Annotated in this window: 62 protein-coding genes, 1 tRNA gene and 1 pseudogene; 42 read left to right on the top strand and 22 right to left on the bottom strand. The window is 62.9% G+C overall.

What is annotated here, in order from left to right:
• Positions 1-240 precede the first annotated feature (240 nt).
• A complete protein-coding gene (locus tag A5678_RS12615; protein ID WP_068042754.1) occupies positions 241-642 on the top strand; it encodes a hypothetical protein in 402 nt (133 codons plus the stop codon).
• A gap of 3 nt (positions 643-645) precedes the next feature.
• Here the strand turns inward: A5678_RS12615 and A5678_RS12610 are convergent, their stop codons facing one another.
• On the bottom strand, positions 646-1,326 hold the full coding sequence (locus tag A5678_RS12610; protein WP_068042752.1) for a DUF3060 domain-containing protein: 681 nt from the start codon (positions 1,324-1,326) through the stop codon (positions 646-648).
• 56 nt (positions 1,327-1,382) lie between these two features.
• Here A5678_RS12610 and A5678_RS12605 point away from each other — a divergent pair, with 56 nt between their 5' ends.
• Positions 1,383-2,402: an NADP-dependent oxidoreductase gene (locus A5678_RS12605; RefSeq protein ID WP_068042762.1), complete on the top strand. Its 1,020-nt coding sequence runs from the start codon at positions 1,383-1,385 to the stop codon at positions 2,400-2,402.
• 152 nt (positions 2,403-2,554) lie between these two features.
• Positions 2,555-3,379: a family 16 glycosylhydrolase gene (locus A5678_RS12600; protein ID WP_068042750.1), complete on the top strand. Its 825-nt coding sequence runs from the start codon at positions 2,555-2,557 to the stop codon at positions 3,377-3,379.
• On the opposite strand, the gene A5678_RS12595 is transcribed toward A5678_RS12600, so the two are convergent.
• Both A5678_RS12595 and A5678_RS12590 read right to left on the bottom strand, forming a co-directional pair.
• Complete coding sequence (locus tag A5678_RS12595; protein ID WP_068042748.1) at positions 3,380-4,897, bottom strand: glycosyltransferase family 39 protein; 1,518 nt, start codon at positions 4,895-4,897, stop codon at positions 3,380-3,382.
• A 60-nt stretch (positions 4,898-4,957) separates the two neighbouring features.
• Complete coding sequence (locus A5678_RS12590; protein WP_068042746.1) at positions 4,958-5,185, bottom strand: hypothetical protein; 228 nt, start codon at positions 5,183-5,185, stop codon at positions 4,958-4,960.
• Between the two features lie 106 nt (positions 5,186-5,291).
• On the opposite strand from A5678_RS12590, the gene A5678_RS12585 reads away from it, so the two are divergent.
• From A5678_RS12585 to A5678_RS12575, 3 genes are read left to right on the top strand one after another with little or no spacing between them, the layout of a single operon-like run.
• Positions 5,292-5,600 (top strand): hypothetical protein, encoded by a 309-nt coding sequence (locus A5678_RS12585; protein ID WP_067947845.1) that lies wholly within the window; start codon positions 5,292-5,294, stop codon positions 5,598-5,600.
• Positions 5,601-5,659: 59 nt separating this feature from the next.
• Entirely contained in the window at positions 5,660-6,331 is a 672-nt protein-coding gene (locus A5678_RS12580; RefSeq protein ID WP_068042743.1) for a GAP family protein, read from the top strand.
• 10 nt (positions 6,332-6,341) lie between these two features.
• Positions 6,342-7,013 (top strand): GAP family protein, encoded by a 672-nt coding sequence (locus tag A5678_RS12575; RefSeq protein WP_068042758.1) that lies wholly within the window; start codon positions 6,342-6,344, stop codon positions 7,011-7,013.
• Here A5678_RS12575 and A5678_RS12570 read toward each other — a convergent pair.
• Positions 6,989-7,774: a hypothetical protein gene (locus A5678_RS12570; RefSeq protein WP_068042759.1), complete on the bottom strand. Its 786-nt coding sequence runs from the start codon at positions 7,772-7,774 to the stop codon at positions 6,989-6,991. The two genes, A5678_RS12575 and A5678_RS12570, sit on opposite strands and share 25 nt — an antisense overlap.
• A gap of 28 nt (positions 7,775-7,802) precedes the next feature.
• Here A5678_RS12570 and A5678_RS12565 point away from each other — a divergent pair, with 28 nt between their 5' ends.
• A complete protein-coding gene (locus tag A5678_RS12565) occupies positions 7,803-9,293 on the top strand; it encodes a bifunctional phosphatase PAP2/diacylglycerol kinase family protein (RefSeq protein ID WP_068042741.1) in 1,491 nt (496 codons plus the stop codon).
• Here A5678_RS12565 and A5678_RS12560 read toward each other — a convergent pair.
• The 4 genes from A5678_RS12560 to A5678_RS12545 all read right to left on the bottom strand — a co-directional run bounded on the left by A5678_RS12560 (position 9,290) and on the right by A5678_RS12545 (position 12,928).
• Positions 9,290-10,681: a xylulokinase gene (locus A5678_RS12560; RefSeq protein ID WP_068042739.1), complete on the bottom strand. Its 1,392-nt coding sequence runs from the start codon at positions 10,679-10,681 to the stop codon at positions 9,290-9,292. The two genes, A5678_RS12565 and A5678_RS12560, sit on opposite strands and share 4 nt — an antisense overlap.
• On the bottom strand, positions 10,678-12,078 hold the full coding sequence (locus A5678_RS12555; protein ID WP_068042738.1) for a mannitol dehydrogenase family protein: 1,401 nt from the start codon (positions 12,076-12,078) through the stop codon (positions 10,678-10,680). The genes A5678_RS12560 and A5678_RS12555 overlap by 4 nt, the downstream gene beginning before the upstream one ends.
• A gap of 20 nt (positions 12,079-12,098) precedes the next feature.
• Positions 12,099-12,413 carry a DUF732 domain-containing protein gene (locus A5678_RS12550; protein WP_197502127.1) on the bottom strand — a complete coding sequence of 105 codons (315 nt, stop codon included), beginning with the start codon at positions 12,411-12,413 and terminating at the stop codon, positions 12,099-12,101.
• A 170-nt stretch (positions 12,414-12,583) separates the two neighbouring features.
• Positions 12,584-12,928, bottom strand: coding sequence for a DUF732 domain-containing protein (locus tag A5678_RS12545; protein ID WP_068042735.1), 345 nt, complete (start codon positions 12,926-12,928; stop codon positions 12,584-12,586).
• A gap of 326 nt (positions 12,929-13,254) precedes the next feature.
• On the opposite strand from A5678_RS12545, the gene A5678_RS12540 reads away from it, so the two are divergent.
• A complete protein-coding gene (locus A5678_RS12540) occupies positions 13,255-13,839 on the top strand; it encodes a hypothetical protein (protein WP_068042733.1) in 585 nt (194 codons plus the stop codon).
• A 201-nt stretch (positions 13,840-14,040) separates the two neighbouring features.
• Here A5678_RS12540 and A5678_RS12535 read toward each other — a convergent pair whose 3' ends face one another.
• Positions 14,041-14,862, bottom strand: coding sequence for an Ig-like domain-containing protein (locus A5678_RS12535; RefSeq protein ID WP_068042731.1), 822 nt, complete (start codon positions 14,860-14,862; stop codon positions 14,041-14,043).
• Between the two features lie 141 nt (positions 14,863-15,003).
• Positions 15,004-16,350, bottom strand: a complete 1,347-nt coding sequence (locus A5678_RS12530; protein ID WP_068042729.1) for an adenylate/guanylate cyclase domain-containing protein — start codon at positions 16,348-16,350, stop codon at positions 15,004-15,006.
• 763 nt (positions 16,351-17,113) lie between these two features.
• Between A5678_RS12530 and A5678_RS27105 the strand changes: the two genes are divergently transcribed.
• The 7 genes from A5678_RS27105 to brxL are packed head-to-tail and all read left to right on the top strand — an operon-like array spanning position 17,114 to position 30,834.
• A complete protein-coding gene (locus A5678_RS27105) occupies positions 17,114-17,650 on the top strand; it encodes a BrxE family protein (RefSeq protein WP_068042727.1) in 537 nt (178 codons plus the stop codon).
• Positions 17,650-18,402: a BrxA family protein gene (locus A5678_RS12520; RefSeq protein WP_068042725.1), complete on the top strand. Its 753-nt coding sequence runs from the start codon at positions 17,650-17,652 to the stop codon at positions 18,400-18,402. The genes A5678_RS27105 and A5678_RS12520 overlap by 1 nt, the downstream gene beginning before the upstream one ends.
• Positions 18,389-18,976 carry a BREX protein BrxB domain-containing protein gene (locus A5678_RS12515; RefSeq protein WP_068042723.1) on the top strand — a complete coding sequence of 196 codons (588 nt, stop codon included), beginning with the start codon at positions 18,389-18,391 and terminating at the stop codon, positions 18,974-18,976. The genes A5678_RS12520 and A5678_RS12515 overlap by 14 nt, the downstream gene beginning before the upstream one ends.
• Positions 18,973-22,458, top strand: coding sequence for a BREX system P-loop protein BrxC (gene brxC, locus A5678_RS12510; protein ID WP_068042721.1), 3,486 nt, complete (start codon positions 18,973-18,975; stop codon positions 22,456-22,458). Before A5678_RS12515 ends, brxC begins: the two co-directional genes overlap by 4 nt.
• Complete coding sequence (pglX, locus tag A5678_RS12505; protein ID WP_068042719.1) at positions 22,455-26,321, top strand: BREX-1 system adenine-specific DNA-methyltransferase PglX; 3,867 nt, start codon at positions 22,455-22,457, stop codon at positions 26,319-26,321. The genes brxC and pglX overlap by 4 nt, the downstream gene beginning before the upstream one ends.
• Positions 26,285-28,816, top strand: a complete 2,532-nt coding sequence (locus A5678_RS12495) for a PglZ domain-containing protein (protein WP_156746889.1) — start codon at positions 26,285-26,287, stop codon at positions 28,814-28,816. The genes pglX and A5678_RS12495 overlap by 37 nt, the downstream gene beginning before the upstream one ends.
• A gap of 8 nt (positions 28,817-28,824) precedes the next feature.
• Complete coding sequence (gene brxL / locus A5678_RS12490; protein WP_231983654.1) at positions 28,825-30,834, top strand: protease Lon-related BREX system protein BrxL; 2,010 nt, start codon at positions 28,825-28,827, stop codon at positions 30,832-30,834.
• Positions 30,835-30,901: 67 nt separating this feature from the next.
• Here the strand turns inward: brxL and A5678_RS12485 are convergent, their stop codons facing one another.
• Positions 30,902-31,906 carry a hypothetical protein gene (locus A5678_RS12485; protein WP_156746888.1) on the bottom strand — a complete coding sequence of 335 codons (1,005 nt, stop codon included), beginning with the start codon at positions 31,904-31,906 and terminating at the stop codon, positions 30,902-30,904.
• A gap of 113 nt (positions 31,907-32,019) precedes the next feature.
• Here A5678_RS12485 and A5678_RS12480 point away from each other — a divergent pair, with 113 nt between their 5' ends.
• From A5678_RS12480 to A5678_RS26500, 7 genes and pseudogenes are all read left to right on the top strand, one after another.
• Entirely contained in the window at positions 32,020-34,833 is a 2,814-nt protein-coding gene (locus A5678_RS12480; RefSeq protein WP_068042709.1) for a DUF262 domain-containing protein, read from the top strand.
• 137 nt (positions 34,834-34,970) lie between these two features.
• Positions 34,971-35,357: pseudogene (locus A5678_RS28180) on the top strand (bifunctional DNA primase/polymerase); the annotation flags it as partial.
• Positions 35,358-35,498: 141 nt separating this feature from the next.
• Entirely contained in the window at positions 35,499-37,187 is a 1,689-nt protein-coding gene (locus tag A5678_RS28330; RefSeq protein WP_368664896.1) for an AAA family ATPase, read from the top strand.
• A 496-nt stretch (positions 37,188-37,683) separates the two neighbouring features.
• Positions 37,684-38,100, top strand: coding sequence for a hypothetical protein (locus tag A5678_RS12470; protein WP_068042704.1), 417 nt, complete (start codon positions 37,684-37,686; stop codon positions 38,098-38,100).
• Between the two features lie 99 nt (positions 38,101-38,199).
• Positions 38,200-38,691 carry a hypothetical protein gene (locus A5678_RS12465; RefSeq protein WP_068042702.1) on the top strand — a complete coding sequence of 164 codons (492 nt, stop codon included), beginning with the start codon at positions 38,200-38,202 and terminating at the stop codon, positions 38,689-38,691.
• A gap of 233 nt (positions 38,692-38,924) precedes the next feature.
• Entirely contained in the window at positions 38,925-40,331 is a 1,407-nt protein-coding gene (locus A5678_RS12460; RefSeq protein ID WP_068042700.1) for a tyrosine-type recombinase/integrase, read from the top strand.
• Between the two features lie 415 nt (positions 40,332-40,746).
• Complete coding sequence (locus A5678_RS26500) at positions 40,747-41,907, top strand: patatin-like phospholipase family protein (RefSeq protein ID WP_255396913.1); 1,161 nt, start codon at positions 40,747-40,749, stop codon at positions 41,905-41,907.
• 66 nt (positions 41,908-41,973) lie between these two features.
• Here A5678_RS26500 and A5678_RS27100 read toward each other — a convergent pair whose 3' ends face one another.
• From A5678_RS27100 to A5678_RS27095, 3 genes are all read right to left on the bottom strand, one after another.
• Positions 41,974-43,035, bottom strand: a complete 1,062-nt coding sequence (locus tag A5678_RS27100) for a hypothetical protein (protein ID WP_156746886.1) — start codon at positions 43,033-43,035, stop codon at positions 41,974-41,976.
• Between the two features lie 9 nt (positions 43,036-43,044).
• A complete protein-coding gene (locus A5678_RS12450) occupies positions 43,045-45,321 on the bottom strand; it encodes a hypothetical protein (protein WP_156746885.1) in 2,277 nt (758 codons plus the stop codon).
• 1,407 nt (positions 45,322-46,728) lie between these two features.
• Complete coding sequence (locus A5678_RS27095) at positions 46,729-47,649, bottom strand: hypothetical protein (RefSeq protein ID WP_156746884.1); 921 nt, start codon at positions 47,647-47,649, stop codon at positions 46,729-46,731.
• A gap of 723 nt (positions 47,650-48,372) precedes the next feature.
• On the opposite strand from A5678_RS27095, the gene A5678_RS12430 reads away from it, so the two are divergent.
• Together A5678_RS12430 and A5678_RS26495 are read left to right on the top strand one after the other, a co-directional pair.
• Positions 48,373-49,332 carry a hypothetical protein gene (locus A5678_RS12430; protein WP_156746883.1) on the top strand — a complete coding sequence of 320 codons (960 nt, stop codon included), beginning with the start codon at positions 48,373-48,375 and terminating at the stop codon, positions 49,330-49,332.
• Complete coding sequence (locus A5678_RS26495; RefSeq protein WP_082945535.1) at positions 49,329-50,693, top strand: DEAD/DEAH box helicase family protein; 1,365 nt, start codon at positions 49,329-49,331, stop codon at positions 50,691-50,693. The genes A5678_RS12430 and A5678_RS26495 overlap by 4 nt, the downstream gene beginning before the upstream one ends.
• Before the next feature lie 173 nt (positions 50,694-50,866).
• On the opposite strand, the gene A5678_RS28325 is transcribed toward A5678_RS26495, so the two are convergent.
• On the bottom strand, positions 50,867-51,331 hold the full coding sequence (locus tag A5678_RS28325; RefSeq protein WP_368664895.1) for a hypothetical protein: 465 nt from the start codon (positions 51,329-51,331) through the stop codon (positions 50,867-50,869).
• A gap of 346 nt (positions 51,332-51,677) precedes the next feature.
• On the opposite strand from A5678_RS28325, the gene A5678_RS27090 reads away from it, so the two are divergent.
• Entirely contained in the window at positions 51,678-54,608 is a 2,931-nt protein-coding gene (locus tag A5678_RS27090) for a hypothetical protein (protein WP_156746882.1), read from the top strand.
• Between the two features lie 72 nt (positions 54,609-54,680).
• Here A5678_RS27090 and A5678_RS12410 read toward each other — a convergent pair whose 3' ends face one another.
• The gene (locus A5678_RS12410; protein ID WP_197502125.1) at positions 54,681-55,856 is read right to left on the bottom strand and encodes a helix-turn-helix domain-containing protein; all 1,176 of its coding nucleotides are present in this window, start codon (positions 55,854-55,856) and stop codon (positions 54,681-54,683) included.
• Between the two features lie 567 nt (positions 55,857-56,423).
• Between A5678_RS12410 and A5678_RS12400 the strand changes: the two genes are divergently transcribed.
• Positions 56,424-59,291 (top strand): hypothetical protein, encoded by a 2,868-nt coding sequence (locus tag A5678_RS12400; protein WP_068042676.1) that lies wholly within the window; start codon positions 56,424-56,426, stop codon positions 59,289-59,291.
• A 110-nt stretch (positions 59,292-59,401) separates the two neighbouring features.
• Here the strand turns inward: A5678_RS12400 and A5678_RS27085 are convergent, their stop codons facing one another.
• Positions 59,402-59,719 (bottom strand): hypothetical protein, encoded by a 318-nt coding sequence (locus tag A5678_RS27085; RefSeq protein ID WP_156746881.1) that lies wholly within the window; start codon positions 59,717-59,719, stop codon positions 59,402-59,404.
• On the opposite strand from A5678_RS27085, the gene A5678_RS27080 reads away from it, so the two are divergent.
• Genes A5678_RS27080 through A5678_RS12385 form a run of 4 tightly spaced genes read left to right on the top strand, consistent with a single transcriptional unit; the run spans position 59,720 to position 67,207 of the window.
• A complete protein-coding gene (locus tag A5678_RS27080; protein ID WP_156746880.1) occupies positions 59,720-60,382 on the top strand; it encodes a hypothetical protein in 663 nt (220 codons plus the stop codon).
• A complete protein-coding gene (locus tag A5678_RS12390) occupies positions 60,379-64,368 on the top strand; it encodes a DEAD/DEAH box helicase (protein WP_197502124.1) in 3,990 nt (1,329 codons plus the stop codon). The genes A5678_RS27080 and A5678_RS12390 overlap by 4 nt, the downstream gene beginning before the upstream one ends.
• Positions 64,365-65,963: a DUF1998 domain-containing protein gene (locus A5678_RS27535; RefSeq protein ID WP_197502123.1), complete on the top strand. Its 1,599-nt coding sequence runs from the start codon at positions 64,365-64,367 to the stop codon at positions 65,961-65,963. The genes A5678_RS12390 and A5678_RS27535 overlap by 4 nt, the downstream gene beginning before the upstream one ends.
• Positions 65,951-67,207, top strand: a complete 1,257-nt coding sequence (locus A5678_RS12385; RefSeq protein ID WP_068042671.1) for a PD-(D/E)XK nuclease family protein — start codon at positions 65,951-65,953, stop codon at positions 67,205-67,207. Before A5678_RS27535 ends, A5678_RS12385 begins: the two co-directional genes overlap by 13 nt.
• Here A5678_RS12385 and A5678_RS12380 read toward each other — a convergent pair.
• Positions 67,204-69,183, bottom strand: a complete 1,980-nt coding sequence (locus tag A5678_RS12380; RefSeq protein WP_068042669.1) for a Druantia anti-phage system protein DruA — start codon at positions 69,181-69,183, stop codon at positions 67,204-67,206. The genes A5678_RS12385 and A5678_RS12380 overlap by 4 nt on opposite strands.
• Entirely contained in the window at positions 69,180-70,673 is a 1,494-nt protein-coding gene (locus A5678_RS12375) for an ATP-binding protein (protein ID WP_068042667.1), read from the bottom strand. The genes A5678_RS12380 and A5678_RS12375 overlap by 4 nt, the downstream gene beginning before the upstream one ends.
• An 856-nt stretch (positions 70,674-71,529) precedes the next feature.
• Between A5678_RS12375 and A5678_RS12370 the strand changes: the two genes are divergently transcribed.
• From A5678_RS12370 to A5678_RS12340, 7 genes are all read left to right on the top strand, one after another.
• Positions 71,530-71,730 carry a hypothetical protein gene (locus tag A5678_RS12370; protein WP_068042665.1) on the top strand — a complete coding sequence of 67 codons (201 nt, stop codon included), beginning with the start codon at positions 71,530-71,532 and terminating at the stop codon, positions 71,728-71,730.
• Complete coding sequence (locus A5678_RS12365) at positions 71,727-72,113, top strand: hypothetical protein (protein ID WP_068042663.1); 387 nt, start codon at positions 71,727-71,729, stop codon at positions 72,111-72,113. Before A5678_RS12370 ends, A5678_RS12365 begins: the two co-directional genes overlap by 4 nt.
• Positions 72,114-72,334: 221 nt before the next feature.
• Positions 72,335-72,592, top strand: coding sequence for a hypothetical protein (locus A5678_RS26490; RefSeq protein ID WP_082945534.1), 258 nt, complete (start codon positions 72,335-72,337; stop codon positions 72,590-72,592).
• Between the two features lie 90 nt (positions 72,593-72,682).
• A complete protein-coding gene (locus tag A5678_RS12360) occupies positions 72,683-75,046 on the top strand; it encodes a bifunctional DNA primase/polymerase (RefSeq protein ID WP_082945533.1) in 2,364 nt (787 codons plus the stop codon).
• Positions 75,047-76,261: 1,215 nt separating this feature from the next.
• Positions 76,262-76,537 (top strand): hypothetical protein, encoded by a 276-nt coding sequence (locus tag A5678_RS12350; protein WP_068042655.1) that lies wholly within the window; start codon positions 76,262-76,264, stop codon positions 76,535-76,537.
• Positions 76,534-77,196, top strand: coding sequence for a recombinase family protein (locus A5678_RS12345; protein ID WP_082945532.1), 663 nt, complete (start codon positions 76,534-76,536; stop codon positions 77,194-77,196). Before A5678_RS12350 ends, A5678_RS12345 begins: the two co-directional genes overlap by 4 nt.
• Positions 77,197-77,354: 158 nt before the next feature.
• Complete coding sequence (locus A5678_RS12340) at positions 77,355-78,773, top strand: tyrosine-type recombinase/integrase (protein WP_068042651.1); 1,419 nt, start codon at positions 77,355-77,357, stop codon at positions 78,771-78,773.
• Here A5678_RS12340 and A5678_RS12335 read toward each other — a convergent pair.
• From A5678_RS12335 to A5678_RS12325, 3 genes are all read right to left on the bottom strand, one after another.
• Positions 78,770-80,125, bottom strand: a complete 1,356-nt coding sequence (locus A5678_RS12335; protein WP_068042649.1) for an LPO_1073/Vpar_1526 family protein — start codon at positions 80,123-80,125, stop codon at positions 78,770-78,772. The genes A5678_RS12340 and A5678_RS12335 overlap by 4 nt on opposite strands.
• An 18-nt stretch (positions 80,126-80,143) precedes the next feature.
• A complete protein-coding gene (locus A5678_RS12330; RefSeq protein ID WP_156746878.1) occupies positions 80,144-81,049 on the bottom strand; it encodes a hypothetical protein in 906 nt (301 codons plus the stop codon).
• A gap of 167 nt (positions 81,050-81,216) precedes the next feature.
• Positions 81,217-81,290 (bottom strand) — tRNA-Gly (locus A5678_RS12325).
• A 181-nt stretch (positions 81,291-81,471) separates the two neighbouring features.
• On the opposite strand from A5678_RS12325, the gene A5678_RS12320 reads away from it, so the two are divergent.
• The 5 genes from A5678_RS12320 (at position 81,472) to A5678_RS12300 (ending at position 87,624) form a co-directional block, all read left to right on the top strand.
• Positions 81,472-82,128: a hypothetical protein gene (locus tag A5678_RS12320; protein ID WP_197502122.1), complete on the top strand. Its 657-nt coding sequence runs from the start codon at positions 81,472-81,474 to the stop codon at positions 82,126-82,128.
• A 34-nt stretch (positions 82,129-82,162) separates the two neighbouring features.
• On the top strand, positions 82,163-82,735 hold the full coding sequence (dcd, locus tag A5678_RS12315; protein WP_068042645.1) for a dCTP deaminase: 573 nt from the start codon (positions 82,163-82,165) through the stop codon (positions 82,733-82,735).
• A 107-nt stretch (positions 82,736-82,842) separates the two neighbouring features.
• Entirely contained in the window at positions 82,843-84,798 is a 1,956-nt protein-coding gene (locus A5678_RS12310) for a hypothetical protein (protein WP_068042643.1), read from the top strand.
• 243 nt (positions 84,799-85,041) lie between these two features.
• On the top strand, positions 85,042-86,475 hold the full coding sequence (locus tag A5678_RS12305; RefSeq protein ID WP_082945531.1) for a hypothetical protein: 1,434 nt from the start codon (positions 85,042-85,044) through the stop codon (positions 86,473-86,475).
• A gap of 147 nt (positions 86,476-86,622) precedes the next feature.
• Positions 86,623-87,624 carry a hypothetical protein gene (locus A5678_RS12300; protein WP_368664894.1) on the top strand — a complete coding sequence of 334 codons (1,002 nt, stop codon included), beginning with the start codon at positions 86,623-86,625 and terminating at the stop codon, positions 87,622-87,624.
• Positions 87,625-87,655: the final 31 nt, after the last annotated feature.

Below are 87,655 nucleotides of genomic sequence, written 5' to 3'. Positions count from 1 at the left end.
CTCGGCGGGTCACTCCCGTCGACACCAGTTTGTAGCCGCCCGCGAGCGCGCCTTCCCGGGTGCCGCCGATCGCCGCGCCGGCCCAGCCGCCGGTCACGATGTACCTGCATTTCCCGTTCGTCACGGTGCCGATTCCCATCACCCCGCCGGCGCCGCCCCCGCCGCCGCCGTAACGGCATGGCGCAAGGCCGCGACTGCGCGCACACTGGGCGGTGACGGCACGAGCGGCGAGGAGGTCGCGTGGGCGAATACGGTGCGTTCGGATTTGATCCCGACGAGTTCGATCGAGTGATCCGCGAGGGCAGCGAGGGGCTGCGCGACATGTTCGAGCGGGTCAGCAAATTTGTCGCGGCACCCGGAGCCCGGACCGGGTGGTCGTCGTTCTTCGAAGACCTGTCCCGGCGCCCCCGGCCGGAGCCCGAGACCACGGGGGAGGCCGGCGACGGCGTCTGGGCGATCTACACGGTGGACGCAGACGGCGGCGCGCACGTCGAACAGGTTTATGCGACCGAGCTCGACGCGCTGAGGGCCAACAAGAACAACGTCGACCCCAAGCGCAAGGTGCGGTTCCTGCCGTACGGCATCGCGGTCAGCGTCCTCGACGACGATTCTCCCGCCGAGGAACCCGGCGAACCTTCCTGAGGTTCAGCCCTGCTGGACGACGTTCGAACCACCTGAGTTGCTGACCTTTGGGCTGCCCGAGTGGTAGGTGACCTTGTTGTTGAGGCCGGCGGCATCGATGGTGTCGACGGCGTCGACGGTGACCTGGTTCTGCATGCCCGACACGGTAAGGCTCGTGCAGTGGCCGGTGATCACCACCGTGTTCGACACCCCGCGGACGATGACGATGTTGTCGTTGCAGGCGATCGTCCGGTTCTCGTTGACCCCGGAGACACTGACCTTGTCGCCGGGCGCCGGGGCCGGTGACGTCGACGGCCTGGGTGTTTTGGTCCGGGTGGTCGACGGGCCGGTGCCGCTTGGGGGACCGAACGTGTCGGTGATGGTCGGCGGGGAGTTGATGATCGAGCGGACACCGGAAAGCTGATGTGCCGCGAAGGCGGCGATGCCGCCGGCGAGGGCCAGCATGCCGATGACGATGACCGTGCCCAGGATCCACCACATGCGGTTGCCCGAGGGGCGTTGCGGCGGCGGGCCCGAGAACGGGCCGCCATAGGTCCACGGTGACGGCGGTGGGGCGGCCGCCGGCCCGGGCGGATAAGCCTGGCCGCCGGGCTGCGCGCTACCCGCCTCGGATGCCCGCGCCGCGTCGGCGAGCGGGCGTTCGAGTTCCCGGATCCGCTCCTCCGGGTCTTCGTCTGCGGCCATTGGTTGAATATGCCATTCGCCCGGGTGATTTCGGGCGGTTCGGTAGTTTCTGCATCGTGCCCGAGTTGCCGAACCGTCAGGTCTTGTTGCGTCGCCGCCCCACGGGGCTGGTTCAGCCCGGCGACACGGAGCTGGTCACCACCACGGCGCCCGAACCTGCGGAAGGCGAGGCGCTGCTGCGCACCACCTACGTCGGGATCGATGCCGCCGCCCGCACTTGGCTCGACGACCAGCCCGGCTACCTGCCGCCGGTGCAGCTGGGCGAGGTCATCCGCGCGGCCGGGATCGGCGAGGTCGTCGCCTCGCGCTGCGACGCCTACGCCGTCGGCGACGTCGTCACCACGCTGACCGGCTTCTCCGAGTACGCGATCATCCGCGACGACCTGTTCAGCACGCCCATCCCGGGCGAGGACGACCAGCTGGCGATCATGTCGGTGTACGGGCCGACGGGCGCCACCGCCTATTTCGGGATGACCGACATCGGCCGGCCCAAGGCCGGGGAAACCGTCGTGATCTCGGCCGCCGCGGGCGCCACCGGATCGGTGGCCGGGCAGATCGCCAAGATCGCCGGCGCCCGGGTGGTGGGCATCGCGGGCGGGCCGGAGAAGTGCCGGGCGGTGGTGGAGGACTTCGGGTTCGACGCGTGCATCGATTACAAGAACGACGACCTCGCGGCGGCGCTCAAGCAGCACTGCCCGCGGCGCGTCGATGTGTACTTCGACAACGTCGGCGGGCCGATCCTCGACGCGGTGCTGGGCCGCCTGGCCCCGCGCGCCCGCGTCGTCCTGTGCGGCGTCATCTCCAGTTACCTCACCGGCGAGCACCCGGGGCCCGCCAACTATGTGAACCTGCTGTCCAAAACCGCGCTGATGCAGGGGTTCAACGCCCTCGACCAGTGGGGTCGCTTCGACGAGGCGTTCGCCGCGCTGCGGCAGTGGGAGGCCGAGGGCCGGCTCAAACACCGGGAAACCATCTTCGACGGCATCGAATCGTGTGTCGACGCCCTCAACGGCCTGTTCACCGGAGTCAACATCGGCAAGACGCTGGTCAAGCTCAGCGAACCGGCTTCCCGCTGAGCCAGGCGGGCCTTGGCGGGCAAAAACTCGCCGCCACGAGCCGGGTGTGGGCTGCGTGGCACCCCGGCGCGTGGTTTCATAACACCGTTTGCGAAAGTTGCCTAGGGGTATCGGGCTAGTTCGGAACACGGCTTTCACGATTGGGGTTGGAGATGGATCGTCGCACCATGATGTTGATGTCGGGGCTCGGCATGCTCGGGGCTGCGATGCGGTTGCCGGGCGCCTGGGCCACCCCAGCGGCGCCGGAGGCGCCGCCGTCGGCCGGTCCGGGTGGCCCGTACATCTTCGCCGACGAGTTCGACGGCCCCGCGGGTTCGGCTCCCGACCCGGGGAAATGGACGGTGCAGACCTGGCAGGACGACGTCTTCCCGCCAGTCGCGGGGATATACCGTGACGACCGCCGAAACGTGTTCCAAGACGGCAACTCCAACCTTGTCCTGCGCGCCACGCAGGAAGGGGACACTTACTACGGCGCCAAACTGCGGGGCAACTTTCGCAGCATGATCAACCAAACATGGGAAGCGCGAATCAAGCTGAACTGTTTGGAGCCCGGCCTGTGGTCCGCGTTCTGGGGCGTCAACGAGGATCCGCTGCCAGACGGCGAAGTCGACCTTTTCGAGTGGTACGGCAACGGCTCTTGGCCCCCGGGCACCACCGTCCACGCCGCGTCCAATGGGAAGACCTGGGAAGGCAAATCGATTCCCGGCATGGTCGACGGCAACTGGCACACCTGGCGAATGCACTGGGGTGAAGAGGGATTCGAGTTCGCGCGCGACGGGGCGGAGTACTTCAAGGTTCCCAACAAACCCATCCATGTCCACGGCGGCGCTCCCGACGACTTCCGGTGGCCGTTCAACAATCCCGGCTACTGGATGACGCCGATGTTCACGCTGGCGGTCGGTGGGGTCGGTGCCGGCGATCCCGCCGCGGCGTCCTACCCCGCGGACATGCTCGTCGACTATCTGCACATCTGGTGACTACCGCTCGGCTTTGAACACCTGAACCAGGTTGAACTGCCAGCGCTCGACCAGCCGGAAGCCCAGGTCGTGCGGCACCGCGAAGGCGGGGGTCGCCCCGTAGCGCGGCCCAGGCGGCAGCGCCGGGCCCCGATCGTGGGCGGGCATCGACTCGTCGGCCTGCGTGATGATCCAGACGACGCGGCAGTGGCTCAGGGGCGCGGCGACGACCTCCGGGATCAGGTTGGTGTCGAAGACGTCGTTGCGGTCGGTCGCCCGCTGCCACAGCGTGAGGTCGACCAGCTCGCGGTAGGCATCCGGGCGCGCCGCCAGCAAGGGACGCATCGGGGCGGGCATGAACGTCACCGTGTCGTTCACCAGCAGGCAATCGCCCGGGGCGGCCCGGGCGGTGATCAGATCCGCCACCTGGCTGTAGTCCATCCCGTACTTGGCGTACGGATTACGCTGCACCAGAAGGTAATTCGGGGCGGCGGCGACGGCGAACAGGGTGACCAGGGCCGCCGTCGGCCACGGCCGGGTGGTCACCGCGGCGGCGCAGACGCCCAGGCTCAGCGCCATTCCCGGCGCCGTGAACGTCAGGTAGCGCGGGGTGTAGATCGAGTGCACCAGCGCCGAGTAGGTCAGGATCGCCGCGGTCGGTAGGGCAAGCCACGCCACCGCGAGGGCCAGCAGCTGCCCATCGCCGCGCGCCGGTGGGCCGGACCTGCTGAGCCACAACGCAATAGCCCCCGCGATCACCAGCGCCGACAACACGGCGAACGGGGGGCTGCGCTCGAAATACTGCTGCATCAGCACGTCTTCGATGGTGCGGTGACCTATGGGTGCTACCCAACTGATCTGGTGCGCTTGGCTTGCGACGGTCACCAAGAACGGGGCCGTGGCGCCGAACGCGACGGTCGCCGCGATCGCGAATCGCAGCAAAACCCTTCGTGTGCAACGAGACACGACGACCAGCGTGAGGTGCGCCGCGACCAACAACGCAAGATACACGTCGAGCGCAATCGACGAGACCAGGGCGACGCCGTAGGCCGCCCACAGCCAACCGGTGTCGCGGCGCGCGGCGCGCACGAGCAACACCGTCAGCCACACGGCGGCCATCATCGACGGCGCGTAGGGGCGGGCCTCGATGCCCGCCCACGTTGTTCGAGGCAGGACCGCACAGAACACACCCGAGGCCACCGCGACGGTCCGGGACGAGAATTGCTTGCCCAGCACCACTATTCCTGCAGCGGCACCCCCGACGGCCAGGCCGCTCGGCGCGCGCGACCAGAACTCGGTGGGCGGGAAAACCTGAAACCAGGCGTGCATGAGCAGGTAGTACAGGCCGTGCACGGCGTCGACATTGCCCAGCATCCGCCACAACTGGGCGAGGGAACGACTGTATGCGGCCGAAATGGTGGCGGCCTCGTCGTACCAGAAAGACGGGCGGGCCGCACCGCCCAGGCTCACCGCGACGGCAAGCACCCCGACGAGCAGCGGGTCCAGCGCGGCCGGCGGGCGGCGAAGCGGGTTCCGCACGTCGCTATGGTGCCAGAAGCGGACCCTCGGACCCCGTCGAGCCCCACCGCCGGCCGACGGTCAGTTGAGCAACCAGACGTGCCAGAACCCGTCGGAGCCCGGGCGGCAGTCCCAGTGGGTGTACAGCTGGTCGTTGTGGGTGATCTCGACGTGCGGGGCGTCGGCCTCGCAACCGGACTGGCTCGAGTAGTTGCCCTCGACCTCGACTTCGTCCGCGCTGGCCACGCCCACCCCGGTGGTGAGTAGCCCGGCAAACGCCAATAGGCCGGCGGCGCAAGCCATCTTCATCTAGACCTCCCCTTCTTAGCTGAGCAGACTATAACGACCGGCGCGGGCGCCGGATCGAAAACGAGGAATCCGGCAAACCGCCGCCATTCGAACGTATGATCGATCGATGGGGCAGTTCGCGTCCATCGGGTACAACGGCCAACCGGTCCGCAGCCCGTTCCGGGTGGTGCGCCCGCCGGTCACCGTTCTGGTGGACCTGACGGTGCTTTTCCCGCGTGAGCCGCACCGCTCCGGCCGGTATCAGCCGAACGGCCTGCAACTGCACAAGGTCGTCGAGGGGCTGCTCAGCTGCTGGGGCCTCTGCGAGCAGGGCGACTGGTGGGGGCTGGTGACCTACCCGGTCGCCTACGGTTCCCAGCGCAAAACCGTGACGCACTGGGTGCCGGCCTGGACGTTGCGCCGAAAGCCGTTCTGAGGGCGACGCTTACGTCGGAGCCGTGCGGACGGGTCGCGCCAATGCGATGATGGCTGCCCGTGGACGCAAGTTGGGGTTCGGTCCTGACCAAGCTCGTCGCGCTGGCGGCCGTCATCGCGCTGTCGCCCATCACGGTCGTTCCGGCGGTGCTGGTTTTGCACGCGCCCCGGCCGCGGCCGACCAGCCTCGCCTTCCTCGCCGGGTGGGTCCTGGGCCTGGCCGCCCTCACCGCGGTGTTCGTCAGCGGCTCCGAGCTGCTTGGCGGCCTGCACAACGCGCCGCCGACGTGGGCGTCGTGGTTGCGCGTGGCGCTGGGGTCGGCGCTGATCGCGTTGGGCGCCTACCAGTGGCTGACCCGGCATCGTCACGGCAGCATGCCGCGCTGGATGCGTTCGTTCTCCACGCTCAGCCCGGCACGCGCCGGGCTGACCGGGGCGGTGCTGGTGGTGCTGCGACCCGAGGTGCTGATCATGTGCGCGGCGGCCGGCTTGGCCGTCGGCGGCAGCAGCCTCAGCACGGCCGGCCAACTGGCGGCCGCCGCGGTGTTTCTCGTCATCGCCGCGTCAACCGTCGCGATCCCGGTCCTGGCGTATGTCGCGGCCGGCGACCGCCTCGACGATGCGCTCGAACGCCTCAAAGGGTGGATGGAGGAAAACCATGCCATGCTGCTCGCCGTCATCCTCGTCCTGATCGGTTTGATGGTGCTCTACAACGGGATTCGCGCCCTGTAGATTGCTGCCCATGGCAGGTAGCTGGGGCACCGTGCTCACCGGGCTCGTTCCGCTTGGACTGGTCATCTCGCTGTCGCCGCTCACCGTCATCCCGGCGGTGCTGGTGCTGCAGGCGCCGCGGCCCCGCCCGAGCGGCCTGGCGTTCCTGGCCGGCTGGGCGCTGACCCTCGCCGCGCTGACGGCGCTTTCCGTCGCGGCCTCCCACCTGCTCGGCGGCCTGGACAGATCGCCGCCGCGGTGGTCGTCGTGGCTGCGCGTGGTGCTGGGGTCGGCGCTGATCGTGTACGGCGTCTACAAATGGCTGAATCGGCACGGCCACTCCGAGTCGCCGGCCTGGATGCGTTCGTTCGCCACCATCACCCCGGCCCGCGCGGGGATCATGGGGGCGGTGCTGGCCGTGGTGCGACCTGACGTGGTGCTCATCTGCATCCCGGCCGGACTGGGCATCGGCACCGCCGGGCTCGGGCTCGCCGGTGACTGGGTGGCCGCCGGGTTCTTCGTTGCCATCGCGGCGTCAAGCGTCGCGATCCCGATACTGGCCTACGCGGCGGCCGGCAGCCGTCTCGACGACACGCTCGCAAAGCTCAAAGACTGGATGGACCGCAACAACGCCGCTCTGCTCGCGGCGGTCCTGGTTCTGATCGGCGCGATGGTGCTCTACCACGGGATTGACGCCCTATAGCCGCCGTCGGCCAGGCCGGCGTCCTGCTCGAGCCGGTTGATCGCGCCGAAGGCGTATTCGCGGACCAACTCCCGGCCGTAGTCGCGCAGCATGCCCGCGTAGCCCTTCGCAGCCCATTGCCGGCAGTGCCGCTCCTCGTGGTGCAGCACCCGATCCAGGTCGAGGCCGCTCTCCACGGGCCTGCCGTCGGCGCGCACGTGCCAGGCGTGGCCGGACTCGACGATCCGGCGAAGCCACCCCGCGGGGTCGGTGACGGCGCCCATGTTGACCATGAAGATGTCACCCCAGGTGGTGCCGGCCCGCCGGCAGAATTGCCGTTGGATCCAGTTGCCTCCCAGGCCCATCAGGATGCCGTTGGGCGTCGTGACCAGGCGTCCGCCGTTGCGGTGAACGAACCTGACGTCGCGGGTGTAGCTCCAGCTATTCGCGCTCTGCCGCAACATGATTCGCGTGATTTCGGCTGTGCCGTAGGGTGTCGGCGGGAAATCGGTGCGCCACGCCGCGTTGCTGCCGTAGCCGGTGCCCGCGTTCAGGATGTAGGTGCTCAAGACGGCCGCGCGGGCGTCGGCACCACCGGTGCCCCGGGGCAGGAGGAAGAAGGATTTGCCGTCCGGATCCTTGATCTCCGTCATCCGCCCGAGCGACCGGAAGGTGTCCGGCGTGACGGCGTGCCGCCGGGTGATCTCGGCAACGACGTCCGGGGCCACGCCCTGCCACGCGGCGTTGTCCCGCCATGCCTCGAAGTAGCCCGGTGCGTCCATGTCCGCCAACCAATTTAGGGTGTAGCGAATGAACAGGCGGCCCAGGCGACGCGCGCGCGGCATCGAACAGATCACCCGGGGGCTGGGCACCCTTGACCGGGAGATCTTCGAGGCGATCGCGGAGACCGACACCCCGCTGCTGGACGCGGTCATGCCGCCGCTGACCCGGGCGGCCGACAACTCCAAGCTGTGGTTCGCCATCGCCGCGGCCCTGATGGCCTCGGGAAAGCCGAGCGCCCAGCGCGGCGCGACGCGCGGCGTCGTGACGCTCGCGGCCACCAGCCTGGTCACCAACCAGGTGGCCAAACGCATCCGCCGCCGCCCGCGGCCCGGGTACGAATTGGTGCCGCTGGTCAGGCAGGTCCGCCGCCGGCCGACGTCGAACTCCTTCCCGTCGGGGCACTCGGCCAGCGCGGCCGCGTTCGCCGTGGCGGTGGGTTTGGAGAATCCGATGCTGGGCTTCGGGCTGGCGCTGCTGGCCGGGCTGGTCGGGCTGTCGCGCGTGGCGACGGGCGCGCACTACCCGGGGGATGTCGTCGCCGGGTTCGGCATCGGGGCGGGCCTGGCGGTGCTGGGCGGCCGGCTCGTCCCGCCGATCGTCGAAACCGCGCTGCCCAGGACCGAACCGCTCCGAGTCGAGGCGCCCGAACGGCCCGACGGTTCCGGGGTGGTGCTGGTGATCAATCCGGAGTCGGGTAGCGGCACGGGGGCCCGTGTCGTCGACGAGGTGCGCGAGGCGCTGCCGAAGGTGGACATCCGGGAGCTGGGGCCCGACGACGACCCGGCGGAGGTCTTGCGCGAGGCCGCCGCGAACGCCGACGTGCTTGCGGTCGGCGGCGGCGACGGCACGGTGGCGGCCGCGGCGGGCGTGGCCATCGAGGCCGGGCTACCGCTGGCCGTGTTTCCCGCCGGCACGTTCAACCACTTCGCGAAGGACATCGGCTGCGACACGGTCGCCAAGACCGTCGACGCGATCCGCCGGGGCAGCGTGTCGTGCGTGGACCTGGTGTGCCTCAACGAAAGTCAGATGGTTCTCAACACGGCGAGCATCGGCGCCTATCCGACCTTCGTGCAGCAGCGCGAGAAACTGGAGAAGCGCATCGGCAAGCCGCTGGCCGGTCTCTACGCCATGCTGCATACGCTGCGTCATGACCAGCCCGTCCGGATCTCGTACGACAACAAGACGCTGCTGACGTCGCTGTTCTTCCTCGGCAACTCGCTGTACCTGCCGACCGGGTTCGCCCCGTCGCGGCGGACCCGGATGGACGACGGCCTGATCGATGTGCGGATGCTCGACGCGGGCCGCCGGTGGTCGCGGACCAGGATCCTGACCGCGCTAGCGCTGGGCCGGTTGGAGCGCAGCCCGCTCTATCACGAGCTGCAGGTGCCGGAATTCAGCTTCGTCGCGGTCGACGGCCCGACGGTCATCGCGTGTGACGGTGAGGTCGGCGACGAATACGAGAAGGCCAGCTTCACCGCCAAATACCGGGTGCTTCCGGTCTTCCGCCCCTGCGACTAGGTTCCCTCGGTCAAGTCCCGCACCCGCGCATAGCGCTCCAGCACCTGGGGCGTCGGGTCGGCGGTGTATTCGCCGGTCTCGGGCGGCTTCCAGGCGGGCGGCCGTGGCCAGCCGCTCAGCGCCCACGCCGCCTGCCGGGCCGCACCCAGCGCGACGTACTGCGCGGGGGCCGGCACCAGCACGGGTACGCCGAACACCGCGGGGGCGATCTCGCGCAGGGCGCGGGATCGGGCGCCGCCGCCGATCAGCAGGATGCGGCGGGTGACGACGCCGTACGCGGCCAGGTGGGCCAGGCCGTCGGTCAGCGCGCACAGCAGCCCCTCCACGGCGGCCCTGGCCAGGTTGGCCGGCGTCGCGTTCACGACCCGCAGGCCGTGCAGCGCGCCAGAGGCGTTGGGGCGGTTGGGGGTTCGCTCGCCCTCCAGGTAGGGCACCAGGACCAATCCCGCGCCGCCCGGCGGCGCGGAGAGCGCGAGCTTCGACAGCTCGTCGTGGTCGACGCCCAGCATGTTGGCGGCCGCGTCCAGCACCCGCGCGCCGTTGAGGGTGCACACCAGCGGGAGGTAGCGCCCGGTGCCGTCGGCGAATCCCGCGACGAAGCCGGCGTCGTCGCGGACCGGGCCGGCGGTGACCGCGGCCACCACCCCCGACGTCCCGACGGAGACTATGACGTCACCCTCGTCGGCGCCGAGGCCCAGCGCCGCGGCCGCGTTGTCGCCGAGGCCCGCGCCGAATGCCCTTGCCCCATCGGTGGTGCCGATCGACGGGCCGAGCACGGTGGGCAGGCGCGGGCGGCGGCCGCGCAGGGCCAGCTCGAGAAGGTCGGCGCGGTAGGCGCCGCTCGCGGCGTCGTAGTAACCGGTGCCGCTGGCGTCGCTGCGATCGGTGGTCAGCGCCGCGATGTCGGTGTCACGCCGCAACCGCCACGTCAGCCAGTCGTGCGGCAGGCAGACGGCGGCCGTTCGGTCGGCGTGCCGCGGCTCGTGGTCGGCGAGCCAGCGCAGCTTGGCCACCGTGATCGCGGCCAGCGGCACGACGCCGACGGCCTGCGCCCACGCCCGTGGGCCGCCGAGTTCGTCGACGAGCGCGCGCGCCGCGTCGGCCGAACGCACGTCGTTCCACAGCAGCGCGGGCCGCACCACCCGGCCCGCGTCGTCGAGGCACACCATGCCGTGTTGCTGCGCGCCGACCGCGACGGCCTCGACGCCGTCCAGTCCCCCCGCGGCCGCGATCGCCTCCCGGGCCGCGACTTCCCATGCGGCCGGGTCGATCTCGGTCCCCTCGGGATGCGCGGCGGTCCCTTCGCGGACCACCTCGCTCGTGGCGGCGTCGCAGATCAACACCTTGCAGGACTGCGTCGACGAGTCGATACCGGCGACCAGCGTCATTCGTCGGCCCCGACCAGTGCCCGCAGCGTGGCGCGGGCGCCGTGCCGGTGCAGCGAGTCCAGCGCCCACAGGTACGGCTCGAGGAAGCGGGGCTGGTCGACGAGGTCACCGAACACCGCGCGATTGGCGAGAAACGCGGTTGGGTCCTCGCGCTGGGAGCGGGCGATGGGGACGAGCGTGTCGGCGAGCCGGTCCACCACCTCGATCGGCTGTCCGCCTTCGTCGACGCCCTCGGCGTAGCGCGCCCAGCTGGCGACGATCGCCGCGGCCAGCCGCACCGGGCCGCCGCACCGCAGATTGTCGGCGACCACCGGCAACAGCCACTTCGGGATGCGGTCGGACGAGTCGGCGCACAGCCGGGCCACCGTGTCGCGCACGTAGGCGTTGGCGAAGCGGGGGATGAGCCCGGCTTTGAAGTCGGTCAGCCCCGGGACGCGCGCCAGGGTCGGCATCGCCTCGGATTCCAGGTAGCGGTCCAGAAATTGGGCGATCAGCGGATCCTGGGCGGCCTCGTGCACCATCCGATACCCGGCCAGGTAGGCGAAGTAACACAGGCCCTGATGGCTGGCGTTGAGCAGCCGCAGCTTCATCGCCTCGTACGGCGAGACGTCGTCGACCAGCTGGACGCCGGCCTTCTCCAGCGGCGGCCGGCCGTCGGCGAAACGGTCCTCGAGGACCCACATGGCGAACGGCTCGGCGACCACCGGCCACGCGTCCCGCACACCGAACTCGGAATCGAGCCGCGCGATCACGTCGGGAGTGGTGACCGGCGTGATGCGGTCGACCATCGAGTTGGGGAACCTGGTGTGCTCGCACATCCATTGCGCGAGTCCGGGATCGAGCCGCTCGGCGCACGACGTGAACGCGCGCCGGGCCACGCTCCCGTTCTCCACGATGTTGTCGCACGACACGATCGTGGGGGAGGGCAGGCCCTGTTTCCGCCGCCGGTTCAGGCCCTCGGCCACCAGTCCGAAGACGTCGCTCAGCGGGGGGCGGTAGCCGCCTTCGGTGATGGTCAGCGAGACGATGCGGGTGGCGGGAGCCGCGAGCAACTCGATGACTGCGTCGGGATCGTCTGGCGCGTAACGGAAGTCGACGATCGAGCCGATGACCCTGGGCTGCCGGGTGCCGTCGGGGTGTTCGAGGATCAACGTGTAGAGGTAGTCCTGCGCGCGCAGCACGTCGCGCATGCGCCGGTCACGCGGCAGCACGCCGACACCGCAGATTCCCCAGTCCCGGGCCATCCCGTCGGTGAGCAACCTGTCGACGTACATCGCCTGGTGGGAACGGTGAAAGCCGCCCACGCCGAAATGCACGATGCCGACGTCGATTTGGCTGCGATCGTAGGCCGGGACGGGGACGTTGAGAGCGCTCAGGTTGCGCGCGCTCAGCTCCATTCCCGGCACTTAGCTCACCGCTAAGCGTTAGGGCACAGATCGCGCAACGCGAAAATCACGACGTCCGCGGCCTGCCGACCGTTGATCCCGCCGGTGCCCTGGTCGGCGTCCGAGCGTTGGATTGCCAGGCCCTCCAGCTGTTGGGGGCTCGCACCCCAGGAAAGCTGTTGGCACAGATCCGCGCCCATCTGCAAGAGCGCTTCATCGCCACCGTTGACGGCGTGGATGCCGGCGTTGTGCAGGTCATTGAGAAAGGCAGTCTGGTCGGCCCGCGCCGGGCTGGCCAAGACGATCCCCGCGGCCAGAAGTGGGGCCCCCACGAGGGCTGCGCCCATGAACCGGCCAAAGGGCCGCTGTGCTGCCATCGGAATTTCTCCTTCGTGCCGTGCCCGATCGCCGATGATGCACTTTTACACGAAAACACCGTGAAACACGCCGCGGAAGATCGATCCCGAGGATGAATTGTCGGCAAAGAGCGATGGCCGGCCGGCTGGACCAGGTTCGCTCAGGCGTCCGGGCACAGATCGCGCAAGGCGGCCTCTACGACGACGTCGGCCTGCTGCGGGGTGATCCCGTTGGCGCCTTGCCTGCTGTCGGAGCGCTGTACCGCCAGGCCCTCGATCTGCGACGGCGGAGCGCCCCACGACAGTTGCTGACAGACGCTCAGACCCATCTGGACCAGCGCCGCGTCGCCGCCGCTGACCGCGCGGATGCCGGCTTTGTGCAGGTCGTTGACGAAAGTGGACGCGTCCGCCTGTGCCGGCCCGGCCCACATCACCCCGGCGACCAAGAGTGGACCCCCCACCAGCGCTGTGCTTATGAATCGGCCGCAGAGCCGTCGTGCTGCCATGGCTCCTTCTCCCCTATTCGTTAACCCTTCATTTGTCGATTGTTCACCTCTATGGCACCTCCAGTACATCTCGTGTCGCCGAAAATTTCCTGTGAATGCGCTGCCCAAAATTGGGCTCAGTGCGACTCGAAAGGCCGCCGCGGCTCTTCTCGGCAAAGCCTCTGACTCGTGACGCCCTTGTGACGTCACCATTTGGAAACGGCGCGGTGCGGCGCGTCCGGCGTTTCGCGCCGCGTGATGACAATTGGCTCGTCGTCGGAAGACGGCTATGCGGTTCTGCTGCACCGGATGGTTATGTGAGCGCGAATAAAGGAGAGTCGACGCTGATGGCGATCGTCGATCGGTTGAACATGAAGCTAGTTGCCAGCCTTGGGTTGTGCGGAGCCGCACTTGCACTGAGCCCGGATGCGGCGGCCGCTCCCCTGAAGACGGGCGGCTACGCCTGCATCCAGGGGCAGGCCGGCGAGGCCGGAGCGCCGTTAGCCGGCGCGCCGCTGGCCGGCGGACCCGGTGCTGCCGGTGCCGGTGGGGCCGCGGCCGCGGGCGGCGCGCCGACGGCTGAGGTCTGCACGGCCAGCGCGCCACTGACCGACATGGCGGGTGTCCCGATGGCCGTGCCGGGGCCGCTGCCGGTGGGCGCTCCGCTGCCGGTGCCGCTGGGCGGGCCGTTGCCGTTGCCGCTGGGCGCGCCCCTGCCGTTGGGTGCGCCGTTGCCGATCGCTCCGGTGGTGCCGGCCGGCGCTCCGCTGGTTGCCCTCGGTGGGCTGGCGGCCGGTGCTCCCCTCGACGCGGCCGCCGGGGCCCCGCTCATCGACATGTCCGGGGTCAAGGACGCGCCGACGGGGCCGGCGCCGAGCGGCGGCCCCCAGCCCGGTCAGCCCGTCGCGCCCGGTCCTTCGGGCGGACACTGATAACCCTGTCGACCGAAAGGACCCGCTGGCCGCGAGCCAGCGGGTCCTTTCGTATGCGGGGCTGAGTCACTTCGGCTGTCGAGCGTGAAGTTGGTTTCACGCTCGACCGCGAGCGTGAAACCAACTTCACCCTCGGCAGAGGGCGAGCGCTGTCGGCGGCGAAAAGGCTTCTCGCTCAAAGCGATCGAGTGCGAATCCTCCTCAGGATGGAGGCCGCTCCCAGAGGTCCTGCTTGACGATCACCGGGTCGCCGACGTTGACCGTGTTGTAGTACCACTCTGCGTCTTCGGGGCTGAGGCTGATGCAGCCGTGGCTGACATTCTCCAGCCCCAGTGACTGGACGGCCCACGGTGCGGAGTGCACGAACAGGCCACGGTTGGTGATCCGCACGGCGTAATCGACGTTGAGCATGTAACCGTTGGGGTCGTCGACCGGAATGCCGACGCTGCTCGAATCCATAAGCACCGAGCGGTCTTTCGACAAGACGGTGTAGTTGCCGACCGGCGTCGGGAACTCGGGCCTGCCCATCGAAGCCGGCAGCACCCCTTCTTCGCCGAAGTGGGGTCGGTGGTGCGGAGTGGGTGGTGGAGTGGCGTCGACTCCGTCGACGCTTACCTTGAAGGTGTGGTCGGTGATGTTGGCGACGCCGACGACCTTGGGGCCGGTCTTGAATTCCGTCGACCGGCCGTCCACCGCCAGCGCCACCGTGCTGTGCGCCGGCCAGTAGTGGTCTGGAACCCACTGCACGACCTTGTTGTCGAGCCATTCGAACCTGCCGGTCATCGCGGGCGTCGACTTGACTCCGATGGCGCGCTCGGCGGCGTGCCGGTCGGCGACCGGCGCGTCGAACGTCACCACCACGGGGTGCGCCACCCCCACCGTCGCGCCCCGCGCCGGCAGGACCGACGCGACGGGAAAGTCATGCGGCTGACTTGCTGCTGCCATGCTGGTGCCAGTCGGCCCCGCAACCACACTCGCAGCGACCCCAACCACCGCAAGAACACACCGAACGTCCGCTCGCATGGCTCCGATTCCCTTTTAACTGACAGAGTTGTAATAGGGATCGTAATTCCCCGTTGACCAGCGGAAGCGCAAGGGCGCGTTAGCATTTGGCCACGCCTCGGTCACGTTTCGGCCACGGGAGTTTGGTTCGGCGATGTGGCCTTACGGGTCCGGTCGGGTCGTTGGTGTAGTTATCCGGTATAGGTCGACCTCCTCGGGCAGGCCTTTGAGCTTTTGCGGGCCGAGGCCCTCAAAGTTAAGGCCCGATCCGGCGGAGAGATCGCGGACCGTCCGGCTGGCCAGTACTGCATCCGCATCTGCCAGCGCGCCAATGCGGGCGCCCGTGTGCACGGCTACGCCGCTCCATTCTTCCCCGCGTCGCTCGCATTCACCGGTATGGACGCCGGCGCGAATTCGGATACCACGCGCGGCGAGGGCCGGGACCAATTCCAATGCGCAGCGGGCGGCCTTGGTTGGACCGTCGAACAGCGCGAAGATGCCGTCTCCGGTGTGCTTTGCGCGTCGGCCGCCATACTTTTCCACCAACCAGTCGACGGCCTTGTCATGCGCATCGAGCTGGCGACGCCATCCAGCATCGCCGCGAGCGCTGAGCAGTTCGGTGGAACTGACGATGTCGGTGAACAGGACTGTTTTGACTACTCGCTCGTCGACGGCGCCACTCGAGGTACCGCAGACAAAGTCGAGGATGGCCGAACCGACCACGTCATCGACGAGCGCGTGCGGACCCTCGGGCAGTTCGTTGAAACGGGAACCGGGAATGGCGGCCGCCAACGCCGTCGCACCCTCGAACGCAGCCATTCGATCACCCGGCCTCGCCAACACAAGAGTCGGGGCGCGGATGGAACCGAGGATGCCGCGGACATCGATTTCCAGGAGCGCCTGCCACAGCCATGCGGCCATCATCGGGCTCGCGCTCGCCCGTTGATAACGACCGTAAAGATCGCGAAACCCCGGTATGTCGGCAAGCTCGCCGAAGAACAGTTCGGCGAGCGCGCCTTCGCCCCAATGTATTTCGATGGCTTCCAGATGTTGAGCCTTCTCTTCGGCGGTGAATCCCCAGGGGTAATCCGGCAACTCTTGCGAAAACCGTGCCGATACGCCGTACAAAACCAGCGAGTGGACCCGTTCCGGATACGTCGCCGCGAACAAGAGGCTCATCGGGCCGCCCTCGGACATGCCGAACAAGGCCGGTCGATCGGCCTTCGCGGCGTCGAGAACCGCGTGAAGGTCATCCATGCGCTCGTCAAGCGGAGGGACACGGGTTGCCGGATCGGAGAGGCCGGTCCCGCGTTTGTCCCACACGATGATCCGAGCGACCTCGGCCAGCTGTTCGACGACCGCCGTGATCGGACTCGCAGGCTCGTCGACGAGGTCGACGTTGCTGAACCAGCCGGGGTTCCAGACGAGGGTCGTGTCACCCTCGCCGAACTCGCGGTACGCGAGCCGGACAGAGCCATTGCGCGCGTAGCGAACCCGCCGGTCGCTCATATCGACAGTGTGACATCGCGGAGGCCTACAGGTCTGCGGATCTCGCTGCCGGCCCGCGGGCTGATGCACTGAGTGCCGTCCGCGCAGGTAGCGGTGGAGCCGATGACGGGAATCGAACCCGCGTATTCAGCTTGGGAAGCTGCTCCTGCGCATCCAAGCCCGTTCGCTAGTCTCCAAGGGCCTTCAGAAGCCAACCGGTTGCTGCATCTCAGCGCTGGTTTCCGGTCAACTTCCGATGACTTCCGGAGGATTGCGACTTAGCTGTGTAGACCCCTCGAGGCGGTCAGGCCACGGTCAAGCACAGCAAACCTACATTTCGACCCAGAGTCGCTTGAACATCTTCCTTCGCTGTGTGAGCAGGCATGTGAGCGCACATCCCATCGCCAAGATGTGTCTCGCCGCGCGGCCGGGCAGCTTGCCGCGGCGGCGGAGGAGGGCCTGCCGCCCATCGCGCGGCCGGTATCAACCGCTTGTCGACCAGCGCCTGGCGCCAGAGGCACGCGCCCTCGTCGACGGTTCAGGATCCGCTGATTAGGAGACCGTGGTCCATACAAACCCTGATGCTGTGCATCGTTGCGAAACCGATGCCGGTTACTGGAACCTATCTGCGGCTATACAAGGTCTCGGGCGACCTGCGATTGACTCCCGATATGGTTTGGCTTGTGCAGGATGCTGGCCGTGTTCCAACGTTTTTTGCCTCTGCTGGCAGAGCGCAACCGGCAGCCTTGAGCAGGTAGGGGGATCCGTGTTATCAGCCGATGCCGTGAAACCCGAAATCGACCAAGCCATCCGCCTGGTCCTGGGAATCGCACGGTTGGGTGAGCAGGGTCTCCGGGGTTGGTGGCGGTCGCATGGTCTTGACAAGGGCGGCCAGTATGTCCTGGGCGGCCTGTTCCCTCGAACCAAGAAGGCCGCCGCCTTAGAGCTTGACATTTTATCCGCAGCTCACCGCCACGATGACGTGCTGGAAAGGGCCACCGCGCTTCACTTGTTTTCGAGCGCGTTCCCGTTTCGCCGTTGGGCAGAGGCATGGCTGGCGGAGCAGAAGACGCTTACCCCTGATCCCCTACTCGATGAGCTCGCCCGATGGGATGTGGAGACAGCACTCCAATCACTGCGAGCTTGGTCCGGGGAGATGCCTGGAGGCGAACTGGTCGGCGAAGGTCGTCTCCTCGGACAGGTCACGAGTGCAGAGTTGGACGAACACGACGCTTTGTTGCCCTATGCGCGGCTCCTAGCCGCGGCCTACCTCGACCAAGACGCCCGTCTGCGCCCGCCTTACTTCGACCTAAAGCAGTGATGTTTACCGTCAACATTCAGAAAGGCGGCGCGATGCTCGACGAGACGCGGCAGTTGGTTGAAGTGTGGGATTCCACAGTGGACAGCGCTTCCAACGTTCGTCGCGTTGCAGACGCGAACCTTTTAGGAAAAAAGTCACGCAAACGCTCGGATGACATACTGCTGCGAATTCTTGTCCCGCGATTTGTCGCACCCGGGCCCGAGTTGGTTCCGGCAATACGAACTCTACGTAATGACCCTAGGGCATTTCGGGAGGCCTGCTTTTACGAGACTGCGCGCGACGAACCACTGTTGGCAGCCTTCGCAGAAGGTCCCATCTGGAGCTGGTACTGCGCTGGCAGGCTCGGGGTAACCATCGATGAGGTCAAGCTCTGGCTAGAAGACCAGACCACAGCTGGAAGACTTCCAAAATGGACCGACACCGTGCGCACCAAGGTGGCCCGCGGGCTTCTAGCCGCCCTGCGGGACTTTGGCATCCTGAAAGGCGCGACTCGCAAGGAATTTGACGCCCCCGGTATGTCAGCCAAGGGATTCGCATATGTCGCTTTCCGTGAAACCCAGCAAGGAAGCTCGGCCCGCGCTCTGCTGGAAAGCCCGATCTGGCGCCGCTGGCTTCTCGATGACCATTGGGTGGCCGACTTGCTCGCCCAGGCGCATCGTCTCGGGGTTCTCCGTTATGCCCACGCAGGCAGTGCCGTACGCATCGACTGGAATGCTAAAACGCTCCAGGAGGTGGTCGATGCCGCTGCCTGAAGCATTGCTTGGTATCGGTGATCGCATCGTCGAGCACTTCGACCAGGGCGGGAGTCCTCCATTTCAGTTGTATGTCTACGACCCGTCCGCCGAGTGGGAGGTGCGGCGCGAATTCGCCGAGCTCAGGCTGTGGCTTGGTGCGGCTAACCGCCAAGTCAACGTGGCAGCGATATCGCTGGCTCGGCTGTTCTGGGCCGCGCTTGAAGAAGCCGGTTGGCTGGAGTCACTTATCGAAGCCGAACGTGCGGCTGACGGCGACCCCGTAGCGCTCTCGGAAGTTTACGACGCAGTGGGGGAGGTGCTGCGCGATGAGCCAACGCTCCCCGATCGTGTTCGAGCAGAACTGTTGGACGTCGATGACCGCACAGCGGTGTTCCTTTATCGTGCCGGCGCTTTATATCCCGCGTACCGAACCTCATCGCTGCTGGACGATCTACGCAGCGATCTACGGCTGCCAGTCACGTTGCTATACCCGGGCCGTGTGGTGGGTGATTTTGGCTTGAGTTTCATGCGGCGCTGTGAGCCCGCTTACGGCTACCGCGCCCGAATTGTTTCCAGAGGAGGCGACGAGTGACGATATCGCAACTTTTCCGTCGTGACATCCAGCGCGACATCCCGGAGGTTATCCACGTCGATGCAGAGAGCGGCATAGCTGATGAGATCGACGAGTATGTCGTTACCGACCATATCCGTGAGCAGCTCGAAGAGGTCATCACGGAATACCAAGAGACGATCCTTAACCCTTCCGAAAATACGAACGTTTGGGTCAGCGGTTTTTTCGGTTCCGGCAAATCGTCATTCGCGAAGATGCTCGGCTACCTGGCAGAGAACCCAGTCATCAAGGGCAAGGCAGCACTCAAACGCTTCACCGAGCGTGTTGAAGCCCCAAAGGCCGAGGCGCTTCTCAATGTTGCGCACTCCCAGGCTCCGGCGATCAGCGTATTCCTAGACATGTCAACCAGCCGCAACGTGGCGCGGGAAGGCGAAAGCATTGTCCTGCCGCTCTATCGAGCTCTATTGCAACGTCTCGGCTACTCAACCAACTTGCTGCTGGCGCAACTAGAGTTCGACCTTGAGGGTGATGGCGAACTGGCCGAGTTCGAAGCGCAATTCCAACAGGTATCTAAGGGCAACCGCACTTGGCGAGAACGTCGCGACGTGGGATTCGCCAAGAGCGAAGCCAGTCATGCCATGCACCTACTACGACCCGAAAAATATCCCGCCGTCGATTCGTGGGCTAAACAAGCGGATTCACCGGAAGTTAGCGCCAACTGGTTCGCGGGACGAGCCTTGCAGCTTCTCGAGCGTCGCGGGGAAGGCCGCAGTCGGCTCGTTTTCGTCGTCGACGAAGTAGGTCAATACGTCGCGAGAAGCATCACCCGCATGCTCGATCTGCAAGGAGTCGCCGAGGCAATGCAAAAGCGCCGTGGCCCACTATGGCTGGTGGTCACGTCCCAAGAGAAACTTGAGGACGTCGTCGACAGCCTAGAAGGTAAACGCGTCGAACTCGCCCGAGTTCAGGATCGCTTCCCGATCCGAGTCGACCTGCAGCCCAGCGACATTAAAGAAGTCACTAGTCGGCGCGTTCTGGAAAAGACGACTGCAGGCCGCGACGAGCTGCGTGAGCGGCTAGAGCCGAATCGCAACATGTTCTTGGCGAACACCAGACTCAGCTCAGCTACCCGCGCGGACGAACCCAGCGATGATGACATTATCCAGCTATATCCCCTGGTCCCCTACCAGGTACAGCTACTGATCGACGCCGTGTCGGCCCGACGGGCCCATGGCGGAGCCTCACCCATCCTTGGCGGCTCTAATCGGACAATCATCAAACTCGCACAACAACTTGTAATTGACCCTCGAGCAGGACTCGCCGAGCGCCCCGTCGGTGATCTGGTCACACTTGACCGCGCCTACGATCTTCTCGACAGCGTCGTACCGACTTCGTGGCAGAGCGAGGTAGAACAAGTCAGCGCCAAATATGGCAACGACAGCTACGAGGCACAGGCGATCAAGACGATCGCACTCTGCAGCGACGTGGGAGCCCTACCGCTCACCCCAGAAAATATCTCCGTGTTACTTCACCCTGCGGTCGACGCGGAGTCGATCCTCTCCGAGGTCCGCACTGCACTCGAACACCTAGTTGCCGATGACCGGATCCGGCGTGGGAACGAAGGATTTCAGCTCCAGTCAGCCGAACAAAAGGATTGGGAGAAGGCACGCCGTCAGATCGACGTCCGCCCAGCCGACGCGATTAGGATTCGTCGACTCGCGATCAGAGAGGCCCTCGCGGGATTGAGCGTAACGCGCGGCCGAACGTTCAAAGTCGAAGTCACAGTTCAAGGTGAGAAACTGACCGACGGCGACATCGCACTCCATATAGATGAAGCCGATAACCAGCGCCGCGCGGACCTCCGGAACTTCTCACGTGAAGCGGCAGCAAAGGCCAGAGTTACTTGGGTTTTCGACCAATCCGATGATACCTACGAAGCGTTATTGGAATTGCACCGCAGCCGCTCGATGATCGAGCGCAAGGACACGGCTTCAAAGACCGCCGCTGAGGTCGAGCTGATTGGCGAGGAGCGAACCCGGCAAGCCCATTGGGAGAGACTCCTCTCCGAACGGCTCGCCCGGGACCTGGCGGCCGGCCAGCTCATCTTCCGCGGGCGCATCGAAGACGCGCCAACCGGCGCGCTCCGGCCCGCAGCGCAGCAGGCTGTCACCCGCTATGTCGACGAAATCTATGAACGCATAAAGGAATTTGCGGCAACCATCACTTCAAAAGACGTGCTCGCAGTCCTTCACGCCGACAACCTTGACGGGATTGCTGCGGCTCTGCGGGAGGACGGAATCGGGCTGACACGCACCACAACCGAGGGCGAGCAGGTGGTGAGCGACCGCGGCCCATTGTTTGCCATTATTAACGAAATCAAAGACCGCGCTGCCTACGGCGACGAACCAACCGGAAAGTACCTCGAGGGATTCTTCTCGGCGCCGCCATACGGTGCGCCTGGTGAGGTGATACAGGCGGTGTTGGCCGCTGGCATCCGCTCGGGACTCATCGACGTTATCCATCAGGGAGCCCGGATCCGCGGCAGCGCAGACCAGCGACTCGATCGCGTTTTCAGCGCGCTGCCTCAATTCCGCGCCGCTTCGTTCGTGCCGCCCGCCGACGACGAAGTCGATCTAAACGTGCGCGCCGAGCTAGCCGAGCGTCTGGGCGAAATGCTCGGAACTCGGCCTTCCGTCGCAACTGATCAGTTGGCTGCCCTGGTACGAACAACGTTTGCGAGTGATATCCAGATCGCGAGCCGCGTGAGTGCCAGCCTGCGTGGACTAGGAATGGAGATACCCGAGACGATCGTGCGGGTGGCTGGGATCCTCGATCGTATCGAAAGTGGTCTGGACCCTGAGGTTGTCACGACTACGGCTCAATCCTGGCAGAACCTCGCGACGGGTCGTAAGACGCTTGCGGGCCTTGATACCCTCCTGAGCCAGGACCTCGCTACGTTACGTGAAGCGCAACGTCAGGCCGACCTCGGGGACGACGGCCTCGACGCCGATCTCACCGCGGAGCGTGAACGACTCGTGGATCTGCTCGGCGGTGACGATCTCGCTACTAATATTGCCCAAATTCGCTCAACCACCCAACGTCTCAAGGATGCGCGGAAGGCGGCCGCTGACGCTGCCGCTGCGGCGCTCCGGGCTAGGGTCGCTGAACAACGCAACCAATTGCGGACGCGATACGCGGAGGTTAGCGACGCTGTGCTGGAAGAAGCCCTGCGGCCCCTTGAAGAACTCGCTCCCGAAAACCAAGTGACGGATGCGGAGTCCGGGCAACTCGCCACAAGGCTGGAGGTTGTCGACACCCGGGCTCGCGCGGCAGCGCGGCAACTCGACGACATTGTGGCGCAAGGTCAAATCACGCACCTAACGGTCAACGAACTGGTCACCAGGCCGATCACAACTGAGGACGAACTTGACGTCGCAGTGACCCGTATCCGGGATGCGGTCGCCTCGGAATTGGCTAACGGCAAACAGGTGCGGCTGACATGACTCTCGCGCTCGATCACCAGGCCCGTGCGGCCCTGGATCAGTTTGTTCAGCGCGCCCGCCGGCTCCTTGAAGATGATCTTGCGCGAGAAGCTGAGGGAAGTTTTGGGATTCATTTCCGTGACGGCCAGGTGGAGGAGGAAGAAGGCCTGCATCTCGATCCGACGAAGCTCGCCGCCCGTCGCGATCTCGTTGATGTCCTGACTTTTCTGCGCCGCGAGGAGAGCTCCGTGGTCGAGGCCGCAGCTCGGCTAATCCGCGAGGCGGCATTCACCCACCTCAACCGTATGATCGCCATCCGCGTCGCTGAATCGATCGGCCTTCTCCCCGAATCGCTAGCTAGGGGTCCCGCATCTGAAGGCTATAAACAGCTGATCGAAGTCGCGCCGCTCGTTGCACATGATGCATTCGCCGGCTACTGGGCCTATTTACAGCTGTGTGGCGATGAGCTTGCCGTGGACCTGCCACAGTTGTTCGACCCGCGCAACCCTCTCTTGGAGTTGGCCCCAACAGCGGCCGCTGTCGATGATCTCGTGTCCATGATCTGCCAATCCGAACTAGACGAGGTGTGGGGTGCGCCTGACACCTTGGGCTGGACCTACCAGTTCTTCAACAGCGCAGATGAGCGACGGGTGATGCGCGAACAGTCAGCATCGCCGCGCACCTCCCGCGAACTGGCGGTTCGAAACCAGTTCTTTACGCCCCGTTATGTCGTCGATTTTCTCGTGCAGAACGGACTTGGCCGAAGGCTTCTCGAGGCCAACCCCGACTCCGCGCTGCGTTACCAGCTCCCGCTACTCATTGATCCCCCGAGCGAGTCCGGGCCGCCGCTCCTATTAGACGATGTTCGCGTGCTTGACCCGGCCTGCGGGTCCGGACATTTCTTGCTTGGTGCATATGACATTCTGGAAGCTGCATGGGAGCTTCAGGGCGTAACGCCACGAGATGCAGCACCGCGAATCATCAAGGCGCTGTGGGGAATCGACATCGACTCACGTTGCGCCCAAGTAGCCGCGGCAGCGCTAATCTTTCGCGCTCGCCGTCACTGCAAGGACAAGGTACTTCCGCGGCCGAATGTCATCACCGCTCGCCCGCTGCCTGACCCGGCCGAAGGATGGGATGCAGTCCTGGCCCCGCTCTCGGCCGACCGTCGTCAGCTTGTCGTCGCGATCCGGGACGCTCTTCAGCCGGCTTCCGTCCTGGGGTCTCTGCTCAAGGCGGATGAACTAATCGCCAGCGAGATTCGGTCTCGGATACCAGCGGCATCCGATGACCCGACAACGCTCTTCGGGGCAACAGGGGCAGGCCGCGACATCTTTGAGCAGACCGAAACTGAGGTATTGGACCTGCTTCAGCGCATCGCCGATAACGCCGCCTCCGCGCCGGCAGATCGGTTGTTCGCCGCGGAATCCCAGGACGCCATCCGATTCGTCGAGGCGATGCGCCACCGGTACGACGCCGTGTTGATGAATCCGCCCTTCGGCGAGCCCGTGGCTGAATCCAAGCCATATCTCCGAGCCGCCTACCCCTGGATTCCCACGCGGGACTACAACCTCTTGGCTGCCTTTGTGGGGCGCGGTCTTGAACTGTGTAACCAATCCGGCCGGACCGGAGCCATCACGTCTCGAGCCGGCATGTTTCAGATCACCTTCGAGTCTTGGCGCGAAGAGGTGCTGCTCACGCATCGTCTTCTGGTTCTAGCCGATCTCGGGTACGGGGTGATGGAACAAGCGATGGTTGAGGCGGCCGCCTATGTGATCGGAGCGGAGTCCACAAAGCCTGAGGACATAGCGACTTTCATCCGACTCTTGCGGGACAGAGACCGGGAGAATGCCCTCAAGTCGGTTATGGCCGCGGTCACCGCGGGGCAGGATGATCCGCGGGTGTACCGAGTCGGGCTGCGCGATTTTGCGGCCATACCATCGAAGCCATTTCCCTACTGGATGACTGACTCAATCCGCCGATTGTTCAAAAAGCTTCCCGCACTGGAGGGTGCCGGAGCGGAGGCAAGGCAGGGATTAGCCTCAGGTGACGACTTCCGATTCGTGCGAGCGATCTGGGAGATACAACCGAGCCGGATCGCGACATCGCGGGAAGAGACTCAGGTGAGGCGTTGGGCGCCCCTTGCGAAAGGTGGAGAGTACAGCCCGTATTGGGCCGATATCAATCTTGTCATTGACTGGGAGAGTGACGGGAAGCGCATCCGGGAATACCCCGGCTCGAGACCTCAGAACCTGCAGTATTTCTTCCGACCAGGCTTGACCTGGCCCGATCGTGCGACGACTCTCGCACCGCGAATCCTGCCAAGGGGATGCGTGTTCTCCCATGTGGGCATGGGACTGTTCCCGTTCGGCGATCCGCTGGTGTGCCTCGCTTGGCTCAACTCTAGGCTAGCCCGAGCCCTCGCTGACCTAATGGTCAGCGGCCGCGAGGAGTCACGCGGTGTCGGTAGTCCGCACTATTATGTCGGTGTCGTACAACGGATTCCGTGGCCGAGCGATCTCGATGAACCGACGGCCAGGAAGCTCGGCGAGCTGTGTCTTCAGCTTGTACGACTGCGTCGGGCCCAAGACCGATCGGACGAAACAACCCGCTCCTTCGTTGCCCCGAGCGCCATCGACGCCGTCAACTCTTCGTTTGAGAACGCCCTCCACGAGCCGTTAGCCAAAACGTCGTCCGACATTGTCCAGGCTGTCGAGGCAGCACACGATATTGATTCAATCATTGCATCGAGCCTACGCATCACTGACGACAGCGCCGAATTCCTCGACGAGGAATCACCGGTCAGTGCAGCGATTTACCCGCGCACTGACCTAGACCCCGACGGACGGGCTGACGTGACCCGGCTGGTGAGCCTTCCGATGTCCGAACTAGTCAAAGAAGCGGTGAGCCGCTGTGGCGGCTCGCGGTCGGTTGTGGCGAAATCTTTTGCCGCCGATCGACGCATTGAACTGATAGCGCGCATCCTTCAGCGTCACCCATCGGTGATCCTCTCTGCGCTAGGGGAAGCCAAATACCTTCCGCCGGAAGAACCTTCCAAATCGGCGCGACAGCTAATTTCTTACCTTGTTGGATGTGCGTTCGGACGCTGGGATCTCCGTGCCGCGAAGAGCAACACAGCGTTGGGCGACCCATTCGACTGCGTTAAGCCGTGCGCTCCGGGCATGCTCGTCGGGCATGATGGCTTCCCGGCGCGGGAGGCTCCGGCTGGCTACCCACTGCAGCTTCCACCGAGCCGAATCTTGGTGGACGAGCCAGGACACAAGTGGGACCTGCTCTCCCGGATCGAGGCCGTTCTCGAAGAAGTTTGCAATGACGCTGGGTCGTTGGCGGCTGAACTGTCGAGAATTCTGGGTAGGTCCTCGCTTCGCGACTATCTACGCCGCGACTTCTTCAAGAATCACCTGGCCCAGTACACAACGTCTCGGCGCAAAGCGCCTGTCTACTGGCCGCTTACCGTCCCATCCGCCAGGTGGGGGGTATGGATTTACGCCCCGACGTTCTCCAGAGAATCGCTGTATGCGGTTGCGTCGGAAGTGCTGCGCCGCGAGGGCCATGCCGCAACCGAGATCGCTCGTCTCGAACGCGAACGCGCTGGCGGCGGAGGCATCCGCGGCGCCAGCGCCCTAGATAGGGCCCTCGACGCTGAACGCACCCTGGCCGAAGAACTTCGCCGCTTCCGCGAGGAGGCGGACCGAATCGCGGCGTTGGGTTGGGAGCCCGACCTGGATGACGGAATCGTGCTGTGCGCGGCTCCACTGGCCGACCTATTCCCCGGCTGGAGAGACCTGGCTCAATTCCGCAAGGATGTCCGCTCGGGCAAATACGAGTGGTCGACGATCGCGCGGTGGGCGAAGCAAATATGAGCAATCCATTGCGGGATCAGCTGTCGGCCGAGCTCGCCAAGGCTGTGCGCCAAGCGGGTCTTGTCGTTTGGCAAGATGAACATCGGGAGTACGCCTCGTCGGCGCGTTCGATGTGTCCGGAGAGCGTCCAGGTGGTGGCGTACGACGGCAGTTGGTATGGCCTTCGCTGGGAAGTAGAAGATCTGCTTGCCGGCGACAGGGCACCGGAACTGGTGGTCTATGTGCCATCAGCTGCGCCACCGGAAGATCCGCTCGCCGAAATCCGTTCTGCCGGTAAAGAATTTAAGCGCCGGCTCGGGACTTTGATCCGTCAGGCCCTCGACGGGCATTTGGCAGCAGCGCGCGTTGAGCAGATCGCGCGGGAGGCGAGAACTCTTGAAGAAGCGGAGGCTGCTGCGGAGGGGACCGCCCCAGCCGAAGTAAGGCTGGTAGCGATCTTGGGCAGTGGTGACAGCGTTCAAATGGCGCTCGCTGTCTTGGAGGGTCACCATGATCCCGTTATTGATACCGAAGGCGCTTGGCCCGATGTTTGTCGCATGCTCTCGCATGCTTTCGGCGGAGCGATCAGCGGTGAGCGCGATGAACTGAGAATTTCCTTTGCTCAGCAAGTCTTTCTCACGGATATCGTCACAGCCGCCGGATCGGTCACAGATCAGTTAGCCGATGCATGGACACCACCCACGGCCGAACAGCGCCGGCGCACCGAGCAATTGCTGCGAGTGTGGCGCTATGCACCGCAGTGGAGCAAGATCTACCGTGTCTTGGCCATACAAACCGACAGGCGACTCGACCTAGCCTCTACGCTAGTCTGGGCAGACGGTCTCCAAACCTGTTTCACTGCACCAAGTGTCGAGGCGTTGTGTATGAGCGAGGCCGTGCGCAGGCTCGACGACGATGATTTGGCGGGCGCACTTGTGCTGGCCCGCGAGCGGCTTATCGACGCCAATCCGTGGCGAGACGAGCGCGACGCCCAATCAGGCAATCGGTGGAGTGACCGGTGGAGGGTGGTGAACGTCGTCGGCGAGCTCAGGCGAGCGGTCGAGTCTGATCCAGTCCCGAGTACTGGGATCGCAGAGCTCTTGCACTGGTATACGGACAAGGGCTACCGAGTTGATAATGCGCATCGCAGACTGGAACTCGCGCGCGGCACATTGGCATCGCACGGCGAGCTTGAGCGGCACCTGACAGCGGCTCGATCCGGCTATGAGCAGTGGGTGGACCAGCTGCTGCGAGCCACCGTGACTGCGCTGGCAAAGGATGGCCTCAGCGGCGTCGGTCAGATGCCGCAGGGCGAAATCCATGACCGCTACGTCAGAGACAACGAAGGCCTTACTGCCTATGTATGGGTCGATGCTCTTCGATACGAATTGGGTGCCGAACTTGCTGATGCGATCCGGCGCGACATTACTGAGCACGTGTCGCTTACCGCGGCAATTGCGGCGGCACCGACAATCACCCGGGTGGGTATGGCCGACCTGCTGCCGTCCGCCGCCGAGAAGCTAACGGAGACAATCGATAACGGGAAGCTTTCGATCGCTGTCGCCGGCCGTGTCGTAGCCAACGTCGAACATCGCGTCGAGCTCTTGCGAGCGGCTCACGGGACCATAGCCAATCTTGATCTTTCGACAGTTAGCCAACAGGGCGAGAAAGAGCTAGGCAAGGCAATTAAGGGTGCCGACCTAGTGCTCGTCCGCAGCCAAGAGATCGATGCAGCGGGCGAGTCGGGACTGCTGAACACGGCGTGGCCTCAGTTCGAAGCCACCAAACAGGATCTCGCCAATGCAGTCGCTAAGCTCGGCCAGGTCGGCGTTCGCCGTGTCGTCATCACAGCCGACCACGGCTTTCTTGCGATGAGCCAATCGGTCGGCGATCCGAGGACCATCGACGCACCCATCGGCGGCGACGGCGAACTGCACCGACGGGCCTGGATAGGGAAAGGCGGCACCACGGCAGAGGGAACCGCCCGAATTTCCCTACCATCACTTGGCATCCATAGCGATCTCGACATCATCGTGCCGCGAGGGTTGGCAGTGTTCAAGGCTGGAGGTGGAAAGCAGTTCTTCCATGGCGGACTGTCACCACAGGAGCTGGTCGTGCCGGTCCTAGTGGTCGAACTCGAAGCGACCCACGAGCCGCAAAAGCTCGACATCAAACTCACCATTGCCGGCGGCCGGATCACCACAGGGGTATTCGCCGCAACCTTCGAGTTCCTGGGTGACCTATTCACTGACACCGTCACGTTCCGCGTGGTGGTGCGAGGCGAGACGGTGTCCGAGCCGATCGCCCGGATCGTTTCCGGAGACGGATATGATTCCGAATCCGGCTCGGTCACCATCGCTCAAGGAAAACCGAGCGTGCTCACATTCCAGGTGATCTCAAATCTGGCAAAGGATGCCCACATTGGTGTGCAGGTTCTCGACGCGCGCACCGGCCGACGGCTCGCCGAATCCGTCGCAACCGTCGCCGCGCCCATTGTTGTCGACGAGGAGCTATGACCGTGACCATGGATGAGCTCGACCGCCGATCGAATTCGAATTTCGCGGGTCGCGTCGTGCGTAAAGACCTCGTGCGACAGGTCAAGGGTGGTACCAACGTTCCAAACTACGTCCTCGAGTTCTTGCTCGGGAAATTTGCCGCCTCAGACGATCCGGCGGCTATTTCGACTGGGCTCGAAGTGGTCCGAAAAACTCTAACCGAGAACTTCATCCGTCCAGACGAGGCTGAAAAGGCCAAAGCAGAGCTCAAGCGGCGCAGCCAGCTTCGCCTGATCGACAAGGTGGATGTTCGCCTAGTAGCAAGCGAGGACAAGTACTGGGCCCATCTTTCGAACTTCGGCGAAAAATTCATTCACATCCCGGAAGATCTTGTCTACAAGTATGATCGGATGCTGGGCGGGGGTGTTTGGTCGCAACTCGACCTCGTCTATAACGCACAAGACGATGAAACGACCAAACGTCCCTTCTTCATCAAGGGGCTGAAACCTATTCAGGTGGCGGCCTTCTCGATGGGTGACTTTATCGAAGCACGGCGCGCGTTCAGTCGAGACGACTGGCTCGACCTGCTGATGCGGACGATAGGACTGGAGCCCACTCACTATGACTTTCGCGGAAAGCTGCTCGCTATCACGCGGCTGATACCGATGGCCGAACGCAATTACAACCTAATCGAATTGGGGCCCTGGGGAACCGGAAAGTCATTCGTGTACCGGGAAGCGTCACCCAACGCGATCTTGATATCTGGGGGCAAAGTCACTGTTCCCCAGCTGTTCGTGCACATGGGGACGGGGCGGATAGGACTACTTGGCCTATGGGACGTGATCGCTTTCGACGAGGTCGCTGGTCTTGAAATGTCTGATTCCACAGTGGTGAACATGCTCAAGGACTACATGGAGTCGGGCTCCTTCGCCCGCGGCAAGGAAGAGATACCAGCCGAGGCTTCCTTGGTGTTTATCGGAAATACGAGCAAGCCACACCAAGAACTTATTCGAACTGCGCACCTGTTCGCTGACTTGCCGAAGGCGATGATCGATCCGGCCTTCATTGACCGCCTCCACTTTTACCTTCCGGGTTGGGAGGCTCCCAAACTCGAACAGCGGCTGTTCACCGATCACTACGGTTTCGTGTCGGACTACTTCGCGGAAGCGCTGCGTCAGTTGCGCAAACAGACATTCGTTGGGGCGATCGACAATGACTTCAGCTTCGGGGACCATCTGAGTGCGCGCGACGAAAAGTCGGTGCGGAAGACGATTTCCGGCTTCCTCAAACTCCTGCATCCGCACGAGGAGTGGACACGTGGTGAGCTTCGCGAGTACCTGGAGTTTGCACTCGAAGGCAGACGGCGAGTGAAAGAGCAGCTTAAGAAGCTGGCAGCCCATGACTACGCCAAGACCGCCTTCAGTTATGTCGAGCGTGACACTGGCCATGAGTATTGGGTCGACGTACCCGAACAACCGGAAAGCACGGAAGAGGCCTTGGAGGCGGTACCGCAAGCAGAAGCTGTTGCCCACATCGAATCCGTCCAAGGTGATACCGTCCAATCCCTGATCGAGCGAGGCGAGGGACGCAACGTTGAATTCAAGCAGACCGGACGAATGAACCGTTATACCGGGCAAAAAGATCCAGTTCTCGAGCAGATGGTCGTAAAGTCGGTTGCCGGTTTTCTCAACGCGGCTGGGGGAACCCTTCTGATCGGGGTTAAGGACGACGGCGAAGTCACAGGGATCGAGGCTGATTTTCCCACACTCGGGCGCAAGGCAACGTTAGACGGCTACGCGCTCTGGCTGAACGGTCTACTGGACAATCGCATGGGCCCAGCCGCAGTTGCGAACGCGCGTATAGGGTTTGAAGGCCTGCCCGGCGGCACCGTCTGCCGTATCGATGTGAGGCCGTCGCCAGCCCCGGTTTTCGTGACGGGCGGCAAGGGCGAGGCAGAGTTGTTCGTTCGGCTCAACAACGCAACCCGCGGCCTGAATGTGGCGGAAGCACTCGACTACGTCCGGACGCACTGGGGCTAATTACGTTGTTGCGCACTCCGCCGCTGTCGCCGAGTCGCGAGTGGGCTCACGATCGATGTGTCGGTAGCTACGCCGTGTAGTCGGCGTCGAGTTTGTCCTCGGCCACTTGGGACTCAGCTGCAAGATTTCCAGTCCCATGCGCGGCGGACCATGGCTCTGGGCTAAAGTTCGAGACCGCTTCGTAGGTGGCCCTTAACAGTTGCTGCACAGCGGGTTTCGCCAGATCAGGGCTGCGCAGCCGTATTGAGATCGGATTCGCGCCAGCATTGTAGGTCGGATTCCAGGCGATGGTGAGGCCTTCACCATCAAGGAGTTCGCGGAAATGCTCGAATGCTACCGACTCGTCGTTACGTGAACCGTCAGGATCAGGAAGGTAGATATACGCTCCATCCTTGCGTGGCCAGAGGGGTGCCCACACCCGACGGCCCACCCGCAAACCGACATACGACTTTGGTGAGTAGTCAACCTTCACGTCACCGATATTCGAGCGGACCCAATCGACGAACTGTTCCTTAAACGACCACGCGTTGTCGGTCATAACTTCTCGCCAATCGTCTTCTGTGCGCGTTGAGCCCGCGGTGACTGCCAAGGGTGTGCCGCTGACATCAAGTTTCGGATTGGCGATCACCAAGTCAGGCACAAGCAGTGCTTCGTTCGCCCCGCGCCAGCACCGCATCTCCACCACGAGCAATGGCACATACTGCGCCAGCTCCTCCAGCGCGGCACGGTAGCGACCGGCAGTCGTCTCGGCGACAAGAACAGCAACGTGCGTCTTGTCAGGGAAGCGACGTTTGTTCCTCGCCCAGTAATCGAACACCCGGAACCCGTGGTCGGAATCGACCTCGCCCAGCTGGACCTCGATGGAGTAGTACGTTTCGTCTGCAGCGGCGAGTAGATCGAGGCTGCCTCCTCCCGACTGCGTCTGCTCCTGGTGCACCAACGTAAGCGGCCCAAGGCCCAGCCGGGTAAGGTCGTGCGCCAGCCAGTCTTGAAGCCAAAACTCAGTACGGCCAAACGCGCTCAGCTGCACTTGCTGCCCAGGCCCGATCGACACTCCGGTGTCATATGACACGACTTCCTCCTGCGTTGAACGACCAGTATCCCACGCGCCGATAGCCCGTCAGGCATACGTCTAACATGCTTTGCGCCGGTAGAGATCGATTCGTCCTGGGTACTCTTCCGCTGATGCAGGCCGAGACGAGGACCTTGACCCAGCTGTTCCAGCTGGACGTACGGTATGTCATTCCGCTGTATCAACGGCCTTACGTCTGGACTGAGGAACGGCAGTGGGCGCCACTATGGGACGACATCGCCACAGTGGCTAACCACGTCATGTTCGAGGGCGCGACCGCGAAGTCGCCCGTCCATTTTCTGGGCGCGATCGTCATCCAGCAGGAAGAGAATCCCCCGGGTTCTCCGCAGCGGTTCCTTGTAATCGACGGACAGCAGCGCCTGACAACCCTGCAGCTGCTACTGGCGGCGGCTGCTCGTGCCGCCGAGTTAAGTGGCTGTCCAGACGAAGGAAAGTTGCTGCGGCGGCTAACCGCGAACGATCCTCTTTTGGCTAAGGGTGATGAACGCTTCAAAGTTTGGCCCACCAACGCGAACCGGGCGGCATTCATCACCGTCATGGAGCCTGACGGAGCGTCGGATGCGGCGCTGGACGACCCGAATAACGAAATTCAAGAAGCGTACGCATTTTTCTGCCAGCAGATTCAATCGTGGGCGACCGACGACGACGGTGATGGAGCCAAATCGTCCCCGGACAAGCAATTCGCGGCGCTTCGCGTTAGCCTCAGCGACCTTTTGAAGCTGGTCTCAATCAGGCTGGAGGACGGTGACAGCCCGCAGGTCATCTTTGAGACGCTCAACGGTCGTGGCACACCACTTATCGCGTTGGATCTGCTGAAAAACGCAGTATTTCTAGAGGCGGCGCGCGAACAAGTTGACACCGACCACCTCTATCACGCTCATTGGGCACCTGAGCTCGACCGGGATTACTGGCGCGAAGATCGCCGCGCTGGGAGGCTTTTCACAAAGAACGGCGACATGTTCCTGCAGTACTGGCTCGTAGCCGAGCTGGCTGAACCGGTGCCTTCAACTGAACTCTTCGACATTTTCCGCAAGCGGATTCTCCAGCCTGCGACGTGTCCGCCGATGGCCGAACTCATACCCACACTCGCCCGCGACGCGGCCACACTACGACAGTTCCAATCGGCCGAGGCGGGCAGTCCAGACCGGCGGTTCGTCGAGCTGCTCGAACTACTCGACACCACGACGTTGATGCCAATTGCGCTGCTGCTATTGCGTTCTGATCAGATATCTGCCGAACGACGCGCGCACGCCTTCGCGATACTTGAGAGCTTCCTCGTACGGAGGATGCTCTGCGGCTGGACGACCAAGAACTACAACCGGCTGGCGGCCGCTTTGGTCGGCGAGATCAAAAAGGACATCGCCCACGCTGACACCGTCCTCCAGAGCCGGCTAGCCGCGGAGACCGCCCCAGCGAACCGATGGCCGCGCGATGACGACCTTCACGCGGCCCTGCGCAACAAGGACATGTATGGACAGCGGCGCCAAGACCGATTGGTGATGGTGCTCTGGCGAATCGAAGAACATCTGCGCATCGCCGACAATAAGGTCGAGCAAGGTCTCGCGGCCCCGAGCAAGCTCACGCTTGAGCACCTCATTCCGCAGGCGTGGGAATCGCACTGGCCGCTCGACGGAAACCAGAGTGACCCAGCCGCGTGGCGAAGTGCGCATCTTCACAGGCTCGGCAACCTAACCCTGACCACTGGTCCTCTCAACTCGAGTCTCTCCAACCTGCCATGGCATGCACCCGAGGAGCCGAAAGACAAGCGTCGCAGCCTTGTCCAGCACAGCCTGCTCAAACTCAACACAACCGTTGTTCACGACTATCCGGAGCACTTCGACGAACATTCTGTCGACGAACGTGGCGCCTGGCTAACCAGCCGAATCACGCAGATATGGCCAGGCCCTCCGGTCCATCGCGAAAGCGACGTGGAAAATGCCTCCCACGGTGCCGATGCGGCCGCTGCGAGCCAAATCGCGGCGTCGCATCGCGCCGAGCCGCAATCCGCGACCATCCGTGAGACCAATCACCAACACAGCTACCCACGACAAGTAGCCCCCGCGGCTCGTGTTGTGGATGACCTAAGTTCCGCGGCTCCTGGCAGCGATGCCCAGACAATCGGTGACGTGGACAAAGCAGATCTCGCCGACTTCCAAGAGGAACGGTTCGGCCAGCCGCTGTCGTTCACTACGCTCAGCCGCGCCGGCGACGATGAACAGCGCGAACGTCGCCTTACGACACTGCTGCGGAAGGCCACCGGCATTGGTGCAGTGCGCCCCATGGCGCGTCCCGAGATCGGCGCCTGGGTGATGCTGGATGCGGCGATCGGGACAAAGTCGACACAGCGACTCTGTCTGCAGCAACACGGCGACAATCTCATTCTGCGCACTTGGCTCGCAGAGCTGAAACCCCAAGCCGAGGCTCTGTACCGGACCGGCCGGGCTGAGAAGCTCCTCAAGTTCCTGTCAGAACGTCGGACGGTGTGGTTTGCCCGGCCGAATCTGCACCTTGCGTTTCGCAGCGCCGCCGCCCTACGACTCTATCCGCATTGTCGCCTGGAGGCCGGCGAATACGTACAACGTTGGTCCGGTGAGGATTTCGGGCGGATCGGCGCACACCCACGCGAAGAGCTCCGATCGAGCCTGTGGCCTTGGCTTCGAAACCGCCAATACGCCGAACCCGAGGATGACGAGCAACTCGATGCATTTATGAACCGTCTCGGCCGCCGCGATGTCCATCTGCGTCCTAGCCTCGAAGTGACGCGAATCTGGCCGTGGGAATATGCGGTCGATCTCGATGAGCGCGGTGAGTTGACCCGTGATTTGCGAATCGCGGTCGCTGAGCTGTTGTCAGCGCTGAGCGAGCCGCTCCCTCCAGCCTGTGTGGTGACGTCCGAAGACAGCTGACAGGATGCGCAGTTACGGAAGCTTTACGCCGACGACAGGCGATACACCACTAGTACGCCGAAAACGGCGACGCGATTCTGCGGCCTGCTGAAACTCCGACGTAGTACTCGCCACGACGCAGCTGCGCCGACGACGAGACGCTCGCCGAATGGATGGAATTGCACCCCAACGCCAATATTGGCATCTGGCTCGGCTTCACGCTCACGGTCGGTAGCCAGCTCTGGGAAGTCATCGGCATTGACGTGGACCATTACGTTTCAGGCCGTGGGCTGACTGCCAAAGTGAAGCGCGGTGGCGAGCTGCTCGCCGAGCTGGAACGTCAACTGGGGCCGCTGACCGAAACGGTGATTTCCAGTTCACGTCACGACGGCATTTCTGGTATCAGGCTCTTTCGCGTTTCGGCCGGTCTGCATTGGCGCGACCCGCGGAGGGACGGAGCCAAGGGCGACATCGAGATCATCTGGCGCGGCCACTGCTATGCAGTGGTATGGCCGTCGATCCATCCCGAGGGGCGGCAGTATCACCTTTACCCGCCGGGGTGTCGGCCCGACGGAGTGAGCTTCACCGATCAGATTCCAGACGCGGCAACGCTTCCCGTACTACCCGATGTGTGGGTCGATCACCTCACTCAAAACCGGATCCTGAGAACTGAACAACCCATCGACATGGACGCCGATGACGACGAGATTTATGTGTGGGCCGATGAGACCTTCAACGATGGTGACGCGGTGGCGATGTGCGCAGCGACCAGACGTGCGCGCGACCGGTGGGCCGCAGCCATTGCATTGGAGCCGACGTCGCACGACAAGATCCGTGACGCCCATTGGGAAATCTTCAACCTCGCCGCCGAAGGTCACACCGGATGGGTTCGGTCGATCAACGACATCGAATATCTTTGGGCAAACGACGTGACTGAACGCCACAAGCGCGGTATCGATGAACTGATAAGTGAGGTCTTACGATCGCGGCTCGGTGCGTTGCGCAAGATCAAAGCCATCGTGGATCAGGCCGCCGGAATCGGCGCGCGATACACCCCGCCGCAGTGCACTTGCATAGCGGGTCTGGCGGTCAGCCGCTTTGCCTACCTTCAGCACCGTAGTTTCGCCTACAGCCCACGGCGATTCGGTTACGACACGCAAGGGCGCGTCGCGATGAATCACGCGAACACCCAGGATTTTAATGTCAGAGACTTCGAGGCCGCGAAAGCTGACATTTTCGAAAGATACGCTGACCCTGACGATTCCAAGTTTGCCGAGCACGTCTGGGATGCGACCCGGCGTCGACTAGTCGAGGACGCCGGATCGCGGGAAGTCCACCGGCTTATCGCTCATCGGCTAACAGAAGCGCAAAGCGGCGGTGCAATGGATGGGCTCCAATTTCTCACCAGCCGGCCCGAGCACACACCGTTGTGGGGCGACGGGAGCAAACTGTTGTGGGCGCGTGGTCAAGGGCTGTTAATCTGCGGCCCGCAGGGCGTCGGAAAATCCACTGTGGCACAGCGATTGATACTTGCACGCATGGGGTTGATCCCGGCGATACTCTTCGACCATACCGTCGCCGAAGACGATCGACCGGTGCTATACCTCGCCATGGACCGGCCCGACCAGATTCACGATTCGTTATTACGCATGGTGGATCCAAGCAAACTCGATGAAGACGAGGTCGCCAAGCTAAAGCGGCAACTGATCGTCTGGCCCAAACAACCTCCGTTCAAAGCTGACCTCGACCCCGAAAGGTTCGCGCAATGGGTCGCTGAGGAGGGTCGGGATCCCGGTGTGGTCGTCTTCGATTCGGTGAAAGATATGCTCACTAGCATCGTCACCGATGAGGCCGGTTTGGCGTTCAACACCACGGTGCAACTGATCCTGGCCAACGGTACTGACACCGTCGGCAACCATCATCAACGCAAGCCTACGGTCGGTAATTTCAAGCCGGACAAGCTCGCCGACGTGTACGGCAGCACCTGGCTCACCGCTGGACAAGGGTCGGTGGTGTTGCTCTGGGGTGAGCCAGGTGCGCGGTCGGTCGAGTTGCGACACCTTAAGCCCATTCGGGAGCGGGTGGGGCCACTGGCGGTCAACTTCGACCATGCCACCGGGCGCGCGAACGGCGGCGAACCCATGACGATCCTCATGAACCTCGCGGTTACAAGCGGAAAGGATGGCATGACGCTCGACGATGCGGTTCGCGCTGTGCGAGGGACGACACGCGCCGACGACACGTGGCGGGCCCATTCGCAGGCAGTCAAGCGCCTTTTAGACAAGCTCGTTGAACGTGCCCTTTTGAAAAAGATCGATGGCCAGCGGGGTGGGCCTGGCGGGGGTGCTAGGGGTCCGCGGTGGGTGGTCCCTTAATGAATGAGTTTCGATACCTGTCTGGGAAGCCGCAGGTTAGGAACGATTGTCATCGCGAGGGTCGACCGCGGGGCGAAAGTTGCCCGATTCTTGCGGCGTTTGGGGGAGTACAAGTTTGTGGCCGAAGTCGCATCTCAGGCACGAAACTCGCTTTGCGCTTCATGCCTGAGATTCGGGCCAGCGAGAGAGCGAAACTCACGATCGCTCTCTCTATAGATGAGATTCGGTCGCTAATCCAGAACCGCGCGATGCCGAAGAGAGCGTGTCTGGCGCTCACAGTTCTGCTGTCTGTCACCGAGACTCCACACCGAAATCTCCGAAATAGGAGGGAAAGACGATGAGTGACCTATCGAAATGTGAACCCATCGACAGATGGGCACGCAGCGCCCACCCCGAGCGGCGTTGTACCGCGCACAGGAAGAACGGCGACCGGTGCAAGAACGCCGCCCGCCGCGGCACCAACGTATGTGACTTCCACGGAGCAAAGGCGCCGCAGGTGAAGCGCAAAGCCCGCGAACGGCTCGAGGAAGCGTCGGACCGACTCGCGCGCGAATTATTGAAGATGGCGACTGACCCGAACGTTTCGGAATCGGTGCGGCTCTCGGCAATCAAAGATGCGTTGGACCGTGGCGGCGTTTCCGCGAAGTCTGCCGTCGAAGTGGAAGTGGGGCCGCCCAAACCGTATGAGCAGATCTTTGATGGCTTGGGTTCAGTCGAATCCGGCTCACGCGCGGAGTTCCGTCGATCGCTGGGCATCCCCGATGATTCCGAAGCCGATGACAGACGACCGCTGGCGGATCGTCCGCGAGAGCTGCCCGCCGCAGAAGGCGAGCCAATCGACGCCAAGATTGTCGCGCACCAACCACACAGAAGAATTCACCGGCATCCCGCCGGCGGAGAACGAGAAGGGTAAACAGAGTCCAACCACATCCGTCGCTAGCAGCTCACTGCTGCAGCCACATTGAGTGCCGCCGCAACCTGAACAGACCAAGCTGAGACGAAGGAGCGCAACATGATTTACGACAACAACGCAAGCGAGGAAGATCAAGCAAAGTACCTCTTTGCCACGGGCATGCTTTTGGTTGGCCGCGTGAAGAAAAGACTCAATCAGCTCGCCAGGACAGGCGCGACCATCGAGCCCGATGAAGGTCAGCTGTTGTGCGACATGCTTTATGACATTGGCAGCGTGATCGATGTCGCGACTGTGCACTACATGTGCAACGAGCCCACGTACTCGGATGGCACGTCGGTGGTGAGCATAGAGCAGACTGCAAACGCCAGCACCACGCCCGTTCCTCAAAAGTTGGGCGAGGGCGACATGCCCTGCATTGCCAAACTCACCGGCGACTTCGAGACCATCTACGAAGCTGTTCACCAAATCGCTTCTCATCCGCCCGGCTGGAAAGTAGTTGTAGCTGACCCGCCGCCCGAGCCGAAAACCGATGACAACTTTCCGTTTGATATTGATGAGGACTCTCTTCTTGATGCTGACCCGAACGGCTGATGAGGTGCAGGACCGATCTAATTCCGAAGTCGTCAGGACGCGGCTGAGCGGGCAAAATCCGCATCCACACGGTCAAAATACGGTCAGGTTAGGAGTGTTAACTAAGCGTCATAACACGAAAGCTGTTGTAGGCGTGCATAGTATGGCGGTTCCCCAGCTCTAGATCTGGCCACGTATTCAGCTTTTCTCTCTGTTACGCTTTGGTTAGGCCCCTCCGCGAACGGAAAATCGCTATGCACATCCGAGTCCGCCAATCATCGCGCCGCGTTAATGGCAAACCGGTAAAGCGCTACCAAGCGGTCTGGTACGAACGTAATCGCGAATACCGCGAGACGTTCGACACGCGCGAACTAGCGCAAGACAAGCTCGACCAGGTGAAAGCGCAACTGGCGCACGGCCAGTCGCCTGCAAGCTTGCGCGAACTTGGCCGTGAAACCTTCGGTGTGGTTGCTATGCAATGGCTCGCCAGCCGTCACGATCTTAAGCCACGCACCCGTGCCGAATACGTAAACCTGTTGTCAGGCAAGACCAGAGCCCGCCGCAACTCTGACGGTGTCAGCACCGCCGAGCTGTCGATAGCGGAGACCTTCGGCCGCCGACGAGTTAACGAGATCATGCGCGCAGACATAGCGGATTGGCTCGGCAAGCTCACCGAGGCCGGCAAGTCGACGTCGACGGTAAGACACCATTATTTCGTCGTGCGACAGATACTTTCGCAGGCAGTGGCAGACGGTCGGCTCACGGTCAACCCGGCCGATCACGTCAAGCTTCCGAGCGAGCGCAGCGCGGCAGGTGGGACACCCGGCGTGGTCGACGATCCCAACGTTTTCCTCACCGCCGCTCAGGTCGCCGCGCTTGAAGCAGCCACACCTTGGCCGTGCAACGTGATGGTTCACCTGGCCGCGTGGTCCGGTCTGCGGGCCGCCGAGCTGGCGGGGCTGCAAGTCGGCGACGTTGAGCTTCCGGAGCGGTCGATCAACCCAAACGCACCGACCAAACCGGGCGTGCTGCGCGTCGAGCGGACGGTGATCGCGATTGACGGCGCCCTCATTTATGACACCCCCAAGACCAAAGGCTCACGTCGTCGGGTGCCGCTGATGGCTGCCACGACCGAGCGTCTGCGCGACTATCTCGCCGCCCATCCTCGCCGCGACGATCCAACCGCGGCCATGTTTTGTGAGGTGACGTTGAAACCGTCCAAGCCGATGGGCAAACGCGCTACCGACGCTGATGGGAAGCGGATCGTGCCGACCGCCGTTGACGCCTTGGCTGCGCTCTCAGCCGATCAGGCCGTCGAACGGCTAGTGGTGAACTGGTCGGCGATGCTGCGGCACCAGACGTTTTACAAGGCGGTTTTCCGGCCTGCGGTTTTACGCGCCAACCGCCTTGGCGGCGCGGATCCCGTGTTGCCACCCGCGCTCAAATTTCACGCGTTGCGGCACACCTATGCCAGCCTGTGCGTAGCTGCCGGTATCCCGCCGTTGCAGCTGAGCCGATTCATGGGACATGCGAAGGTCACCACGACCCTCGCGATCTATACGCATTTGTTCGATGACGACCACGCTGAGACCATGGCAGCGCTTGAAGCGATGAGCCGCCCGGCTTCGCCGAACGTCGTTCCGATGCGTCGAGCCCATTAAACGCAACCTCTTCGAGCGGACCCGTCGGGCCGAACCCGCGGCAGCTTCGAAGCCGACGCCCACGCGACAATCAGTTCTCGGTACCGCATGACCTTGTTCCGCCCCAAGCCGCCCTTCACTCTGGCGGACTCCTCGAGCGGGACGTTACAGAGGACACAACGAAACACCGTCACCTGATATCAATCATCAACCGGCCGACGGATGGCGCCGGACGATCAGCCGGTGATTGTGCATGAATGGCTGAAACCCAATTTCTTGTGCTGCGACGGTCGATGTAACTCTGACTGTTCCTTGTGCTCGCGCCATCGGCTGCCCATTTCAGCTTCTGTCCACCCACGTCCTGCCATTGCCGCCACCATGGCGTCGTGGACGAGGCATAATCGATCGCGCGACGCTATTTTTGGGGGGACTTGTCGTGACCGAGGATCCACCGACTCTCCAGGACCCGCGACGGGCGTCACCGGCAAGTGGAGTCGGCTTGTGCTTGTCGGGTGGCGGCTACAGAGCGATGCTCTTCCACCTCGGGGCCCTACGACGGCTCAACGAAGCGGGGTGGTTCGGCAAGCTGACTCGGGTTTCGTCGGTCTCGGGCGGATCAATCATCGCCGGCCGACTCGGAATGGTATGGAGACAGCTCCAATTCAACAATGAGGGCGTGGCTACGAACTTCGAGGAGAAGTTACAGAATCCTATTTTAGGCTTTGCCGCCAAGACGGTTGATGTTGCAGGCATCGTCGGAGGGGCTTTCCTGCCCGGCTCAATTTCGAATAGAATTGAGAAGGCTTACGACAAACACCTATACAAGGGTGCAACGCTTCAGGATCTACCAAACGACGACGAGGGTCCCCGATTTGTATTCCTGGCTACGAACCTCACCAACGGCGCCTTATGGCGATTCAGTAAGCCGTATATGCGTGATTGGAAATCCGAGGCTGTTGACCTACCGAAAATTCCTTTGGCGAAAGCGGTAGCAGCAAGCTCGGCTTTTCCACCTTTTTTGTCACCAACGCTGCTTGATATTCCGGGACGATCGCCGCTCCAGCTCACGGATGGCGGAGTATATGACAATCTAGGGGTGGAGCCGGTCCTCAAGAATTGCCGCACCATCTTCATTAGTGATGGCGGCGGTACATTCAACCAACAATCTAGCCCAAAAAAAGATTGGTTTCGAGGTACTCTGCGCGTTCTTAATACCGTCGATGTGCAAGTAAGACGACTCCGGCGCCGAGAAGTCATGTCTCTCCTTGTGGAAAAGCAAAGAGACGGCGCCTTCTGGGCAATCAACACCGTTTATGAGAGCTTCTTGTCGAAAAGCCCACTTCTTGACGTGGACCCAGAAGTGACGCGGGAACTGTCATTGATACCGACTCGGTTAGCGAAAGTCGAGTCCTCGACTCGCAATCAGCTGGTAAATTGGGGCTACTCGGTTTGCGATGCCGCAATCCGGAGCTATGTTGCCCCCGGGCTCCCGCCCCCTTTAGGTCTCCCATTTCCAGAGAATCCGCTTACTCCTATGCCCGCGGAGCCAAACCGTGGCCGCATATGGTTCAGGCGCAAGATACCTTCAGATCAGTAAGGTCACTTCCACCATCGCCTGCAAGAACCAATTTCTAGGCGAACGAAAACCGTCCCGAGCCACATGTCAGCACACGCGAAAAGCGGTTCCACCGATGCTGATTTCCCACTTATCTGCAGTCGGCGTGCGGCGCGCTTGTATTGCGCCCGTCGGCGCTTGAATTTCTGAGTCAAAGCCGAATCCGTTTGCGGTTCTTGCGACGGACGGCGCAGCCTGCCAGAGGCTGCCTCCGCGCGCACATAGACGGGCACAGTCCTCCGTAGTCGGCCTTTTAGAGCCTCCGGTGGCCGTGAATGGTGCCACGAACATGTGACGGTCCTTCACGGCGAATTTCCGCCAAATATCCTCGTGATCGGCGTCAGGACTTCCATGATGCGGAACTTTTACGATATCTGCCGGCGAGAGTTGGGCATGCCCCGGATCAGCTAGGACGGCTTCCCAGCCAAAATCGCGTGGCGAATTCTCCAGATCCGCCCCAAGCAAAGTACATCCGACCTTTGTATGAAAGTGAACCACCACACTGCACCAGTTCTGATTACGCAGTAATTCGCGTAAGGTCGAGAGTTGAGTATCCATCCGCGCGGCAATCTGTTCGGTGGCTGTATGGATCACTGCATCTGTCGGCGAAAGCGCTGTTAAGCGCACGTCGTCTGCAAAAAGCTGCTGCCAATTCACACCTGCGTACCGCAGGCCATCCGGATAACCATGTCGTCGCCGCGATTTTGCTCGCTGCATAGTGGCTGGCACGGCTCCAAGAGGTTCGCGTGGATCAGTGCCTATCGCCTTAAACAGATCCGCACGCAGCGCAGTCGTAACTACGAGTTGAGCCTCATGGTAATGATCGTGCAACAGATCGACCCCTCTATGGTGATCTGCGTCAAAGTGGGTTATTAAGATCATTTTCACCTGATCCGACGAGATGCCCATTTTGTCGAGATACCATCGAGCTATCGGCGTCTTGCGAGGTCTTCTCGTCAAAGGATCACGTTGCAATTTTTCATAGTTATAACTGTCTATAATCGCCCATTGGCCGCCGCCAAGGTGGAGAACACAGCATTCGCCAGTACCGCGTCCGAACAGGGTGACCTCGAACTCGTCATCGGCGGGAGGCCGAAAATTCAATGGCATTGCTAATATTTAGAAAAGCTCAGCATTCCTCTTTAGCTGATCGAGGTCGATTGGTGCCTCGTGACGGACACGAACCCGCGATATCCGCTGCGGCTTGTCGCTGTCGTTGTCTTGAATAACTGACCACATGACCAGTGATCCATCAGTCAGAGCTTTCTGATCGTTCGTGGACAGTTGTGAGACAGGTATAGTCGCCATTCGGATCGACTCGTTAAGGGGCTCGATGAACTGCGCAGTGAATTCGTCATCCTCAATTTTTGTCACTTCGCCGTCAAGCTGCAGAACAACACGACCAGGCACGGCTTCGAGAACCTTCCGACGCAGGTCGTCCAGGAGTTCCGGACGCTTATTCAGCCTGGCATCACCCAGAGCTAGATGTATGTGCTGAAGTTGCGGCAAGAGTTGTTCTACAGCCAGACCAAGCCATCTCGTCGCTGCCTCCGGGACTGGCAGTCCGAACCACCCGGACGACCAGCCATCCATCTCGCTCGAGGCGATGTCTGCCGCCCGCTGCACTTCTTGATTCAAGAGTGGAAAACCTAGCTCAGCCGTACGCGCATATTCGTCCCAATCACCGTCCGCTGCGGCTTGCGGAAGTGGATTCATGGCAAGCGGAGCCGTCTCACCCAGTCTGTAGGCGCGGTAAACCACGTCCCGAATATGGTCATACTGAGTGACTGGAACGATGATGCCAAGATCGTTGCCAATGTCAATGCCAAGTGAGACGAGCGCTCGGGACCACGACGACCCCGCAACGGATTCCGGCAATAAGGAATCTATCAAGTCGCGGAGAGTAATGCCTTGGGATAGCACTCTTCGGCCATTATTGCGGGGGAATGCCTTACGGTATTTGGCCAGACTGCCGAGGGCTTGAATTTCTTTCCGCTGAGGTATTTCGAAGCGTCGGTGAATATACCCGAAGATGGAGGCGATGGCGTGACCGAAGATTAGTCCGACCCTTGAAATTTCGTCAGGTCGAGGCTCCTCCGGCGTACCGGTGTACGCGATCAGCTCACGGCTTTCCCACAGAGTCTCCAAGAGAGCTTCATCCTCCAGGAGCCATGAAGGCCTCGGCCTGTTGAGGTTGTCTTGCGGCGGCCTTCCCTTCTCGTAGGTGGTTCTGGATCGGAAGTTCTTGAGCGCGATGTCGGTGAGCCGAAGCATTAGCGAGGATCCTGGACCGAAATAGAGCTCGCTCTGCAATCGATCAAATTGCCACTGCTTTGCTTCGGCGGACCCTCTTGCGAATGCCAAGGCCTCGTCGAGAAGACAGGTTGCGACGTACATCTGTACCAGTCGGTGCTTTGCTTCGGGCGACCATTCTCCCCATAGTGGTTCTGCATTATCCAGACTCTTTTTGACCTCAGGGAGGCTACTCAAAGCTGTCAAAGCAGTGTCAAGTTCGTCTGGAGTACAGGGGGCCAGCATCGCGATTGCAACGAACTTGACAGTAACGCCGCTTGGATTACGTGCCAGCAGATAGCTGCGGACTTTAAGGCTCTCGACAAGAGCAGCAACCTCGACCGGAATACGGCACAGAATGTGATCGATAGTGGCGTCGGCCGGGATGTGGCTGAAAGCTTTTCTGGAATCTTTGTCAAAGAGAGGTGGAGTGACATCTGCCACATGCCAGCCATCGTTAAAGAGGTGATCTTCCCACTCTACTGAAGTAAGAGCGATTTTTTTCGTCATCGGGAAGTCGCTGAAGAACGGAACTCCACCTGCGAATAGCGCTTCGACGATTTGCTTGGAATATGCTTCCACCGCATCGGAAGGGCGTGAGTGCATTGCCTTCAAATTGACTGCATCTAGGAGGTAGTCTGCCCGCTGATCTTCATCGACGCATACGGCCCGGCACGATATGAAGCCCTTCGGGCCAATCCGCTTCTTAATATCGTCATATATCCGCAGCAGTGTCGTGCCGAGAATTACAGAATCGTCAAGTACCAAGACCCTGCGCCACGGCCAGTCACCCGGCACATCGAGATATCGGTCGGATATCACGGCACAGCCGGACAGCGGCTCCATACCGTGTTCGACGAGCAACTGGTAGATGCAAGCCAGGCGTCTTGCGGCCAACACCACGACATCAACTTCGCCCGTCTTCGCCATCTGGCGTGCGATTTCGAACAGTTCAACTGTTCCGTGGCGAAGCTCGGCATCCTGCACGGTCCGGAGCGTCGAGTCGCCACGCCACGCCGCAGCAAAGCTCTTGACTCGGCCAGCAACGATCTCCATGCCCAGCCCAGCAATGTCCGCAGCAGACGAAAAGCTAAGAGGACTCACGTACTGCGACCTTTGCTCGAGACGGTCTTCTGGGATGGTAGGTGGTGACACTTCCCGAGCTTGCGCACCCGCCTGCAGCGCACTGAGAGCGAAACACTACCAGTGCGTTTCCGGCGGCCACAATGGGTGTTAGACGCATACCTCGTCACGCAGCGAAGGGTACCCTGTCAGACCGGGAAATCCCGGTATCGGAGTGTAGTTGTTACTGACTTTATCAGGCCAGATGGTGTCCTCCATCGGTGTAGGTGGGTCTGTGCCGCTCGTTCACGTAGCCCTCGTCTTCAGTTCGCAAGCCGTCGCCGACGAATCTCGCGCAGGCAGGTCTCGTCGCCATGCGGTGCAACAGCGAGCGGCAAAACGCACGGTGCCGGCGGCTCATGCGGTGATCGGAGAGCCGCGGTATCCCGCTTCGAGGCGGCGAGGGCAACGCTAACCCCTGGGGGTGCAGACGGCTCGTGCGCCAGCCCAGTGCCTACCAGCTGGGCAGATCCCGTGGCCCGAAACCAGAAAGCGGTCGGGCCCGGGCCAGGTTGCGCCTTTGCCCTCGTGGACGCGAGGTGTCCCCGATCGTCAAACTACTTCCTGCATCACTTATCCAGGCCGAGGGGCTGCGTCATAGTTCGGAGACCTGCGGGGTCGACCGGCTAGCAAACCACTTGTGCAATCGGCGGCGCCGGGCGACGGTCAAACGACGGTCAAGAACGGCCGTCATGAGTAGCCAGGCGGAACGTTTGTGGCGATGAACTGCACTGATGTGGAGCCGATGACGGGAATCGAACCCGCGTATTCAGCTTGGGAAGCTATTTCCGGCGCGCGGCGGCGTTAGCTGAAACCGCCGTTCGACGTGTTTTTGGCTGTAGCGATAGTGCTGGTTATCGGCAGCGTTAGTACGTTCACCAGCCGTCCTAGGTCCGCTGTCGGTACGGAGTCGGTACGGTTTAAGTTCGCTGGCATCGGCGGTACATGCGCGGTACAGAGTGCCCGGAACGGCGCTGGGCCCACGCACCGTTCTTAAACTCTGGCCAAGTGTCGGTTCGAGTCCGACCGGGGGCACAGGGTAGAACCTCGTCGATGGCGTTTAAGGCGCGGCCGGCGGCCCCTCGAAGGGGCATTCGCGCAAGCGACCTTATGCGGGCTGGCGTCAATTGCGCGCGTAACAAACGGTGGGAGCACTCTGAGTTTCTCAATCACCGATGTTGTAACCCGTCCGCCGAACGGGCGCACCCAGAGCATGTCCCTGTACCGCTGCGACTTGCAGCTGTGTGCCTCGCAACGCTCTTCCGACGAACCTGTCGCGGTGTCAGCGGGTTCGCTCAGGGCGCACGCACGAGACTATGAGGACTTTATCCGGGAGCCTGACCCGGTCTCTTCGATGAGACTGATTGAACCGACATCGCCCTGTGCTACTTACTCATCCGGCCTTCTGTTTTCGTAGAACCATAGTCGAGCCCAACCCGACGCAGCAGGGCTCTGCGCCTCCGGTGGCGTTGCCGTCCATACGCCTTGGAGAAAGGCCCTCGTCATGAATCGATTGAGGACTTCGAGTTGATCCTCGGAGGGCAAATTGCGCGGCAGCACTATCGCAATCTCCGGCATATCCTTATTCGCAAGAACACATAAAATGAGATGTGACAGCATTCCCAACGCTGCACGCAGTTTTCTTCCATCCGCCCAGGAGTCGAATGGTTCAACTGGTAGCCGCACGAGCTGTATAAAATCTTGATTTGCTGCTACGAAGACCTGCTGGCCGTAGCGCTTCCAGACGGTTTCCTCGAGGTCATCGAACGCGGCGAGCATTGGATACAGGTCGTCTGGCACTTCATCCCGCAGCGAAACAATGTCCGTTTGAGCATAGAGTGTTCGCGCCTTGAATCTCTTCGCGGCTGCTCTAATCACGATCAAATCGCCTTTTAATACCGTGAGTGAGTCATCCGATATCGCTCGGTTGTGAGCCAATATGTTGCGTATCTGAGACATCGACTGGAGACGTTGGGAAAGTAGCTCACCATTTAACCCACATAGATGTCGGATACGACTCTGTATTGACTCAATGCGTAAAAGACTTGCGAGCTGCCCTTGCGTTGTGGACCACAACAATTCTTCTTCGGCATCAACGCCGAGGTACCAACGCGAACTGTTGCTCTTGGACTGTTGTTCTAGGCTCTTGCGTAACCGATTGTCCAGTGAGGCAGCCCATGCGGGCCCTTCAGATAGGAGCAGGGCGGCCCAACATATGCGTCGAAGCCAGGTTTCTGCCTCAAAGATCAGCCGGTAGCCTACAGCATTCGCAGACGGGAACAGCACTTCTTCAGACCACTCGCTCTCCATCGTAGGCACGGTAGCGCTTCACGGGTTCGAGTCGGAGATTGTGCTGGCCACGACAAGCTGCCATAGGGCATGGCGTCGATTTGACTCGCTGCGTCCAGCCGCGAAGACGCGACTCGGGGACAGTGGCGCGCCATCGAGAATCTGCCCGCTGCGGTTGCCTTGGTTCTTTAGGGAACGAGGTACCTGACGCCGAGTTCGATGGATGACAACCGGACGCTGCGAGCTGGACTGCAGTCGTTGCGCATCGAAGCGTTACGGTCCGCGCTGTATGCACAGCGGCTTACTCAGCGCGAGGTCGCGGGAAGGCAGGGGATAAGTAACCAGACCATGTCGGACATGGCCGGTGAATGACGAGGTTCGCTTGTAAAGCACTTGCGGCATAGCAACTCAGGTTCTAGATTGCATCGACGCATGACAAGCTGAGGCAGCCGGATCTCCTTCGGGGTACGGGGAAGCTACCCTCTAGCTCTTTGAACGGCTTGACCTGGCGGCGGCCGCGAAGCGCTTTCTCGTCGATCTCGCGGACGCCGCCAAGAGTGCCGCGAACCTGGCGCTCGCCCTTCTGCAACCGCTCGCTCACCTCTGACGGAAAATTCCGCCGACCGCCGGGAACCTGACAACGACATATTGGCGAGGCGTAGCGTCAACCCGCGATTCGCCGTCTCGTCGTTTGAGGGTCGTTTCGGCTAGGTTTTGCTGCTCATTGGGTCCTACGCTGTGAACGTGGGTGGGGAACATCCAAGGATGGGCGCGGGCGATGAGACCGCGGAAGATGCTGCCCGGCTGGCCCTCGAGGACGAGGATCTTGAACTCGAAGAAAGCGAGGGGAACGATCCGACCGACGTCAGTGAATCGCGTTTTCGCGAGGTTGCGGAGACAGCTGCGCTTGGCGACATCTATCAGCGAGTAGAACAACTCGTCCCACTCGACCAAGACCTCCTCGCGCTTGAAGTCGGCACTTCCGCGATAGGAGGACTTCGGATACTCGACGAACACAGCTATTCGCAGGCACCGGTAATGAACGATCAATATTGCATCGGGGTTTTTTCGTATCGGTCGTTCGCTCGAACGGTTGCGTACTTCCCGGGAGGGAAAAGTGAAGTAGCTCTGCTCACGGTCGAAGACTGCATAGAGAAACTTCCCTATGTTCGTCTCGAAGACAGCATCGAGGATATCTTCGACGCCCTCGACCAGCACAACGCTGTATTGGTGGGCGAGCCGAGCAAGTTGCGTGCAATCGCGTCCCCAATGGACGCACTCCTTTACCTCTATGGAATCGCCAACGGCTACGTTCTCATTCGACAGATCGAACTTGGCCTCCGATACGTAATTCGGTTATCGTCGAACCCCGAGACACTTGCCAAATGCATTGACGCTGCTGTTGCGCAGAAGTACATACAGCAAGGACGCGAAGTACCCAAGCGGCTAGAGGAGATGGATTTCTCTGATTTGAGCTCGCTCCTCACAAGCGGTCGAACATGGGAGACCTTCGCTCCTGTCCTAGGGCGGAATCTCGATCATGTGAAATCACGTCTTGCCCCGCTCGCTCCGATCCGGAACGCCCTCCTGCACTTTCGTCGGCAGATCAGGGCAGATGAGTATGAGACCCTCGCAATGACACGCAACTGGCTTGTTATCCGAATCGAGGCCGCCGAGATGCCTTTGTCTGGTGGGGCACGATGAACGCTCGCCTGCCGGAAAATGCTCTGACCACAGATCAGCAGCATCTAATCGAAACCATCGTTAACTCAGATCACACGCGACTGCTCGTGATTAGTCCGCCCGGAACCGGTAAGACTTACAGCATCCCGGTGGCGGTCAGCCGTCTGATGGAGCGCGTGCTCGGCTTTCGCGCCCTCATACTGGCCCCGGCGGCACTTTGTGCGTTACACGTCGCGATGCTTGCGGACCGACTGCAGAATGAAATCCCCGTCGTGCGTATTGCAGGCAAGTCGGATTGGAGAATTCAACAAGTCGCTGCCGAAGATGGTTGGAAGCCAGGCGTATACGTAATATCGCTTGATCTTGCGAAACAGATGGACGTCGCAGCGAGTCTCGCTGCGTCCGCCTGGGATCTAGTTGTTGTCGATGAGGCCCACATGGCGAGCGGATCACGGGCTGATCTGGTAGCGCGACTTGTAGGAGATGAACGCGTGCGCTCACTCGTCTTGCTTTCCGTATTGCCGTTGCACGATCGACGTCTAACTGACGGTCTAAGCGTCGTTCGTTGGAAGCGAAGGGATACTGGACACCCAACCCGTAGACTTGCCTTAATCAGCTACGAACGCACCTCGGCGGAACAGGAGTTGTATATCCGGCTGGTTAAATTTCTTGAGGTGCACTCGAATAGCGAAGCTGTAGCTGTAAGGCTCGAACGTGCCTGGCGCTCAAGCGTTCTAGCGCTAGAGCAAGTCATTCTGCGCGAGCGTTCGAGCCTGCGAGCGAGTAACAGCTTGGCCGCCGGTGCGAGGAGACGGCCCCTTAGTGACCCAACGGTACTCAGTGAGCCGGCTCTCCAGGAGCAGGCAGCAGAGACGGCATCAGCATGGCCGGAGCCTACTGCCGCTGCACGGGCCATGGACGGACTACTTCGAGACATTTCATCGCTCAGCATCGATTCCAAGCTCGAAGCGCTGCTTTTGGCAATTAACCGTCGACGTTCGATGGAGGAGAGCACTCCGTGCATAGTTACGGCAATGCGTGAAAGTGCAATTTACATTGCCCAGGCGCTGGATTCGCATCAGCAGTCTTTCGAACTTGTCGACGGCAAGCGAAGCATCGCATTCGATACAGAAGTCGGTGCAGGCGGCGCTGTTGCAGTCGCAACCGATCTGGGCCTCAAAGGAATTGAGCTGCCGGCCGACACCATAATTAGCTACGACCTCCCACGTTCGCGACTTCGACTCGAGCAGCGTTGGGGACGAATCGATCGTGTTGGTCGCGACCAGCCTGCGACTATGCTCGCGCTGCGGGACACTTCTGGAGTTGACACCGTCGAAGACGAGCTGCTGCTTATGCACGGCTTCATATCGCCATCGGCTTAGTGAAGTGGCGCGGCGCGGAGTTGCAGCGGTCCGCCGCCTAACGCTGGACGTCTCTACCAGTAGTATCCGCGGCAGGTACGGCGAGGGACCGCGCGAGTCGTGGTCGTGATGGCAGTGTTGTGCCTCTGAACCACTATGAATGCGTCAGGCAGGTCGATAGGGCAAGGGAAAGATTAGAAGTCAGCGGCCGAACAGGAAGCGTTCGAACTCATCGCGCGACACGGGGCGCGGTTGAGCTGGCCGGATGCTTCCTCGGCCCACCGTCCCAATAAGTCGACGTAGCGCTGGTATGTCTCAGGTGACCAGTAGTTATCGCCAAGCGTCGGCCATCGACAGTACTTGCGCAGTGCGGCGGCTACCTGACTATCGAGGATGACGCACGGGTGGTCTAATGCGCCTCCGCCAGCGAAGTAGGGAACGTTAGTAAAGAACGCCGGGCCGAGTTCCGGGATAGCAGGCCGCCGCGACTTCCGCGGCCCTCGAATGCCCTGGACCCGTGGATATAGGGTGTCGTAGGCCGCCGCGGGGTCCGAGGGAGCTTGGGTAATGGCAGTCCGCAGCGCGTCGAGGGCGCCTTGTACATTGCCGGCAACAGCGCGAATCCGCTTGCGTCCGCCCTTTTCGCCTCGGTACCCCATGCGATGCTATTCCACAGCAGAGCTCGACTGATGCCGCGCTGATCTCGCTCATCGACACTGCAACCTAACCCGCGCGCTTAAGCAGCACGGTGCTCTATTTGCGGAAATAAAAGCTCGCGGATACTGCGGGGAGGGATGCTTGAGGATCGTGGGGAGGTCGACGTTGACACACCAGAACGAGGCGCCGGCCGAGGTCCGGAGGCGCTTGGTCCGCCAACTCAGCGGAAGCCAAAGATCAGCGATCCGGAGGGCGGTCCGCGAGGCTGAGGACACGCACAGAACGCCGAGGATCAACCCGAGCCGCGCCAAGAAGGACGTCGTCCACAGATACGCCGTGATGTATGGAATGCCTAACGAGATCATCGAAGAGGCGCTGCTCTACGAGCGAGAACGAATCAATGGTGGTGGGCCTAACAAAGCTGTCCAAACTATCAACGTTCTAGAGCACCTTCACCGTAGGCTTGACGAGCATTTCAAGAATTTGTACAAGCGCCGTCGACTGTCAGACAAAACCGCCCAGGTCTTTGCGCTCGAGCACGATCTGAACGGACCTGATCTCGACGGTCTAAGAGCGGCCGTCCGGGATGCGGTCGCTCAGGGTCTTGGGGATCGCCAGAGGCGGTGGTGGCTTCCGTTCGTGATCTACGCCGCCGAGCTTGGCTACGCCTGCGGTGCCGAGGAGTATTGGCCAAGCTTTGAAGCTGCGACACCTCATTGGGGAAACGATCACCGCTGCTACATCCAGGATTGGTTCAGTTCTTTCACCGCGCAATACGGTGGCGCGGTTCCAGCGGGCGTATGGGCGGAGCAGAACAACATCGTTTGCTGGCCAATCACCAACGCGGTTGCACCGACCTACGTACAGCGGCATCTCGCCAGACTCCTCTCCGAATCTCGTGCTGGGCTGAATCCCGAATGGTTGAACGACCCCGCGGCTCTTGGGATTGAATTGGCGGCTCGCTCAAGTGGATACGTCAAGCGGTTCCGCATCTTCTGTGAGAACACGACCGTCCTTGGTCAAGTAGCAGCAGCGCTTCTGGCCGAAGATGAGCACGACTCACCGTATTTGCTTCGTTCGACACTTCACCGTCTCTTGGAGGGAATGGCCACCGATCACACATCGCAGCGCCAGCTGACTAACGCCAGGAAAGCCGCGAGCCGCGTACGGAAGAAGGGGTTCATTTCTTCAACGACTCGCGGCCCCCGAGAGCGGATTCAACCCCTGCCTAGGCTCACTGACGCGGGACTCGTCTTGCGCCAAGGAGAACACGGTTGGCAGGCGTATGCCCGCCTTCCGGACCTATCGCCACTGCTGACCCGCATGCCACACCTCGCTGAACCAGTTCGAACGTTGCGTGCCCGTGTAGCCGGCGTGGACGGTAAACCATTGGCACGTGGGCGCTTGATGTACCCAGGTCAGGAAGTCCGACTCGCGTCATGGCCACGGGGCGACGAAGCCTTCATCGTTTTTGATGGGGCGTCGCCGCAAGTGAACGCTCAAATTGCTGACCATTGCAAGATTGGGACGGGTCCTTGGTGGCTGTTCAAGCGTGCTGACCGCAGCCGCGCTCTCGAGGTGAAAAACCCGGTCGTCCGCCCTGGCCAAACGTATTGCCTTGTTGGACTTGAGGGTACTAACCCACCCCGCCTGACATGGGTAGAGCCGGCGACCATCTCGGTCGCCGGGGCTCAGGTATTCGAACTCCGAGTGCCGGCGTGCATGGATATTCGGGATGTCGCCGCTCTCAGGGATGTGGGGATCTCGACGCAGGTCGATATCTCGATCCGGCCCGCGGGTCTTGTACCAAGCGCTTGGGATGGCGAAGGATTCGGTGAATGGTTCGCTGGGGAACCAGTCATACTTGCGATTCGGGCTGAACATGTCGTCGACATGTGCCAGCTCGCGGTAGACGGAAAACACCACCGCCTTCACTGGCCAACCGGCCAATCAGAGTTGCTGGTCGCACTTGACGGCCTCGCGCCGAAAGTCCACACAGTGACGGTGACTCTGACTTCAGCTGACAATCGAAAGCCGGCAGTTACCGGATCGATGATTGTTGCGATCCGCGAACCGCCTATTTCAGACGACGGCACAGCGGCTGGCCAGGGTGTGCGCATTCTGGCGGCACCGGCACGGCCGTCTTTGAGTGAGATGTGGGATCTACGTGCCGGCTTGACGATTCAAGGGCCACATGGCATTCCGATCGATCTATCGCTGCTATTACGCGACGTCAATGGACGGCAGTTAGGCAGCATCTGCCGTCGCATCCAACTGCCTATGAGCGAACATGACTGGGCCGAGTTTGTAAGGCGCGAGGTACGAAGGCAATTTGCCGATAGCTACAACGCAGCCGAGTCATGTGAAGTCGCGGTGATTCGTTCGGGCCTGACGCAGGCAACTCTCTTGTGTAAGAGAGGGATCCAACTCCTCCAATGGACGCTCGCCATCAAGCGAGGGGCACACGTCGCACGACTGACAGACCGCACAGTCGGCGTTCGTACGCGAGTCGAACTCTTCTTGACCGAGCGGCCTTCAGTGGCAATTCAACGCAGCGCCGGTGATGCAATCGAGGCACCGGCGCATGGTGGACTTTTACGGGCGACATCCGGCTCCTTGGAGGCAGGGATCCTACTGCCACCGAGGCGCGGCAAAGCGATGCGCAGAGTGCGACCGAGGATCGCGACTGGCCGCCGCACGAACCGTGAGGTTCTCAAACTGATTGCGCTGCATCATTCGTGGTTTGACGCCGACTCATCTTCGGACCAATTTGTCGACCATCAACGACGAATCGTCCTGCACGCTCTGACGCGCGAGGTGGTTTCCCTGATTGCGGGTGCGAATTGGCGAAGTGTGGAAGGGCAGGTGAACGGCCTCCGCGTCCGCGGACGGCTGGGGGATCTTCACTTAGGAGATCTGAGAAGGAACGTCGGTAGCTCCGTGGCGGAACGTGCGATGGCCGAGACCGTGACATACAACGTGTGGACGTGGTCCCGATCCGAATCAGCGTTCGCTACAGGCTTCGCTTCACTCATCGCCAGGATGAGCGCGAACTATTTCATTCGCGGGTATGACTTCGAGACCGTCGCGGACTTCCTCCTAACGCTGACGAAAACGCCTGGCGTGGTGATGGATTGGGATTCAGGTGAACGAAATAGTCTGATCGATATGGTCATGGCCTCGCCCGCTCTCGTTCGTGCGGCGAGATTCGCAGTCCTGGGCATCGAGGCTCTTCAGTCGGTTGCAGATGACGGCTCCGCTGGGGAAGAGCGTTCATGAACCGGGCCGGGTGGTCGTATCGAAAACACCCATCGCCCTGGTGGACGTCCCTGCGCAAGGCCTATGCGAACGCTACGACTGATCCTCAATCAAGAGCAGGTCCGGCGCGTGGAGGTCAATGCACGAACTCAAGAAGTCAACCTGTAAATCCGTGTCGAGCCAGAGCAATGATGCGACGATCGACATCCGAAGCACCCAGTTAAGGGTTGCAGCCCGATGCGCGTTCTCCTTCGGAAACGCCTGCAGTCCGGCGAGTTGAAGCCAGACTCCAGGCTCGAGCATCCCTCGCTCGCCGGTGGCGAGGTGCGGAGCGAGACGGACTCCGACGAACGCAGCCATTCGGATCTCGTCGTTGTCGGGCCAGGATTCGTCAGTTGCGCCGATCTCGGTAAGGGCCTGTTGCATGAGATTCGTCAATTCGCGGCCGAACGTACCGCCCCACCTGCCCGATGACTCGGCTTCACGCCGGTATTGGCGAATACGCCGCTGCAGGTCCACGCGCGGTGACATGAGGTCGGGAGTCACCTTGATCCATTCCGGGACCGGCCACTTGTACAGCGGCCCGAACGGTTCATCGGGAACGCGGATCAGGGGCACTGCAGTCGCGGGACTCACAGCTGTCGCCGCGCGGTCGCGCGCTTCTCGCAGGCCGTCAACGTAGCCGCGCACCTTTACAAGATCGGTGTCGTCAAGGCTTCCCAGATCTCGGATGATGGCCGACGTCACCTGCATGCGTGGCGACGCGGGCCCTGCCTCGCTCGGATTTGCGGCCAATACCCACGCCTCGGCGTTCTGCAGCTTGACAAGCACGTTCGAGATCCAGGACTCCCACTTGCTGGTCTCTGCAGCATCTGGGTCGAAGGTTTTCAGCTCCATCAGCGTGTCGCCGATCTTCAAGTCCACGAGCTCGTCGCGTAGGCCGGCGAGGTACGAGCCAAGGCCGGTGCCGGTTGGAAATCGGGTGCTATCGACTTCGAGCGCATCCCGAACTTCACGCATCCGGTCGGCGCGGAGGTCAAGCACTGGTGCGAGTCGGTCGATGATGTCGTCACTTGCCCGGCGCCGCCCGGACTCGATGTTGGCCAGCATCGGGTAGCTAATGCCGGCCGCCTCAGCGACCTCGGGACGGCGCATATGGAGATTCATGCGGGCGCTCACCACCGCCTCGCCGAATCGTCGGTGCGGGCGCTCCGTGTCCCGGGTGTCCCGGCGATCGGACTTCTTGGACTTGTTCCGCTCATCAGCCACGATAGGACTATACCGCATTGGGGATAGAGAGATGCTTGCAGCTATACCGCGCGTCTGCTACCGTCATCGGTAGAGCTGTCGAGTCGAAGTTATACCGGTACCGGGATAGAGCCGAAGTCGAAAGGAGCTGCCATGGGTAACAAGCCCACCCCGATCACTGCCAAGGTCGACCTCTCATGAGCGGGCGCCGCGTGCACCTGCAGCGATGCGGGGTTAGCGGAAAAGTCCGGTTCCGCGACAAGCGCGAGGCCACACGTGCCGTGCATCGGGCGGTCGCCGCTCGTCATCATGCCGGGGCGATCGGGGTCTGGTCGTCACGTCAGGAGCGACGGGCGTACTGGTGTTCAGAGTGCAAGGGCTGGCACGTGACGAGCAGCGAGAACCGCGCGCACAAGTTGCCCACCGGCCGGAGAGCGTGATCGAGACGTTGAGCTCCAGCGGCGTCGATAAGGCAGCGGTGCCATTGATGAACCTCATCCACCTGCAACCTGTCGGTGCCTTGCATAAGACTGTTAGCTAACGCCTGTGACGTTGATGAAGCCGTGCGAACGAAAGGGGGTGTCGAGCATGGAGCAGGTCGTACCGGTGGGAATTAACACAGTTCTGGAGCAACTGCACCAGCATCTCGACACCCATTTCCGCGCACTCGCGGAGGCGCGGCGACCCTTGGGAACGGACATACCGGTGTTCGCCCTGGAGCATGGGCTCGACGCCATCGATCTAGACAAGCTCCACGACGCCGTTCGTGCAGCCGTGGCCCAGGGTTTTCCGATCAAGTACAAAAAGTGGTGGCTGCCGTTCGTGGTCTACGCAGCAGAGTTGGGCTACCGATACGTCGGCGGTGAGTACTGGCAGACCTTTGAAGATGAAACGCCGCGATGGGATGAGGTCGGTGATCGCGACTGGATCGGCTACAAATTCATCGAGTTCGCCGACAAGTACGGGGGTGTCCGGCCGAGGGGCGCGTTCGCGCGCCATTTCTCGATCATCGCGTGGCCGATCACGCATGCTGTCCTGCCGATCTACCTGCAGCGCAACCTAGCCCAACTGCTGTTCGACTTCCGCAGTGCGCTGACGAGCGACCTGTTGAACGACCCAGAGGCTCTCGGAGCGCGGCTGGCATCGCGGACCAGCGCATTCACCGAGCGGTTCCGGATATTCTGCGAAAACACCGCCCTTCTTGGTTCCGTCGCTGCAGCACTGCTTGGCGAGGGGGACGAGTCCCCGTATCTTCTGCCGTCGACCCAGCAGCGCCTGGTGGAGAGCTTGTCTCGGGAGAGTGAGTCGCGGCGTTGGCTGACGTCGGCCCGCCAGGCGGCCAGCCGCGTCCGCGCGAAAGGGTTTCGGGCACCTGCGAAGGCAACGTCAACCGCGCCATCGCCAGCCGCAGGTCGTGTATCGCCACCCCAGCCGACCGATCCCAAGTTGCAGCTGCGGCGCGACGACGGTCAATGGCAGCTATACGCCGCTCTGCCCGACCTCACCCCGATTGGCGCGCGACTCCCTGAAGTCATTGAAGAACTGCGGGGACGACGTGCCATTATCGACGGTGTCGAGGGTCCGCCGCTGGCTAGGGGCAGGCTTCTGTTCCCGGGGCAATCGGTACGTCTCGCGCGATGGCCACGAGCGGAAGCGCCGTTCGTGCAACTGGTTGGCGCACCGGCGCAAGTGAATCGCCTTCTGGCAGATCAGTGTGTGGTGCGCGGTGGGCCAGTCTGGCTCTTCCGCCAACGGATGCGGGGCCTCGCCGATGAGGTCAAGGGGCGCGTCGTGCGGCCTGGTCAGACCTACAACATGATCCTGGGGCAATCCGCGCCGATGCCCGATATCCCGTGGGCGGAGGAAACTGCGGTCGACATCAGCGGCATGCGCTCCTTCGTCCTGCGCGTACCGGACCAACTCAGCGATGCCGAACAGTCGGCATTGGTGGCTATCGGCATTTCAGTCGTCACCGACCTTGCCGTTCAGCCGGTCGGCGTCGTTGCGAGCGCGTGGGACGGCGAGGGTGGCATCGAATGGCTGGCCGGTGAACGTGCGGCGATCGCGATTATCTCGGACATCGATGCTAGGCGCCTGGAACTCACACTCGGGGGCATGCCGTATACGGTCGACTGGCTATCCGGTCAGCGTGAGCTATTCCTGCAATTCGACGATCTCGCGGTTGGCACGCACGAGCTCGGCGTCCGATTGTTTGTAACCGACGAGAGCCCGGCGGCGGCCGAGACGCTGTTCATCACCATCCGCGATCCGCAAGTGCGGCCCGAGGGTGCGACCGCCGCCGAGGCCGTGCGGCTTCTCGCATCGCCCGCGCGACCAACCCTGGCCGATCTGTGGGACGGCCGTGCCTCGCTGTCGATCGAGGGACCGCCAACCACCATGGCCGACCTGCGCGTATCACTCCGCTCGGAGAACGGATCGCAACTCGCGCAAATTCAGCGCTCGGTAGAACTCCCGGTGGGAGATGACGTTTGGCCCGAGATCGCCAAGCAGATCCGCGGCCAGCAGAGATTCCAAGCCGTCTACGACGACGCAGAGTCGGTCGAGATCGCGATCTCGCGTGCGGGCATCGGCTTTGCAGCATTGGTCTGCGATCGGGGATACAGTCCGCTCCGCTGGAGGGTCACCCGGCAGCACGGAAACGGGTTTCATGCCTTTCTCGTCGACCGAACAGATGGCACCAGCACACGGGTTGAGCTGTTCACGGTCGATGACCCGCTACGGTCTGTTCCGCACGATCGGGACGCCATCATCTCCGTGCCGCCGCTCGGCGGATTGCTGCGCGCCACGGCTGATGGCGGCGCCAAGCAATCGATCGTGATGCCGACGCAGCCCAACGAGGTTAGGCGCGCCGGTCTCTTTCGCCCACGCGTGCATACCAGCCGAAGAAGCCCGCAGGAGATCGTTCGCCTGGCCGAGGGCTACCGCATGTGGGATGAGGCGGAACTTCCTGCCGACCCGTTCGCGCAGAACCTGCAGGCGCGCGTCCTGGAAGCCATTACGCACACAAGCGTCTCGCTAATCTGTGGGACATACTGGAGTGCGGTTGAGCGCCGGCTGATCGATGCCGACGATCCCATTCATCATATCGGTGACCTGCAGAAGGCAGTCGGGGTCGGCACGCGCAAGCAGACGCTCGCCGGGAAGATCGCGCACCACCTTTGGGAGTGGTCGTCGCCAGGCGCGCTCTTGGCCGGTTTTACGGAGGTAATCACTCCGGCGCTCGAGCGTCGCGGACTCGCCGGAATGGCGACGGCGCCTAGATTTCTGCTTCTACTTGCCGGCCGCCTCGGTCTCATCCTGGACTGGGATCCCGCCGAGCGCGACAAGATACTGGCTGTCGCCATGGAGTCGACGTGGTTGCTCCGCGCCGCTCGGCTCGCAGTGCTCGGATCGCGGACGTTCATGGACGCAGACGAAGCAGCGAAGGGATTCTGACCGTGGCCCTGTCAATCGCGACCGCCGCCGAGTGTGAAGCACTTGCTCTCAGCACACTTGGTCTCACGGAGACAGGCGTTGGCCTCTTCTCCACCGAGGGCATCGCCGCTTCACTTCGGCGGGCGGCCTCGTTCCTCTGCCCCTGCCCACCGCGGCACATCGTCGACGCTGTACTTGAAGTGCTTCGGCCTGTGCGCCCGGAGCCCGAACTGCGGCGCGAAGAGGTCGTAGACCTCCTTGACCTCCTCGTTGCGGCTGGTGACCTCGTAGAACTGCGCCAGGGTGAGATTCGGACGATCAGGCTCGTCTATCTGGGCCCGCCAACGTATGTCGAGAAAGAACCCGGGCGGTACCTGATTGCGGGCGTTCGCCCCTTTGGCGCGCCGCTCATCCCCGGCGACTTGGCCGATGTGACCTACGAGGGACACGTGCGATCGATCGAGGTCGATCCGGCGACTGCCACGAGTGTGCTGCGCACGTTCGGTCTACACCGGATCGAACCGGAGAAATGGGTCGGGCAGCCGGCAAAGCTGACGGCCACCGATCTGATCGAGCAAGTCCAGGTCCGCCTTTCCACTGCGGTCCCAGCTGGCGACGCGGCCCAGTTCCTCGTCATCGATCCTGGAAAGCCCGTGACGTACTACAGGGGTAGGCGGCGCCCCCTCCAACCCACCGACAGCGGTGAGTTTGTTGCGCGACGCCCGCAAGCCTATGGCGCCGACCTGTGGTGCGCGCTCCGTGTTAGTAATGGCGTGCCGCAGCGACTCTTCGACTTTCCAGTCGATAACCCGGATGTACCCGGCCGAGACGAGGCATGGCGGCTCCAGGCCGCGATCGACGCAGTTCGCGGGACGCCCCAGCTGTACCGGATGCGACCGACGGATGGGCCCAATTCTGATGGGATCGTTGACTTCTTCTCGCCACTGCCCGGGTGGGCGGAGCGGCGGCTGCAACTTGTCGCGGTTCCCGCCGATCGTTCCACGGGTGCGCTGTTTTCCTTCCGAGCCTCGTCTACCGCATGCGAGGACCTTCGGAGGTATTTGGGTGAAATGCTGTGGATGCAGGCGATGGAAGAGGGAGGCAGTGCGTGACTGCGGAGACGCCAACGATTTCCGAGACGATCACCAAGATTCAGGCCGCGTTGCGCGACTACATCGAAGCCACCTACCACATCGGGCACCCGACGCTAATTGACCAACGCCGCGTTGTCCTCGAGGAGGAGGGCGTGCTGTTCCGGGCGCCTTTCTTTGAGAGCACGCCGCGCTACCAGACCGACGAGCGGTTCGCCGACCTCGACCTCGATCCGGCCGTGCACACGCTCTTCGGCAGTTTGGCGAAGCCAGCCGATCCGCTACCGCGGATTTTGTTCGATCCGCCCTATACCCATCAAGCCGAAGCGCTTGAGCTGGCCGTGCGCGACGGCATGAGCTTGGCTATCACGACCGGTACAGGTTCAGGCAAAACCGAGTCCTTCCTATTGCCGATGCTGGCGAAGCTTGTGGTGGAAGCAGCGAACCGGGCAGACTCCTTCGCCGAGCCCGCGGTGCGCGCACTGATCCTCTACCCGATGAACGCCCTCGTGAACGACCAGCTCGGCCGTCTTCGGCTGCTGCTCGGGGACCCGCGCGTGACCGATCTATTCACCAGCTTGGTCGGCCGGCCCGCGCGATTTGCCCGCTACACGAGCCGGACACTATATCCCGGCGTCCGCACGGTGAAGAAGGACCAGTATCGCTTGGAGTCGATCGAGGACTTTTACATCTCGCTCATCGACCAAGCCAACGACCCATCCTCACCGTGGCACGACGCGGCGGTCGCGTTGAAGGAGACGCTCGAAGCGAAGGGTAAGTGGCCGGCGAAGCCCGATCTCAAGGGATGGTTCGGCGCGAAAGGTAGTCGCTGGAAGAACCCCGCGGGCGAGTTCATCCGGGCGGTGACCCAGCCAGACGATCCCGAATTGCTGACCCGTTATGAGGTGTTGCAGGCGCCACCGGACGTGTTGATCACCAACTACTCGATGCTCGAGTACATGATGATGCGGCCGCTCGAACGTCCAGTCTTCGATGCGACCCGAAAGTGGCTCCACGACAATCCGGACGAGCGGTTCCTCTTGGTCATCGATGAGGCACACCTGTACCGAGGTGCATCGGGGGCGGAGGTCGCACTCCTCTTGCGGCGACTCCGGTCACGGTTGGGCATTGACCCCGATCGACTGCAAATCATCTGCACCAGCGCGAGCTTCGACAGTCCGCACTACGCACGCCAATTCGCCGCGCAGCTATCCGGAAAGTCCGAATCCGATTTCCGTACCGTTCAGGGGCACCTGGCTCTTCGTGAGACAGCAGGACCGGGAAGCGCTGAAGATGCTGAGACACTCAGCGCCCTACCACTTTCTGACTACTACGAGGCCCAAACCGACGAGGCGCGCAAGGCCGCCGTCAGCGGGTTGCTCACCTATCGGGGAGTCACGATCGACTCCGGGAAGACGGTCGGCGAACTCCTGTACGAAGCGCTTGAGTCCTTCGAACCGATGGGCCTGCTGGTCAACGAAACCATGCAGCGGGCACAACCGGTCGGCGAGTTGGGGGCCACGCTATTCCCGACGGTGGAGGCCGAGCTACGGGACCGGGCTGCGTCGGCTCTGATCGCGCTCGGCAGCGCTGCCCGCCGCTCAACGGAGGACGCGGGGCTGCTTCCGTGCCGGGTGCACGCCTTCTTCCGCGGGCTGCCAGGCCTCTGGGCGTGCCTTGACCCCGAATGCACGGCGGTCGACCGCGAACGACATCCCGACCAGGGTCCAGTCGGCAAGCTCTACGCACAGCCACAAGCGACATGCGCGTGTGGCGCGCGTGTCTTCGAGTTGTACACGTGTCGTCACTGCGGGTCGGCGTACGCCCGCGCCTACACCGACGACGTCGTGGAGCCGACCTACTTGTGGCACGAGCCGGGGGGCGCCTTTCAATCCGTATCGGGGTCGATTCCGGAACTCTTCCCGCTGGATCTACTTCTGGAAACACCAGCCACGGGTGAGGTAGAGGCGGCCGACTTGGACCTCGTCACCGGACGGCTAAACCCCTACCCCGATGGCCTGCGGATGCGGGGCGTCTTTCTTCCCAGGCGGCGCAGCGGCGAGGTCGTGCGGGGTGACGACGATAATGATGACGACGAGGCGGAAGCGAACGGTGAGTTTAAGCCGTGCGGCGTCTGCGGTCGACTGGCCGGTTTCGGCCGTTCGTCAGTCCAGGACCATCAGACGAAGGGTGACCAACCGTTCCAAGCGTTGGTGACGCGGCAGATTGAGGTGCAGCCGCCGGGGGCCCAGGCGTACTCGGACTTCGCGCCCTTGCGCGGCCGCAAGGTGCTCGCGTTCTCGGACTCGCGGCAAGTGGCCGCGCGGCTTGCCCCGAACTTGCAGAACTACGCCCTGCGCGACGTCATCCGGCCGCTGATTCTTCGTGGTTGGACTGAGCTGGATGCGTTGCCGAACGTCGCTCGGAACATGAGTCTCGATCGGCTCTTCCTCGCGGTGATGATTGGCGCGAAGCGATTGAAGGTACGGCTGCGCCCCGAGCTGAAGCCCGGCGAGTCGATGCACGTGCTCAAGGAAGTCGGCGATGCGATTGATCGCGGCGCGCTGGAGGGCAATGTCGATGCTCGTGAGGATCTCCTGATGCTGAGCGCCAGCCCGCCGCAGTCGCTGCTCAGGGCCATCTACGACACGCTGACCGATCGGTACTACGGGCTCGTACCACTCGGCCTCGCGTCGATTCGCGAGCGCGCCAGCGTGCGGGATGGGCTCCTCGCGAACCTGCCGGATATACCTGGCGTGGCCACCGGCAGCGACACCAAACTGGCGCTTGTCCGCCTGTGGCTCGCCCAATGGACGATCCCCACACGCGGCATCTGGTTCCCTGGCATGGACAGCGATTGGATGAACACCAAGGGCGGAGTCAAACCGCACGCCGGGAAGTTCGCCGCGATCGATCGGTGGCTGGGAACGACTCCGGTCAAGACCGCCTTCCGGAAGAACTGGCTGCCCAGCTTGTTGCAGACGTTCTGCGAGCCGGTCGGCAACAAGTTCCGGCTCCAGGCTGGCAAGGTGGCACTGGAACTCGGAGGTCAATGGGGTTACTGCGAGCGTTGCCGATTCACGCAACGCCCCTATCCGGGTACCGACCGATGCGTGAGCTGCCACACCGACAATGTGCGCGTCCTTGACCCGAACACTGACCCGGTGTTCAAGGCGCGCAAAGGTTACTACCGGGCCAGTTCGGTCAGAGCCCTGGCGAACCCGCCCGAACCGCCCATGAGCATCATCGCCGCCGAACACACCGCGCAACTTAACGCGGCCCAGTCCAGCGCCGTGTTTTCGAAGGCGGAGGAGTACGAGCTGCTGTTCCAAGACGTAAACATCGCGCTACCGGGACCTGTTGAGACGCAGAAGTCGGCAATCGATGTCCTGTCATGCACGACCACGATGGAAGTTGGTATCGACATCGGCAATCTGTCAGGTGTCGCTCTCCGGAACATGCCGCCGTCGCGCGCGAACTACCAGCAGCGAGCTGGACGCGCCGGCCGTCGAGGCAACGCGGTGGCGACGGTCGTGGCGTTTGGTAGCGCCGACACGCACGACGATCACTACTTCCGCGAACCCGACCAGATGATCCGGGGTCCGGTCGACGATCCGGTGCTGACGATGAACAACCCCGAGATCGCACGCCGCCACGTCATCGCCTATCTGCTGCAGCGGTACCACCAAGATCGATTGCCAACGATCCCGCCAGATGAGCAGCGACAGCTGTTCGAGGTGCTTGGGACGGTGGACGAATTTCTGGGTACGACATCACCGCTCAACCGAAACGATTTCGGGCAGTGGCTCAGAGATAACGAGGCAACGTTGCGGGCCGACGTTGATGCGTGGCTGCCGAGCGAACTCGATCCGGGGCGCCGCGAGGCGTTGCTCGACGGCATCGTCGTGCGGACGTTGGAGGATATTGACCACGCACTGGACGTTGGGCCCGCAGTGACGGCGGGTGTTGAGCCCGCTGGTAGCGCAGCCGGGGGTGCATCGGCATGACCAATGACATCGATGCCGTACCGTCGGATCAGCCCGCCGAGGACGGCGCCGACGCGCCGAGCGTGCAACGCAGTCAGGAGAACTTGCTCGACCGGCTCCTGTACAAGGGCGTCCTCCCGCGCTACGCATTTCCAACAGATGTCGTCGGCTTCCACGTGTTCGATCGGGATGTCTCCGGGCCGTATCACTGGGAATACCGCTACGCGCCGAGTCAAGGCTTGCCCATCGCGCTGACTCAGTACGCGCCCGGCAAGGTCGTGTGGATCGACGGCAAGGAGTGGACGTCGGGTGCGATCTTCTCCCCCTTCGGCGAAGAACGTGCGCAGGCTTGGCGCGATAAATGGCTCTACTTCGAATGCCAGGTCTGCCACTACGCCAAGCATGTGCCCTATGACCAGGCTGAGCGCGGTGACGAAATCGACTGCCCTGCATGCGGCGCTGAGGGCCGGTTCGGTAAGGCGATGAACTGGATGCGCCCGCCGGGCTTCGCTCACCCGCTCACTAAGGACCCCGGTACCAGCCCCGACGACGCACCGGCGCGGAGCTATGCCACGCGGGCCAAGCTCGTCGCCGAGGGTCCGGCCAACGCAAGTGAGTGGACGCGCCTGAGTGACGGTTTGGAGCAGACGTACCGACGTGACACCCTGCTCGTTACGAATACCGGGCCGCGCGGCGAGGGATACAGCTACTGCACGCTATGTGGGCTGATCGAACCGACGGCGACGGCTACCGGGATAGTCGGCGGGACCCACAAGAAGCCATATCCCCATAAAGATCCGGATTGTGCTGGCAACCGCTCTACCCGAGGCTTAGTGCTTGGCACCGACTTCATCTCGGACGTGCTGCTGGTGCGTCTCACAGTCGAACCGCCGCTGACGCTGCGCCCCGAGCTGTTGCCGACGCAAGTGGCACTGCGCACCATTGCCGAGGCATTAACGATCGCGGCCACCGATCGACTGGAGATCGAAGCCACCGAAATCCAAGCAGAGTTTCGACCGGCGCTGAGCCATCGCGTGAGTGAGGGCCTTGAGGCCGAGATCTACCTGTATGACACATTGCCCGGTGGTGCCGGATTCACCCAGCGGGTCAGCACATTCGGCATTTCGATCTTCGAAGACACCCTCAAACGTCTGGAAGACTGCCCGGCGGACTGCGACGAGTCCTGTTACCGCTGCCTCCGCAGCTTCCGTAATCGCTTCGAGCACGGCCTTCTTGATCGCCGGATCGGTAGGAGCCTGCTGCGATACCTCCTGTACGGCACGCCACCCGTACTGGACCAGGTACGTCTGGAGCAGTCTGCGAACCGCCTCTATGCGGATCTTTATAGCCGGTCCGTCGATGACGTCACGTTCGAACGCAATGGCCTTGTGCGCATTGACGGAATCGGTGACGTTGTAGCACCGATCCTGGCTACGCGCGCCGATCAGCAGTGGATATTCGCCGTCCAGGGACCGCTGACCCAGAACGTAGCGCCAACACAGGAACTCAACGATGCCAAGGAATACGGCTCCGTGCCTGTCCATCTCATCGATGACATGGTGATCAGTCGGAACCTTCCGATCGCGAGCCGGCAGGTCCTGCAGTGGCTGAGCTGACCCCGTCGGAGCGCAGGTTTGTCACTGCCGTCGAGGCATCCGACGCGATCTTGCCGCCGCGTCCGCTGTTTTGGAGTTACTCATCGCTGAAGGAAATCGAGTCGTGCCCGAGGCAGTACATGCTGTCGCGAGCGTCGTATCCAGATCTGTGGAGCGGCCATGGCTACCCGCCGCTTCCGATCGCGCCGGCGATCATGGGCGATGCGGTCCATGGAGTGCTCGAAACGGTTGTCAAGGCGCTCGTCGAGGCTGGCTGCGAAACATCAAGGGCGCCAGGCGCGATCGAGGTATTCAAGTCGCTTGGCGGCTTTACTGCGCTCATCGAGCAGGCCGTCACGACGCGGCTCGACCTCGTCAAGGCCAGTCCGCGCGTTGACGCCGAGCGTTGCCGCCGCTTGAGGCGTGAGCTTGGTGACCGCGTCGCTGACGCCCGGGGTCAAGTGCAGGAGTACCTCAGCCGCGCCAAGTTCTCGGCGAAACCGACCGATGGTGCTGTACCCGCCGAAGGTCCTGCTGGGCAGGAACCGCCTGCGTTTGGCCGTCGTCCCGTCGGGGCGGGAGCACATGCCGAAGTCATTCTGGCGGATGAAAACCTGCGGCTAATGGGACGTGTCGATTTGCTTGTTGTGGACTATGGGCACGCCAAGATCGTCGACTACAAAACGGGCGCCGAAGATCCGGGTCACTTCGAGCAGCTTCGACTGTATGCGCTTCTCTGGGAGCGCGACCGCGTCGTCAATCCGACCGGCGTGCCGGCGACTGAGCTGACAGCGGCCTACCCGAGCCACGACGTGACGATGGCCGCACCGACCGCGGTTGAACTACGGGACTTAGAGGAAGCAGTCAGGCTAAGGATCGCCGCGGCTGACGCCCTCTTTGATACTGACTCGCCACCGGCGCATCCGTCGGTCGATCTGTGCGGGATGTGCCACGTGCGGAGCTTGTGTGACGCGTACTGGGCTTCGATCGCGCCTGATCCGTCCACAGTTAAAGACGGCGACTGGTTTGACTACGAGGGCATCGTTGGCCCACCAAACGGTGTACGGAGCCTATGGATGCTAGACACTGCTTCGGGCCAGAGGGAACTCCTTCTTCGCACCCAGCCGACGTCGAAGCCGCTTGAAATAGGCTCTCGCGTAAGGCTTTTGGGCTTGCGTCGCGATGCTGATCCTGAGGTGCCTGCAACGACCGCAGTCATGACAGCCAGTTCGGAGGTCTTCGTCGTGACTAACGTTGGCGACTAACCGCCGGCGGCGTCCGCGTCGTCGTACGTCAACGCCAGGGTCATTTCATCGGCAGGCAGCGGGACTCGCGCACCATGTCTGATAGGCCGAACGGTCCGGTGGCTGCGCATCGACGCAATCACGTGTTCCTGCTGCGCTCGGCGTTGGCACCAGCGCTCAAACCACCACTCAGCGACACGCGCATCTGAGCCGGGAAGCTCAGGGTCGAGCAGGTAGTCCGGCTCGGCGTCGATACCGAGCGAGTAGTCGCGGAGATTCCGAACCAGCGGCACACCGTACACGATGCGTTCGCGCCCGTGCTTGAGCAGTTCATTCGTCGGCCATCCCAGCGTGGACAAGCCGATGCGCACCTTTCGCAGGCGCGGGCTGACTCCCTCACCGAACAAGCTGTTGACGCGGATGGGATTTCCGGTCAGCGAGGACAACCGTACGAGCGCCTCGACGGTCGCATCAGTGAAATGAGAAGTACCGAAGGATCGGGAGCGGCCAAGTTCGTAGAAACCCATCCGTTGATCGCTCGGACCGCCCATGACCGTCTCAGGCCAGAAGAGGCGGTTGTATTGGCTGGATCCGGTGCCGTACAGGGATGTGGTACCGACGAACGCGAGTCGGGTCTCGCGCAAGATGGCGCGGCCGGCCATGGCCGATGCGATCTCGCTTGGGCGCGCGTACTTCTGTCGGTATGCCTGCAGGACGGTCGGTGACACCGCAAGCGCGCCGACAATCTTGCCCGCCGCAAGGGCGTTGTACGGAGCGACAGCCCCGCATACCGTTAGATCGGCGATCACAGTCCCGACCCGCTCGCCGCGAGCGCGCCTGACGATCTTTCGTAACTGAGCTTTCGCGCGCGGGTTGGCCAGCGCTTTGGCGAGGCCTGCCCTCGTTGGCTTTGGTTTGAGGTAGGCCTCAAGGGCTTGAACCCCTTCCAGCACATCTGCCAGCGCGGTGGAGCGCTTGCTTCTGAAGAGGTCGGTCTCCGCCCGCTCAACCCAAGCGTCAAGTTCGAGGTTCTTCACCTGCCGCACAACGCTATTGCGATGGTGGCGACGGCGATGCCGCTCGGCGTCTGCCCGCAGTCGGGCGATGACTTCGGGACTCGGATGCCGGATGTCAGATGGCTCGATGATGCCATCACGCAACAGATCGGCGGTGTAAATCTCTTCGAGTTGGGATTTGATGCGCGACGCGAACCATTTGGCGACGGCGGCAGTTGGATGCTCTGCTGTTACCGCGATGAATTGGTCTGTCTCCCAGCCGATCCAAAGGTCGCGTTCGGCAATCTGGACAACCGGACTTGAGATCGCCGCGATCCCGATGATCGTGTGAAATTCGGTCGCCGCATCCCTGACGAGAATCGGCATCGAACGCCCCGGAACCGTCGAGTAGGCGTTCGACCATGTGTGGCGGAAATACCGCCAGATGTCCTGGAGCCGGAAGCCGGTGCGGTCACAGGTGCCGTCGTCGACGATCTGAACGTACGGCTCGATGACGCCTGTCATGCGCTGCGCACCCGCGAGCGCGTCGGCCAACTCGCGACCGTCGCGCATCAGGTCGAACACCGACACGAACCGTCCGTTGTGCACATGGGCGCGTTCCATCCGTTTGACGAAATGTTGCACGCTTGGTTTGCGGAGTTGCTCATCGCGCCGCAGGTGTTCTTGACGGCGAACTCGGGCCTTTTCCGTCTCGCGGTCGGCGCCGAGTGGGGGCGGTGCGAACAGGGCGCCGAACTTGTCGAGGTCGACCGTCCATCCTTGATCAACGAGATCGATCGCGGTGTGCGCGGCGGCCGCCAATCGCGGCTGCTCGTACAGATCGCCAAGGCCGGCGGCCTTGATCCACCACCCGTGATTGAGGTCCTCGACGCCTTCCGGTGGCCCATAGGACAGCAGTGTGCACAGTTGCTTGAATCCCCGGCGCTCGCGACGTGTCGAGCCCGGAGGCAGGGTCAGGGGGAGAAACTTCGGCTCAGTCATGTCTTTTGAAGCATCCTCGCGTAGGTGGCGCTCCACGTCGTGAGCACATCGGTCAACAGATCGGCGTGACCAAGGAACACGGTAGTGCGGGCGTACGACAATATGAGCAACTCGATGGCCGTCCGCAATGGGCTTTCACCCGACTCACCCGCCAACGACTGGAGCGGTTCGTAGAGTGCCGCGAACGCCGGATGGTCGACGTTAAGCGTCACCTCGAGCGTTCGCTCGTCTAACTTCGCGTCCAACATGGTGCCGGACGGCAGCACGCCCGATGTCAACCGATAGGCGAGCGCACCGGTCGCCTTCTTGCGTCCCCTCCGAGCGATGAGCGGCAGATGAGGGTCTGCCGCTTCGGCTATGCGGCAGGAATTGCCTGTGGCCGCGAGGAACTTGACCTCCTCGAACGCTTCTCGGACGCGGGAATTGAGCAGCCGCGCTACCGCCTCCAACTCAGGCTCCAGCGCTTCCTTGAGTTGGGTCGATGGTCGGATGCCCTGCTTGTTGATCGTGATACCGAAATGTTCGTCCAACGCGGGCTCAAACTTGATTTCGCAACGCCACCAGTCGTCATAATTTTCCCTCCGTTTGCCGCCCATGAGGTGCCAGCCAAACGCGATCTCGCGGCCTGCGCGCAGGATCGACACACCGCCTCCGCCGACAATGTCCGCCCGACGCTTCGACAGGTTGTCCAGGTGATGCCACGCGTGGACGGGCAGCGCGCTGAAGCGCACTTCGACGAAGGACGTGCCGCCCGCCGCGGTCGCGAGTTCGTAGCGCTGGGGCTCAAAGGCCAGCGAAGCGGTGTGACCTTCAACGGGAATCTGGAGCAGGAGCGGGTCCCGAGCCTTGACGCGTGACCCGTTGATTGACAGCTTGAGGCCTGTCCCGAGAAACCGACGGTATACACGGCCAAGGTCTCGATGGAGGGCGCGTTCGAGCCACGCGAGTCGCTGATACTCGATCCGGTCGCACTGCCGCCAGATGACTGCGCACCCGCTCGGGCCGCTGCCGACATGTGTGCTTCGCTTGGCCCGAAGGTGTACGGGCGCCCCGGCGACTATGTCGTCGACGTCCAGATTCACCTCCAGTGCGGTGGCGGCGCCCTGCCAAGCCACAACCTCGATGTGGCGCGCCTGGCTGAGTGACGCGGCGGGCAACCCCATTCCGAAGCGGCCGAATGACTGACGATCATCGAAGCGCGGGGTCCCGCCAAACTGCAGACAGGCCTCCAGTTCGCGGCGGTTCATCCCATCGCCGTTGTCGATCACTGTGATCTCGGGCGAGTCGGCTGGTGTTGGCCGGGCGATCGAGATGTCGATCGTCGTCGCATTCGCCTGGAGGGAATTGTCAATCAATTCCGCAAGGGCCGTTGACAGGCTGACGTAGCCCGATTCCCGGACCGCACGGATGAAGTTGGTTGCCACCACGAGGTCGTTCAAAGTGCCTGATTGGTGGAGTTTTTTCGCGGTTGCCTTGCTGCGTGATTGCACCGGTCTACGGTAGCTCGGCGAACGCCTCCCGGGGAAGCAGCGCCACGGTAATTATCGTTCGGACGTCTGCGGTCGAATGGTGCAGTTTGCGTGCCAGATCGCGACGTGGGCAGGTCCTCCCTGCGGAACCCTGCCGGGTACGCAGTCGACGATCACAGTCTGCTTTTTCGGAAGTTGTAACTCTGAGCGGAAAAGCCGGGTTCCTCCGATGAGGATGGGGAGGCGTCGTCGCGGAAGAACGATGGCTAAGGCTCAGGGGTTGAGGTCTAACGTGGACCCTTCGGTTCGTGCAGTGTTGGTGCTTCGCTGAGCGCCGGATGGCCGTGGGGAACGTATTTCTCGCATGGCCTGCGTTGGTCGCCCCGCCTGCTCCCAGTCGACCGTGCGCCGCTGATCAGGTTTTCCGCTGCTGCACTGCACACGAAGTCCTGGCCGGCCAGATCGCCGCCAAGACCTGTAAAACCATGGTGGTCGAACGCCCGCGCAGACCTGCCGCGCGGTGCGGTGAACCTGCCGAACCTCGAGCCTGATGTCAACCCCGACGCGGCGTAGCCGCACACCGCCCGACACCCCGGCTGGCCCGTAGCCATGTTGCCGCGTGCGGGCGGGGAAGGGCCGCTAGGGGCGAAGGTCCGACAGCGTTAGATCACAGAATGATAACGGTACGGTAACAACGCGGCCTCTTCGCCGGATACCTACATATCCGGCGAAAATCCTCAATTCGTCTGAGGGCCTCTGAGGGCCGAATCCACTGCAAAACACGCGATTTGGATGGTTTGCAGCGTTGCTTGTCGCGGCGTAGTCCTTGTGTCAACCGCAGGGAGGTCCTGCGGCCGACGACGAAGGAGGCAACAGAATGACGACGACAACTGACCATAACGGGCGGAAGATTTATGTATCCGAGGATGGCAGCTACGAGACCTACCTGTTTGGCGATGAAGGCGGACTCAGTGCGGCCCCGATGATGATCATGGCGATCAAAGCTGCACGAGATGAATTCCCAGGCCAGCTGCTTGAAGTCCAGGTGATTGCGCGCCCGGCGGAGGCGACAGCATGACAACGACTGATGATCAGCTGGTGACTGAAGGGTCGGACTATTCCCCGGCCCCGAAAGTGTGGACGGGCACTGAGGAGCAACTGCAGAAGGCGCTGGAGTTCATGGAGAACATAGTGCGCCCAGACGGGGTTGTTTATCTTGGCCGGGTCAGCTACGACGAGGAGACCCAACTGTTCACCGCACATGCCGGGCGCTGGAGCCAGGATTGCGACGACCCGTTTCCCGTGCGGTTCGTGACGGATGGCACCGACGACGTCGAGTCCATCGTGGATGAGGAACTGTTCAGTGAACTCCGACACCACATTATGGGCAAGATGAGTGATCTGCCCGATGACCACCCGTACTTGGTGCGGTTGGCAGTGGAGATCGATGTGAGCATGTAAATCCGCTGCGACACAGCGCGTTCGCTGTCTAGGCAGCGCGCTAGCGGGTGGAGTACGGTTAAAACCGGGCTGGTTTCCGGCCCACCGAGCGGTACCGCCTTGGCGGGCAGGGGTGCCGTTCTGTACCAAACAACCGAAGGGCAGCGGTCGCACTAAACCTGGTGCGGGCGTCGGCTTTGTCCTTGCCATGCGGCAGGGCGCGCAACCCTTGGAGTTGTTTTGTGAACCGTGATGATGACCCGGTACTCACTGAGCAAGAACTGTTCGAGTATCTGCGGTACGAACGGAATCTGGTGAGTGTCACTCGCAGATCGGTCAAGATGGCCGTGCTCAGGCGCGAAATTGTGCCGACTCAAATCGGCTGCAAGAACTGGTTCTCACGTCTTGACGGCGATGAATGGATCAAGTCGCGAAAATCTCCCTCTGAGCAGCTTGCTGCGCGCCACACGGCGAAAGCTGCTGCAGCGGCGAGGAAATGAGGGCTGCAGAGAATTCGCCCCGGCGCATTGGCGGGCGCACCGGGGCGAATAGAAGGACCACGCAACCGCTCCAACAGAGAGTGAATCCTGATGGCTAGCGTACCTGAGCGGCCTGCCGAGGGCGACACCGAGCGTGTCGGCGACGGCCCATACGGCCACGCCGCCCGCCTCTACCGAAAGCAAGGCTGGCGCGGCACGTTGCCTTTGCCTCCGAACGCAAAAGAGGAACCACCAACGGGCTTTACGGGACATGGTGCGCCGTACCCGAATAGCCGACAGGTGAACCGTTGGCGGGCCAACTATGCGGACGGCAACATCTGCCTGCGGTTGGCAGAGGTGCCGCGTGAGCGCCTGTCTAGTGACCTGCCATTTGCATATGCCGGGAACAACGTTGACGGATGGGAACTCATCGGCATCGACGTTGATGATTATGGCGATAAGCATGGCGCCCAACAACTAACGGCGCTAGAACTTGAGTTGGGGAAGCTACCCGCCACGGTCGTCAGTAGCGCACGCTGGGACGACGCACCGTTGAGCGGCACACGGATATTCCTAGTGCCCAGAGGGTTCCGCTTCCACGGCAAGGCGTCTGCTACCGGCCACACTGGGCCGAAGCACATTGACATCTTGTATGCGGGGCTGCGGTATCTCGTGGTGTGGCCCAGCATGCACCCAACCGGCACAGTGTATGAATTCCGCTGGGGCCGGCCAGGCGAGCCGCTGAAGACATACGACGGCATACCGCCACTGGAACATGTTGCGGTGCTGCCGGAGCCGTGGTTTAGGCACCTGGAGAACGGCGCGAACAATGGTGTGGACGCCAAGAGCGACATGAACTTCGGCGAGCTACAGGAGTGGGCTGAGGCGACGTTCCGCGACTGCGGCGGGGAGCCATGCACCGATATGGCCAACAAGTTGGCCCAGTACAAAGCGGAGCTGGACCTCAGCGACAGCCACCACCCGATGAATGACGTTGTGTGGAGCCTTACCAAAAACGCCCTTGAGGGACATGCGGGTTGGCATACGGCGCTGAATGACTACCTGACCTATTGGCGGGACTTGAGCCTGAGCAAGCGCGACGAAGCCACGCTGAACGCCGAAGCAATGCGCAGCGTCGATGGCGCGTTGGCGAAAGCCAAAGCGCAACACGATGAACGCAATGGGTACATGGCCGACGACAAGTGTGTTGGCGGAGCCGGTGATATAGATGCTTTCGCCAAGATGGTCGATGCCGTGCCTGAGCCGGATGATGACGTGCCATCATGGGCGCCTCTTGACATTGGTAGTGCGCGTCGTGGCATAGGTGCTTCTCCGCCAACAATTCTCACACGGTCTGATGGTGCCTGTTTGTTCTACCGGGGCAAGACCCACTCTGTCCACGGTGAGTCGGAGTCGGGCAAGTCATGGCTTGTGCAATGCGCGACGGCTGAGTGCCTACTAGGTGGCGAGCCAGTGCTTTACGTTGACTTTGAGGATGAAGGCGGCGCGGTTGCTGAGCGGTTGATCCTGCTTGGTGTGCCACCCGAAGTTGTAGACAACCCAACAATGTTCGCCTACGTCCACCCTGATGTGGCGCCGACTACGGCCCGCGAGCGGGCGGCATTCGACGCGCTTCTAGGCGGCACATACAGCCTGGCGGTGGTCGATGGGGTTACCGACGCAATGGGCGTGTTCGGGCTCTCGACTAAGGACAACGACGACATTGCCCAGTGGCACCGCGCCTTGCCCAAAGCCATCGCCAGCAAGACCGGAGCCGCTGTCGCGTGCGTCGACCACGTCACCAAGGACTCCCAGACGCGTGGGCGGTTTGCGCTTGGAGGCCAACACAAGATGGCCGGCTTGAGTGGCGCGGCGTACGTGGTCGAGATGGAGCAGCCGTTCGCCGTTGGCCAGGCAGGGCGCGCCAGTGTGCGTGTTGGTAAGGACCGGCCTGGGTTGGTGCGTGGGCTAGGTGGCCGATGGCGCAAGACCGACCGCACCCAGCACGTTGCCGACCTACACCTAGACAGCACTAACGCCGAGCGCACGACGTGGACATTGGTGATGCCCGAGAATGCCGGGAAGTCCACCGATACCGATAAAGCAAAACCTGGTGCTAGTAAAGCAACGTTTAGGCCAACGTGGTTCATGGAGCAGGTCAGCCGGTATTGGGAAGAGGCTGATAACCCCGCCGAGCGAAGCAACAACAAGACCATTGCGGCGATGTGTGCCGAGCGCAAGGAACAAGGCAAAAAGCAGCACCGCGAACATTGGCGCAACGCGATCAAGCTACTCATAGGCGAGGGCTATGCAAAGGCCGAAGAAGGTTTGCGCGGCAGCGATATCTATGTCGTGGTGAAGCCGTACCGGCAACTTGAAGACCCACTCTGTGATTCGTATTCCGAAGCGGATTCAGTCGACGTAACCAACTGGAAGCGGAAGCTAAGCGACCTCAAGGAGACCGACGAGACATGATCGGACAGTGCGGATGGGCGACTACGCCGACTACGCCGATGACTACGCCGACCGCGCGGACGGCGCAGTGGCGTAGCGACTACGCGAACGACTACGCCGTCTGCGCCCTCCCCCGTAGGGGGCGCAGGCGTAGTCGGCGCGGTCGAGCGGCTAACTGGGCGCGGACATCTCGGCGGAGTAGAACCCGGCGCGGTCACCGCCTTGGCCGAGCCACGCCAAAAGCTCCCACGACCGATTGGAGATTGCAATGAACGTCTACACCCCGCCGATACCACCGTACCGACTAGCGGCATACCCACGCGGAGACCAAAACGACCACCCCGGAACCCGATAATGCGGCCTCGCCACGCGACGGACCGCGACCTGATGACCGATGGGATGGAGGAACCTACTTAATTATGAACGCCGAACCCCTAGACCGCCGCGACCTCTTGCACGAATTTCAAGCGGGCGAAGCTCAGTGCACTGCCCGAAGTAAGCGCACCGGTAAACGATGCAAGGCGCCAAGCATGCTTGGCGGCAACGTGTGCCGAGCCCACGGTGGAGCCGCGCCTCAGACACGCGCCAAGGCACAGCGCCGACTTCAGCAGGCTGCAGACGTTCTTGTTCAGCGGCTCTTAGGCCTGGCGCTCGGTGGTGATGTACCGGATGCCATCGCGTTGCATGCGATTCGCGATGCACTCGACCGCGCTGGCTTGGGAGCCAAGCACGCCCTTGAACTTTCGGCCAAGCCACTTGCGCCTTGGGAGGAGATGTGCATCGACTTCGCCAACACAAGCCGTGCGCGACATGAAGCGCTTGAGCAATTGGTCCGTCGCGGTGAGCCACTCCCCGACGCCCTCACCGAGCCCACCGGGCCCGACATCGTGGACGCGGAGCTCGTGCCGCCGCCAGACACGCTCGATTACAGGCCTAGGGCCGCCGTAGGCGGTGCCGATCGGCCCGACGCAGCAGGCGTACCCGCCGACAAATCGGCAACACCTACGGCACCCGGAGTACCTCCCCCCGAGGCGGTGACCTACGAGGAGGCCCCCGACATCTGGCGTGCCTCGCAAGCACGAACCGGCCGAGCCCGACGGAAACGTGGAAAGCGCCGACAATGAGTGCGCTGGTAGGTATGAATATGCTAGTCAGAGCTATATATGAGTTTGCTGACTGGCGTAGTCTAAATAGCCGAAACGACCGTTTCGGCGGTTTAGGCGGCAGGAGGAACAGATGAGCGAGGCTCCCGACATCGACCTCGCCGAGCTCGATCGGCTGGTTTACGACGCCATCAATGAGTTCGGGCCGGAGGAACGGCAACGGGCCGCGCTGGAAAGGATTTTCGACATTCTGATCGAGCACACCGACTTCGCCAAGAACGTCGTCAGGTGCTCAGTGTGCGGCGGCGACCGGCTTTCGGTAGCCAATGTCGGTACCTCGCCTGGCTACTACCAGTGCGCGGTCTGCTACGCCGAAGACATGACTGTGGACGTGGTGGGGAACGAATGAGTGCTGTGACTACGCGACCGCTGCGAGTGATCGGTTACTGCCGCGTGAGCACGAAGGATCAAGGCAATAGCGGGCATGGGTTGGGCGCTCAACGGGAAGCGCTACAACGCTTTTGCGATCAGCACGGTCACGATCTGCTGACAGTCACTACCGACGTGATTAGCGGCGTTGCGTCAGATCGCATGTACGGCCGGGAAGTGGCCATCAGCGCGATTGAATCAGGCGTGGCCGACGCGCTGCTGGTGAGGGCTCTGGACCGCGCGACTCGCGATCAGGAGGACGCCGCCAAACTCTTCAAGCGCGCCGAGCGAAACTCCTGGCGACTGATGGACTGCGACAAGGCCGATAGCGGCGATCCCAGCCAGCGACTCCTGGCGGATATTCGCATCGCGGTGGCCGCCGAAGAGCGTCGGAAGATAAGCGAGCGCACGAAGGAAGGGCTGGCGAAGGCCCGCAAGCAGGGCAAGCGGCTAGGCCGGCCACCGCGTATCGCGCCCGACTTGACCAAGCGCATCGTTCACATGCGAATGCACGACCGATTGAGCGCCAACGCTATCGCCGATGCGCTAACCGCCGAATATTTGCCCGCACCAGGAGGTGGGGCGAGGTGGTACCCGACAACTATTCGCGACCTGTTCGCGCGGGAGGGAATCCTCTGATGGCGGTCATGAAGTCGTGCGATCGCTGTCCGCGTGACCACACCAACCCTTGCCAGTGTGGCTGTTTGGGCCGCCAGCACCGGTATGACGATGCCAACCACAATGATCACGCGGAGTACGCCCCCCCAGTCGTCGACTACGACGCGAAGGACTGACTGATGGCCAGCGTTGAGAAGCGCCAAACCAATAGAGGTGCAATAACCTACATCGTCAAGTGGCGTGAGCCTGACGGCAAACACCGCACTAAGGGCGGATTCGCGACAAAGAAGGCTGCCGAGAACTACGCCTCCAAAGCTGAAGCTGCGCTAATTGCGGGTATCGCATTCGACCCCAACGCGGGCAAGGTGCTGTTTCGTGACGTCGCACAACACTGGCTTGAATCCCGCAAGGTAGACCTCAAGGAAACCACCTGGCGCGGTTACGATTATGCGCTATCTCCCGCCAAGGACCGCCGAGGCGACGGCAAGACGTTGGGAATTGACGCAGTGTTCGGTGGCTACCCGCTCAACAAGATCACCCGACGCTACATTCAGGCCTGGGTTCAGCGGATGGTCGACGCGCGCAAGAAGCCAAGCACGGTCCGGCACGCCTACTTCACGGTCCGCATGGTGCTGGCACAGGCGGTTGCCGACAACAAGATCGCCGCCAACCCCGCCGACTACGTGAAGATCCCGGGGGAGCACAGCACCAACGGTGGCAAGCCTGGTGTGGTCGATGATCCGGCGCAATTCCTCAGCGCCGCACAGGTTTCCGCGCTCGTCGCCGCAGCGCCTTGGCCGTACAACGTGCTGGTGCATGTCGCAGCGTGGGCAGGCCTGCGGGCCGCTGAGCTTGGCGGTCTGCAGGTCGGCGATGTCCTCATCCCGGCGAAGTTGCTGAACCCGAACGCGCCGGCCAAGCTCGGCGCGATCCGCGTGACGCGGACTGTTCGCGCTATCGGCTCGGACATGCGGTACTTCCCGACCAAGACCAAGGGCAGCAACCGCAAGGTGCCGTTGCGAGCCGCGACGACCGAACTACTACGGGATTACCTCACGATGCACCCGCGCGCGGACGAACCGACCGCGGCGCTGTTCCCGAATTTGTCGCTTGCGCCGGCCAAGCCGACCGGCGTCCGCGCCACCGCCCCGAACGGCGAGCCGGACAACCGCGACCATAAGTACGTCGCCCGCCGACAGGCGACCGCCTTGGCTGAGCTGACCGTCGAGGAGGCCGAGGCGCGGTTGGTGCTCGACTGGGCCGAGCCGCTGCGGCATCAGACGTTCTACAAGGCGGTGTACCGGCCTGCCGTACTGCGGGCTAACCGGGCCGCTACGGCCGCCGGGGACAAGGCCGCATCCCTACCGCCCGAGTTGCGGTTCCACGCGCTCCGGCACACCTACGCGAGTTTGTGCGCGGCGGTCGGGGTGCCGGTGCGGGAGGTCGCCAAGTTTATGGGCCACGCCACGACGACGACGACCGAGCACATCTACACCCACCTGTTCGATACCGACGACCACACGGACGCTATGGCCGCGCTAGACGCCCTGGACCAGCCGACGCCGACGGGGAATAACGTGATTCAGCTGCATGGTTAAGGCTCTTCATCGAAGATCGCATCTACTAAGGCAGCTAGTTGCGGTGTGCGAGCTTGGACTTCGTGCTGGGCCAGTACGTATCCGACGGGCTGCATGGGGAAGTGAAGCGCGCCAGTTCTTTGCAGGGTATCTAGTAGGGACGCAAGGTCGGGTCTTAGCTCGGCAATGCGCTTCTTGAAGTGGTCCACACTAATCATTCGTTCCAGAATCATTGCACGCAACCGTTTTTCGGGTTCCGTCAGACCCGTCTCAGCGCCATTCCTCGTGCTCAGGATGGCCGCAGCACGATCCTGAGAGACGCGAAGTCGCGCACCTTGGGTCGAGACGACCGTGCCTACGTCGGTCACGCGCATGTCGTCTTCGCTTTCGACGTAACACAGAAATAGGTGTTGGTTCTCCGCGAATAGCGGGTTGTTCTCGACGTCGGCGAACCTCAGGGCCGGATACATGGAGTTCCGATACTTCTCATGCAGATACTGATAGGGCTCAGACGCAAAGGCCCCAAGCTGACCGTCCTGGCAGACGCCGGTCGAGCTCATGTATTGGTAATCCCAGCGGCTCGTAGCGATGCATCCGTAGTAGGGGCTGAGCAGCGTGTCCAGCGACCTGATAAGCATGTCGGTGTCGTACGGCTCAGCGAGCGTGATCGTCATGAATAGCTTTACCGCAAGGGAGTTGATGTGTTCGATTGTCAAAACCCGTGTGACATCTATTGCTTGGCGCAAGAATATTTCGCGGCGGGAGCCTACCGGCTGCCCTGCGAGATCAGTCAGCAAGCCCGACAGTGTTATTCGAAGTTCCTCGCTACCGAGTTCGGCGTACGACCGATGCGCGATGCCGAGTGGACCGAGGAACCGTGGGTCGGCGAAGCGGTTGAATAGCTTTGTGTCCCTTTCATTAATGTGCTCTATCAGCGTGTCGGTCAACTCTCCGAATCGCTCGTGGAGCGTCTCGTCTACCGCAGCTCGGGCATCGGGCATCGTGATGGCGGTGGTGTCGCGCATCAGTTCGTTGCGCCCAGTGTCATTTGAAATCTTTCGCGCTTCGGCGGGCGTGACGACAACGGCAGTGTGTCGTTTTCCTGCGACGATGACGTTGCCGCTGACGGGCGATTGGTCGCCCGACACGACGCTTGAGTTGTTGCGGCCGGAGACCTTGCTTAGGAGGCGGCGGGTGGAGCCGTCGTCGTTCACGCCCAGAGGCAGCGTGATCAAAGCAAGGAAGGCAACGCCTCCTAAGACCGCATAGAGCGACCATTGGGGGAGGCGGTTCGCCACCTGTTCCCATGCCAACCACGTGGCGACGGCGACAACGGCCCATTCGCCCAGCCACCTGGCCAACCGTCCGAGCATTGTTGTTTCCCTTGCGCGCTACGCCGCCTCGGCGCGTTTTAGTCCAATGGCCGATCGGATCACTTCGGAGAAGCCGAAGTACAGGTGGATCAAACCGAGCATGGCCTGCTTGAAGTTGTTGTGCTCGATGGCCTCAAGTTCAGGATCCTCGGCCAGTTTGTCGTATTCCTCGCCGTGCTTGCCGTAGTGGATCAGCTCGCCGTAGTTGAACAGATTGATCAGTTTCGCCGGGTTGACGTCGTTATACATTGCCAAGTCGTCGATCTGGTCCGCGGGCAGACCGTCCTTCTCCAGTACCATCCGCGCCACAATGTTTTGGAGAGGACGGTTCATCAACAGGGCGCGTGCCTTTCGCCACTGCTGAAGCGTGTCAATGCGCGTGTCGGTGTGCTCGTCGGTGAATTGGCGTGCGTACTCGTCCAAGATGTTGATGGTCGCGGAGAAATCAGGCTCCCCGGTCGAGTTCTCGTGCAGCTGGCGGAAGCGGACGGCGAAGCCAACCGTCTCCTCGTCTTCGGTCTCGTTCACCTCCAGGCCCCAGTCGCCATGCTCACCCTTCAGCGTGATGCCGCCTTTGTGCGCGACGACGGTGTACTTGGCCGTCTTCTCGCAGACATCAACAAACCTGCTAAGCCTTCGCAGCTCCTTCTCCGGAATCTGCCCGGGCAGCGCCGGGAAGTCTGACGGATCGGGAAGGTCGAAGGCATACGTCAACAGCTGCCATTGGTAGTCGAAGGTTGACGGGTCCGACCCCAGATGCGCGAGCGGCGGCGGGAAGTTCAGCTTCACCGGCAGCACCGAGTCCTGGAACGTAGTCGCGGTCAGCGTCATCGTGCCGCCGGCCTCGTCGCCCTTTGTGTCTCGACGCAGTCCCAGCGGATCCACCTGTCGCACCGTTCGTGGTCGCTTCTTCTTCTTGCTCATCAATCCCGCCGTCGTCGTGCTCTACCCAGCCGACCAGTCTGTCACGGAGGTCCGACATACCCCGAGTTCTTTTCGCCGCCTCTGGGCGGCGCGGTACAGCGGCGGTAGGGCGGGATCGGGCGTACAAAGGGTTCGACAGCTGAAGCGGCCGCTACCAGTGCTTCCTATGGAGCCGATGACGGGAATCGAACCCGCGTATTCAGCTTGGGAAGCTGATGTTCTGCCATTGAACTACATCGGCGCTTTCGCCAACGAAGGCTAGCATCTTGCGGCGGATCCGTTGGGCGAGTAGTCCGTCGGGGCGCGGCCAAGCCGGCGCCGTCCAGGCCTGCGGCGAATGCGCAGGGCGAGGAATGGCCGCTGACCCGCGAATTCCAGAACCGATGTTTATTCTTTCGTGATCTTGTCGTAATGTGCCTTGGGTGGGTCGGCACAGATTAGCCAAAAAACGGCGTAAATCACCGCTGCTCCTGGCAGGAGTGCTCGCCCCGGCTGCTGCGTTCTTCGCGGCGGCGGGTGATGCCTCCCCATTCGTGCCACGCCACGACCCCGTACCCGTTATTGGCGACACCGGGCCGTGTTGCTTGGAAATCGTGGCGGCGAAGCCGACTGCGATTGTGCTCGCGTCGGATGTGTCGCGCGGCGACGGCATCGATCCGCCCCTAGCGGCATCCAGGTACCACACCCGATCCCGCTTCCTGCCCGCCGGGCTCGCCCCGGAACACGGCCTGCAGGTGCGAACCATCCAGGTCTCCCGCAGCATCAGCGCGGCGTTCCCCGAGATCCACGAGATGGGCGGCGTGCGGCCTGATCCGCTGCCCTGGCATCCGCTCGGTCTGGCGCTCGATGTCATGATTCCCAACCCGCAGAGCGCAGAGGGCATCGCCCTGGGCAACGAGATCGTCGCGTACGTGATGAAGAATGCGCGCCGCTTCGGGATCCAGGACGCGATCTGGCGCGGCGTCTACTACACGCCGGGCGGCGCGCAACCCAGCAGGCTCGGCCACTATGACCATGTCCACGTCACGACCACGGGCGGTGGATATCCCAAGGGCGGGGAGATGTACCTCGCTGACTGACCGGCCGACCACGAGCAGCGGATAGGCTCGTCGCGTGCTGCTCTCCGATCGTGACCTCAGGGCCGAAATCACCGCCGGCCGGTTGGGCATCGACCCCTACGACGACACCTTGGTGCAGCCGTCCAGCATCGACGTCCGCCTGGACTGCATGTTCCGGGTGTTCAACAACACCCGGTACACCCACATCGATCCCGCCAAGCAGCAGGACGAGCTCACGACTCTTGTCGAACCCGTGGAGGGGGAGCCGTTCGTCCTGCACCCGGGGGAGTTCGTGCTCGGCTCGACCCTGGAGCTGTTCACCCTCCCCGAGGACCTCGCGGGGCGGCTGGAAGGCAAGTCGTCGCTGGGCCGGCTGGGCCTGCTGACGCACTCGACCGCCGGTTTCATCGATCCCGGGTTCAGCGGTCACATCACGCTGGAGCTGTCCAACGTCGCCAACCTGCCGATCACGTTGTGGCCCGGCATGAAGATCGGTCAGCTGTGCATCTTGCGGTTGACCAGTCCGGCCGAACACCCTTACGGCAGTTCGCGAGTAGGTTCGAAGTACCAGGGCCAGCGAGGACCCACGCCGTCGCGCTCCTATCAGAACTTCATAAGGAGTACATAGGTTCTCAGGCGCTCCCGCGCCTGCTTTCTGCGCGATACTTAGATAGCCGTGGTTTTTTCCTCCGCCTGACCATGGTTCGTCTCGCAACACCTTTGGAGGGGTTTGTCTTGGATATCGTGCTCGGGGTGTCGATGGCACCGGCATCAATCCAAATGGTCGTCCTCGAAGGCGAATACGCCGACGGGGCCACGGTGGAAGAGGACGTGTTCGACGTCGCCGCTGCCGACGAGGCCGCCACCGCGAGCGCGCCCGATCAGGTGCTCGCCGCCATCCTGGGCACCCGCGAGGGCGCGACCGAAGCCGGCCTCGAGGTGTCGTCCATCGGCGTGACGTGGACCGACCAGCTCGAAGCGGCGGCGCTGCACGACGCGCTGGCCGCCCACCGGATCGACAACGTCATGCTGGTATCGGCCTTTCTGGCCGCGACGGCGCTGGCCCAAAACGTCGGCGGGGCAATGGGTTACGAGCGAACCGCGGTGATGTTCGTGGAGCCCGACACCGCGACGCTGGCGGTCGTCGAGACCTCCGACGGCTCCATCCCCGACGTCTACAAGCAACCGCTCTACGCCGAGTCGTACGACCAGGCCGCTGCGCAACTCGGCGGCATGATCGCCGGCCTGGAGAAGCTGGAAGCGGCGCCCGACGGCGTGCTGGTGGTGGGCTCGGGCGTGGATATCGGCCCGCTGAAGCCGGCGCTGCAGACGGCGACCTCCCTGGCGATAAGCATGCCGGAGGAGCCGGAAACGGCGCTGGCCCGCGGCGCCGCCCTCGCGTCGGCCAACGCGCCGCTGTTCGCTTCGTCGACCGCCGCGTTGGCCTACGCGCAGGACCCGGGCACCGGTGCCGTCGACCAGCACTCGCTGCCCGAGTACCTCTACGCGCCGTTCGGGCCCGAGTCCGACGACGAGCTCGCCTACAGCGCGGTGCCGGACGAGGACAGTGACTCACCGACCGTCGTCATCGAAAAGCTCTTCATGCCCGAAGAAAGCCAACCGCCGCGCAGGCCGGCCCTGCTGATCGGCAGCGGGTTGGCGGTCGCCGGCATCAGCGCGGTGTTGGCGCTCGAGATCGCATTGGCGATCGGCATCCGCGCGACCGGCACCGTCGCTTTGCAGCCCACGCCCGGCCAACACCTCATCGTCCCGACACAGGAGCCGCCGGCGCCCGTTGAGGCGTCGGCCCCGGCACAGAAGCTCAGCATGCCGGACCCGGTGGCGGCGCCTAAGCCGATGACTCCGCAGTTTGCCGCGCCGCTGCCGGCGGCGCCGCCGCCCGCAGCCCCTGCACCGCCGGCGGCGCCTCCCATTCCCGCGGCCCCAGCTCCGGTGCCGGTCCCCGTCGTGGTCCCGCCGCTGGTGCCGGTTATCGTGCCGCCGGTGCACGTGCCCGCGCCCAACCCGGTCGTGGTGAGGCCGCCGGTCATCCAGGCTCCGCCGCAAGTGTCGCCGCCACAGCCGGCGCGGCCCCAGCCGCCGGTGCATCTTCCGCAACCGCAGTCGCCGCCCCACCAGACGCCTCCCGGGCAAGGCTCGTCGCCGGTCCCCGAGGGCTCCGGCGGTTCCACGGGTGGGCATGTTCCGCCGCCGGGTTCGGGTACGGGCGGTTCTACGGGTGGGCATGTTCCGCCGCCGGGTTCGGGCCCCGGCGGCCTCGGCGGCGGGCACGTTCCGCCGCCTGGTTCGGGCCCCGGCGGCCTCGGCGGCGGGCACGTTCCGCCGCCTGGTTCGGCCCCGGGTGAGGGCGGCCTCGGCGGCGGACACGTTTCGCCTCCTGCTGGCGGGCCGGGCGGACTGGGCGGCGGCCACGTTCCGTCCCCCGGTTCCGGCGGCGCGCCCACCGGCCCTGGCGGCCTGTTCGGCGGCGGCGGACACGGCGGTGGACCCGTTGTCGGCGGCGCTCCGGGCGGCGGCTTCGGCGGCGGCCACAGCGGCGGCGGCCTGGGTGGCGGCGGCCTGGGTGGGGGCGGCGGCCACAGCAGCGGCGGATTCGGCGGTGGCGGCGGCTTCGGCGGTGGCGGCGGCTTCGGGGGCGGCCACGGCGGCGGTGGCGGCGGGCACAAATAGCCCGCCACGGAGCAGATCGCTTAGCGAAGTCCGACCGACGCCGGCCGGTACGGGCGTAAGGTTGACGTGTTGGGCCGGCTAACAATCCGCCGCCCACACGTCAGAATTGCATAAGCCCCAGCGAAACCCCGGATGACGGCGCGCGCGCTGCTGTGGCAGGAATTCCGTGGTGAATGCTGGAAAGTCGTGTCGCCCACGTAACCGTTGGGCGGCACAGCAAACTATCCAGGGGGAACCGTAGCGGTGGTGGGCATCGTGCTTGGCGTCTCGATGGCGCCGACGAAGGTGCGCATGGTGCTGGTCGAAGGAGAAAGCGCCGACGGCGTCACCGTCGACCAGGACCACTTCGATGTCGACGCGGCCGCCTACCGGTCTGGCGGACCCTCCACCGCGCCGAGTCAGGTGATCTCGGCGATCCTGGGCACTCGGGAGGGCGTAGCCGAGGGCGGCTATCAGCTGCTGTCCACCGGGGTGACGTGGACCGACCACGTCGAGGCCGCGATGCTGCGCGACGCCCTGATCGCGCACAAGCTCGAAAACGTCATGCTCGTCTCGGCCTTCATGGCCGCGGCCGCGCTGACCCAGGCCGTCGGCGACGCCACCGACTATGCGCGCACGGCGCTGCTCTTCGTCGAGCCGTACACGGCGACTTTGGCCGTGGTCAACAGCGCCGACGGCTCGATCTCGGAGGTGCACCGCAGGGTTCTCGCGGAAGACGAGGACGAGGCGGTGGCCGAACTCGTCGACATGGTGTCCGGCGCCGAGGCGCTCGAAGGTCGTCCCGAGGGCCTGGTGGTCGTCGGTTCGGGCGTCGATATCCCGTTGATCAAGCCGGCCTTGGAAGCCGCGACGACGCTCCAGCTGTCGGTGCCCGACGAGCCGGAGATGTCCCTGGCGCGGGGCGCGGCGCTGGCATCGGCGAACGCGCCGTTGTTCGCGTCGTCGACGGTTGCGCTGGCCTACGCGCTGGACCCCGGCACCGGCGAGGTGGACCCGCTGGCCCTCGCCGGGCGATCCCCCGGACTGCTACCCGGATACCTGCCTGAATACCGCGGCGGCCCTGAGGCTTCCACTGCCGCCGACACCGGCACGCCCAACGTCGCCTACAGCGCCGTGCCGGATGCGGACGGCGACGCCCAGACCACGATCGGCGCCGACGACCGCGCGCAGCGGCACAAGTCCCTGCTGCTCGTCGGAAGCGCGTTGGCGGTCATTTTCATCGCCGTCGTGGTGGCGCTTGAGATTGCGTTGGCGATAGACATCCGCCCGACGGTCGCGTTGCGGCCCAGTCCCAACGAAAACGTCGTCGTCCCACCGCAACCCAAACCGGCCCCACCCGTTCAGGCGCAGCCGAAGATCGAGCCTCCCAGGCCGGCGGCCGTGCCCCATCCCGCGAACGCGCCGGCCCCGGCTCCCGCGGCGCCGCCGGTGCCCGTCCCCGTTCCTGTGCTTCCGCCACCGGTTTTCGTTCCGCCGCCCCACGTGCCCGCGATGCGCCCACCCGCTCCCGCGCCGGTATTCCGCGGTCCTTTCGGTGGCGGTCACGGCCCCTTCCGGGGCGGCCCCTTCGGCGGGGGCCGCGGCGGATTCGGCCATGGCTTCGGCGGGGGGCATGGCTTCGGGGGTGGTCACGGGTTCGGCGGCGGACACGGATTCGGTGGTTTCGGCCACAGGTAGGCGTGTCCGGTGCCCGGGCGCACCCGTCTACGCGCGCTAGTGTGGCGAAGTGGGGATGGCGCGGCTGGATCGCTGCGACGTCACCGACCAATTCTCGAAGTGACGCAGCTGTCGTCGCACGGGCACAGCAATTGATTTGGAGGAGCGGTGGACGTCGTACTTGGCGTGTCTATGGCACCTGAGACGGTCCGCATCGTGCTCGTCGAAGGCGAGGCCGCCGGTGGGGTGACCGTCGACCAGGACGACTTCCGCCTCGCCGATCAGACGACGGCGGTTGCCGCGGCGGACCGCGTGGTTGCCGCGATTCTCGGCACGCGAGAGAGCGCGGCGCAGGGCGGTTATCGGCTGAAATCGAGCGGAGTGACCTGGACGGATCCGGGCGAGGCGGCCGCACTGCGAAATGCGTTGGCGGCCCGCAAGATCGAGGACGTCATGCTGGTGTCGGCGGTCATGGCCGCGGCGGCGCTGGCTCAGGCGGCGGGCAGCGCGACCAATTGCGCGCGTACCGCGCTGCTCTTGGTCGAGCCCAACACCGCCACGATGGCCGTCGTCGACACCGCCGACGGGTCGGTGGCCGATGTGCGTCGGCGCCCGCTGCCCAGCAGCGACGAGGCGGCGCTGGCCGAGCTGGCCGCGATGGCTTCGGGCGCCGAATCGATGAAGGCGCGCCCGGACGGGCTGTTCCTGGTGGGCTCGGACGTCGACATCCCGTACATCAAGCCGGCGCTCGAGGCGGCGACGTCGCTGTCCGTGACCACGCCCGAGGAACCCGAAATGGCGTTGGCCCGCGGCGCGTCACTGGCGGCGGCCAACGCGCAGTTGGGCGCGCCCTCGACGATCGCGATGCCCTACGCGGGCGACCTGTCGGCCGACGGACGCGAGCTGGCCTACAGCGCCGAATCGAATACCGGAAAGTCGCGGACAACCGGCGCCGACGGCGAGGCGGCCGCGCACTCGGGCGCGCGACGCAGCCGCAAGTCGGTGCTGGCCGTCGCCGCCGCGACGCTGATATTCATCGGCGGTGTCGTTGCCCTGGCCGTGGCGCTGGCCGTCGACATCCGACCGCATGCCAACCAGCACCCCGACATCAACCAAAACGTCGTCGCCCCGTCACACCCCGCGCCCCCGCCGCGGCGGGGGCTCCCGTGAGACGCGTCACAATGTGGGGCGGGCCTGTCAC

The sequence above is a fragment of the Mycobacterium sp. E2733 genome, assembly GCF_001667585.1.
Classification (GTDB): domain Bacteria; phylum Actinomycetota; class Actinomycetes; order Mycobacteriales; family Mycobacteriaceae; genus Mycobacterium.
This window is presented reverse-complemented; position numbering and strand designations above follow the sequence as displayed.

Coding starts and splice junctions, on each gene's coding strand:
- A5678_RS12610 (WP_068042752.1), bottom strand. CDS start 1,326: ATGGCCGCAGACGAAGACCCGGAGGAGCGGATCCGGGAACTCGAACGC.
- A5678_RS12600 (WP_068042750.1), top strand. CDS start 2,555: ATGGATCGTCGCACCATGATGTTGATGTCGGGGCTCGGCATGCTCGGG.
- A5678_RS12590 (WP_068042746.1), bottom strand. CDS start 5,185: ATGAAGATGGCTTGCGCCGCCGGCCTATTGGCGTTTGCCGGGCTACTC.
- A5678_RS12585 (WP_067947845.1), top strand. CDS start 5,292: ATGGGGCAGTTCGCGTCCATCGGGTACAACGGCCAACCGGTCCGCAGC.
- A5678_RS12575 (WP_068042758.1), top strand. CDS start 6,342: ATGGCAGGTAGCTGGGGCACCGTGCTCACCGGGCTCGTTCCGCTTGGA.
- A5678_RS12570 (WP_068042759.1), bottom strand. CDS start 7,774: ATGGACGCACCGGGCTACTTCGAGGCATGGCGGGACAACGCCGCGTGG.
- A5678_RS12565 (WP_068042741.1), top strand. CDS start 7,803: ATGAACAGGCGGCCCAGGCGACGCGCGCGCGGCATCGAACAGATCACC.
- A5678_RS12560 (WP_068042739.1), bottom strand. CDS start 10,681: ATGACGCTGGTCGCCGGTATCGACTCGTCGACGCAGTCCTGCAAGGTG.
- A5678_RS12555 (WP_068042738.1), bottom strand. CDS start 12,078: ATGGAGCTGAGCGCGCGCAACCTGAGCGCTCTCAACGTCCCCGTCCCG.
- A5678_RS12550 (WP_197502127.1), bottom strand. CDS start 12,413: ATGGGCGCAGCCCTCGTGGGGGCCCCACTTCTGGCCGCGGGGATCGTC.
- A5678_RS12545 (WP_068042735.1), bottom strand. CDS start 12,928: ATGGCAGCACGACGGCTCTGCGGCCGATTCATAAGCACAGCGCTGGTG.
- A5678_RS12540 (WP_068042733.1), top strand. CDS start 13,255: ATGGCGATCGTCGATCGGTTGAACATGAAGCTAGTTGCCAGCCTTGGG.
- A5678_RS12535 (WP_068042731.1), bottom strand. CDS start 14,862: ATGCGAGCGGACGTTCGGTGTGTTCTTGCGGTGGTTGGGGTCGCTGCG.
- A5678_RS12530 (WP_068042729.1), bottom strand. CDS start 16,350: ATGAGCGACCGGCGGGTTCGCTACGCGCGCAATGGCTCTGTCCGGCTC.
- A5678_RS12520 (WP_068042725.1), top strand. CDS start 17,650: ATGTTTACCGTCAACATTCAGAAAGGCGGCGCGATGCTCGACGAGACG.
- A5678_RS12515 (WP_068042723.1), top strand. CDS start 18,389: ATGCCGCTGCCTGAAGCATTGCTTGGTATCGGTGATCGCATCGTCGAG.
- pglX (WP_068042719.1), top strand. CDS start 22,455: ATGACTCTCGCGCTCGATCACCAGGCCCGTGCGGCCCTGGATCAGTTT.
- brxL (WP_231983654.1), top strand. CDS start 28,825: ATGGATGAGCTCGACCGCCGATCGAATTCGAATTTCGCGGGTCGCGTC.
- A5678_RS12480 (WP_068042709.1), top strand. CDS start 32,020: ATGCAGGCCGAGACGAGGACCTTGACCCAGCTGTTCCAGCTGGACGTA.
- A5678_RS28330 (WP_368664896.1), top strand. CDS start 35,499: ATGGACGCCGATGACGACGAGATTTATGTGTGGGCCGATGAGACCTTC.
- A5678_RS12465 (WP_068042702.1), top strand. CDS start 38,200: ATGATTTACGACAACAACGCAAGCGAGGAAGATCAAGCAAAGTACCTC.
- A5678_RS12460 (WP_068042700.1), top strand. CDS start 38,925: ATGCACATCCGAGTCCGCCAATCATCGCGCCGCGTTAATGGCAAACCG.
- A5678_RS27100 (WP_156746886.1), bottom strand. CDS start 43,035: ATGCCATTGAATTTTCGGCCTCCCGCCGATGACGAGTTCGAGGTCACC.
- A5678_RS27095 (WP_156746884.1), bottom strand. CDS start 47,649: ATGGAGAGCGAGTGGTCTGAAGAAGTGCTGTTCCCGTCTGCGAATGCT.
- A5678_RS26495 (WP_082945535.1), top strand. CDS start 49,329: ATGAACGCTCGCCTGCCGGAAAATGCTCTGACCACAGATCAGCAGCAT.
- A5678_RS28325 (WP_368664895.1), bottom strand. CDS start 51,331: ATGGGGTACCGAGGCGAAAAGGGCGGACGCAAGCGGATTCGCGCTGTT.
- A5678_RS27090 (WP_156746882.1), top strand. CDS start 51,678: ATGCCTAACGAGATCATCGAAGAGGCGCTGCTCTACGAGCGAGAACGA.
- A5678_RS12400 (WP_068042676.1), top strand. CDS start 56,424: ATGGAGCAGGTCGTACCGGTGGGAATTAACACAGTTCTGGAGCAACTG.
- A5678_RS27535 (WP_197502123.1), top strand. CDS start 64,365: ATGACCAATGACATCGATGCCGTACCGTCGGATCAGCCCGCCGAGGAC.
- A5678_RS12380 (WP_068042669.1), bottom strand. CDS start 69,183: ATGACTGAGCCGAAGTTTCTCCCCCTGACCCTGCCTCCGGGCTCGACA.
- A5678_RS12370 (WP_068042665.1), top strand. CDS start 71,530: ATGACGACGACAACTGACCATAACGGGCGGAAGATTTATGTATCCGAG.
- A5678_RS12365 (WP_068042663.1), top strand. CDS start 71,727: ATGACAACGACTGATGATCAGCTGGTGACTGAAGGGTCGGACTATTCC.
- A5678_RS12360 (WP_082945533.1), top strand. CDS start 72,683: ATGGCTAGCGTACCTGAGCGGCCTGCCGAGGGCGACACCGAGCGTGTC.
- A5678_RS12350 (WP_068042655.1), top strand. CDS start 76,262: ATGAGCGAGGCTCCCGACATCGACCTCGCCGAGCTCGATCGGCTGGTT.
- A5678_RS12345 (WP_082945532.1), top strand. CDS start 76,534: ATGAGTGCTGTGACTACGCGACCGCTGCGAGTGATCGGTTACTGCCGC.
- A5678_RS12340 (WP_068042651.1), top strand. CDS start 77,355: ATGGCCAGCGTTGAGAAGCGCCAAACCAATAGAGGTGCAATAACCTAC.
- A5678_RS12335 (WP_068042649.1), bottom strand. CDS start 80,125: ATGCTCGGACGGTTGGCCAGGTGGCTGGGCGAATGGGCCGTTGTCGCC.
- A5678_RS12330 (WP_156746878.1), bottom strand. CDS start 81,049: ATGAGCAAGAAGAAGAAGCGACCACGAACGGTGCGACAGGTGGATCCG.